The 115,010-nt window shown below is 62.6% G+C and carries 107 protein-coding genes (2 of these 107 only partly in view); 60 read left to right on the top strand and 47 right to left on the bottom strand.

The genetic code is table 11. The features are described 5' to 3' along the window. The 3 genes from AC2A04_RS13335 to AC2A04_RS13325 all read left to right on the top strand — a co-directional run. A protein-coding gene (locus AC2A04_RS13335; RefSeq protein ID WP_484212837.1) for a porin crosses the window boundary here: on the top strand, positions 1-1,144 show its 3' portion. It extends 257 nt beyond the left edge of the window; 1,144 of the gene's 1,401 nt are visible here — the last part of the coding sequence; its start codon lies beyond the left edge, outside the window; its stop codon occupies positions 1,142-1,144. Positions 1,145-1,293: 149 nt separating this feature from the next. Further along, on the top strand, positions 1,294-3,303 hold the full coding sequence (locus AC2A04_RS13330; RefSeq protein WP_484212836.1) for a TonB-dependent receptor plug domain-containing protein: 2,010 nt from the start codon (positions 1,294-1,296) through the stop codon (positions 3,301-3,303). Positions 3,304-3,307: 4 nt separating this feature from the next. Then, the gene (locus AC2A04_RS13325; protein ID WP_484212835.1) at positions 3,308-5,560 is read left to right on the top strand and encodes a TonB-dependent receptor; all 2,253 of its coding nucleotides are present in this window, start codon (positions 3,308-3,310) and stop codon (positions 5,558-5,560) included. Here the strand turns inward: AC2A04_RS13325 and AC2A04_RS13320 are convergent. Next, positions 5,544-6,500: a quinoprotein relay system zinc metallohydrolase 1 gene (locus AC2A04_RS13320; protein ID WP_484212834.1), complete on the bottom strand. Its 957-nt coding sequence runs from the start codon at positions 6,498-6,500 to the stop codon at positions 5,544-5,546. The genes AC2A04_RS13325 and AC2A04_RS13320 overlap by 17 nt on opposite strands. Continuing rightward, complete coding sequence (locus AC2A04_RS13315; protein WP_484212833.1) at positions 6,497-7,255, bottom strand: quinoprotein dehydrogenase-associated SoxYZ-like carrier; 759 nt, start codon at positions 7,253-7,255, stop codon at positions 6,497-6,499. Before AC2A04_RS13315 ends, AC2A04_RS13320 begins: the two co-directional genes overlap by 4 nt. 83 nt (positions 7,256-7,338) lie before the next feature. On the opposite strand from AC2A04_RS13315, the gene AC2A04_RS13310 reads away from it, so the two are divergent. Continuing rightward, a complete protein-coding gene (locus tag AC2A04_RS13310) occupies positions 7,339-7,932 on the top strand; it encodes a rhodanese-like domain-containing protein (RefSeq protein ID WP_484212832.1) in 594 nt (197 codons plus the stop codon). A gap of 3 nt (positions 7,933-7,935) precedes the next feature. Here AC2A04_RS13310 and AC2A04_RS13305 read toward each other — a convergent pair whose 3' ends face one another. The 3 genes from AC2A04_RS13305 to AC2A04_RS13295 form a co-directional block, all read right to left on the bottom strand. Beyond that, on the bottom strand, positions 7,936-8,700 hold the full coding sequence (locus AC2A04_RS13305; protein WP_484212831.1) for an SDR family oxidoreductase: 765 nt from the start codon (positions 8,698-8,700) through the stop codon (positions 7,936-7,938). 92 nt (positions 8,701-8,792) lie between these two features. Continuing rightward, positions 8,793-10,460 (bottom strand): EAL domain-containing protein, encoded by a 1,668-nt coding sequence (locus AC2A04_RS13300; RefSeq protein WP_484212830.1) that lies wholly within the window; start codon positions 10,458-10,460, stop codon positions 8,793-8,795. Beyond that, a complete protein-coding gene (locus AC2A04_RS13295) occupies positions 10,460-12,583 on the bottom strand; it encodes an ATP-binding protein (protein ID WP_484212829.1) in 2,124 nt (707 codons plus the stop codon). Before AC2A04_RS13295 ends, AC2A04_RS13300 begins: the two co-directional genes overlap by 1 nt. 119 nt (positions 12,584-12,702) lie before the next feature. Between AC2A04_RS13295 and AC2A04_RS13290 the strand changes: the two genes are divergently transcribed. Next, the gene (locus AC2A04_RS13290) at positions 12,703-14,202 is read left to right on the top strand and encodes a sensor histidine kinase (RefSeq protein WP_484212828.1); all 1,500 of its coding nucleotides are present in this window, start codon (positions 12,703-12,705) and stop codon (positions 14,200-14,202) included. Between the two features lie 7 nt (positions 14,203-14,209). Here the strand turns inward: AC2A04_RS13290 and AC2A04_RS13285 are convergent, their stop codons facing one another. After that, positions 14,210-15,136: a Gfo/Idh/MocA family protein gene (locus AC2A04_RS13285; RefSeq protein ID WP_484212827.1), complete on the bottom strand. Its 927-nt coding sequence runs from the start codon at positions 15,134-15,136 to the stop codon at positions 14,210-14,212. Positions 15,137-15,139: 3 nt separating this feature from the next. After that, complete coding sequence (gene araD1 / locus AC2A04_RS13280) at positions 15,140-16,138, bottom strand: AraD1 family protein (protein ID WP_484212826.1); 999 nt, start codon at positions 16,136-16,138, stop codon at positions 15,140-15,142. Between the two features lie 231 nt (positions 16,139-16,369). Here araD1 and AC2A04_RS13275 point away from each other — a divergent pair, with 231 nt between their 5' ends. Continuing rightward, the gene (locus tag AC2A04_RS13275) at positions 16,370-17,098 is read left to right on the top strand and encodes a FadR/GntR family transcriptional regulator (RefSeq protein WP_484213008.1); all 729 of its coding nucleotides are present in this window, start codon (positions 16,370-16,372) and stop codon (positions 17,096-17,098) included. 25 nt (positions 17,099-17,123) lie between these two features. On the opposite strand, the gene AC2A04_RS13270 is transcribed toward AC2A04_RS13275, so the two are convergent. Further along, complete coding sequence (locus AC2A04_RS13270) at positions 17,124-18,422, bottom strand: sugar MFS transporter (RefSeq protein ID WP_484212825.1); 1,299 nt, start codon at positions 18,420-18,422, stop codon at positions 17,124-17,126. Between the two features lie 152 nt (positions 18,423-18,574). Between AC2A04_RS13270 and AC2A04_RS13265 the strand changes: the two genes are divergently transcribed. Next, positions 18,575-19,732 (top strand): aldose epimerase family protein, encoded by a 1,158-nt coding sequence (locus AC2A04_RS13265; protein ID WP_484213007.1) that lies wholly within the window; start codon positions 18,575-18,577, stop codon positions 19,730-19,732. Between the two features lie 47 nt (positions 19,733-19,779). Next, the gene (locus AC2A04_RS13260) at positions 19,780-21,579 is read left to right on the top strand and encodes an IlvD/Edd family dehydratase (protein WP_484212824.1); all 1,800 of its coding nucleotides are present in this window, start codon (positions 19,780-19,782) and stop codon (positions 21,577-21,579) included. Positions 21,580-21,581: 2 nt separating this feature from the next. Here the strand turns inward: AC2A04_RS13260 and AC2A04_RS13255 are convergent, their stop codons facing one another. Beyond that, positions 21,582-23,816: a TonB-dependent receptor gene (locus tag AC2A04_RS13255; RefSeq protein ID WP_484212823.1), complete on the bottom strand. Its 2,235-nt coding sequence runs from the start codon at positions 23,814-23,816 to the stop codon at positions 21,582-21,584. Positions 23,817-24,078: 262 nt separating this feature from the next. After that, positions 24,079-24,705, bottom strand: coding sequence for a TetR/AcrR family transcriptional regulator (locus AC2A04_RS13250; RefSeq protein ID WP_484212822.1), 627 nt, complete (start codon positions 24,703-24,705; stop codon positions 24,079-24,081). A gap of 266 nt (positions 24,706-24,971) precedes the next feature. On the opposite strand from AC2A04_RS13250, the gene AC2A04_RS13245 reads away from it, so the two are divergent. The 3 genes from AC2A04_RS13245 (at position 24,972) to AC2A04_RS13235 (ending at position 31,025) form a co-directional block, all read left to right on the top strand. Further along, the gene (locus AC2A04_RS13245) at positions 24,972-27,440 is read left to right on the top strand and encodes a TonB-dependent receptor (RefSeq protein ID WP_484212821.1); all 2,469 of its coding nucleotides are present in this window, start codon (positions 24,972-24,974) and stop codon (positions 27,438-27,440) included. A 623-nt stretch (positions 27,441-28,063) separates the two neighbouring features. Next, positions 28,064-30,145, top strand: coding sequence for a TonB-dependent receptor (locus tag AC2A04_RS13240; protein WP_484212820.1), 2,082 nt, complete (start codon positions 28,064-28,066; stop codon positions 30,143-30,145). Between the two features lie 85 nt (positions 30,146-30,230). After that, on the top strand, positions 30,231-31,025 hold the full coding sequence (locus tag AC2A04_RS13235) for an NAD(P)H-dependent oxidoreductase (protein ID WP_484212819.1): 795 nt from the start codon (positions 30,231-30,233) through the stop codon (positions 31,023-31,025). Here the strand turns inward: AC2A04_RS13235 and AC2A04_RS13230 are convergent. The 5 genes from AC2A04_RS13230 to AC2A04_RS13210 are packed head-to-tail and all read right to left on the bottom strand — an operon-like array spanning position 31,002 to position 35,935. Then, the gene (locus AC2A04_RS13230) at positions 31,002-31,763 is read right to left on the bottom strand and encodes an enoyl-CoA hydratase/isomerase family protein (RefSeq protein WP_484212818.1); all 762 of its coding nucleotides are present in this window, start codon (positions 31,761-31,763) and stop codon (positions 31,002-31,004) included. The two genes, AC2A04_RS13235 and AC2A04_RS13230, sit on opposite strands and share 24 nt — an antisense overlap. Continuing rightward, complete coding sequence (locus AC2A04_RS13225) at positions 31,760-33,373, bottom strand: acyl-CoA carboxylase subunit beta (protein WP_484212817.1); 1,614 nt, start codon at positions 33,371-33,373, stop codon at positions 31,760-31,762. The genes AC2A04_RS13230 and AC2A04_RS13225 overlap by 4 nt, the downstream gene beginning before the upstream one ends. Further along, entirely contained in the window at positions 33,370-33,867 is a 498-nt protein-coding gene (locus tag AC2A04_RS13220) for an acyl-CoA carboxylase biotin carboxyl carrier protein subunit (protein ID WP_484212816.1), read from the bottom strand. Before AC2A04_RS13220 ends, AC2A04_RS13225 begins: the two co-directional genes overlap by 4 nt. Then, on the bottom strand, positions 33,867-35,339 hold the full coding sequence (locus AC2A04_RS13215; protein ID WP_484212815.1) for an acetyl-CoA carboxylase biotin carboxylase subunit: 1,473 nt from the start codon (positions 35,337-35,339) through the stop codon (positions 33,867-33,869). The genes AC2A04_RS13220 and AC2A04_RS13215 overlap by 1 nt, the downstream gene beginning before the upstream one ends. Beyond that, positions 35,336-35,935, bottom strand: coding sequence for a TetR/AcrR family transcriptional regulator (locus AC2A04_RS13210; protein WP_484212814.1), 600 nt, complete (start codon positions 35,933-35,935; stop codon positions 35,336-35,338). Before AC2A04_RS13210 ends, AC2A04_RS13215 begins: the two co-directional genes overlap by 4 nt. Positions 35,936-36,060: 125 nt before the next feature. Here AC2A04_RS13210 and kce point away from each other — a divergent pair, with 125 nt between their 5' ends. The 7 genes from kce (at position 36,061) to AC2A04_RS13175 (ending at position 43,601) form a co-directional block, all read left to right on the top strand. Further along, on the top strand, positions 36,061-36,999 hold the full coding sequence (gene kce, locus AC2A04_RS13205; RefSeq protein ID WP_484212813.1) for a 3,5-dioxohexanoate:acetyl-CoA acetone transferase: 939 nt from the start codon (positions 36,061-36,063) through the stop codon (positions 36,997-36,999). Next, positions 36,986-38,569 carry an acyl-CoA synthetase gene (locus AC2A04_RS13200; RefSeq protein WP_484212812.1) on the top strand — a complete coding sequence of 528 codons (1,584 nt, stop codon included), beginning with the start codon at positions 36,986-36,988 and terminating at the stop codon, positions 38,567-38,569. Before kce ends, AC2A04_RS13200 begins: the two co-directional genes overlap by 14 nt. Beyond that, positions 38,566-39,420 carry an SDR family oxidoreductase gene (locus AC2A04_RS13195; protein WP_484212811.1) on the top strand — a complete coding sequence of 285 codons (855 nt, stop codon included), beginning with the start codon at positions 38,566-38,568 and terminating at the stop codon, positions 39,418-39,420. The genes AC2A04_RS13200 and AC2A04_RS13195 overlap by 4 nt, the downstream gene beginning before the upstream one ends. Further along, positions 39,417-40,685: an acetyl-CoA hydrolase/transferase family protein gene (locus tag AC2A04_RS13190; RefSeq protein ID WP_484212810.1), complete on the top strand. Its 1,269-nt coding sequence runs from the start codon at positions 39,417-39,419 to the stop codon at positions 40,683-40,685. Before AC2A04_RS13195 ends, AC2A04_RS13190 begins: the two co-directional genes overlap by 4 nt. Continuing rightward, entirely contained in the window at positions 40,685-41,452 is a 768-nt protein-coding gene (locus AC2A04_RS13185) for an enoyl-CoA hydratase/isomerase family protein (protein WP_484212809.1), read from the top strand. The genes AC2A04_RS13190 and AC2A04_RS13185 overlap by 1 nt, the downstream gene beginning before the upstream one ends. Before the next feature lie 61 nt (positions 41,453-41,513). Continuing rightward, positions 41,514-42,695 carry an acyl-CoA dehydrogenase family protein gene (locus tag AC2A04_RS13180; RefSeq protein ID WP_484212808.1) on the top strand — a complete coding sequence of 394 codons (1,182 nt, stop codon included), beginning with the start codon at positions 41,514-41,516 and terminating at the stop codon, positions 42,693-42,695. A 12-nt stretch (positions 42,696-42,707) separates the two neighbouring features. Next, positions 42,708-43,601, top strand: a complete 894-nt coding sequence (locus AC2A04_RS13175) for an HpcH/HpaI aldolase/citrate lyase family protein (protein ID WP_484212807.1) — start codon at positions 42,708-42,710, stop codon at positions 43,599-43,601. A 129-nt stretch (positions 43,602-43,730) separates the two neighbouring features. Here the strand turns inward: AC2A04_RS13175 and estDL136 are convergent, their stop codons facing one another. The 10 genes from estDL136 to AC2A04_RS13125 all read right to left on the bottom strand — a co-directional run bounded on the left by estDL136 (position 43,731) and on the right by AC2A04_RS13125 (position 52,324). Then, positions 43,731-44,663 carry a chloramphenicol hydrolase gene (gene estDL136, locus AC2A04_RS13170; RefSeq protein ID WP_484212806.1) on the bottom strand — a complete coding sequence of 311 codons (933 nt, stop codon included), beginning with the start codon at positions 44,661-44,663 and terminating at the stop codon, positions 43,731-43,733. A gap of 29 nt (positions 44,664-44,692) precedes the next feature. Then, on the bottom strand, positions 44,693-45,595 hold the full coding sequence (locus AC2A04_RS13165) for an NAD-dependent epimerase/dehydratase family protein (RefSeq protein WP_484212805.1): 903 nt from the start codon (positions 45,593-45,595) through the stop codon (positions 44,693-44,695). 2 nt (positions 45,596-45,597) lie between these two features. Beyond that, on the bottom strand, positions 45,598-46,035 hold the full coding sequence (locus AC2A04_RS13160) for a nuclear transport factor 2 family protein (RefSeq protein ID WP_484212804.1): 438 nt from the start codon (positions 46,033-46,035) through the stop codon (positions 45,598-45,600). Beyond that, positions 46,032-46,904 (bottom strand): SDR family NAD(P)-dependent oxidoreductase, encoded by an 873-nt coding sequence (locus tag AC2A04_RS13155; protein ID WP_484212803.1) that lies wholly within the window; start codon positions 46,902-46,904, stop codon positions 46,032-46,034. Before AC2A04_RS13155 ends, AC2A04_RS13160 begins: the two co-directional genes overlap by 4 nt. Before the next feature lie 28 nt (positions 46,905-46,932). Next, on the bottom strand, positions 46,933-47,805 hold the full coding sequence (locus AC2A04_RS13150; RefSeq protein WP_484212802.1) for an SDR family NAD(P)-dependent oxidoreductase: 873 nt from the start codon (positions 47,803-47,805) through the stop codon (positions 46,933-46,935). Further along, positions 47,798-48,772: a helix-turn-helix transcriptional regulator gene (locus AC2A04_RS13145; protein ID WP_484212801.1), complete on the bottom strand. Its 975-nt coding sequence runs from the start codon at positions 48,770-48,772 to the stop codon at positions 47,798-47,800. The genes AC2A04_RS13150 and AC2A04_RS13145 overlap by 8 nt, the downstream gene beginning before the upstream one ends. Further along, positions 48,673-49,383: an EthD domain-containing protein gene (locus tag AC2A04_RS13140; RefSeq protein WP_484212800.1), complete on the bottom strand. Its 711-nt coding sequence runs from the start codon at positions 49,381-49,383 to the stop codon at positions 48,673-48,675. Before AC2A04_RS13140 ends, AC2A04_RS13145 begins: the two co-directional genes overlap by 100 nt. Before the next feature lie 10 nt (positions 49,384-49,393). Beyond that, entirely contained in the window at positions 49,394-50,155 is a 762-nt protein-coding gene (locus tag AC2A04_RS13135) for an SDR family NAD(P)-dependent oxidoreductase (RefSeq protein ID WP_484212799.1), read from the bottom strand. Between the two features lie 25 nt (positions 50,156-50,180). Then, positions 50,181-51,353 carry a sulfotransferase family protein gene (locus tag AC2A04_RS13130; RefSeq protein ID WP_484212798.1) on the bottom strand — a complete coding sequence of 391 codons (1,173 nt, stop codon included), beginning with the start codon at positions 51,351-51,353 and terminating at the stop codon, positions 50,181-50,183. Between the two features lie 122 nt (positions 51,354-51,475). After that, on the bottom strand, positions 51,476-52,324 hold the full coding sequence (locus AC2A04_RS13125; protein WP_484212797.1) for a LysR family transcriptional regulator: 849 nt from the start codon (positions 52,322-52,324) through the stop codon (positions 51,476-51,478). Between the two features lie 152 nt (positions 52,325-52,476). Between AC2A04_RS13125 and AC2A04_RS13120 the strand changes: the two genes are divergently transcribed. Both AC2A04_RS13120 and AC2A04_RS13115 read left to right on the top strand, forming a co-directional pair. After that, a complete protein-coding gene (locus AC2A04_RS13120; protein ID WP_484212796.1) occupies positions 52,477-53,556 on the top strand; it encodes a 3-ketosteroid-9-alpha-monooxygenase, oxygenase component in 1,080 nt (359 codons plus the stop codon). Positions 53,557-53,666: 110 nt separating this feature from the next. After that, the gene (locus AC2A04_RS13115; protein ID WP_484212795.1) at positions 53,667-54,446 is read left to right on the top strand and encodes an SDR family NAD(P)-dependent oxidoreductase; all 780 of its coding nucleotides are present in this window, start codon (positions 53,667-53,669) and stop codon (positions 54,444-54,446) included. A gap of 48 nt (positions 54,447-54,494) precedes the next feature. Here the strand turns inward: AC2A04_RS13115 and AC2A04_RS13110 are convergent, their stop codons facing one another. Then, positions 54,495-55,583, bottom strand: coding sequence for an alcohol dehydrogenase catalytic domain-containing protein (locus AC2A04_RS13110; protein WP_484212794.1), 1,089 nt, complete (start codon positions 55,581-55,583; stop codon positions 54,495-54,497). Continuing rightward, positions 55,580-57,175: a GMC family oxidoreductase gene (locus AC2A04_RS13105; protein WP_484212793.1), complete on the bottom strand. Its 1,596-nt coding sequence runs from the start codon at positions 57,173-57,175 to the stop codon at positions 55,580-55,582. The genes AC2A04_RS13110 and AC2A04_RS13105 overlap by 4 nt, the downstream gene beginning before the upstream one ends. 175 nt (positions 57,176-57,350) lie before the next feature. Between AC2A04_RS13105 and AC2A04_RS13100 the strand changes: the two genes are divergently transcribed. Beyond that, a complete protein-coding gene (locus tag AC2A04_RS13100) occupies positions 57,351-58,262 on the top strand; it encodes a sugar phosphate isomerase/epimerase family protein (RefSeq protein WP_484212792.1) in 912 nt (303 codons plus the stop codon). On the opposite strand, the gene AC2A04_RS13095 is transcribed toward AC2A04_RS13100, so the two are convergent. Next, positions 58,239-59,201 carry an aldo/keto reductase gene (locus AC2A04_RS13095; protein ID WP_484212791.1) on the bottom strand — a complete coding sequence of 321 codons (963 nt, stop codon included), beginning with the start codon at positions 59,199-59,201 and terminating at the stop codon, positions 58,239-58,241. The genes AC2A04_RS13100 and AC2A04_RS13095 overlap by 24 nt on opposite strands. Before the next feature lie 61 nt (positions 59,202-59,262). Beyond that, positions 59,263-60,729, bottom strand: a complete 1,467-nt coding sequence (locus AC2A04_RS13090; protein ID WP_484212790.1) for an FAD-dependent oxidoreductase — start codon at positions 60,727-60,729, stop codon at positions 59,263-59,265. A 220-nt stretch (positions 60,730-60,949) separates the two neighbouring features. Between AC2A04_RS13090 and AC2A04_RS13085 the strand changes: the two genes are divergently transcribed. From AC2A04_RS13085 to AC2A04_RS12970, 24 genes are read left to right on the top strand one after another with little or no spacing between them, the layout of a single operon-like run. After that, positions 60,950-61,714, top strand: coding sequence for an SDR family oxidoreductase (locus AC2A04_RS13085; protein ID WP_484212789.1), 765 nt, complete (start codon positions 60,950-60,952; stop codon positions 61,712-61,714). Between the two features lie 5 nt (positions 61,715-61,719). Continuing rightward, positions 61,720-62,643 (top strand): VOC family protein, encoded by a 924-nt coding sequence (locus tag AC2A04_RS13080; protein ID WP_484212788.1) that lies wholly within the window; start codon positions 61,720-61,722, stop codon positions 62,641-62,643. Next, positions 62,640-63,521 carry a CoA transferase subunit A gene (locus AC2A04_RS13075; protein WP_484212787.1) on the top strand — a complete coding sequence of 294 codons (882 nt, stop codon included), beginning with the start codon at positions 62,640-62,642 and terminating at the stop codon, positions 63,519-63,521. The genes AC2A04_RS13080 and AC2A04_RS13075 overlap by 4 nt, the downstream gene beginning before the upstream one ends. Then, positions 63,521-64,315, top strand: a complete 795-nt coding sequence (locus AC2A04_RS13070; RefSeq protein ID WP_484212786.1) for a CoA-transferase subunit beta — start codon at positions 63,521-63,523, stop codon at positions 64,313-64,315. Before AC2A04_RS13075 ends, AC2A04_RS13070 begins: the two co-directional genes overlap by 1 nt. A 13-nt stretch (positions 64,316-64,328) precedes the next feature. After that, positions 64,329-65,228, top strand: a complete 900-nt coding sequence (locus AC2A04_RS13065; RefSeq protein ID WP_484212785.1) for an enoyl-CoA hydratase — start codon at positions 64,329-64,331, stop codon at positions 65,226-65,228. Beyond that, the gene (locus tag AC2A04_RS13060) at positions 65,228-66,322 is read left to right on the top strand and encodes an NAD(P)H-dependent flavin oxidoreductase (RefSeq protein WP_484212784.1); all 1,095 of its coding nucleotides are present in this window, start codon (positions 65,228-65,230) and stop codon (positions 66,320-66,322) included. Before AC2A04_RS13065 ends, AC2A04_RS13060 begins: the two co-directional genes overlap by 1 nt. Before the next feature lie 11 nt (positions 66,323-66,333). After that, positions 66,334-67,089: an enoyl-CoA hydratase family protein gene (locus AC2A04_RS13055; protein WP_484212783.1), complete on the top strand. Its 756-nt coding sequence runs from the start codon at positions 66,334-66,336 to the stop codon at positions 67,087-67,089. Continuing rightward, positions 67,089-68,234, top strand: a complete 1,146-nt coding sequence (locus AC2A04_RS13050; protein WP_484212782.1) for an acyl-CoA dehydrogenase — start codon at positions 67,089-67,091, stop codon at positions 68,232-68,234. The genes AC2A04_RS13055 and AC2A04_RS13050 overlap by 1 nt, the downstream gene beginning before the upstream one ends. A 14-nt stretch (positions 68,235-68,248) precedes the next feature. Then, positions 68,249-69,280, top strand: coding sequence for an acyl-CoA dehydrogenase family protein (locus tag AC2A04_RS13045; RefSeq protein WP_484212781.1), 1,032 nt, complete (start codon positions 68,249-68,251; stop codon positions 69,278-69,280). Continuing rightward, the gene (locus tag AC2A04_RS13040; RefSeq protein WP_484212780.1) at positions 69,273-70,424 is read left to right on the top strand and encodes an acetyl-CoA C-acetyltransferase; all 1,152 of its coding nucleotides are present in this window, start codon (positions 69,273-69,275) and stop codon (positions 70,422-70,424) included. The genes AC2A04_RS13045 and AC2A04_RS13040 overlap by 8 nt, the downstream gene beginning before the upstream one ends. Positions 70,425-70,437: 13 nt before the next feature. Further along, positions 70,438-71,088: a gamma carbonic anhydrase family protein gene (locus tag AC2A04_RS13035; protein WP_484212779.1), complete on the top strand. Its 651-nt coding sequence runs from the start codon at positions 70,438-70,440 to the stop codon at positions 71,086-71,088. Beyond that, positions 71,085-71,531 (top strand): nuclear transport factor 2 family protein, encoded by a 447-nt coding sequence (locus tag AC2A04_RS13030; RefSeq protein WP_484212778.1) that lies wholly within the window; start codon positions 71,085-71,087, stop codon positions 71,529-71,531. Before AC2A04_RS13035 ends, AC2A04_RS13030 begins: the two co-directional genes overlap by 4 nt. 16 nt (positions 71,532-71,547) lie before the next feature. After that, entirely contained in the window at positions 71,548-72,453 is a 906-nt protein-coding gene (locus AC2A04_RS13025) for an SDR family oxidoreductase (protein WP_484212777.1), read from the top strand. A 29-nt stretch (positions 72,454-72,482) separates the two neighbouring features. Further along, positions 72,483-73,550, top strand: coding sequence for an acyl-CoA dehydrogenase family protein (locus tag AC2A04_RS13020; protein ID WP_484212776.1), 1,068 nt, complete (start codon positions 72,483-72,485; stop codon positions 73,548-73,550). Then, a complete protein-coding gene (locus tag AC2A04_RS13015) occupies positions 73,547-74,725 on the top strand; it encodes an acyl-CoA dehydrogenase family protein (protein ID WP_484212775.1) in 1,179 nt (392 codons plus the stop codon). Before AC2A04_RS13020 ends, AC2A04_RS13015 begins: the two co-directional genes overlap by 4 nt. Next, positions 74,722-75,507, top strand: coding sequence for an SDR family oxidoreductase (locus AC2A04_RS13010; protein ID WP_484212774.1), 786 nt, complete (start codon positions 74,722-74,724; stop codon positions 75,505-75,507). Before AC2A04_RS13015 ends, AC2A04_RS13010 begins: the two co-directional genes overlap by 4 nt. A 2-nt stretch (positions 75,508-75,509) precedes the next feature. Beyond that, positions 75,510-75,968, top strand: a complete 459-nt coding sequence (locus AC2A04_RS13005) for a MaoC family dehydratase (RefSeq protein WP_484212773.1) — start codon at positions 75,510-75,512, stop codon at positions 75,966-75,968. A gap of 6 nt (positions 75,969-75,974) precedes the next feature. Next, positions 75,975-76,352 (top strand): steroid Delta-isomerase, encoded by a 378-nt coding sequence (locus AC2A04_RS13000; protein ID WP_484212772.1) that lies wholly within the window; start codon positions 75,975-75,977, stop codon positions 76,350-76,352. Positions 76,353-76,375: 23 nt separating this feature from the next. Next, positions 76,376-77,578, top strand: a complete 1,203-nt coding sequence (locus tag AC2A04_RS12995) for a thiolase family protein (protein ID WP_484212771.1) — start codon at positions 76,376-76,378, stop codon at positions 77,576-77,578. A 23-nt stretch (positions 77,579-77,601) separates the two neighbouring features. Continuing rightward, entirely contained in the window at positions 77,602-79,149 is a 1,548-nt protein-coding gene (locus AC2A04_RS12990) for a FadD3 family acyl-CoA ligase (RefSeq protein WP_484212770.1), read from the top strand. Between the two features lie 27 nt (positions 79,150-79,176). Beyond that, positions 79,177-79,944: an SDR family NAD(P)-dependent oxidoreductase gene (locus tag AC2A04_RS12985; protein WP_484212769.1), complete on the top strand. Its 768-nt coding sequence runs from the start codon at positions 79,177-79,179 to the stop codon at positions 79,942-79,944. Beyond that, on the top strand, positions 79,934-81,172 hold the full coding sequence (locus tag AC2A04_RS12980) for a helix-turn-helix transcriptional regulator (protein ID WP_484212768.1): 1,239 nt from the start codon (positions 79,934-79,936) through the stop codon (positions 81,170-81,172). The genes AC2A04_RS12985 and AC2A04_RS12980 overlap by 11 nt, the downstream gene beginning before the upstream one ends. A gap of 17 nt (positions 81,173-81,189) precedes the next feature. After that, on the top strand, positions 81,190-81,579 hold the full coding sequence (locus AC2A04_RS12975) for a steroid Delta-isomerase (RefSeq protein ID WP_484212767.1): 390 nt from the start codon (positions 81,190-81,192) through the stop codon (positions 81,577-81,579). Positions 81,580-81,638: 59 nt separating this feature from the next. Beyond that, positions 81,639-82,418: a sugar phosphate isomerase/epimerase family protein gene (locus AC2A04_RS12970; protein ID WP_484212766.1), complete on the top strand. Its 780-nt coding sequence runs from the start codon at positions 81,639-81,641 to the stop codon at positions 82,416-82,418. Here the strand turns inward: AC2A04_RS12970 and AC2A04_RS12965 are convergent. The 7 genes from AC2A04_RS12965 to AC2A04_RS12935 form a co-directional block, all read right to left on the bottom strand. Continuing rightward, entirely contained in the window at positions 82,403-83,176 is a 774-nt protein-coding gene (locus tag AC2A04_RS12965; RefSeq protein WP_484212765.1) for an SDR family NAD(P)-dependent oxidoreductase, read from the bottom strand. The genes AC2A04_RS12970 and AC2A04_RS12965 overlap by 16 nt on opposite strands. Before the next feature lie 113 nt (positions 83,177-83,289). Continuing rightward, on the bottom strand, positions 83,290-84,090 hold the full coding sequence (locus AC2A04_RS12960) for an SDR family NAD(P)-dependent oxidoreductase (RefSeq protein ID WP_484212764.1): 801 nt from the start codon (positions 84,088-84,090) through the stop codon (positions 83,290-83,292). A 13-nt stretch (positions 84,091-84,103) separates the two neighbouring features. Beyond that, on the bottom strand, positions 84,104-85,177 hold the full coding sequence (locus AC2A04_RS12955) for an alkene reductase (protein ID WP_484212763.1): 1,074 nt from the start codon (positions 85,175-85,177) through the stop codon (positions 84,104-84,106). A gap of 4 nt (positions 85,178-85,181) precedes the next feature. Beyond that, the gene (locus AC2A04_RS12950) at positions 85,182-85,823 is read right to left on the bottom strand and encodes a nuclear transport factor 2 family protein (protein ID WP_484212762.1); all 642 of its coding nucleotides are present in this window, start codon (positions 85,821-85,823) and stop codon (positions 85,182-85,184) included. Positions 85,824-85,833: 10 nt separating this feature from the next. Continuing rightward, complete coding sequence (locus tag AC2A04_RS12945) at positions 85,834-86,373, bottom strand: flavin reductase family protein (RefSeq protein WP_484212761.1); 540 nt, start codon at positions 86,371-86,373, stop codon at positions 85,834-85,836. A gap of 114 nt (positions 86,374-86,487) precedes the next feature. Continuing rightward, positions 86,488-86,976, bottom strand: a complete 489-nt coding sequence (locus tag AC2A04_RS12940; protein ID WP_484212760.1) for an Lrp/AsnC family transcriptional regulator — start codon at positions 86,974-86,976, stop codon at positions 86,488-86,490. Positions 86,977-86,978: 2 nt separating this feature from the next. Further along, positions 86,979-87,470, bottom strand: coding sequence for an Lrp/AsnC family transcriptional regulator (locus AC2A04_RS12935; protein ID WP_484212759.1), 492 nt, complete (start codon positions 87,468-87,470; stop codon positions 86,979-86,981). A gap of 184 nt (positions 87,471-87,654) precedes the next feature. Between AC2A04_RS12935 and AC2A04_RS12930 the strand changes: the two genes are divergently transcribed. The 3 genes from AC2A04_RS12930 to AC2A04_RS12920 all read left to right on the top strand — a co-directional run bounded on the left by AC2A04_RS12930 (position 87,655) and on the right by AC2A04_RS12920 (position 90,499). Then, entirely contained in the window at positions 87,655-89,139 is a 1,485-nt protein-coding gene (locus AC2A04_RS12930; protein WP_484212758.1) for a flavin-containing monooxygenase, read from the top strand. 64 nt (positions 89,140-89,203) lie between these two features. Continuing rightward, positions 89,204-89,671 carry a nuclear transport factor 2 family protein gene (locus AC2A04_RS12925; protein WP_484212757.1) on the top strand — a complete coding sequence of 156 codons (468 nt, stop codon included), beginning with the start codon at positions 89,204-89,206 and terminating at the stop codon, positions 89,669-89,671. 51 nt (positions 89,672-89,722) lie between these two features. Beyond that, on the top strand, positions 89,723-90,499 hold the full coding sequence (locus tag AC2A04_RS12920) for an SDR family NAD(P)-dependent oxidoreductase (RefSeq protein ID WP_484212756.1): 777 nt from the start codon (positions 89,723-89,725) through the stop codon (positions 90,497-90,499). A gap of 45 nt (positions 90,500-90,544) precedes the next feature. Here AC2A04_RS12920 and AC2A04_RS12915 read toward each other — a convergent pair whose 3' ends face one another. Then, entirely contained in the window at positions 90,545-91,339 is a 795-nt protein-coding gene (locus AC2A04_RS12915; protein ID WP_484212755.1) for a nuclear transport factor 2 family protein, read from the bottom strand. 336 nt (positions 91,340-91,675) lie between these two features. On the opposite strand from AC2A04_RS12915, the gene AC2A04_RS12910 reads away from it, so the two are divergent. The 3 genes from AC2A04_RS12910 to AC2A04_RS12900 all read left to right on the top strand — a co-directional run bounded on the left by AC2A04_RS12910 (position 91,676) and on the right by AC2A04_RS12900 (position 95,995). Then, positions 91,676-94,042 (top strand): TonB-dependent receptor, encoded by a 2,367-nt coding sequence (locus AC2A04_RS12910; protein WP_484212754.1) that lies wholly within the window; start codon positions 91,676-91,678, stop codon positions 94,040-94,042. Between the two features lie 96 nt (positions 94,043-94,138). Next, positions 94,139-94,876, top strand: a complete 738-nt coding sequence (locus AC2A04_RS12905; protein WP_484212753.1) for an SDR family NAD(P)-dependent oxidoreductase — start codon at positions 94,139-94,141, stop codon at positions 94,874-94,876. A gap of 27 nt (positions 94,877-94,903) precedes the next feature. Continuing rightward, complete coding sequence (locus AC2A04_RS12900) at positions 94,904-95,995, top strand: DUF1214 domain-containing protein (RefSeq protein WP_484212752.1); 1,092 nt, start codon at positions 94,904-94,906, stop codon at positions 95,993-95,995. 45 nt (positions 95,996-96,040) lie between these two features. On the opposite strand, the gene AC2A04_RS12895 is transcribed toward AC2A04_RS12900, so the two are convergent. From AC2A04_RS12895 to AC2A04_RS12860, 8 genes are all read right to left on the bottom strand, one after another. Then, entirely contained in the window at positions 96,041-96,574 is a 534-nt protein-coding gene (locus AC2A04_RS12895) for a nuclear transport factor 2 family protein (protein WP_484212751.1), read from the bottom strand. A 5-nt stretch (positions 96,575-96,579) separates the two neighbouring features. Next, on the bottom strand, positions 96,580-97,110 hold the full coding sequence (locus AC2A04_RS12890) for an SRPBCC domain-containing protein (protein WP_484212750.1): 531 nt from the start codon (positions 97,108-97,110) through the stop codon (positions 96,580-96,582). Positions 97,111-97,121: 11 nt separating this feature from the next. Then, positions 97,122-97,892 carry an SDR family oxidoreductase gene (locus AC2A04_RS12885; protein ID WP_484212749.1) on the bottom strand — a complete coding sequence of 257 codons (771 nt, stop codon included), beginning with the start codon at positions 97,890-97,892 and terminating at the stop codon, positions 97,122-97,124. Between the two features lie 61 nt (positions 97,893-97,953). Next, a complete protein-coding gene (gene dmpG / locus AC2A04_RS12880) occupies positions 97,954-98,994 on the bottom strand; it encodes a 4-hydroxy-2-oxovalerate aldolase (RefSeq protein WP_484212748.1) in 1,041 nt (346 codons plus the stop codon). 12 nt (positions 98,995-99,006) lie between these two features. Beyond that, the gene (locus AC2A04_RS12875; RefSeq protein WP_484212747.1) at positions 99,007-99,945 is read right to left on the bottom strand and encodes an acetaldehyde dehydrogenase (acetylating); all 939 of its coding nucleotides are present in this window, start codon (positions 99,943-99,945) and stop codon (positions 99,007-99,009) included. Positions 99,946-99,956: 11 nt separating this feature from the next. Continuing rightward, positions 99,957-100,751 (bottom strand): fumarylacetoacetate hydrolase family protein, encoded by a 795-nt coding sequence (locus AC2A04_RS12870; RefSeq protein ID WP_484212746.1) that lies wholly within the window; start codon positions 100,749-100,751, stop codon positions 99,957-99,959. Next, positions 100,738-101,568 (bottom strand): alpha/beta fold hydrolase, encoded by an 831-nt coding sequence (locus AC2A04_RS12865; protein ID WP_484212745.1) that lies wholly within the window; start codon positions 101,566-101,568, stop codon positions 100,738-100,740. Before AC2A04_RS12865 ends, AC2A04_RS12870 begins: the two co-directional genes overlap by 14 nt. Positions 101,569-101,583: 15 nt before the next feature. Continuing rightward, complete coding sequence (locus AC2A04_RS12860) at positions 101,584-102,795, bottom strand: acyl-CoA dehydrogenase family protein (protein WP_484212744.1); 1,212 nt, start codon at positions 102,793-102,795, stop codon at positions 101,584-101,586. A gap of 357 nt (positions 102,796-103,152) precedes the next feature. Between AC2A04_RS12860 and AC2A04_RS12855 the strand changes: the two genes are divergently transcribed. Next, positions 103,153-104,265: an acyl-CoA dehydrogenase family protein gene (locus tag AC2A04_RS12855; RefSeq protein ID WP_484212743.1), complete on the top strand. Its 1,113-nt coding sequence runs from the start codon at positions 103,153-103,155 to the stop codon at positions 104,263-104,265. 57 nt (positions 104,266-104,322) lie between these two features. Here AC2A04_RS12855 and AC2A04_RS12850 read toward each other — a convergent pair whose 3' ends face one another. Both AC2A04_RS12850 and AC2A04_RS12845 read right to left on the bottom strand, forming a co-directional pair. Continuing rightward, the gene (locus AC2A04_RS12850; RefSeq protein WP_484212742.1) at positions 104,323-104,853 is read right to left on the bottom strand and encodes an Lrp/AsnC family transcriptional regulator; all 531 of its coding nucleotides are present in this window, start codon (positions 104,851-104,853) and stop codon (positions 104,323-104,325) included. Positions 104,854-104,929: 76 nt separating this feature from the next. Beyond that, on the bottom strand, positions 104,930-107,065 hold the full coding sequence (locus AC2A04_RS12845; RefSeq protein WP_484212741.1) for an oxidoreductase: 2,136 nt from the start codon (positions 107,063-107,065) through the stop codon (positions 104,930-104,932). A gap of 271 nt (positions 107,066-107,336) precedes the next feature. Between AC2A04_RS12845 and AC2A04_RS12840 the strand changes: the two genes are divergently transcribed. From AC2A04_RS12840 to AC2A04_RS12805, 8 genes are all read left to right on the top strand, one after another. Then, positions 107,337-108,191 (top strand): SDR family NAD(P)-dependent oxidoreductase, encoded by an 855-nt coding sequence (locus tag AC2A04_RS12840; RefSeq protein ID WP_484212740.1) that lies wholly within the window; start codon positions 107,337-107,339, stop codon positions 108,189-108,191. 204 nt (positions 108,192-108,395) lie between these two features. After that, entirely contained in the window at positions 108,396-110,081 is a 1,686-nt protein-coding gene (locus AC2A04_RS12835; protein ID WP_484212739.1) for an FAD-dependent oxidoreductase, read from the top strand. A 42-nt stretch (positions 110,082-110,123) separates the two neighbouring features. After that, entirely contained in the window at positions 110,124-110,894 is a 771-nt protein-coding gene (locus AC2A04_RS12830; RefSeq protein ID WP_484212738.1) for an SDR family NAD(P)-dependent oxidoreductase, read from the top strand. Continuing rightward, on the top strand, positions 110,887-111,465 hold the full coding sequence (locus tag AC2A04_RS12825; RefSeq protein WP_484212737.1) for a nuclear transport factor 2 family protein: 579 nt from the start codon (positions 110,887-110,889) through the stop codon (positions 111,463-111,465). Before AC2A04_RS12830 ends, AC2A04_RS12825 begins: the two co-directional genes overlap by 8 nt. 53 nt (positions 111,466-111,518) lie before the next feature. Beyond that, a complete protein-coding gene (locus tag AC2A04_RS12820) occupies positions 111,519-112,022 on the top strand; it encodes a nuclear transport factor 2 family protein (RefSeq protein ID WP_484212736.1) in 504 nt (167 codons plus the stop codon). Between the two features lie 196 nt (positions 112,023-112,218). Further along, complete coding sequence (locus tag AC2A04_RS12815; RefSeq protein ID WP_484212735.1) at positions 112,219-112,974, top strand: glucose 1-dehydrogenase; 756 nt, start codon at positions 112,219-112,221, stop codon at positions 112,972-112,974. Between the two features lie 160 nt (positions 112,975-113,134). Further along, positions 113,135-114,316 (top strand): epoxide hydrolase family protein, encoded by a 1,182-nt coding sequence (locus AC2A04_RS12810; RefSeq protein WP_484212734.1) that lies wholly within the window; start codon positions 113,135-113,137, stop codon positions 114,314-114,316. Positions 114,317-114,367: 51 nt separating this feature from the next. Continuing rightward, positions 114,368-115,010, top strand: partial view of an SDR family NAD(P)-dependent oxidoreductase gene (locus AC2A04_RS12805; RefSeq protein WP_484212733.1) — the 5' portion only. Its footprint extends 200 nt past the window's final position; only the first 643 of its 843 coding nucleotides appear in the window; the start codon lies at positions 114,368-114,370; its stop codon lies off the right edge, out of view.

The following is a 115,010-nucleotide window of genomic DNA, read 5'->3' as shown; positions in this document are numbered from 1 at the left end:
GCTTGAGGTCGGGCCTGCGACGATCACCTTCTCGGGCTCGGTCAACGGATTCTATGTCCATGACAATCCGGACACGCCTTCGGCCACGACCGCCGTGGTCGGCGGCGTCGCCAGCGTCGGCAGCAACAATTCGAGCGCGATCCGCAACGGTCTTCTGCCGGGCTTCCTCAAGGTGGCGGTGACCACGCAGCAGGCCGGCTGGGACGTGGGCGCGACCTTCGGCATGTATCCGGGCATCAACTCGACCGCATACGGCGCGCTGGGCGCGAACAACGGCGGGCAGCCGACTGCGCTGGCAACCGCCGGCATCGACTTCCGCCAGACCTACATGACCTTCGGCAAGGCCAACGTCGGCACGTTCAAGATCGGCCGCGACATCGGGCTGTTTGCCTCCGAGGCGATCCTCAACGACATCACGCTGCTTTCGTCGGGCACGCCCGGCGGCAATGTCGCGCCCGGCAACACCACGCTGGGTCGCATCGGCGTGGGTTATATATACACCGACTTCCAGCCGCAGATAACTTACACGACGCCATCGTTCTCGGGGCTTCAGGCATCGGTCGGGGTGTTCCAGCCGCTGTCCTCGCTCACCGGCCCAGCGCAGAGCAACTCGGCGCCCGGCTTCCAGGGCAAGGTCACTTATGACGGCAAGTTCGGCGATGACGTTTCGGCGCGCCTGTGGGTTTCGGGCGTAAGCCAGAAGCACGACGAAGTGGGTGGCGGCAGCTTCACCGGCAAGGGCATCGATGCGGGCGCCAAGCTGACGGTCGGGCCGGTCACCGCGACCGGTTACTACTACACCGCCAGCGGCCTTGGCACGACCGTGCTCGGCCTGTTCGATACCGACGGCAACGGCAACACCCGCGACAGCCATGGCTTCTACGCACAGGCGCTGGCGACCTTCGGCAAGATCTCGATCGGCGGCAGCTATGGCGAGAGCCATCTGGACTATGCCAATGCGGCCGACGCGGTGGCCAATCCGAACCTGCTCGACGTCAATTCGAGCTATGTCGGCCAGGTCCGCTACGGCCTGACCAGCTGGGTCACGCTGATCGGCGAGTACGTCCATTCCAAAGCCCGCGCCCATTCGGGCAACAAGGCCGAGAGTGACGCCGTGGCCGTGGGCGGTATCCTGTTCTTCTGACAGGAAATATGACAATGGGGACGCAATTGCCCCCTTGCCAGACCTTGCGAAAGCCGGAATGAGCCGGCCTTCGCTATTACGCCGGCGGCCCATCCTGCTCTCGGGCCGCCGGCGCTTCCAATTCCAAGTCATCGTGAAAGTCGCAGATCATGGTTGACCGCAATTCTTCCCTCGCCGTTCTGGCGATGATTGCCTGTGCCAGCGCGCTTGCAACCCCTGCCATGGCCGAGGATGCGCCGATCGTCGTGATCGGCACGGGGCTTGAACAGACCCCGGGAACGCCGGCCTATTCCACCGTCGCAATCGAGCGTGAGGCGATCACCTCTTCGGCTTCGGGCCGGATCGAGGATGTGCTCTCGTCGGTCGCCGGGTTCCAGCAGTTCCGCCGGTCGGACAGCCGCGCCTCCAACCCCTCGGCGCAAGGCGTGACGCTGCGCGCGCTGGGCGGCAATGCCACCAGCCGCGCGCTGGTGCTGCTCGACGGCGTGCCTATGGCCGATCCGTTCTTCGGCTATATTCCCTTGTCGGCCATTGCGCCCGAGACGCTGGGCAGCGTACGCGTGACTCGCGGCGGCGGGTCGGGTCCGTTCGGCGCGGGCGCGCTTTCGGGCACGATCGAGCTGGAGAGCGCAGGGCCCGAGACCCTGGGCCTGTTCAACGCGCAGGCGCTGGTCAGCCAGCGGGGCGAGACCGAGGCGAGCGCCTCGATCGCGCCAAGGCTGGGGCAGGGGTTTGCCGTGCTTTCGGGCCGGTGGGACCGGGGCAAGGGCTTCTTCACCACGCCCGAGGCGCAGCGCAGCGCCGCCAGCGTGCGGGCGAAGTATGAATCGTGGTCGACATCGCTGCGTGTCGTCGCGCCGCTGTCCGACACGGTCGAGTTGCAGGCGCGCACCCTGGTATTTCGCGACGACCGCGTGCTCCGCTTCAAGGGCGCGAATACGTCAAGCGAGGGGCAGGACGCGAGCTTGCGCCTTGTGGGCCGGGGCGAATGGCAGTTCGATGCCATCGGCTATGTCCAGGCGCGCAACTTCACCAACATCGTCGTCTCGGCGGCGAGCTTCAAGCCTACGCTGGACCAGTACGACACGCCCGCGCAGGGTCTGGGCGGCAAGTTCGAGCTGCGTCCCCCGGTCGGCGGGAACGACGTGCTGCGCCTTGGCGTCGACTGGCGGCGCGCTTCGGGCACGATGAAGGAAAACGCGATCAGCGGCGTGACCGGTGCCGTCACCGCGCGGCGCAAGGCGGGCGGGGTCAATACCGACCTTGGGTTTTATGCCGAGAACGACCTCACGCTGGGGCCGGTGGTGGTGACCGGAGGCCTGCGCGCCGATCGCACGACGATTGCCGACGGCTTCTTCGAGGTTAGCAACAACGCAGGCCTGTTGACGAGCCGGACGACCTATGCCGACCAGTCCGACTGGACAGTGACGTGGCGCGGCGGGGCCGTGTTCCATGCAGGCGATGCCATCGCGCTGCGGGCGGCGGCCTATTCGGGCCTGCGCCAGCCGACGCTCAACGAACTGTACCGCCCGTTCACGGTGTTCCCGGTGACGACGCAGGCCAATGCCACCCTGCGCAACGAGACGCAGAAGGGCTATGAGGCGGGCATCGACCTGACGCCTGCTGCGGGCGTGCGGCTTTCGGTGACCGGTTTCGACAACCGCATCGAGGACGCCATCGCCAACGTGACCATCGGCACCAACTTGCGCCAGCGCCAGAACGTCGACCAGATCCGCGCGCGGGGAATCGAGGCGGCGGCGCATCTGGAGCGCGGACCCGTCCGCTTCGATGGATCGCTCGCCTGGACCGATGCCGAACTGCGCAACGGTGCGGCATCGGTGCTGACCGGCAAGCGACCGGCGCAGACACCGCGCTTTTCGGCTTCGGCAACACTGGGGATCGCGCCGGCCGATGGCTGGCAGGTGGCGGCAACACTGCGCCATGTCGGCCAGCAGTTCGAGGACGATCTCGAGCAGGACAGCCTGCCCGCCGCGACCACGCTCGATGCTTTCGTGATGGTGCCGCTGGCGGGTGGAGCGAGCCTCGTGCTGCGTGGCGAAAACCTGTTCGACAAGGATATTGTCACGCGCAATTCGGGCGGATCGATCGACCTGGGTTCGCCGCGCACGCTCTGGGCCGGCCTGCGCTTCGCGATGTGATCGCATGAAGCCGGCGCGTGTCCTGATCGGCGTAGCGATGGCTTCTGCCTCTCCTGCCGTGGCGCAGGACGCGGGGGAGATTGTCGTCACCGCGCCTGGCGGGATGATCGATATGGACGAGGCGCGCGGGCTCGATCTTGCGGGCCTCGATGCTTCAGGAAGGCCGGACCTTGCCCGCGCGCTGGAACGCAGCGTGCCGGGGCTGACGCTGGCCGAGGCGAGCGGCAATGCCTGGCAGGCGGCGATAAACTGGCGCGGATTCTCGGTCTCGGCGCTGCAGGGAGCGGAGCAGGGGCTGGCGGTCTATCTCGACGGGGTGCGCTTCAATCAGCCTTTCGGCGATGTCGTGCTGCTCGACCTGCTGCCCGATGCGGCGCTGGTTTCGGCACAAGTCAACGAGGCCAATCCGGTGCTGGGGCGCAATGCGCTGGCGGGATCGCTGATCCTCCAGACCGGGGATGGTACGAGCCTTTCCGGCCTGCGCGCCAGTTTCGATCTCGACAGCGAAGGCAGCAAGGGCGGCACGGTTTCGCTCGGGCTGGCGGACGATGCGGGCGATCTGCTGCTGCTGGGCGATTTTCGCGACGAGCCGGGCTGGCGCGTGGCGAGTCCTTCGCGGCTCTATCGCGGTCTCGCCAAGGGACGGCACAAGGGGGAGGGCTGGGGGCTGGAGCTTTCCCTGCTCGGTGCCTCGACATCGCTGACCGGCAATGGCGTGGCGCCTGTGGAACTGCTCGATGCCGATTGGCATGCGGTGTTCACCCGGCCCGATACGACGGACACGCGCTTCGTGCGGCTGGTGGCAGCGCCGTGGGTGGAAGCGGGCGAACATGGCCGGGTGGAACTGCGCGGCTATCTGCAGGATCTGATCAGGCGCAGCGCCAATGGTGATCTGGCCGACTTCGGTGCATGTGACGACGATGCCACGTTGTTGTGCGTGGGCGACGAGGACGAGGGTTACGGCGAAGCGCTGCTTTCGAACGGAGCCCGCGTTGCCGGGGGCGACGAGGAACCGGCGGTGTTCAACCGCGGCGAGGAGCAGACCCGTGCCTGGGGCGGGACGCTGCAATGGCTCGACGAGCGCGAGACCACCAGAGGGCCGCGCCGCATTGCGCTGGGGCTTTCCTATGAGCATGCATCGACGCACTTTGGCGCGATGAGTGAACTGGGGGAACTTGAGGAAGACCGTTCGGTAACCCCGCTGCACTTGCCGCTGATCTCGGCAGGCGGGTCAGTTTCGCCGGTGGACGTGGGGTCCACCGTGTCCGACATTGCCGCCTTTGCCAGCATGGAACTGCCGCTGACGCGCGCGCTTTCGGTCGAGGCGGGGGTGCGCGCCTCGCACAATCGCGTGGGTTTGGATGATCGCATCGGGACGGCGCTCGATGGTTCCCACACGTTCGACGCGTTCAATCCGTCGGTGGAATTCGACTATCGGCTGGGCGGCAGGGTCCACGCGACGGCGGGCTTCTCGATCACCACGCGCAACCCGACGCCCGCCGAGCTGAGCTGTGCCGACCCGGAAGCGCCGTGTACGCTGGCGAACTTCTTCATTGCCGATCCGCACCTGAAACAGGTGCGCGCTCGCAACTGGAACGCGGGGCTTTCGGGCGAGGGCGAAAGGTTCGACTGGCGGGTGAATGCCTGGCGGGCCGATACGCGCGACGATATCCGCATGATCGCCTCGCGGTTTCGCGGGCGGGCCTATTTCGCCAATCTCGGCCATTCGCGACGGCAGGGCGTGGAAGCCTCGGCGCAGTGGCGGCAGGGGGCGCTGCACGTCTCGGCGAGCTACGCCTTTACCGACGCGCGATTCCGCGATGGCTTTGCCATGTCGAGCCCGCAGAACCCCTCGGCGGACGAGGATGGCGTGATTGCGGTGGCGGCAGGCGACCAGCTTCCGGGTGTGCCACGCCATGCGGTGGACCTGCGGCTGGCGCGCGAGGGGGCCGGTTGGGGCGCGGGCATGACCATGCGGGGACGCTCGGGCCAGTTCCTGTTCGGCGACGAGGGCAACGACAGGCCGCGCACCGGCGCCTATGCCGTGTTCGATCTGGACGGGCGGGTGAAGGTGTCCGAGAGGTTCGAGATCGTGGCGCAGGTGCGCAACCTGTTCGATCGCCGCTATGCCACGTTCGGCACATTTGCCGAAGTGGACGACATCGATCTGGCCGAAGCGCCGGGGGCACAGAACCCGCGCGCGCTGGCACCGGGCGCGCCGCGACGGTTGACGGTGTCGATCAGGGCGCGGTTCTAGACTGGATTTTGGGCAGCAGCTCTGCCTCCAGCGGCGGGTAGAAGTGCGAGACGCTACGCTGGAGTTCGTATCGCGCGGCCTTGAGGCTGGCGAAGCGTAGGGGGATGGGCACCTCGCCTGCCTCGGTCATGTCGAGGCCCGCGCTGACCGAGGCGCGCAGGATCTGTTGCAGCCAGTCGAGCCAGTCGCGGGTCTGGGCGATGGCCGCCGTGCCGTTGTCGAGCGGGCCGTGGCCGGGGATGAGCTGGCGGTGCGCCAGCGCGGCCAGCGCATCGAGCGAGCTGCGCCAGGCGGCAAGGTCGGCATGAGGGGTGGACGGCGCGCGGTCGTGAAAGACGAGGTCGCCTGCGATCAGCGTGCCGGTGCGTTCGTCCAGCAGGGCAAGATCACCGCCCGAATGGCCCTTGAGCGCGAGCAGGCGCAAGGGGCGGTTGCCGATGGTGAGCGTGCCTTGCGCGATGTCGCCCTGGGGCAGGACGACGTGCGTGTTCTTCATCCAGTCTGCGAGCAGGCGATACATCGCATCTGAAAAGCCTTCGCCATCGCGTTCGAGATCGGCGCGGGTGGCAGGCAGGGCGTGGACGATAGCGGGATCGAACGCAGCCGCGCCCATTGCGTGATCGGGGTGGAGGTGGCTGATGAACACGCGCGCGACCGCCTTGCCGGTGAGGCTTTTGGCGAGTTGGCCGAGCGCCTGGCCGTGCGCCATGCTGACGCCGGCGTCGAACAGGACGGGGCCATTGTCGGTCGCGATGATAGCGGTATTGGCGATGGCGCCACCGTTGGCAAAGGCGATCGGCTCGTCTGCGCCGCGCACCAGCCAGACACCATCGGCAACCACATCGGCGCGCGGGCGATAGGTGCCGGCGAACTGTTCGGCCAGTGCTGCGGCGGGAAGGGCAAGGCCTGTGCCGAGCAGGCAACGGCGCGAGAGATTCACAGGCTGGCGGCGCCTGCGAAGACCAGACCTGCGCTGTCGGTGGCCGAGAAGGTGATCGGGCCGTTCCTGTCCTGCACCAGCACGGTGAAGGCAGGGTCTTCGGAGACCGAGCCGTTGACCTGCATCTGGCCCAGCGGGGTGCCGTCAGCGGCGCGGATCGTGAGGCGTTCGATGTTATAGGCGGCGATGTTCTCGACCAACCCGGTGTCCATCGGGTGGCGGAAGGTCATGCGCAGGCGTGTCAGCCCGCCGGATTCGCCAAAGGCGGCGGCGCGGGTTTCGCCAAGGTGATCTGCCCAATCGCCCTTGACGCGGCTGACGGGAGGGGCCGAGCAGCCGCCGCCAGCAGCATCGATCCAGCCGCCGCCCAGATGCCAGGTGCCATCGGCGGTGAGCACGGCGGCGCGCACCGGAGTGCGCTGGTCAAGTTTGATGCGGGTGGAGAGGTACGCTGCAGCGGCGGTGGGGGCATAGTCCACCGCGACCGGAATCGGGTTGAGATCGGCGTAAAGCACGATGCGCCGCACATCGGGCAGGGCGCGGGCATCGACCGTCACGGGAAAGACGCGCTGGTTCTCGGCGATCTCGGGCATGTGGACGGCAACGCGGCTGTCGAACTCCACGGGCGCGCTGCCGAACAGGCGCTGGGCGTGGAATTCCCACATGGGGGAGCCGAGCGGATCGGCGGGCAAGGGTGCTGCCAGCGCGAGCGAGGGCGCGGCAAGCAGAATTGCAGGGGCCATCAGGCGGATCATCGGCGCATTCTCCCAAAGGCCAATATAGAACGCGGTAAGTCGTGCGCATATTGGACCAAGGACCAATCGGGAAAGGGCGAGGCATGGGGCGCGCACGCGGAAGATGGCTGGTGCTGGCACTGCTGGGCGCGGCGCTCCCGATGGCGAGCGCGGGTCAGGACCGGACGCCAGCGGCAGCAGTCGAGGGTGATTTCGATGCTCAGGGCTATCGCGCCACGCGTTATCGTGCGCCGGTTGATCGTCTGCCTGCCCCTGCGCGCCGGATTGCGCTGGACAGGGCGCTGCGCTGGCATGCGCAGGGAGAAGCGCTGTTCGTCGATGTCTTGCCGGTCGAGGGCGGATTTCGCGATAGCCTGACGGGCGTGTGGCGGCTGAGCCAGCCCCATGCCACGATTCCGGGCGCGCAATGGCACCCCGAGACCGGCCGCGCCGCGCCTGAACCCGCACTGTGGCGCGGGGTGGAGCGCGCAGTGGCGACGGCGCGCAAGAGCCGGCCGCGCCTGCCGGTGGTGCTGTTCTGCCGCGCCGATTGCTGGATGGGCTGGAACGCGGCCCGGCGGCTGGCGCGCGGCGGCGTTGCCCGTGTCTACTGGCTGTCCGAGGGCATCGATGGCTGGAACGCACGTGGCAGGCCGCTGGTCGACGCGCGCCCGGTTGCGGTGCCGGACGCGCCTTAGCCGTCAGCCGTGTTCGAGCCTTGGTTCGACCCGCATCAGCGAGACGGCGGTGCGGCGCGGCTGGGCGAGCATGAAGTGGGCGGCGACGGCGATGTCCTCGGCGCGGAGCATCCGATCGGCGTTGATCGCCTCGCGCTGCGCCTCGGGCGGATATTCGGGGTACTGGAAATCGGCACCGGTAAAGCCGGGTTCGATCAGGCCGACCTTGATGTCCTTTTCGGCAAGTTCGGCACGGAAGGCGCGGGCAAAGCCCTCTACGCCGCTTTTGGCCGCGACGTAGACAGAACTGCCCTTGCCCGTCGACACCGCCGACATCGAGCCGATCAGCACGATGTCCGAGCCTGCCTTCATGCGATGCGCGGCCTCGCGCGCAGTGACGATATAGGCAGTGAAATCGGCCTCGATCTGGTAGCGCAGTTCGGTCTCGTTGACCCCCATCGGCGTTTGCGCGGGCACGGCCGCATTGACCACCGCGATGTCCAGCCCGCCAAGGAACGCGTCGGCCGCGGCGAAGAAGCGGTGGAGCTGGTCGGGATGGGTGACATCGATGGCGATGCCGTCTGCGCAGCCCACTTCGTTGATGCGCGCGAGCGCGTCGGCCAGGTGCTGTTCGTCGCGGCCGCAGATGAACACCTTCACCCCGCTGGCGGCCAGCAGCACCGCAATGGCGCGGCCGATGCCGGTGGTGCCGCCGGTGACGATGGCACGGCGGCCCTTCAGATCAGGACGGGCGGTATGGGCGTCGGACAGGTCTGCGGGCGTGGCCATCGTGTTCTCCTTGCCGCGCCGTGAGCGGCGGGGACTGTGGCAAGGGTAACGGGCGGACTGCGCTTCCGGTTTCGGTGCTTGTGCAAATGCTGTCAGGCCGCGCGGGGCCAGCCTCGCAGCAAGGCGCAGTAATCCTCGAACCGCACGGGGCGCGAGATGATGTAGCCCTGCAACGTGTCACAGGCATTGGCCGTGAGCCAGGTGCGCTGGGATTCCAGTTCGACGCCCTCGGCCACGGTTTCCATGCCGAGCATCCGGGCAAGGCCGATGATGCCGAGCACGATCTTCTGGTCGGGCCCGGATTCGGCAACGCGGGTGACAAAGCTGCGATCGATCTTGATCGTGTCGACCGCGCAAGTCTGCAGGTGCGCGAGACTGGAATAACCGGTGCCGAAATCGTCAAGCGCTACCGCGATGCCGCGTGCATGAAGTGCCTGGACGATTCCGTCGGCGCTTGCGGGATCGGTCAGGACCGAGGTTTCGGTCACTTCGACCTCGAGCAGGCTTTCGTTCGCGCCGTGTTCAGCAAAGATCCGCGCGATGCGGTCGGGCAGGTCGGGGGTGAATTCGGACGCGCCGATGTTGACCGCGAGCCGCGCGGGCAGGCTATTGCGGGTGAGGGCGACCTGGGCGCGGGCGGCTTCGCTCAGCACCCAGTCGGTCACGTGCGAGAGCAGCCCGGCACGTTCGACCACGGGGATGAAATGAGCGGGCGAGAGCCGCCCGAGCAGCGGGCTTTCCCATCGCACCAGCACCTCGGCGGAGCGCGGAAGGCCGGTCTCGGCGTTGACCTTGGGCTGGAAGTGGATGTGGAGCTGGCCCTGTTCGATCGCATTGACCAGTTCGGAACGGATCGAATTGGCAAGGCGCATTTCGGACAGCTCGGGTCCGTCGAGCGCAAGCAGACGCGCGCCGCCATCGCGCTGGAGCAGGCGCGCCGAATCCTTCATACGGTCGAGCAGGGCCTCGCACGGTTCGTCAGCCCGGATCTGCGCCGCGACAATCGAGAGCGCGATGCGTGCCGATGATTTGCCGATCGCCCAGCGATCGCGCAGATCAAGCCGGATCAGGGGTTCGAGCGCCTTGCGCAGGCGCGGCAGGTCGGCAGCCGTGGTTGCCCATGCATGGCTGTGCAGGCGGAACGCGGTCATGCCGCTGCGGCGGGCAAGGCGCATGACGATGCGATTGAGGTGCGCGCCGTTCTCGCTGTCGAACCGGCGGGCAAGTTCGGGCTGGGTGTCGATCTTGATGACCGCAACGGCCTGGCCTTCGCCTGCAGCTTCCATATGGTCGAGCAGTTCGGCCCGACCGGCAATGAGGGGGGCAGCGGCCGGCATGGCGGCGTTGCGCGTCGCGGCCTCGCGCTGGGCCACGTTGCGCAAGTGGGTTTCGACCGCCGCGATCAGCAGGTCATAGTCGACGGGCTTGACGAGGTAATCGTCCGCGCCAGCCTTGCGCCCCTCGATCACGGTCTGGCGATCGTCGAATGCGGTGAGGAAGACGAAGGGGACATGCGCAAGGTCGTCGTCGCGCGCGCGCAGCCGTTCGAGCAACTGGATGCCGTTCATGCCCGGCATCTGCATGTCGCACAGGATCAGGTGCGGATGACCGGCATCGATCAGCGGCAGCGCGGCTTCGGCATTGGGCGCCTGCCCGACGGTGAAGCCATGGTCGGCCAGTTCCTCGGCGATGTCGCGCAGGATCTCGGGTTCGTCCTCGATACACAGGATGCGGAACTGGTCCGGCGAATAGGCGGACATCAGGCGGTCTCCCAGAGTTCGGTAACGGTGGCGCAGGCAAGCGGCAGGCTGGCGGTGACGATCGTGCCGCTGCCCGGAGTCGAGCGGATGTCGAGCAAGCCGCCGTTGGCGTCGAGCAGGGTGGTGGCAAGGTAGAGGCCGGTTCCGGCGCCGGGGACGGCGGTGCTGTTCGCGCCGCGATAGAAGCGCTCCTGCACACGGGGCAGGTCGTCGGGCGGGATGCCGGGGCCTTCGTCGGCGACGGTGATCGTCGCCCTGTCGCCGCCAAGCGCGGCCGAGACCGTCACGCGGCCGGGTTCGGGCGTGTAGCGGCAGGCGTTCTCGATGATCGCGGCAAGCGCGCTGTGGACGAGCGCGCGATCGACGAAGACCGAGGTCGTCTCGGCCCCTTCGGGCAACGCGACCTCGACCTCGCGCGCACCGCAGGCCGAGGCGACGGCCTCGCGCACGAGGCGGCCGAGCGCCACGGGCGCGGGCTTGCAGGTGGTCTGGCCGTCTTCCATGCGGATGAGCTGCATCGCGCTTTCCATGACGTCGCCGATGCGCGCGGCGGCGCGGCGGATCATGTCCGAACGTTCCACCACGGTTTCCTCGGTCAGGCGCGCGGCGCGGCGGCGCAGGATCTGGCCCGAGCTGTCGATCACGGTCAGCGGGGTGCGGAATTCGTGGCTCAGGATATTGATGAAGCGGCGCTGGCCGCTGGTGACTCGGCGTTCGCTGTCGAGCGCGCGGCGCATTTCCTCTTCCTGTTCGACGATCAGGCGATGCGCCGAGCCGAGCTTGCGACCCATGCCGACAAGACGGTCGGCAAGGCTGTCGATCTCGCTGACGCCAAAGCGCGGGGCCTCGTGTTCGTAATCTCCGGCGCCGATCTGGGTCATGACCTTCTCGACCGCGCGCAAGGGACGGGCGACGCGGCGGCTCATCGCGCGGGCGCGCCACAGCAGGAAGACAAAGAACGCAGCGTAGAAGGCGACGAGGATGGCGAGCATGTAGAGCCCGACCTTGACCAGCTGGTCGTGGAGCGCGTTGGCATCGGCAAGGATGTTTTCGGCAGGGGCAAGCAGGACGAGCGTCCAGCCCGGACCCTCGACGCGGACGTTGGCGGCAAGCATCTCGCGCCCGCCCACGGTGAAGCTGTTGACCGCGGTGCGTCCGCTGGCGACGGCGTTGGCCAGGCCTTCGAGCCCTTGCCGGCGTGCGATGCTGAAATTGGCGGGCTTGAACGTATCGGAATGGATCGCCTCTTCGTAGGAGTGGTCCTTCAGCTCCGCGATGCCGAGGTCGTTCCCGGCCTTGGGCGGCAGGGCGAGGATCGTGCCATCGCGGCCCACCAGCATGGCATAGCCCTGCCAGGGCAGGTCGAGTGCGAGGATGCGGTCGATCACCGTATCGACGGTAAGGTCCATGCCGACGACGGCTTCGAGCTTGTCCGGTCCGTAGACCGGGGCGATCGCCGAGACCATCCATCCGCTTCCGGCAGGATCGACATAGGCATCGGTCCAGACGACGCGGCGCTGCGGGTTGTGCCTCGCGTCGGCCTCGTAATAGAAGTTGTACGAGGGGATGTTCATTTTCGGCGCATATTGCCGGGTCACGTCGAAGTAGGGGTAGATGCGGTTGTAGCTGTCCCAGGTGTTGAGATAGACCTGCTGCACCAGCGGCGAGGCCGCCTTGAGGTGGCGCATCGTGTGGTCGAGCCGCACTGTGCGCCAGACCTTGTCCATCTCTTTCCCGCCGACCGGTTGAATGCCGCTGTAGAAGCTGGCGGTGTCGTCCCTTCCGCCGCGCGTGGTGCGCAGCGCGCCATCCGCGCCGAGCCGGTAGCGGGCCTTTTCCGAGGGCTTTACCGCTGCGGGCGTTGCCAGAGCCTCGCCGGTCTCGTCGGCAAAGACGCGCGCGAGGCCTTCGACGCCCGAAAGCGTGGCCTCGATGTTGGCGGCCTCGCGCGTGGCGATGTCGACCAGGTAATCCTGCGAGAGCTTGCTGACCGTCTCGACATTGCGATGATAAGTGAAATTACCCGTTGCGTAGTAACTGGCAAGGAAACCCAGCTCGATTAGGCAGAGCGGGATCACGGCGGTGCGCAAGTAGGACGCGCCAAGCCAGCGGGCCAGAGGCACCTGCCTGGTAGAACTGGCATCGTTGGGACTTGAAGGCACCGGGCACCTGCGTTCGTGGGACGTCCGGATATCGTAAGAAATCGCTAAATATGGGTTTTGGGGACGTAGCGGAAAACACCATGAGTACCCTGCGCCATCCCGCAGACGCGGCCCTTGCGCCTCTCCCTCCCGGCCACGGCGAGGCGCTGGAGCTGCTTGCGCTGATCGACCGACCCTTGTGGGTCTACGATTTTGCGGGGCAGCGGATCAGGTGGGCAAATCGCGCAGCGCTGGCCTTCTGGCGCGCGGCGTCGGTCGAGGCATTGCTGGCGCGCGATTTCGTGCCGCTGGCGCTGGGCACGATCGAGAGGCTCGACAACCTGCGGCGCGCGCTGGCGCTGGGCGAGACCCGGCAGGAGCGCTGGACGTTCTACCCCGATGGACTGCCCTGCCAGCGCGATTGTCGCCTGTCGGGCGTGCGGCTGGCGGACGGGAGCATCGGAATGCTTGTCGACGCGGGCGCGGACGACAACCGGCCGGGCGGCGGTACGCCCACCGATTTTCCCTACGAGCTGCGTGCGATCGAAGCGGTGCGCCAGTCGCCGCTGATGATCTCGCTGGTCACCGAGACCGGGCAGTGGCTGATGCACAATCCGGCGGCCGAGACGTTGGTGAGCCGGCTGGGCGTTCCCAACCTGCCGCATCTTGACGGGTTCGCCGCGCTGTTTGCCAATTCGGGCGAAATCGCCGCGCTGCGGGCCAAGGCGCTGGCCAAGGGTACCGCGCAAGGCACGCTGCGCATGGCAGGCAAGGCCTATCGCATGCACCACGTGACGCTGCGCAGAGTGGCCGATCCGGTGACCGGGCGGCTCTCGCTGATGGTTTCGCAACAGGACGTGACGCGCGCATTCCGGATGGAGCAGCGGCTGCACAAGGCGCTCGCGCGCGAAAAGGCGGTGACCGAGACGCAGCGCCTGTTCCTTTCGGTGACGAGCCACGATTTCCGCACGCCGCTGACGATCATCGACGGCGCAGCGCGGAGGATCGCGCGGCTGGCGGAGAGGGTCGGAGGCGAAAAGGGCAGCGTCGTGGCCGAGCGGGCCGAGGCGATCCGCGCGACGGCGCGGCGCATGGTTCAGGCGGTCGACCGCACGCTGGGCTGGACCTCTATCGCGGAGGGTCGCGTGGCTTTCCAGCCCGAGCCGGTGGACTTGCGCCTGCTTGTCGAAAAGGCAGTGGCGAACCAGCGAACGCTGCATGTCGACCGGGTGTTCACGATCGAGACGGGCGAGGTGCCGGTCCTCGCGCTCGACGCCGGGCTGATCGAGCGCTCGCTCGACAACCTGCTTTCCAACGCGGTCAAGTATTCGCCCTTCGGCGGACCGATCGGGGTGAAATGCGTGCGACGGGGCAGGCGAGTGGAGCTTTCAGTGACCGATCACGGCATCGGCGTGCCGGGGGCCGACTTCAAGCGGCTGTTCACGCGGTTCTTCCGTTCGCGCAATGCGCTGGGCACCAAGGGCACGGGCATCGGGCTGAGCGCGGTGAAGTTCTACACCGAGATGCACGGCGGCAAGGTTGCCGTGCGCAGCGAGGAAGGCAAGGGCTCGACCTTCACGCTCAGCTTCCCGGTGCGTTAGAGCGGTTTCAATCGAGGAATGGTTCGGTCGTTTCGCGCCGGCCGCGCAGGAAGGCGTCGGCGACGAGCCGCAGCGGGGCGACATCGACATCGCTGCGCCCCTGATGGATGAGCCCGGCAAAGTGCGCATAGAGCGCCGGATATTCGCGGTCGGCGCCATGGCGGATGCCATCGGGTAGCGAAAGCACCGCGCCGCCTTCGGCAAGGCGCAGCGTTCCGGCGTCGGTTTCGACCACGATATCCCAGCTTTGCGGGCCGGTCTGGCGCCAATCGAGGTCCATATGGATCGCGGCTCCGCAGGTGTCGCGGAAGGTCATCACGGCAGCGATCGGCGCGGCGCGGTTGGCGGGCAGTTCGAGCCGCGCGTCGGTGAGGAAGAAGGGCTGCGGCAGGATGTGCGTGGCGATCGAGAGCGCATTGATCCCCGGATCGAACACGCCGAGGCCGCCCGGCTCCCAGATCCAGTCCTGCCCCGGATGCCAGACGCGCACGTCCTCGCGCCAGATGATCTCGACGCGCCGGATGGCGCGCTCGGCCAGCCAGGCCTGCGCGGCATCGACGCCGGCGGCATAGCGTGAATGCCACGCGGCAAAAAGCGTGGCGCTGGTGGTTTCGGCCTGGCCCTGCAGCGCGGCAACTTCGGCAAGGGTCGCGCCCGGCGGCTTTTCGAGCAGGACATGGATGCCGCGTGCCAGCGTCGTCGCGGCCAGATCGTGGCGGACCTGCGGCGGGGTACAGAGCGCCACCGCGTCGACGGCCGGGCCTTTCGCCAACAGATCGGCGAGGCTTTCGAAATGGGGCACGCTCTCCAGCCCCGGATCATGCGGGTTGACCGTGGCGGCCAGGGTGAAAGCGGCGCTGCCGGCAATGGCGGGCAGGTGCTGGTCGCGCGCGATCTTACCGAGGCCGACGACCGCGATGCGGATCGGGTCCATGGTTCAGAGCACCCTGACGGCGAGGGCAGCGCCCGTCCCCTCGGCGCGGGCCAGCGGGTTGCGCAAGGGCAGGGTGAAGGGCGCGGCCTCGATCTCGAACACGTCGCCTACTTGCGTCTGCACGCCATCGGTGAAGGATAGCGTGGCGGTGCCGAAGAAGTGGACGTGGACATCGCCCGGCCGGCGGAACAGATCGTACTTGAAGTGGTGATGCTCGAGATTGGCGAGCGAATGGCTCATGTTGTCCTCGCCCGAGAGAAACGGCTTTTCCCAGAGCGTCGCGCCATCGCGGACGATGCGCACGGTGCCGCGAAGGTCGGTCGGCGTCTCGTCGATCAGCAGTTCGGGGCCGAGTGCGGCGCGGCGCAACTTGGAATGGGCGAGCCAGAGGTAGTTGTGCCGCTCCACCACGTGGTCGGAGAACTCGTTGGCGAGCGCAAAGCCGAGGCGGCAGGGCGTGCCATCGGGCGCGATCAGGTAGACCCCGGCCAGTTCGGGCTCCTCGCCGCCGTCCTGCGCGAAGGCGGGCATGGCGAGCGGCTGCTCCGGGCCGACCAGTTGCGAGCCGTCGCCCTTGTAGAACCATTCGGGCTGCTGGCCGACTTCGCCCGCAGGAGGCTTGCCGCCTTCGAGCCCCTCGAGGAACATGCGCATGGAATCGGTCTTGTGGCTGGCGGCGGCCGCCTCGCGGTGCATCTTGTCGCGCCCTTCGGCCGAGCCAAGGTGGGTGAGGCCCGTGCCCGAGAGCAGAAGATGGGACGGATCTTCATGGTCGATCGGGGCGAGGAAACGCCCCGCGGCGAGTTCGGCGGCCAGATCCATGGCCGCACCTTGCGCGCAGGCACGCGCGACCGTGGCAAGGCATTCCCCCTGGGCAATGGCCCGTGCGGCAAGGTCGCGCGTGGTGGCAACGCCGGTCAGCATTCTGGCGCCTGCCCCCTCGGCCAGGACGACCGACCGCGTGCCATCGTCGGCGCGGTGCTGGAGAAGGCGAAGGGCCATGGTGCAGGAACTCCCGTGAGGTGCGTGCCCGCGCGCGAAGGAGTGGGACACGATTTACTCCGACATATTGATCTTACCCCCGAAACGCAACATTCGTGTTAGTTAGGCATTTCGCGGCGGGGGCGGCGCTGGTAGACGGAGTGCAGGAGGATCGTGGCAATCTTGGAATCCGCGGACAAACAGGTGTCGCCCGAGGCAGACAGCCCGCAGGCAGATGGAAAGGCCCTCGAAGTGAAGGGCGGCGCGGCGCGTGGACCTGGACGCCGGTTGCATGGCGCGCTGGCGCACAAGCTGGGGACCGCGATCCTTTCGGGCGAGTACCAGCCGGGGGACGTGCTGCCGGGCGAGGTGGTTTTTGCCGAGGAGCTTCAGGTTTCGCGCAGCGCCTATCGCGAGGCGATCCAGGTGCTGACCGCCAAGGGCATTGTCGCCAGCCGGCCCAAGGCGGGGACGCGGGTGCTGCCGCGCGAGCGCTGGAACCTGCTTGATCCCGAAGTCCTGGCCTGGGCCTTTTCGGGCGAGCCCGACGTCGGCTTCGTGCGCGATCTGTTCGAGCTGCGCGCGATCATCGAGCCGGCGGCGGCGCGGCTGGCGGCGGAGCGCCGCAGCAAGGACGACGTGCGGATCATGCGCGATGCCCTGGCCGCGATGCGCCGCCACACGCTGACGACCGAGGCAGGCCGGGCCGCCGACCGCGATTTCCACGATGCCATCCTGCGCGCCACGGGCAATCAGGCGATGGTGGTGCTGAGCGCGAGCATCGGCGCGGCGGTGCATTGGACGACGCGCTTCAAGCAGCGCTCCCACGGGTTGCCGCGCAATCCCATTCCCGATCACGCACTGGTCTTCGATGCCATTGCCGCAGGCGATGCGCAGGCGGCGGCCGAGGCGATGGGCGTGCTGGTGCAACTGGCGCTCGACGATACGCGCGCCGCGATGGGATCGGCGGCCGAGGGCTGATCCTGCCACCTGCCGCCCCTTTGTGTCAGGCGGCGGGATCGGCCTGCGGACCGGTCGGGCGCGAACCCCACACCGCGTAGAACAGCACGTAGAGTTCGCAGGCCGCAGTCAGCAGGAACGAGGCCTGCAGCCCGTAGGCATCGGCCAGCCAGCCCTGGACGAAGACCAGCGCGCCCCCCGCGATCGCCATGATCAGCAGGCCCGAGCCTTCCTCGGTCAACGGGCCGAGGCCGCGGATGCCGAGCGTGAAGATCGTGGGAAACATGATCGAGTGGAACAGCCCGACGAGGATAAGTGACCACATCGCGACCGGGCCGGTGGTGAAGACCGTGACTAGCATGACCACGAAGGCGCCGATCGAGAAGGCGGCAAGGACTGTGGACGCATCGACTTTCTGCATGATCGCCGAGCCGAGGAAGCGGCCGACCATCATGCCTGCCCACAGGAAAGTGAGATAGCGGCCCGCATGTTCGTGCGTGAGGTTGGCGATGTCTGGCTGGCTGACGAAGTTGACGAAGAGATTGGCGACGCCGATCTCGGCAATCAGGTAGATGAAGATCGCCGGGATGCCGAACACGAGATTGCGGTGCTTCCACAGCGAGAGTTGCGCGCGCTCCTCGCGGGCGAGGCGGCGGGTGGCCGAGCCCATCGCGGGCAGGGGAAAGCGCGCGATGACCAGTGCAAGCACCACGAGCACGCCGGCGACAAGGCCATAGGGCAGGATCACCGACTGCGCATCGGCAAGGCGTTCGGCCTGGGTCAGCACGGTGTCGGCAGACGCAGTGCCGCCCTTGGACCGGCCAAGGATGAGATAGGCGCCGAACAGCGGCGCGAGCATGGTGCCCGCCGAGTTGAACGCCTGGACCAGATTGAGCCGCGAGGACGCGGTTTCGGGCGTGCCGACGACCGCGACATAGGGGTTGGCCGCGACCTGCAGCAGCGTGATGCCGCTGGCGATCACGAACAACATGACCAGCGTCACCGCATAGGACACGATCGAGGCGGCAAGCGTCATGCCGAGCGCCCCGGCTGCCATGACGAGCAGGCCGATCACCAGCGACTTCTGGTAGCCGACCCGCTCGATCAGCTTGGCTGAGGGGATCGAGGCGAAGAAATAGGCGATGAACCACACCGATTCGATCAGCGTTGTCTGGGTGTAGTTGAGGTCGAACACGCTGCGCAGATGCGGCAGGAGCGTGTTGTTGATGACCGTGATGAAGCCCCACATGAAGAACAGGCTGGCCAGCAGGGTGAGCGCCGGCCCGTAACGGACAGGACCAACCTGCGGGACGGCGGTGCCGTGCGATGAAACCACTGGCGGCATGGCTGGACCGTTCCTCTCTGTTTTGCGCCTGTGATTGCTGCGGGGCAAACCGGCTTGCACACTCTCCATTTGTCGGACTATATATGCGGCGCGCCTGCGTCAATGGGCGAGGCTGCGGCGAAAGGTCAGGGCATGGGGACAGCGGCATGGGGATGAAGGACGGGCCGAACACGGCGGCGGCCCTGGCGCTGGCCAGCGCGGTGCTCGTGCCCCTCTCTGCTCCCTCGTCTGCCCATGCGGTAGAGGCCTTGCAGGAGCGCGCGGGCGCATTGGCCGATGGCACGGCCGTTTCGGCAATCACGCTCAAGGCGGCGAACGGCGTTTCCGCGCGCATCCTCAGCTATGGCGCGACGCTGCAATCGCTGATGGTGCCGGGGCGCGACGGGCAGGTTGCCGATGTCCTGCTCGGCTATGACAGCCTGACGGGTTACGTCGATCATCCCAACTATTTCGGCGTGACGGTGGGGCGCTATGCCAACCGCATCGCCGGTGGCCGCTTCACGCTGGACGGCAAGACCTTTCAGTTGCCGCTCAACAACGGCGCCAACAGCCTTCATGGCGGGACCAGCGGTTTCGACAAGCAGGCCTGGAAAGTGGTCGCGGTAAAGTCCGGCGCTGTGGCGAGCGTGGTGCTGGCGCATGTCAGCCCCGATGGCGATTCCGGTTATCCCGGCACGCTGACCACGCAGGTCACCTATTCGCTCGATGAAAGCGGTAGCCTGACGATCGCGTTCGAGGCATCGACCGACAGGCCGACCGTGGTCAACCTGACCAACCATGCGATCTTCAACATGGCGGGCGAGGGTTCGCCCGGCGGCGCGATGGCGCAGAAGCTGACCATCCCCGCCTCGGCCTATACCCCGGTGGATGCAGGGCTGATCCCGACAGGCGAGCTGCGCGCGGTCGAAGGCACGGTGTTCGATTTCCGGCAAGGGCGGCGCGTGGCCGATGGCCTGCGCGACGGGCGCGACGCGCAGATCGCGATCGGGCGCGGCTATGACCACAATTTCGCGCTCGACAAGGGCGTGACGGCGCAGCCGCAACTGGCGGCGCGGCTGGAGGACGAGGCGTCGGGCCGTGTGCTGGAGGTGCTGACGACCGAGCCGGGCATCCAGTTCTACTCCGGCAATTTCCTTGACGGGACGCTGACGGGCAAGAACGGCCATGTCTATCGCATGGGCGACGGCATCGCGCTCGAACCGCAGAAGTTTCCCGATGCGCCCAATCAGCCCGCGTTCGTTTCGGCGCGGGTCGATCCGGGCAAGCCCTACCGCCATGTGATGATCTACCGCGTGACGACCTCGCGCTGACCCCTTGCGTTTCCTGAGCCCCGGATTTCCTTCAGGCGAAAGCTGCAATGACCGACAAGCCCACAAGCCCCAAGCTGCGTTCGCGCGCCTGGTTTGACAATCCCGACAACATCGACATGACCTCGCTCTATCTCGAGCGCTATCTCAACTTCGGGTTGAGCCTCGAGGAGCTGCGGTCGGGCAAGCCGATCATCGGCATCGCGCAGACCGGCAGCGATCTTTCCCCGTGCAATCGCCACCACATCGTGCTGGCCGAGCGCGTGCGCGAGGGTATCCGCGAGGCAGGTGGCATCGCGCTCGAATTTCCGGTCCACCCGATCCAGGAGACGGGCAAGCGCCCGACGGCGGGGCTGGACCGGAACCTTGCCTATCTCGGGCTGGTCGAGGCGCTCTATGGCTATCCGATCGATGGCGTGGTGCTGACCACCGGGTGCGACAAGACCACGCCCGCGTTGCTGATGGCGGCCGCCACGGTCAACATCCCGGCAATCGCCTTGTCGGTCGGGCCGATGCTCAACGGCTGGCACAAGGGCGAGCGCACCGGCTCTGGCACGATCGTGTGGAAGGGCCGCGAGATGATGGCGAGGGGCGAACTCGACGCCGACGGCTTCATCAAGCTGGTCGCCAGTTCCGCGCCTTCGACCGGCTACTGCAACACTATGGGCACGGCGAGCACGATGAACAGCCTGGCCGAGGCGCTGGGCATGATGCTGCCGGGATCGGCGGCGATCCCCGCGCCCTATCGCGACCGCCAGGAATGCGCCTACCACACCGGCAAGCGCATCGTGGGGATGGTGCACGAGGACCTCAAGCCCTCGGATATCATGACGCTGGATGCCTTTCACAACGCCATCGTCGTCAATTCCGCGATCGGCGGATCGACCAATGCGCCGATCCATCTGGCCGCGATCGCGCGGCATGTGGGCGTCGACCTTCCGCTGAGCGACTGGCAGGATAGGGGCCACAAGGTGCCGCTGCTGGTGAACCTGCAGCCGGCGGGCGAGTATCTGGGCGAGGACTATTACCGCGCGGGCGGCGTGCCTGCAGTGGTAGCGCAGCTGATCGGGCAGGGGCTGATTGCCGAAGGCGCGATGACCGTCAACGGCAGGACGATGGGCGAGAACTGCCGGGGCGTGGCAATCGAGGACGAGCGCGTGATCCGTCCCTTCGCGCAGCCGCTGCTCGACGAGGCGGGCTTCCTCGTGCTGACGGGCAACCTGTTCGATGCCGCGATCATGAAGACCAGCGTGATCAGCCCGGAATTCCGCGCGCGCTATCTGTCCAACCCCGACGATCCCGAAGCCTTCGAAGGCCCCGCCGTGGTGTTCGATGGGCCGGAGGACTATCATCACCGCATCGACGATCCGGCGCTGGGCATCACGCCGCAGACGCTGCTGTTCATGCGCGGTGCGGGGCCGATCGGTTATCCGGGTGCGGCAGAAGTGGTGAACATGCGCCCGCCGGCCTACCTCATCACCGAAGGCGTGAGCGCGCTGCCTTGCATCGGCGACGGGCGCCAGTCGGGCACGAGCGGGAGCCCCTCGATCCTCAATGCCAGCCCGGAGGCTGCGGCAATGGGCGGTTTGGCCTTGCTCAAGACCGGAGACCGCGTGCGGCTCGACTTGCGCAAGGGCCGCGTCGATGTGCTGATCCCCGAGGCAGACCTCGCCGGGCGCCGCGCCGCGCTGGAAGCGGCGGGCGGCTATCCCTATCCTGCATCGCAGACACCGTGGCAGGAGATCCAGCGCGCGGTGGTGGGCCAGCTATCGACCGGCGCGATTCTGGAAGGCGCGGAGAAATACCAGCGCATCGCGCAGACCCGCGGCCTCCCGCGCGACAATCACTAAATCTAGAACGTCCGCTTCACGCTGGCGCCGAAGGTGCGCGGGGTGCCGACGTGGTTGTAGTCGAAGCCGAAGCCCGAAAGGTCGATGCGCGAGGTGAAGTAGGTCCTGTCGGTGAGATTGCGGCCCCATAGCGACAGGGTCCAGTCGCCGTGGGCAAGGTCAAGCCCCGCGCCGAGCAGCGCATATCCGGGCTGGCGCAGGCGCGGGATGTTGACGATCTCGAAGAACTGCGCCGAGGTATAGGCAAGCTCGGCGCGCAGCGTGGCCCGGGTGATGCCGTTATCGAAGGCGGTCCAGTCGGCAGCGGCGTTTGCCGTCAGCGCGGGCGCGTTGGACAGGGTGTGCCCGGTGACGTCGAGCCCGCTGATCGTTCCCTTCGTGGCGCGGGCGTGAAGCAGGCCTGCGCCGAATTGCAGCGACAGGCGCGTCGTGGGGTGGGCCTCGAGTTCGGCCTCGGCACCATAGATGCGCGAACGATCGAGATTGACCAGCGTCTGTGTGGCATCGGCCGGGTCGACCGAGAGGAACTGCTGGTTGCGGTAGAGGTAGTGGAAGCCGGACAGCGAGAGCGACAGCGCGCGCCCGCCAAGCTTGGCCCCGGCTTCGATTGCGGTGATCGTTTCAGGCTTGGCGACGCCGGCCTCGGAGGCGTCGAAGAAGGCCTGCGCGTTGAAGCCGCTGGCGCGATAGCCCCGGCTGGCACTGGCGAAGAGCAGCAGTCCATTGTCGAGACGGTGATCGAGGCCGATCTTGCCCGACAGGTTGCTGCTGGCAAAGCGACGGTCGGTGGGCGCGATCAGCGTGGCGACGAACTGGCCGTCCACGCCGCGGATCTCCGAGGCTAGGCCAAGTTGCGCGCCGGTATCGCGGGTGAAGCGCAAGCCCCCGCGCAGGGTGGTGCGGTCCGTCAGCCCGAGGCGGGCATCGCCGTAAAGCGCGTAGCTTCGCTTTTTCTGATCGAAGCGGTTGGAGATGACGCAGGCCAGCAGGCTGGCGTTGGCGGTGCAATCGTCGACATTCACGCGGCCGTTGCCGTCAACATCGAGATCGGTCCAGAAGTTGAGGTCGGTGGCGTTGAACAGGTCCTCGCGGTGGTAATGCGCGCCAATGATCAGGCTGAGCGGGCCGTCGCCGTCAAAGGTGAGGCGCAGTTCCTGGGCGAATTGCGTGCCGCGATCGGTGTAGGGAATTTCGAGCGCGCGGGTCGGGCTGCCATCGGTATCCTCGGGCACGAACAGGCTGCCCTTGTCCCATCCGGTCACGCTGGTGAGGGTAAGCGCCTCTGTGAGCCTGAACGTGCCGGTCAGCGCGGCAGACCATGTGCGTGCGTGGCGGCGCGGGGTGTAGTTGGACTCGACCTCGCGTATGCCGAGGCCGTCCCGGAAATAGCTGCTGCCCTGCCCGTAGACCTCGTAGACGCCCGCGCCGACGCCGTCCGCGCCGGGGGCGGAGTAGTTGGCGTAGTTGGTCGGGTTCTGCAGACTGGTGGCAAGCCGCAGCGTGAGTTCGGCAGCATCTGATGGTTGCCACAGGAGCGATCCACGAAACCCGTATTCGCGGGTTGCCGAAAGGTCCGGGCCGCCGGGGAGGCGATTGCGGAACCAGCCATCGGCGCGGGCGGCGGTGAAGGCCAAGCGCGCGGCGAGATCGGGTGCGAGGACCACGTTCAGTGCGCCACTGGCCTCGGCACGCGCATAGTTGCCGAGGCCGACTTCAAGATAGCCTTCATCGGCAAAGACGGGCCTGGCCGCGATGTAGTTGATCGCGCCGCCGGTGGTGTTCTTGCCGTAAAGCGTGCCCTGCGGCCCGCGCAGCACCTCGATGCGTTCGAGATCGTAAAGCCCGAGGCCGAGGAAGGCGAAGTTGCCCTTGTAGACCTCGTCGTAATAGACCGCGACGGGCCCTGCCTGATTGAGGCTGAAATCCGACATCGACACGCCGCGCAGGGCGAAGATCGGGGTGTTTTCGCCTACCGTGGCACTGAAGCGCAAGTTGGGCACGCGTGCGGCAAGGTCGTCGGCCTGGGTGAGGCGCGCGGCTTCGAGCGCGTCGCTGCCCAGCACCGAAAGAGAAACGGGAACGTCGGCGGCGCGTTCGGACCGCTTCTGCGCGGTGACGACGATCTCGCCGGAAGGCTCCTCGGCCAGGTCGGGCGCCTGCGCGAAGGCGGGCGTGGCGGTGAGGGCGAAGGCGAGCGGTAGAGCGCAGGGCAGCAGGGCCCTGGGGTAGCTGGACATGGCGGCTCCGGAATGATCCTTGGGCCTCGCCCTAGGCCCGGCGCACTTGCGGGCCTGTAAACCGGGAGCATGCGGTGAACCCTTATGCGGGCCCGATCATAACACTTCGACTTGATAGGGAGCATGAGTAAAAGCATGACATCGGGAAGCGCTTCACGTGGGCCTTGGGCCAAGATGCAGGCTCGGCCCTGTCCACGTCTTGAACCCGGAAAATTCGCGTCAAGCCTTGTCTGACGGCAATGCGCTTGCACCATCTATGAATTCAGCGCGCATCAAGGCCCTTGAGAATGAATTGCGCGAAGGCATCACCAACGTCCTTTGCGGTGAACGGGCCTTCGGGATTGAACCAATGGGCCATCCAGTTGATCGATCCGAACGCAAAGATGGTCGCGAGATTGGCGTCTGTGGCATGAAGCGAACCGTCTGCGATGCCCCTCGCAACAATCTCCTGGAACCATTTCGACACTTCGGCGCGCTTTGCAGCAATCACCTTGAGCATATCGGCATCAAGCGCGTCGAATTCGGTCAAAACAGCAGGAACGCCCTTTTCGCTCGTCGATAATTCGAAATAGCGACGGATCATCGTGGCAATGATCTGCCGAGGGGAATCCGATTGCGTCGTCGCAAATTCCGCCGCTTCTCTTGCAATATCAATTGCAAGAAGGTGACTCTCGTAGAGTACTTCTTTCTTGCTCTTTATATAATAATATAAAGCTCCCTTCGTAACACCAAGGGCGTTCGCAATATCCTCAAGAGAAGTACTGTAGTAACCCTTCTTTTTAAAGGCACGGGCTGCTTCTTGAATAACAGCAATTCTTTTCAGGCGAAACTGCTCATCCTTGTTAAGATTGATATCTTTCCAGGATTGTTGGCTTCTCGACGTTGGCATGACCGCTCCTATGGCAGCCACATTGCGCAAAACGTGTTACGTGTCTAGATTCTTATCGCGAGTGAACTAATTGACTGACGGGTAGAATCAGTTAGATTGCCGCGCAAGAGCCCTGCTGAGATGGGGCTTGACGAGAGAGTGTCATTGAAGGTCGGACTCCGAACCTCAGAAAGTCGACGAGCGATTTCGCATTGAAGTCTGCTTGCCTTGAAGCGCGCCAAAAAAATATTCAGTATAATTCGCGCGCCCCAAACATTGATCCTTTTTTGAATAATGATGTTACCAAGAAAATAGATTTCAAATATTCCTTTGGGGAGGAAAACATGAAATTCACTTCACAAAAGTTCGTATCAGGTCTTGCGGTGGCTGCAAGCATCGCCACGTCGCCAGCCGTTGCTCAAACCACAGAGACCAAAGAAAGTTCGCAAGGTTCGGTCGCGAATGCGCATTCGGATATCGATGCGATCGTCGTGACGGCGCGACGCACATCGGAGTCTCTTGAGAAGGTTCCGGTGGCGGTGACGGCGCTCTCGGCTCGTGACCTCACCGAGCAACGCGTCGTCAATGAAAATGATCTGCAGATCGTCGCAGCGGGACTTACTGCGCGGACCACCAACTCGTCCGAGCAGATTGCTTTTGCGCTTCGTGGCCAGACGCTCGACGCATTCTCTTACAGCGCCCCATCCGTCCTGACATACTTCAATGAGACCCAGATTACCGGCGTTGCGTCCAGTGCTTTTTACGATTTGCAATCCATTCAGGTCGTCAAGGGACCGCAAGGCACTCTGTTCGGCCGCAATGCCGTGGGCGGCGCTGTGCTGTACCAGACCCAACAACCGGATGACGAATTTGGCGGATATCTTCGTGTCGGCTACGGGAACCTCGACAACAAGGAAGCCGAAGGCGCGATCAACCTCCCGCTCGGTGAGGTCGGAGCATTGAGAATTGCAGGTCGTTTCCAGCAGCGGGACGGTTGGCAATACAACCGCCAGTTTGACGAGTCCTACGGCTCGATCAATTCCAAAAGCATTCGCGGGACGCTGCTGCTCAAGCCATCTGTGTCTGTCAAGAATGTCACGACGGTCCAGGTAAGTTCGGGCCGGGGCGAAAGTACATCTTTGAAACTGCAGAGTTTCAACCGGCTGGGCAGTACCGGCCCCAACGGCGCGGCGCTCAACGGCACGGCTGACGCAATCTACAACACTCCGCTCAATGTCCCGGACGGATCGGGCGGCACGATGCCGAACCCGCTTTTCACGCCCAGCGCCTATGCCGAACTTACTCGCCTAGGCGTCACGCAGGGCATTCGCGATTACTTCGACAATATTGAGCCGACGCTTGGCTTCCGCGAGGTGATCACCAATATCCGCCCGGTCTATGCCTCAAATGCAGAAACGGTGACCAACACCACGACGTTCGAAGTCTCGGACACTGCTACCATCAAGAATATTTTCGGCTACAACAATGTTCGATCGGTCAATCTCGTCGATGACGACGGCAGCCCGTTCGAGGTGCTCAATGTCGGCAGTTTCGGCATAGGCGAGAACGAGGGTTTGAAATTCCGCAATCGCGACCTGTCGAACGAGTTGCAGATTTCGGGGACCGCGATGGACAAGCGGCTGACTTATATCGCGGGCGTCTACTATTCGAACCAGGTTCAGCGGCAGAGCATCCCGCTTTCACTTTTCACCGATACCATCATCGCGACGCCTGCCACCGCCTGCCCCCCCGGATATACCATCAGGGGTGATGTCTCCTGCGGATATGCCTTCAAGGTCAAGGATGTTTCCAAGGCGGCATTCGCACAGATCGGCTTCAAGCTGACCGACACTCTTACCGCAAACGCCGGGTTTCGCTGGACGCGGGAAGAAGTGGAACTGGTCCACCGGGCAGACAGCTCCTACGCCCTTCTAGGGGTTCCGGGAGGAAAGATATCGCAGTCCAAGCCTAGCTGGACGATCGGCCTTGACTGGCAGGCTACGCCTCAACTTCTGCTCTATGTCGTCAATCGTGGAAGCTGGCGTACCGGAGGGTTCAACGGCACCTCGGCAACCAACGGCGTGAGCAACGGCTTCAAGGCGGAGACCACCTGGGATGTCGAGTTCGGTGCGAAGTATTCCGGTTACCTGGGTACCATGCCCCTGCGCGCCAACCTTGCCATCTACAACCAGGAGGTGAGCAACGCGATCCGCGCGGTTTACATCGAACTCAGTTCTGTCACAGGCAACGTCAAGAAGGTCAGGATTCGCGGTGTTGAGGCCGACGTGACCATTGCTCCGGCCGAGTGGCTGAGGTTGGGAGGCCAAGTCGCCTACACCGATGCACGCTACACCGATCCCCGTGCCCAGGTCGGCAATGCCACGCTTATCTTCGGACCCTATGCCGATACGCCGGAATGGGTTGGTTCGGCCTATTTTCGCCTGAACAAGAACCTTGCGAACGGCGGGGAACTGGTCCTTCGTGGCGATGTCTTCGGGCAGACTCACTCGTTCTACAGCAATCTGACCGGATCGATCGTACCCGGAGCGCGCTTGCCGGGTTACGCCTTGATCAACGGTCGCGCAGAATGGAACAACATTGCCGGCTCGCAAGTCTCTCTTGCGGGCTATGTGAAAAACCTGACGAACGAAAATTATTTTACCGGTGGCATCGCGCTTGGTCCGATCATCGGCATCAATACGGCTCTTCCAGCCATCGGTCGGACGTTCGGTTTCGAAATGGGCGTGCGGTTCTGATTTGCAGCCTGACCGCCGCCTCAACAGCCCACTGGGCGGCGGTCAGGCCCTTTTTACCTTGCGAGACACTGATCACATCGCAGACCGCGCATGAAATGCGCTTGCCCAGGGCGTCAGGAGCACTTGCTGATCAAGCCCGCCACTACTGCACGCGCCCTGCGCCTCGCCTCACAATGACAAGAAGCTTGAAGCAGCCGTAGGCCGGTAGGAGGCTCACCCGCCATTATCGGGGCCGACGGGCAGTAGGGTAGGGGGCGGCTCCGATCACTCGCGCCGAGATGATGATTTCAGCACGAGCTGGCACAAGTCAGTCTCCAGTTCACGTGGCGTTTCGCCCGCAATCGGCTATCTGCCGAACGAGTTTATTCCCATGGGTCATAGATTTGACCCGTGGGTAGAAATATGTTTCATTAGCTGCAGAAGCGACCGAGTCGAAGAACTCGGCTGCGCGGGCGAGGATAGCAGGAGGTATTCCAATGATTAATCGGCGAACCAAATTTGCAGGCGCGCTCATGGGAGGCATTGCGACGGCGTGCCTAATTGGCACCGCGTCGGCAGCACAAGCCCAGGATTCCGTCAGTCAATCGCCGCAAGACGAAGCCGGAGATCCGGGTTCATCGAGCATGCTGGCCGACATCATCGTGACTGCGCAAAAGAAGAACCGCGCAGAACGGGTGCAGGACGTGCCGCTGGCTATCAGTGCGCTTGGAGCGCCACAGCTTGAAGCCATGCATGTGGTGACGGTGGCAGATCTGGGCGCCTCGGTGCCATCTGTGTCACTCAGTGGCCTCGGAACGCTGCGCGGTGTCGTTGCAGCCAGCATCCGCGGCATCGGCACGAACAGCAGCATTCCCTCGATCGAACCGGCGGTCGGGTTCTTCGTCGATGGCGTCTATCTTGGAACCAATTTCGGTATCGTGCTCGACACTTTCGACATCGAGAGCGTCGAGATCCAGCGTGGCCCCCAAGGCACCTTGCAGGGACGCAATGTGACGGGCGGGGCGGTCATGATCCGGACCAAAAGGCCGGGCGATGCCTTTGCGGCTACGGGGCAGGCTAGTATCGAGACCGGACCGGAATATTCGGTCGCAGGGAGCGTCGAGGGTCCGCTGGGTCAAGGCCTGCGCGCCAAACTTTCGGGATACTATCGCAACGACGAAGGCTGGTTTACCAATCAACGAACCGGCAAGCCTTTCGGCAAGGAAAAGACCTGGTTCGTCCGTCCGACTTTCGTCTTCGAGCCAGTCGACGGATTTGAGCAGACCTTCATTCTGGAAAAGGGGCGCTTGCGCGGCGACGGCACCCCGGTCCAAAACCTGGCGGATCGCAACCAGGGCGGTTTCCAGATCAATGTTGACAATCCGGGCTATACGAAGATCGACTGGAAATCGGCGACTTCGGAGACCAATATCGAAGTGGGCCTAGGCGATGGCGTGATCACCAACATCGCCAATTACCGCACCTTGTTGCAGGATTCCGGTTTGGATGACGGCACCCCGTTGCAGGTCATCAACTTCCGTACCTATCTCGATCAGGAGCAGTTTTCGGACGAGTTGCGCTATGCTGGCCGCTTCTTCGATCGGCTCGATTTCACCACCGGCATCTATTATTTCAATCAGGACTACCAGTACATCGAGAACCGCATTGCCTCCAATTTCGCGGTCAATCGCACCTTCGGTGGCCGGATCAGGCAGGAATCGTTCGGCGTCTTCGCGCAAGGCGAGTTCGACATCACGCCAACCCTCTCGACTACGTTCGGCATCCGCTACAGCACCGAGCGCAAGCGCGCCAAGATCGATCGGCAGCCCACTGGTGCGGGTTTGAGCAACTGCAGCTATGACACCAAGACATGCACGCTGTCGAACGTTCCGATCTTTACCGGAAGCAAGCGGTGGAGCGCCTGGACACCAAAGGTCGGCCTGAACTGGAAGCCTGCCGATAACGCGCTGGTCTACGCCAGCTACAGCCAGGGTGTGCGCAACGGCGGATACAACGTCCGCAACACAAGCGGCAGCTATCCGCCTCCCTACGAGCCGGAAAAGATCAAGGCCTATGAGGCAGGCTTCAAGTTCGATCTGCTGGATCGCAAGCTGCGCCTGAACGGCGCGTTCTACATTAACGACATCACCGATCTGCAGCGCGATGTCGTAATCACTGCCCTGCCGCCTGAGACGGGTCTCATCCAGACCGTCTTCAATGCCACCGACGCCCGCTACAAGGGCCTTGAACTCGAGGCGATCGTCGCACCGGTCGAGGGACTTACGTTCAACATGAGCCTCGGCCATGTCGATCCGCAATACAAGAACATCAAGCTGGACCTGACTGGCGACGGCAAGATCGACGCGAAGGACTATGCGCTGGTGCCGCCGCGCTTGTCTAAGTGGACCTATAATGTGGGCGTGATGCTCGAAAAGCAGTTCATGGAAGATGCGACGCTGCGAGCCAACGTGAACTACGGTTATCGCGGCAGGACGCCTGCGACCGACTCCAACGCGTTCTATGCGGTCAAGCGGCAAATCCTTTCAGGCAACCTGGCGGTTTCTTTGTCGGACGACCGGGTCGAGATCTCGATCTACGGCCGCAATCTCCTGAACAAGAAGTTCGACGGTTTCATATCGCCGCTGAATGCCGCTCAGACATTCATTTTGCGCACGATCGAGGAAGGCCGCAGCGTCGGGCTTCAGGTCAAGTTCCGGCTGGACTGAGGTCTTTCGCGTCCGTCTTTCCGGCCGGTGCCGAGCAGCAAATGCACGGACCGGCCGGAAGATGTGGAACAGTCGAAGATGGACAATGCGCTACCTGATCGTCCTTGCCCATCCCGAGCCGCGCTCGCTTAATGGTTATCTGCGCGATCGAGCCGTGGAGCGCCTGGAAGCTGCGGGCCACGAGGTGGCGCAGTCCGATCTTTATGGGATGGGGTTCAAGGCCGTTCTCGATGCGTCGGACGTTGGGTGCGACGATGGTTCGAGGCTCATCTGTCACGAGGCTTCGCGGCGGGCTTATGATTGCGGCAGGCTATCGGCCGACATTTTCGCTGAGCAGGCAAAACTCCGGGCGGCAGACGTTATCGTGCTGCAATTCCCGCTTTGGTGGTTCGGAATGCCGGCGATCTTGAAAGGCTGGGTGGACCGGGTCTTCTGTTCGGGGTTTGCCATCGGCGTGCCGCGCGCAGACGGGCAGGGGTGGCGACGGTATGGGGAAGGGCCTCTCGAAGGAAAGCATGCCATCCTGGCCGTGACGACGGGAGCCAAGGAGGCGCACCTTGGCCCTTATGGTATCCATGGCCCGGCGCATGATCTGCTGTTTCCGATCAATCATGGAATCCTGCATTACGCCGGCGCCACGGTCGTCGAACCTTTTCTTGTCCATGGGGCTTCGGGACTGGCCATGGACGAGGCAAGCGAGGCAGCAGACCGATACGCGGCGGCGCTGCTGGGCATCCTGGATGCGCCGGTCATCGCCTACCGCAATGAAAACGGTGGCGATTACCGGCGGGGCGTTCTGGAAAACCGGAATGCGAACGCAAGCGGCTTTTCGATCCACGTGCAGGATCGTGCTCGCTCAGCGGCTGAGGAAGACCTCTAGGCGACGTCTCGTTTCTGATTGTCCGGCACATCCGGCAATGGCGCAGCCCTCCGCTTCGAGATGCGACGGGAGAGGCGTGTTCATCGCGGCGCGAAGCAGGCGCTTCGTTTCGGCAACTGCATAAGGCGGAATGGCTGCAAGAGTCCGAGCCAATTCGAGCGCGTGGGTTTGCAGGAGACTGTCATCGACGATTTCGTTCACGAGGCCGAGGTCGAGTGCCATGCGCGCGTCGATTACCGGGTTCAGTGCAAGAATCGAAAACGCCCTTGCGTGGCCCAGCTGGCGTGGCAGCAGCCACGTCAGGCCGGTATCGGGTGAAAGGCCCGAACGGGTGAAGCCCGGAGTCAGACGCGCCGAACGGCCGGCAATGATAAGGTCACCGCAAAGCGCAAAGCCCCCGCCGCCACCTGCAGCCATGCCACTCCACACGGATATTACCGGCTTCGGACTTTCGATGAGAGCCCGCAGCGCCGCATTTACCGGGCGCGCGATCGCCGCGACCTGCGCCTCGATCGCATCGCCCGCGTGCAGCATTTCGCGAAGGTCGCCCCCTACCGAGAAATAGGGACCCTCAGCATCGAGAATTATCGCTCGCGTACTGGCCGCTCCGGTTGCTTCCGAAACTGCGTCGCAGAGGGCCTCTGCCATGGCCAGGTTGATTGCATTGCGGCCCGCTACATCGTTGAGCGTGATGCGGGCCACGCCATCGTCTGAAAGCAGGCGGACAAGCTGCGTCAAAGCCGGAATACCCCATAACCGGGCTCGGCAATCGGCTGGTTGAGTGAGGCCGAGAGACAGATGCCGAGTGCGTTGCGCGTATCGACCGGATCGAGGATGCCATCGTCCCAGATTTCCGAGGTGGCGTAATAGGCGCTTTGCTCGCGCTTGTAATCCTCGAGCACCGGGTCGCGTATCGCCGCAATCTCAGCTTCGGTCAGGCTGCGGCCCTCACGCTCAAGCTGTCTGATCTTCACCTCGCTGAGGACGTTTGCCGCCTGTTCGGCTCCCATCACCGACGTGCCGCCCCCTGGCCAGCTGAAGAGCATGCGGGAATCGAAGGCACGCCCCGACATGCCGTAGACACCTGCGCCGAAGGCTCCATTGCAATTGACCGTAAATTTCGGGACCGAAGCGCCCGAGACGGCCATGATCAGCTTGGCTCCGTCCTTGGCGATGCCCCTGCGCTCGTATTCGCGCCCGACCATGAAGCCGGTGATGTTCTGCAGGAACAGGAGTGGAGTTCGGTTCTTGTCGCACAGCTGGATGAAGTGTGCGCCCTTGAGAGAGCTGTCATTGAACAGCACGCCGTTGTTCGCGAGAATTCCAACGGGTTGGCCCCAGATATGGGCAAATCCGCAGACAAGCGTGGGGCCGTAGGCTGGCTGGTATTCATGGAAACGGCTGCCATCGACAGTGCGCGCGATGACCTCGCGCATGTCGAATACCGTCCGGCTGTCGCGCGGAAGGATGCCATAGAGTTCGTCGGGGTCGTACACCGGCTCTTCGGGCGTGCGGAGGTCGACCGCGGCTTTGGGCTGCCTGGTCCACCGGCCGACGATTTCCCTTGCCAGTGCAAGGGCGTGGGTCTCGCTTGCGGCGGGGTAATCCGCGGTGCCTGACACCGTCGTGTGCATGTCGGCGCCACCCAGTTCTTCTACCGACACGATCTCGCCGGTGGCTGCCTTGACCAGGGGCGGTCCGCCCAGAAAGATTGCTCCCGTGCCGCGCACGATCACGCTGTAATCACTCAACGCCGGGATATATGCACCGCCTGCGGTGCAGTGGCCGAGCACTACCGAGAGCTGTGGAACGCCCATCTTGGACAGGATCGACTGATTGCGAAAGATGCGTCCGGCATAATACCGGTCGGCGAATAATTCACGCTGGAGCTGAAGGAAGCCACCGGCGGAATCGCACAGATGGATCATCGGCAGCCGGTTCTCGATGGCGATGTCCAGTGCGCGCACGATCTTCTTGACCGAGAGCGGATACCACGCACCGCCTTTCACGCTGGAATCGTCGGCGTGGATGACCACTTCCCGTCCGGAGACGATGCCGATGCCGGTGATCTGGCTGGCACCCGGCGATTCACCATCGTAGGCCATGTTTGCCGCAAGCGTCGAAAACTCGAGGAAGGGCGTTCCAGGGTCGAGCAGAAGCTTGAGGCGCTCGCGGGGCATCATCTTCCCTTGCCGCGCAAGCCGATCGATGTCGCGTTGCGGCCTTATGTTGCGGACTTCGTGCTGCCGTCGGCGCAACTCTTCGGCAAGTGCGCGATTGTGCGCAGCATTCTGCGCGAATTGTTCAGATCGCGTGTCAATCTGCGAACGCAGTTGGCCCATGGTCAATCTTCCTTGATCAGCTGGATGAGCACGGCGTCACGGTCGAACGACTGGCCTGCGGAGAAGCCGACGATTTCGACGATACCGTCGCGCGGCGCCTTGATGACGGTTTCGAGTTTCATGCTCTCGATGATCATCAGCGAGTCGTTTGCACGGACGACAGAGCCGGTCTCGACCTGCACGGCGATGACTGCACCCGGCATCGGTGCGCGAATGATGTCATCGGCAGTACCGCTGCCTTCACCGGCATGGTGAAGGACCGGGTCGTGCAGCACCACCTCGTGGGACGCACCGTCGATGTGCAGCCATGCGGCGTCTCCGCGCGTGACCATGACAAGAGAATGGTCGATTCCGTCGACCCGGATCATGCCTCTGCCATCGCCTTCCAGCGTGAGCGCGACATTGTGGCTCTTCCCGTCACTCAGCAGAGAGAATCCGTGGGCGGTCCGCGAGAGCCAAGCTTCGGCGGGATGACCGTCAATGGTAAGAATATGCTGCATCAGTTTCGCCAATCGCCAATGGTTGCGTGGAGAAGCGGAACGGCTTCGGCAGCATCGCGCACGGGCCGCAATGCCAACGAGACAGCCGCCAGAATCCTGGCCTTCGCGGCGGTATCCAGATCCGGTTCGTTGGCCAGATCCGGCTTTTCGGCTATGGTTCCGGTATGGAAATTGCCGGCGCGCACATCGGCGTCCGCAATGAGCCGACGCAGGTAACCTGCGTTTGTCTGGCAACCCAGTACGACTAGTTCTGCCAGTGCTGCGTCTGCGCGATCCAGCGCCTCGGCGCGATCCTTGCCGTGGACGATGACCTTGGCGATCATCGGGTCGAAGGCTGCCGTAACGGCACCGCCTTCGACCACCCCGGCATCCACCCGCACTCCCTGCGGCGGTCGGAATGCGAGGATCGGGCCGGTGGTCGGAGCAAAATCGCGTGTCGCATCTTCAGCATAAAGGCGTAGCTCTATTGCGTGACCCTGGGTCGTGATCTCCGCTTGCGACCGCCCGATCGGCAGGCCTGCGGCGATCCGCAATTGCTCGGCCACCAGATCGATACCCGTCACTTCTTCGGTTACCGGGTGCTCGACCTGAAGCCGGGTGTTGGTTTCCAGAAAGAAGAATTCGCCGCCGCCGTAGATGAACTCTACGGTGCCGGCATTGCAGTAGCCAGCAGCCTTGGCGATGCCCGCTGCGATGTCGCAGATTTTTGCACGTTCGTCGGGACGCAGTCCCGGGGCGGGGCTTTCTTCGATAATCTTCTGGAAGCGGCGTTGAATCGAGCATTCGCGCTCATGGACGTGGACCACATTGCCGTGCGCGTCGCCGAGAACTTGCACCTCTATATGGCGTGGCTGTTCGATGTAGCGCTCTACATAAAGCCGCCCGTCTCCGAAATAGCGCAAGCCTTCGCTGCGGGCCCGCTCTATTTCCTCTTCCAGCAAGGCAAGATCGCGAACGATCCGCATGCCCTTGCCACCGCCGCCTGCCGAAGGCTTGATCAACAGCGGTGTGCCGACGGCGCGGGCCCGTTCGATAAACGTTGCCGGATCGTCGTCCTCGATGGCCGACGGTGCGACGGGAAAGCCGTTGCCTTCAACGAAGGCGCGTGCGCGGACCTTGTCACCCATCAGTTCGATCGTTTCAGGGGAGGGGCCGACGAACACCATTCCGGCATCGGCCACGGCGCGCGCAAATCCAGCGTTTTCCGACAGGAAGCCATAGCCGGGATGAATGGCCGATGCGCCGGCGGCGCTCGCCTTCTGCACGATCTGTGCACCGTCGAGATAGGCAGAGACCGGCGTGCTGCCAGTGATTTCGATGGCAAGGTCGGCCATCAGCACGGCAGGCGTGTTGCGGTCGGCGGCGTGGTAGACGACGATGCCACGCATGCCCAGTTGCTGGACCGTGCGCAGGACCCGTGCAGCAATCTCGCCACGATTGGCGACAAGGACGGATTCGAAAAGGGCGGTCATATGGCTGACAAGCCTCCCAGGAAGGTGGTCGTGACGAAAGCGGCGACCTTTGGAACATCAATTTCGGCAGCAGCGCTGATGTGACGCCAGGCAATATGCTCTATGCCGCCGAACAGCATGTCGCGGACAAGCTTGCGGTCGATATTCGCGGCAATCCTGCCCTCGGCGATCCCGGCCTCGAGAATCGGCGAGAGCAATGCGGTGTATCGGCGGTTAAGGGCCTGCGCCGATGATCCGATGTAATCGTCCATGTTGCGCACTTCCGCGATGAACAGGCGGCAGATGTCCTTGTCGCGGGTGAACACCCGGATATGCTGTTCGATCAGGGCGCGGAGCTTGCGCGGATAATCTGCCTGTGCCGCGATCGCGGCGGTGCTCTCCGCCAATACCTCGCCGTAGAAGGTCTCAAGGACAGCCGACAACAGCTCCCGCTTGCCGTTAAAATAGCGGTAGATCAGCCCGTCACTGGTCCCGGACATGCGCGCAATGTCGCCGATCGAGGTGCGGTCGAACCCGTTTTCCGAGAAAACCACGGATGCGGCCCTGACGATCGCATCGCGCCGGTCCTGCAGATGTTTTGGCGATACTTTCGGCATCCGTCCCCTTCTCCGATCCTTCGTCCCAGAATTTAATGAACCCGATTCATCTGGCTGTTGACAGAACAATGAATGTCATTCATCTTCAAGTCAACACCGACTTTCTGAAATGATCGGGAGAGGGTATGAGTGTGCTAACTTCCCAGAAAACCATTATAAGTTGCGCGGTGACGGGGTCGATCCATACCCCCTCGATGTCACCGTACTTGCCCATCTCTGCAGAACAGGTTGCCCAATCGGCGATCGAGGCAGCGCAGGCTGGGGCAGCCATCGTCCACCTTCATGCGCGCAACGCCGAAGATGGCAGGCCGGTACATACGCCCGAGGATTTCGAGCTTATTCTCAGGCTGATCAAGCAGGCCTGCGATGTGGTGGTGAACATCACGACTGGGGCTTCGCCCTATATGCCAGTGGAATATCGTGTGAAACCTGCACAGGTCTGGCGGCCCGAAGTTGCCAGCCTGAACATGGGTTCGATGAACTTCGGCCTGTTCCCGATGCTAAACCGTTATCGCGAATTCCGGCACGAGTGGGAACGCGAAATGCTGGAGGCGAGCCACGACCTCGTGTTCCGCAACAGCTTCAAGGATATACGCTACGCACTTGAAACGCTGAACGCGACCGGCACGCGCTATGAATTCGAGTGTTATGACACCGCCCATCTCCACAACCTGCACTACTTCTGGAAAGAGGGTCTGGTAGACGGACCGCTGTTCATTCAGACCTGCTTTGGCCTGCTGGGCGGCATTGGTGCGCATCCCGAAGAGGTGCTGCACATGAAGCGCACCGCCGACCGACTTTTCGGGGAAAACTACCGTTGGTCGGTCCTTGCCGCGGGCCAGGCGCAAATGCGCGTTGCCGCTCAGGCTGCTGCAATGGGCGGCCATGTCCGCGTGGGTTTGGAAGACAACCTCTGGCTCGACCGGGGCCAGCTTGCGCCCTCCAACGCCGCGCAAGTCAGCCGCGTGCGTCAGATCATCGAGGGGCTGGGGCGCGAGGCCGCGACGCCGGCCGAAGCGCGCGAAATCCTTCAGCTCAAGGGAGCGAATAATGTCGGCTTCTGAAGTGGCATTGGCAGTGCGACCAGCGATAGGGCTTTCGGCGATGCTTTCGCGAACGGTCCAGGTCAATGGGCGGGGAACGGCCACGATCTTCGGTGACCGCCAGTGGACGTGGGCAGCCTTTGCCAACCGCGCCGCGCGCATGGCCGGTGCTCTGACCGGCTTGGGCGTAAAGCGCGGCGACAGGGTAGCTGTCCTTGCGCTGACGAGCGACCGCTATGCCGAACTGCTGGCTGCCATCCCGCACGCCGGGGGAATCGTCGTGCCCCTGAACTGGCGCTGGTCCGAGGCCGAACTGGCAGACGCCATGCAGGATTGCAGCCCGGCAGTCTTGTTTGTCGATAAGCGCATGGAGGACATGGGCAGGCGGCTCGCGATGGGCGCACCCGGTATGCCGGTCGTCGCGCTTGACGAAGACATTGCCGGGCTGCCGTTCCATGAAGCGCTGATTGCCGATTGCCAACCCGCCGAGGACGCCGGACGGGCCGGGGATGATGTCTTCCAGCTGGGTTATACCGGCGGCACGACCGGACGTTCGAAGGCGGCGATGATCACGCATCGCAATGTCCTTACCGAAGCGTCGGCCTGCTACTCCGAAGGCTTCCTGCGCGAGGACAGCGTGTTTCTGGTCAATGGGCCGATGTTCCATGCGGCCGGCACCTGGCCAACTGTTTCGCTGATGGGCAGTGGCGGCACTGCGGTACTGATGTCGCAACTGGAGCCCGGCGAGGCTTTGCGGCTGATCGCGCAGCACGGCGTGACCGAGAGCCTGCTGATTCCGACGGTCATCCAGATGCTGATGGAGCATCCGGACTTCGCGACGACGGATGTCTCCTCGATGCGGACGATCCTTTATGGCGCGGCCCCGATCACCGAGGCACTGCTGGAGCGCGCGCTTGAATCATTCCCCGGCGCATCGCTGGTACAATGCTATGGCATGACGGAGCTTTCTCCGACTTGCGCGGTGCTGCACGACCGTTTTCTGCGTGGCGAGGACAAGGGGCGCTTTCGTGCGGCAGGCCGCGCCATGGCGGGGATCCAGATCCGCATCGTCGACGAAGACGATCGCGAGCTCCCGCGCGGCGAAATCGGCGAGATTATCGTTCGTTCGGAAACAACGATGCTGGGCTACTGGAACCGTCCGGAGGAAACGGCGCAGGCACTGCGGGGCGGATGGATGCACACCGGCGACGGTGGCCGAATGGATGAGGACGGTTTCATTTACGTCGTCGACCGCGTCAAGGACATGATCATTTCCGGCGGCGAGAACGTCTATTCCACCGAAGTCGAGAACGCACTTTGCAGCCATCCGGCGGTACGCCAGGCAGTCGTGATCGGAATCCCCGATGCAAAATGGGGCGAGGCCGTCCATGCCATCGTGCGGCTTCACGATTTAGCCGAGGTGACGGCGGACGAACTGATCGGCCATGTCCGCGCGCTGATCGCCGGTTACAAGGTTCCACGATCTGTCGGGTTCTGGGAAGGGGAATTCCCGCTCTCTCCCGCCAACAAGATCCTGAAGCGCGAACTGCGCAGACCCTATTGGGACGGCCAGGACCGGAGCATCGTATGACAGACTATGGAAGAACCGACGAGCAGCTGTCGGCGATGCCCACGGCGTTTCGCGAGGGATATCTCGAAGGACGCACGGTGGTCATTTCGGGGGCAGGAACCGGGCTCGGCCGGGGAATGGCCCATTGGGCCGCTCGTCTGGGAGCAAACGTCGTGCTGTGCGGGCGCAAGATCGAGAAGCTCGAAGCCACGGCAGAAGCCATCGCGCGATACGGCAGGCCCTCCATGATCCACGCCCTGACCATCCGCGATCCAGAAGCTGTAGACACCATGTTTGCCGCTGTCTGGGACCGCTTTGGCGCACCCGATCTGCTGATCAACAATGCAGGGGGGCAGTTTCCGAGCCATGCGATCGACATTCCGGTCAAAGGTTGGAACGCCGTGATCGACACCAACCTCAATGGCACTTGGAACATGATGCAGGCCGTCGCGCGACGCTGGCGTGACGCCGGCGTAGGGGGATCGGTTGTCAACATCGTCGCCGTGGTTGGTCGCGGGATGCCTGGGGTTGCCCATACTGCCGCTGCGCGAGCCGGGGTCATTGCGCTCAGCAAGACGGTTGCCGTCGAGTGGGCGCCGCTGAATATTCGGGTCAACTGCATCGCACCTGGCCTGATCTCGAGCGAAGGCATGAACGCCTATGCTCCCGAAGCGGTGCAGGCGATGACGCGGACCAATGTCATGAAGCGCTTCGGCGAAGTCGAGGAGATCGCCAATGCCGCACTTTTCGTCGGCGGTCCGGCAGGAAGCTTCATGACCGGAGAGGTCGTCCATGTCGACGGAGGCAACCAGATCTGGGGTGATCAGTGGACGATCGCCAAGCCGGATTACTTCAAGGTGGACGCCATATGACCGAATGGATCGATGCAGATTCGCTGGATCTTTCGCGCTGGATCAAGCCGGGTGATGCGATTGTCTGCGGTCAGGCTTGCGGTGAACCGGTCACGCTCATCGAGGCGTTGATTGCGCAGCGACATGCCCTGGGCGGCGTTTCGTTATTCACCGGCACCAGCTTCACGGGGCTGCTGCAGCCGGACCATGCCGATGCCATCACGGTACGATCGATGGGTGCGATCGGGAGTCTGCGCAGCCTGGCAAAGGCCGGCGTCCTGCAAATCGTGCCCTGCCATGTGGGCCAGATCGGCCATATGATTTCCCGGGGGGAAATCGCCTGCGATATCGCCTTCATCCAGGTGTCGCCGGCGGATTCCACGGGCTGCCACAGCCTAGGCGTGATAGCCGACTATGTCGCGGCCGCCGTCGCAAAGGCGCGGATCGTCATCGCCGAAGTGAGCGAGGGCGTCCCGCATACCAACTGCACCACGATGCTCCCGGCAGAGGCCATTGATGTCGCCATACAAACGGATCGGCGTCCAGCAACGGTCGCGCCTTCCAGGATCAGTGATCTTGATCGCAGCATCGCTGGCCATATTGCACCGTTCATAAACGACGGGGCTATATTGCAGGTCGGCATCGGTGCCGTGCCCGACGCGATTACCCAGCTTATCGGAGACAGGCGCGATCTGGGCGTCCACAGCGGCATGATCGGTGACGGATTTGCCGACCTCATCGAGCGCGGCGTGATCACGAACGCCACCCACATCGGTTGGGAAGGTGTCTCGGTGACAGGCGCTCTTATCGGCAGCGAAAGACTTTACGCGCTTGCGCACGAGAACCCTGCCATTCTCCTCGCCAGTTCCGCCGTAACGCATGACGAGGGCATCCTTTCGAGTCTTCCGGGACTGGTTTCGATCAATTCGGCAATCGAGGTCGACATCACCGGACAGGTCAATGCCGAGACGGCGGGCAGCGCATATCTGGGCGGCACCGGCGGGCAGGTCGATTATGTCCGCGGTGCATCACGTGCCCCCGGCGGACATTCGATCATCGCCCTGCCGTCGATGGCCAAGGACAGTTCGAGGATTGTCGCCAGTCTTTCAGGGCCGGTCACTACGGCTCGCACCGAAGTGGACATCATCGTCACCGAATTCGGCGCGGCCCGTCTTCGAGGCCTTTCGCTTGCCGAGCGTGCGCGGGCGATGATCGCCATTGCCCACCCCGAAAGTCGCGAAAGCCTGGAAGAGCAGGCCGCAACATTGATGAAAAGAGGTTACTGATGAGCGACGCAGTTCTGTTCGAGGTTCCGGAGCCGGGCATTGCCGTCCTGACCATCAACCGCCCCGAGGCGCGCAATGCGCTGGGGCGGGATGTGCGCGAAGGCCTGTTTGCAGCATGGGACCGGTTCGAACGCGATCCCGATCTGCGTGTGGCCATTCTCACTGCCAGCGGTGACAAGGCCTTCTGCGCTGGCGGCAATCTCAAGGAAATGGCCGAAATGAAGCTGGTCGTGCCGCCACGCGACATGTTCCCGGTGCCAGGTGACAACATCGAGCTGACCAAGCCCACGATCGCTGCGGTCAATGGCGTGGCATACGCTGGCGGGTGGCTGCTTGCCCAGGCATGCGATCTTTGCGTTGCCTCGACATCCGCCCGTTTCGCCATCACCGAAGCCAAGGTCGGCAGAGGTTCGCCATGGGCCGCTCCCCTGATCCATATGCTGCCGCAGAGGATCATGATGGAGATCATCCTGACCGGCGAACCGATATCCGCCCAACGCGCCTATGAGGTTGGACTGGTAAATCGCCTCGCTGAACCACATGCCTTGCTGGAAGAGGCGATGAAGTTGGCGCGCATTGTCAACGCCAACGCCCCGCTATCGGTCCTTGCCGGCAAGGAAACCGTTTATTTGGCTACAGAAATGGGTCGTACGGCTGCCCTGCGATCGGCGCGGGCAGCGTGGGAAACGGCCTATCGCAGCGAGGATGCCCAGGAAGGTCCAAAGGCCTTCGCGGAGAAGCGGGCACCGGTCTGGAAGGGGCGATGATCCCGCAATTACACCAATCCGTTTGAAATTCAGCGACGCCGCTGCGTCAGGAGATGATGCCATGTCTAATTCGCATTTCAATGCTTTCGCGCTCAGTGCAGACCAGCAGGAAATTCTCGATACCGCCGACAGGTTCGCCAAGGATCGGCTTCATCCGCTGCAGCAGCGCATGGATGACGATGAATGGTGGCCCGAGCACGTCATGAAGGAGCTTGGCGGCGTCGGCTTTCTGGGCGTTACGGCACCGGCTGCCTTTGGCGGGGCCGAAAGTGATTTCATGACCTCGGCGCTCATCACGCAGGGATTGGCGCGTTGGAATCATGCGCTGGCGCTCAGCTATGTCGCGCACGAGAATCTGTGCCTCAACAACATCGCGCGCAACGGTTCTGAAGATATCAAGCGTCGCTACCTTCCCGGCCTGTGCGATGGCTCCCTCATCGGCGCCCTCGGATTGACCGAACCCGGTGCCGGTTCCGACGCCCTCGGATCGATGGCGACCACGGCGCGGCGTGACGGCGAAAACTACATCCTCAACGGGCGCAAGCTCTACATTACCAACGGCCCCGTTGCCGATGTCCTCCTTGTCTATGCACTCACCGACAAGGCGGCTGGCGCAAAGGGAATTTCCGCCTTCGTGATCGAAAAGGGCTTCAAGGGCTTTGCAGTCGCGCAGAAGCTCGACAAGATGGGCTTCCGCGGGTCGACGACGGCCGAACTCGTCTTTGACGATTGCATCGTTCCCGCTGCCAATCTCGTAGGGATCGAGAACAAGGGCGTGGGCATCGTGATGAGCGGGCTCGACCTCGAGCGCGCCATTGTCGCGATGATCAACGTCGGCATGGCCGAGCGCGCGCTCGATCTGGCGGTGGAATATGCCAAGACGCGCAAGCAGTTCGGCAAGACCATAGGCGAATTCCAGATGGTGCAGGCAAAGCTTGCGGAAATGTACGTCAACGTCGAAACGATGAAGGCTTTTTGCTACCGCGTCCTGGCCGAAGCAAACGCCGTCGGTGAAGACGAGGGAGGCCGCGGCGAAATTCACAAGCTGACCGCCGCAGCAATTCTTTATGCCGCAGAAACGTGCACCAAGGTGGTTTCGGACTCTGTCCAGATCCACGGCGGGATCGGGTACATGCGCGAAACCGAGGTGAATCGCCTTTATCGCGCATCGAAGCTTCTCGAGATCGGCGCGGGTACCACGGAAATCCGCAAGATGATCATTGCCGGCGAAATGTTGCGCTGAGGAACCGGACCTATGACCCATTCGTCGATCGCGCTCGGCCGTCGCGCCAGGTCCTGGCTTTTCGCGCCCGGCGACAGCGAGAAGAAAATGAACAAGGCGCTGGCTTCGGAGGCCGACATCGTCCTTGTCGATCTCGAAGACGCCGTCGCCGAGCAGGAGAAACATGCCGCCCGGGGCAACGTCCTTGCGTTTCTCAAGGCAAACATCGCGCAGCGCGATCGGCTATGGGTGAGGATCAATCCTGTCCAGACGCCACATGCTCTGGCCGATCTTGCAGGGATCATGGCAGGCGCACCGGGCGGCGTCATGCTGCCCAAGCCGCGTGGCCGTGCCGACGTTGAACTGCTCGATCACTATCTTGCGGCGCTGGAGGCAGCCTTTGCCCTGCCTGCGGGATCGACCGGGATCATCGTGGTCGCAACCGAGACTCCCGAAGGACTGTTGGCGACCGGATCTTATGCCGGCTTGGACCGACTGGCGGCAATGACCTGGGGGGCCGAGGATCTGGGTACGGCCTTGGGCGCGCTGTCCAATCGTGACGCCGATGGACGATACACCACGACGTACGAGTTTGCGCGGTCCATGTGCCTCGTGGGCGCCGGCGTTGCGCAGGTGTCTGCGGTGGAGACCATGCACGGCGATTTTCGCGACGAAGCGGGTCTCGTCGATCTGGCAGGTATCGCGCGACGCGCGGGTTTTGGCGGGATGATTGCGATACATCCCGCACAGGTCGGTCCGATAAATGCGGCTTTCACGCCATCGGACGACGAAATTGCGAAGGCTCGCGAGATCGTCGCCCTATTCGAGGCCAATCCTACCCTGGGAACGATCGGCCTCAACGGGGTTATGCTCGACCGCCCGCATCTTGTGCGGGCGCAGAACATTCTTGCACGAGTAGGTCAGTAGCCTCGGAAATGAGCGCAAGGTGATGACCACTATGGCCTCACCACCTTGCGTCTTTTCAGTCGTCTCGATTGCCACGCGTGCCCTTGCGGCAATCGCTGCCAACAACCCGTTCGTGGCAGTCTGACGGCGCTACCGTCCGACAGCAAATGCCGCTCGCAGCTCGGCTCCGGCTGCATCTATGAAAGGCATGGCGTCCGGCACGGCCTCGTACATCGAGAAAAAGCCATGGATCATGCCTGGTGCACGCATGGTCCTGACCGGGACTCCAGCCGCACCGAGCGCCTCGGCATAAGCCAGTCCCTCGTCCCGCAAGGGATCGAACTCGGCAACGATCACCGTGGTGGGCGGCAGACCTTTCAAGTCCGGGTGCCGGAGAATTGCCGCTTCCCAATGCGGATTGCTCTCGTCGCCGACATACTGCTTCCAGAACCATCGCATCATCGCGGTCGTCAGGAAGTAGCCCTCGCCACTTGCACTGTAGGAACCGTTGCCGAAATCGGCATCGGTTACGGGATAGATCAGCAGTTGGTGGGCAATTCCGGGCCCATTGGTATCACGCGCGCGTATCGCGACAGCGGCCGCAAGATTGCCGCCTGCGCTATCGCCTGCCACGGCGATTCGACCGGCATCGATTCCCAGTTCCGCGGCATTTTCGCGAGCCCAGAGCAGCGCTTCGTGACAATCGTCCAGCGGGCCGGGAAAAGGCGTCTCTGGAGCCAGGCGATAATCGACGGCAAGCACCGCAGCCCCACTTGCACGGGCAAGAGCACGCGCGGTGCCATCGTGAGTTTCAAGGTCGCCAATAACCCAGCCCCCGCCATGGTAGAACAGCACGAGGGGGAGCGGTGTATCGGCGTCTACGGGCGTGTAGAGGCGCGCACCGATGGTGCGACCTGGAAGTGCGATCGCGAAGTCACGGACATTCGCAACCGGGGGGGGTGCCCCCATCGAGAGCGGGCGATTAGCCGCCCGCAGTTCCGCAGGCGAGATCGCTGCATAGTCGATCGGCGGCATTTGCGCGAAAATGCCCAGCAATGCCTCCACCTGCGGATTAAGCGCCATCGTCGAACTCTCCCTGAAAGCAGTCGGCCTCAACCGAACTGCGCGGCGATTTCGGCCACGGCCGCAGCCACGTCTTTGCGGCGATAGCCGAGTAACGCGGTTTCGGCAGCATCGGGCTCGAATGAAATGTAGTTTCCGCGACCTTGGGGAATGGCCACATCGGGCAGCAACGGCAATTCCTCGTCCCGCTCTTCAAGCTCGATCTTGTTGCCTACAGCATCGAAGAACAACTGAAAGTATTCGCGGAACGAAAGGTTTTCATCGCCAACGAGATAGGCTTTGCCCGGCTCACCCCGCAACAGCGCGCCTTCGATCGCTTCGGATAGGGAGCGGTAAGACATGAAGTTCGTTCCGCCCGTTGGAGCGAAGAACGGGATCGGGATATTGCCCTTGGCCCATTGTACGTACGGCTCGAAGATAGCCGAAGGCAGGCCCGCTACGGTGCCAACCATGAAAGGCGCGTTGACGCTGATGACGTCGAAGCCATCCCGGCCTTCGGCCCGCGCAGCCTCGCACGCCGCAAGGCGCGACTGGATATAGACGTTGCCTTCGACCAATTCCGGCGCGGCCTGAGGGTAGAAGCTGCCCAGCTGGATCGCGCGGGAGACGCCGGCTTCGCGCGCTGCGGCGAAAAAGGCCGGAAGCGCAACATGGTTGGCCTTGTGCAGCCATGCCGCGAAGTCTTCGCCCTGAGGGACATGCCGAGGATCGTTGCCCGCGGCGAACACGACCCAGTCAAAGCCCTTGAGCTTGTCTGGCGTAAAATCGCCTGCCACGAAATCGCCTTGGAGAAAGCCAAGTCCGGTCAGCGCGGTGCCGGTCGGTGCGCCGTTGCCGCGACCGCTGATCGTCACATCGTGACCGCTCGCTGCAAGATGAAGCGCCGCATGGCCGCCAAGGGCACCCGTGCCGCCGATAACGAGAACTTTCATGATCATTTTCCTTCGTTTGACGAACCGGCATTGTGCACCGGCCGAATTTCCTGCCAATCCACGATCAATTCGCGGCGGGTGAATTTCCATGTTTCGCCAGTGCGCTGCCAGCGATCCTGGTAACGGATCGCCCAGATCAGCAGCTGGTCTGCCCCGTCAGGGCCCGCCATGCGATGCTCCGCCGTGCCGCGGGTCTCGCCGGTTGCGGAGTCGCCTATGATGGTGACGTCCTGATCATGCACGATATGGCGCGTGGCCTTGAAGGCATGTGCGAGATGATCGATAGAACCGAGGTTGGCTTCAAGGCCTGCGATCTCGAAACCCGGACCGGCAATGATCACGTCGTCGGCAAGAACCTCCCGCCACATATCCTTCGAGCGCCGATCCGCGCCCAGAGCATAGAGGTGCGCAACTTTGCGCAGCATTTCATGGTCGTTCAAGATGTTGCTCCTGGAATGACTAGGCCATTTCCTGATATGATTGGTACGTTGGTCCATTCGCCTTGAGGGGTGCGATACCAGCCAGCGGCGGCAAGGGCGCCGCCGTCGACGTGCAGCGTCGTACCCGTAACCCACGAAGCGAGCGGACTGGCCAGATAGAGTGCCGCACCTGCGCAATCGGCCGGCCGCCCGAACCGGCCCAGCGGGATCCAGCGTTCTTCATGCTTGCGGTTTTCGGGCGGGATCATGATGTCCAGAGCCAGTTGCGGCGTGTCGCTTGTTTCGGGCGCAATGTCGTTGACACGGATTCCTTCTGGGCCGAGCTCGAGCGCCAGGCTTTTCGAGAAACCCGAGATTCCGGCCTTCGCGGCGGCGTAGACGCTGCAGTAGGGTATGCCCCGGTGACCCTCGATCGACGTGATGTTGATGATCGAAGAGCCGGACCCTGCCTTGCGCAAGAGCGGCAACATCGCGCGGGTGATGCGCAGCAACTGGCCAAGGTTCGTGTCGATGATCTCGTCGGCCTGCTCGTCGCCCAGCAGATCGAATGGTCGGGCGTGCACGAAATGCCCGACATTGTTGACAAGAATATCTAGCCGGCCCGTTTCCGCAGCAATCCGCTCTGCCAGCATGGCACCGGAATCGCGCTGGCGTACATCGCATTCTATCACCATCGCATCCGGCAAGGACTGCCGAACTGACGCGGCATTCCCGGCATCCCGCTCGGCAATCGCCACGAAAGCTCCGGCGGCAGAGAAGGCCTCGGCAATGGCCCTGCCAATTCCGGCACCCCCCCCTGTGACCAGAACGGTGCGGCCAGAGAAATCCAGTGCCTGGAACAGTTGCGACGGCGCGAGGGCATCGTTCATGATGGGATCTTTCTGTTCGCGCCCGTCATCAATAGACGGCCGCGGGGTTCTTGGGGCGCGGACTCCCAAGCATGTCACGGTGCGAGACACGCTCGACCCCGCGATCGGTAACCCCGAGCGCCCTGGCAATTTCCGCCACGATCAGCGTCTGTCCCGAGAGCTCATCTCGATTGGGAGCCTTGTCTATCGCGTCGATCACATGGGCGGAGAATTCGGGATTCTCGGCCATTGCGAGGAAGCCTTCGTACTGCTCCGGATTGGTCTTTACCGCGATTTGTGACCGCTCGGTCACCTGCGGTCCCAGCCAGAGCGAGACGGCCGCAACGCCGGTGCCACGCAGGTCGTGCTCCATATCGTGGGCCAGCTTGTCGAGCCCGGCCTTCTGCGCGCCATAAGCAGGGCCGTGCATGTAGCATGTAGCGCCGAATGACGATGTCATGGCAATGATGCCCGAACCTTGCGGCACCATGATGCGCGCCGCATGCCAACTGGCAACGTAAGCGCTGCGCAGGCCGACATCGAGGATCTTCTGGGCGTCGAGTTCCTTTTCCCAGAATGGCAACTTTTCGATAAGCTGGTGATGCATATAGGCTGCATTGTTCACCAGAACGTCGAGACGGCCCTGCTCGGCCATGACTTGAGCAAAGAGGTGCTCGACAGCCAAGTCGTCGGCATGGTCGCATACAACCGGAATACCTTTGCCGCCGTTCTCGGTGACCGCGCGGGCGGTATCGGCGACCGTTCCGGGCAGGACCGAGCCATCCCAGCCTTTGGCATCGCCCGGCGATGTCGTGCGGCCCGTCACGTAAACGGTATATCCCATCTCGCCAAAGCCGCGGGCGATTCCCGCCCCCGCGCCGCGGCTGGCGCCGGTGACTACAGCGACCCTTGCATCAGCCATTTTTTATCCTTTCCTGGCAACTGGGCTGTGCTCTCGAGGCCTGCCGAAACGTGAGCGGTGTCTGGCCGGTCGAGCGACGAAATGCCCGCGTGAAACTGTTGGTATGGGTAAATCCGCAAGCTTGGGCGACGGCTTTGACAGGGTGGGCTTGCCCCACCAGCATCTTCTTGGCCTGCTCGATGCGGGTCGTCTCGATGAAGTCAGCCACGGTGCGGCCTGTCAGCGCTTGGAACTGGCGATGGAGATGGCGCACGCTGATCCCGCAAAGAGCGGCAAGCTCGCTCACGGCAGGGGCCGCACCAGTCATGGCCAGCCGCTCGCGGATCCGGCGGAATTGCCAAGGGGCCAGACGGCTTGACGTGGAGCTTTCGGTCGAGCGCCGGATGATCCGTTCCATCTCGACGCTTACGAGCTCCAGAAGCGCGGCCACCGCAGCGGGAGATCTGTCCACGATGTTTTCCATCTCGCGCCTGACGAGATTCAGCAAGGTGCGCAGTTGCGTGCTGTCGTGCGACAGCATCGATTGAAGGAAGCGCAGGTCAGGCCCGGCGCGCAACGCCACAAGCCGGCGTGTCTCCTCTTTTGCAAAGGCGCAGCGGACGACACGGATATGCCCGCCTTCTGCCCGGCCGCCGATTGTAACGCCGGGCCAGCGCGTGAACAGGCTGCCCAGAAAGCAGCGGCGATCGGGGTCGTAATCGGGAAAACACGCCGAAGCATCGCCCGACGTCGGCGGAATGGACATTTCCACCATCAGCAGGTCTTCGCATCGGACGAAGTCGAACAGGGAGGGCCAATGCCATTCCACGATCTCGGCCCACCCAAGACGGGTTTCGATCCGTTCAACGATGGTGGGTGAATATTCGATCATTGGAATTCGAATTGCGAGGTCGGGAAGACATCGATCCGTGCAAAATCGAGGAAGGCGTTGCAGCTTTCCATCATCGTCGCGATGTTCGTTGCGCATTTGCCGGGCTCGCCGACCGCATCATAAAAAGCCTCCTGGTCGCTGAGCGCTTCGAGCGGGAAGCACTCCTCGACAAAGGCATCATAGGCCGGGGCATCTTCGGTCAGGGCGCGGACGATGATGTTCTGGACGTATTCGAAGTTTGCCTGTGTATCGATCGCGACGCGGGTATGGTGCGAATGCCAGTGCCGGATCGCCGCATCCCGGCTCATGTCGGGCCTGAACGAAAGAAAGCTGGTCTGGCTCCACCCCCAGGTCCTCGACGTGTCTCCGCAAGTGCGGGCATGCGCAGAATTGGGGATGATCGTCGATTCCGCCACTAGCCAGGCGGCGAAGCGCGCGCTGTGTGATGCCAGCGTCGCGTCGACGGCCTTGCGAAAAAGCGCGTTGGCAGACGGCATCCAGAACTGGACCACCGCCGCCTGCTGCGGCTCCTGCCAGCAATAGACCAGCTCTTCTCCAGCGGCTACCGCCTTGTCCCGGATGTTCAGGCGGATCTGGTGCGCGCCGGCGTCGGCAAGGGTCGCCGGAAGCGACGAGAGGAGCCGCGCGCCGTAGGCTTCGCGGCTCTCGTTGTCCGGCGCCCACAGGGCAGCGATGACCTTCTCCATCGCCCGTTCCTCAATCGAAGTTTGCTTGCCCGCCGTCGAGCGGGATGGTCGCCCCGGTCAGGTATGCAAGGTCCTGACCGCTCAAAGCCACCAGCGCGCGGCCGATATCGCCTTCGAGCGAGCCGACGCGTCCCAGCGGGATGGTGCGGAAGAAGGCCTGCGCTTCTGCCGGATTATGCTCGATCCACTGCTTGAGAGCAGGGGACTCTGCGTGCGGAGCGATCGTCAGGACGCGGATCCCTTCACCGCCCCATTCGGCAGCCGCAGCGCGGGTAAGCGAACGAATGCCCTGCTTCACCGAGGCATAGGGACCATAGCCGCTCATGTCCCAGCGAATGCCGGCCGACGAGCAGAAGTTGAAGATGACGCCGCCGCCGCGCGCCGCCAGATGGGGCCGCGCGAGCTTCATCATCCGGAAGGTTGCGAGCGGGCCGGATTCGAATCCGGCGAGAAAGGCCTCGTCGGTGACTGAATCGAGTTTGCCCAGCGGCACTTCCTGCGCATTGTTGACCAGAATGTCGAATCCGCCGAACTCGGCCACTGTCGCATCGATCACCTTGGCAAGGTCACTCGCGGACTTGATGTCGCAGGAAATGGCCAGAGCCTTGCCGCCACGTTCGCGCACGGTCGCCGCCGTGTCCTCGACCTTCGACAGGGTTCGTCCGGTCACTACCACAGCAGCGCCAGCACCGGCCATTGCCAAAGCAACTCCTTGGCCGATGCCCTGACCGGCGCCTGTTACGATCGCCACCTTGCCCGTCAAATCTGTCATCTACTTAGCTCCTGGATCATGTGTGTCAGCGAATGTAGCGGTTGCGATAGGACGCAAAGGCCTCGCGCACCCGGGCTTCATCGAGGCCGAAGCGTTCGAGCGAGTAATCGTGCAGGGGCCGTTGTTCGCGCCTGTTTCCGGCAACGAATTCCCTGAGTGCGGCCTCCATTGCGGCATCGACCGGAATACCCATGCGAGCCAGGACGCGGGAGGCCTGTCCCAACGGGTCACGAGCTACCTCGCGGTAGTCGATGTCGATGAACCGGTCTTCCCCGATGCGCGCGCGCGCATCCTCGAACCGGGTCATCCAGCTGGCGAGACGCGGAAACCAGAAAGCGCCGACAGCCTCGTCCGAATGCTCTGAATTGAGCTTGTACAGCGCCGCTTCCATACTGACGTAGCTTGGCACCACGTCCAGAGGATCGCGGTGTGTCATGACCAGCACGGCGTCTGGAAAGGCATTGGCGACAAGGTCGGTATAAGGCAGGTTCTGCGGGCTCTTGAGCACCCACTTCTTGCCGCGTCGGGCGGGGTCCTGCCACTGCAGGTATTTGAGGATGGCCTTGAGATCCTCGTAACCGCGCGACTGGTCATACCCGTCGAGCCAGTGGGCAAACGATGGAACGAAGGTCATCGCCTCGACCATCGTTGTGATGAACAACTGGCCCAGGATGATGATTTCCTCATCCGGTGCATCCGGGTCCAGCGGATGGATCGAGGACAATTCAGGAGACAGGCTCAACCAGCCGTCGATCATCGCTTCGGCGTAAGCCCTGCGGGCCTGCGGGTTGCCACGCTTGTCACCAGGCAGCGGGGCATAGTTCTGCGCCTCGTACCAGCGGATTGCCGTCAAACCAGGTGTGCTGGCAAGCAATCGGTGAAAGATCGTGCTGCCGGTGCGCGGAAGCCCAAGGATGATCGCGGCAACTTCGACTTTCTCGTCAAGAATTTCGGGGTGCCGCTTGATGTCGTCGACCATGCGCAACCTGCTTGCCAGGCCCCTGACGATAGCATCGCCCTGACCGGCAGCACCGGCTGGCGTGAGCCTGCCTTCCAGGTTGGCTGCAGCGAGATATCGATCCATCGGTTCGAAAAACCAGGTGTCGCCAAAGTCGCCAAGGCCGGTGAGCCTTTGCGCTGCTGCCAGCAAGGCCTCGCGCTCTAACGGCGCAACATCCGTTGCTGCAGATGGGGACATCGCGATCGTCTCTCCACGTCATTTTTGCATCATGCGTAAATCATGATGGCTAATTATCCGCAAGTTGTGGATGATCTGCCACTTTGATTGACGTTTTGCAAACATCAATTCTGCTCTTGCCGTTAAAAATTTTTGCCGCACCGCGACGCGATGCGCGGTGTCAGGAAGGCGATGAGACGCGAAAGACCCGGGCTTGGTGGCGCCTTGCCGCGATGGACGAGCCACATTGGGCAGTCATTGCGCGGATCTGGGTCTGCCAGCCGGATGAGCCCGGCTTCCGCATCGCCGGCAAAGCACCACATATGGGCGCGGCCGATGCCGGAGATCACCGCTTGCTTAAGTTGCGGCCATGAATTGACAGTGGCAAGGCCTGCTGCCTGGGCGACCTCCGCCGCAGGATTGGGCGACCAGGCCCCGCCCGGAAGGGCCGCGTCGAATTCGTAGCCCCATCCGATCGGGGGAAGATCGTTGAATCGGGCGTACGGCGCCTGCGCCAGGACAGCCACCTGCTTGCCTGCAAGGCGCAAGGGGAGGGCGCGCACCAGGGCAATGCCGAGATCGGCGCGTCGTTGCGTCACGGCATCGACGGCATCCAGGTCGCCGAGAAGCTCGATGGGCACATCGGGATTCTCGGCTCGAAACATTGCAAGTTCGGGCAGGAACTCGGCCGCTATGCCGCCGCTGCCTGCGATCCGGACTGGCGCCGACCGAACCGGGACGATGCCGATGTCCTTGCGCATCGTGGCAATTTCGCGCTCGATGACCTCGGCAGCGGCAAGCAGTCGCGCCCCGGCAGTCGTGGGTGCGTAGCCAAGCGGCGTCTTTTCGAACAGGGCGATCCCGAGGCTGCGCTCCAAAGCATCGACCCTGCGGCCGATCGTTGTGCGGTCAACTTCGAGCTGCCTACCGGCCGCAGTGTAGGAACCCGTGCGGACAGCTGCCAGAAAAATCTCAAGGTCGCTCCATCGCATTCGCGCTCTCCCTTCAAAATCACTGACGTGCATTTTTGCACAACTGCTGTGCAGAGCAAGACGCTTCGCAATATGCGTGTCCGTGAGTTAAATGGTCGGCAAATGCGCTGTGTCGAAACCGGTAAACGGCGAAGATTCGAGAGGAGTGACTGATGGCTACTTCCAAGGATTATGGTTTGGGTGAATTCGACTTTGCTCGTGGCTGGTTCATGATCGGACCCTCCAGTGATGCAAGTCGCACACCCGCCGCGATCCGCTATTTTGGAAAGGACCTCGTGCTCTATCGGGGCGAAAGCGGCCGGCCTTATGTGGTCGATGCCTATTGCCCGCACATGGGTGCGCACCTCGCGAGAAATTCGACCTCCTACATCGTTCGCGACGGAGAGCACGTCGAAGGCGAATCTATCCGTTGTCCGTTTCATGGCTGGCGCTTCGGCACGGACGGGGCATGCAATCACATCCCCTATTCGGACTTCATTCCCAAGGCTGCGAGGCTCGGTACCTATCCAGTCATCGAACGGGCAGGCATCCTGTGGATGTGGCACGACCCGGAAGGTCTGGAGCCTGATGTCGAGCTCGCCGACTTTGGTGGTCACTACGGTGCGCCGGGTTGGGTAGAGTGGAAGATCGACTATATGGGCGATCTCAATAGCCACGGGATCGAGATCGTCGACAACATGGCCGATTTTGGCCATTTCATTCCAATTCACGGTGCCACCGACTGGCAATATTTTGCCAACGAATTCAAGGGGCCGCGCTTGCACCAGTATTACAGCGCCGGTCATCGGACGCTGACGTCCGATCCGGACGACTACCTTGTGCTCGACACCTGGTACGAAGGTCCCGGCTTTCTGCAATCCGAAATGGCCGGCACCTTTGACAGCTTCATCATGATCGCCAACACCCCGGTTGAGGACGGCGTGACCCGCAGTTGGCACGGCTTGATGGTCAAGGTCCACGATGGCAGTCGCGAAACGACCGAAGAAGACCGCGCCATGGCTCTGGCCTATCAGGAGGGAAGCCGCCTCGCCTTCGCGCAGGATGTGGAGATCTGGGCAAACAAACGTCCGTGCATCAACCCGCTCGCGATACCCAAGGATGGTCCCTACGCGAAAGTGCGGCTCTGGTACCGCCAGTTTTACAATCCGCGGGACAATGCTCCCGCGATTCAGGAACGCGTCAACGGCCTGCATGTCACGCTCGACAAGCGGCCAGGGCAAAAGGTCGCCTGAAGCAAGCGCTCAGGCGCAGCAGACGCCATTATGCGAGTACGCGCGCCCTGGCTTATCGGACATCGCTATCCAGGCGCATTCAGGCGCCGATCACATGGGAGAAATTGGTAATGGGAAGACTGACAGGCAAGGTTGCTATCATCACTGGCGGGGCTCGGGGAATGGGCGCTGCGACGAGCCGCTTGTTTGTTGAACAGGGTGCGAAGGTGGCAATTGCCGACGTTCTGGAAGACCAGGGTGCCGCGCTCGCCGCAGAGCTGGGAGAGAACGCGCGCTTCTTCAAGCTTGACGTCACGAGCGAGGAGAACTGGGCTGAAGTGGTCGCCGCAACAGAACAGGCGTTTGGTCCGCCCAACGTGCTGGTGAATAATGCCGGTATCCTGCTGTTCAAGACCATCCTCGAAACGTCCAAGGCCGATTTCGAGAAGGTGCTCGGGGTGAATCTGATTGGCGAACTGCTCGGGATCAAGGCCGTTGCGCCGGGTATGGTCGAGCGCGGATGCGGGTCGATCATCAATCTCTCGTCGGTTGACGGGATGAAGGGCGCAAACGGCCTGGTCGCCTACGCATCGTCCAAATGGGGCGTTCGCGGCCTTACCAAGGTCGCGGCGATGGAGCTGGGACACAAGGGCGTCCGCGTGAATTCCGTTCATCCGGGCGGCGTGGACACGATCATGACCAACCACACCGGCACGACGCGCGACGAAGTCAACAAGTCCTTCGGCAATATTCCGCTGCAACGGGTGGGCGCGCCCGAAGAAGTCGCAGCGGCCACCGCATTCCTCGCCAGCGACGAATCGTCCTACATGCAGGGCGCGGAAATCGTGGTTGACGGCGGCATGACCGTGGGCAGCTATTACATGGGCTATCCCGGTTCGCCCGGCATGTGATGGGCATCGTTGAAGGGGCAAAGCGAAGGCGCTGCCCCTTCGCTGCCATCAAAACGCGACGACCGTTCTGAGCGATTCGCCTCGCTTCATCAGGGCAAATCCCTCGTTGACCTGCGCCATCGGCAGGCGGTGGGTTACCAGATCATCAAGATTCAAGCGGCCCTCGGCGTAGTGGTCGAGAAGACCGGGAAGCTGGCTGCGGCCTTTCATGTTCCCGAGGAACGACCCTTGGACAATGCGTCCCAGTTGCAACTGGAATGGCGCGATTTCCAGCCGGTTTCCGCCAGGCGGGATGCCCAGCACTACCGTACGACCCCATCCGATCCGGGTGGATTCGAATGCCTGATGCATCAGCAGAACGTTGCCCGCGCATTCAAATGCATAGTCGACCCCACCCCCGGTCATGGCCTGGATCGTGGCCACTGGATCGCCATTCCGGGCATCGATGTAGTCGGTCAGCCCGAACCACGCGCCCTGTTGCTGGCGCACAGGATTGATGTCGACGCCGATGATCCGGGCCGCGCCGGCAAGGCGGGCGCCCTGCACCACGTTGAGGCCGATCCCGCCAAGGCCGAACACCGCGACGCTGGCTCCTGCTTCGACGTGGGCCGTATGCAGTACCGCCCCGACCCCTGTTGCCACGCAGCATCCAGCCGTGCAGGCCACGTGAAAGCCCACGTCCTTGCGGATGACGGCCGCGTTGCGCTCCGCCATGACTACGTACTGCGCCAGTGAACCGACCCCTGTATAGGCCGCTACGGGCTTGCCGTTCAGCGAGAAATGCGTGCCCTGCTGCGCCATGTCGGCGAGAAAGGCCTCGCAAAGGTTGGTCTTGTCCGAACGGCAGTTGCGACAAGTACCGCATTCGCCGATCCCGAGCGGGATGACATGATCGCCCGGCGCCATTGACGTCACGTTCGATCCGACCTCGCGGACAATGCCGGCTCCCTCATGTCCGACGACCACCGGGAACGGGTAAGGCGCTGCGAGGCCCTCGATCTGGCTGAGGTCAGTATGACACAGTCCGCTGGCCATGATTTCGATGAGCACGTCGTCCGGTCCTGGCGGGGCGAGGTCGAGCAATTCCTCGACAAGTGGCTCTCCGGGGGCGTGGCAGACCATTGCGCGAGTCTTCATGCGTCCGCCCTCCCATACAGGATCATGTCGGCCGCCTTCTCCGCGATCATCGCGACCGGAATGGCGGTGTTGCCGCCTGGCAGGTGCGGCATGATCGAAGCGTCCACGACGCGGAGACCTTGCAAGCCATGCACCCGCAGGCTGGCATCGACGACAGCCATCGGGTCCGAACCCATGCGCGCGGTGCTGGTCGAATGATAATCGGCCTCTGCATGGGTGCGGATGTAGGCATCTATATCATCGTCATTGTGAACGTCAGGTCCGGGAGCGAGCTCCTCTCCCCTGAAATCGTTAAAAGGACTTTGGGCAAAGATTCGGCGCGCGATGCGGATACCCTGGCGCATGACGCGGCGGTCGTTATCCGTGGCGTTGTAGTTCTGATCGATGACAGGTGGCACGTCGGGATCTGCGCTCGCCAGAGTGACACTGCCCCGCGATTCAGGCCGGGCGACGTTGATGTGCGCGTAGAAGCCATGCATTGGCACCATCTTGCGCCCGTTCTGACCAAACAGGGCCGATACCAGCAACATCTTGATGTCAGGCTCCTCGAGCGCGGGGTCGGAACGCACCATGCACGCGACCGACATTCCCGGATCAGCCAAGGGTCCGCTGCGGAACGCAAGGTACTGCGCCATGGCAAGCGCACCGCGCAAGGGATTGAGATAGCGCAGCATCGACCACGGCTTCGTCGAGCGATATTTGACGTGGGCCGCGAGATGGTCCTGCAAACCTTGCCCGACACCGGGGCTGTTGTGCACGAGCGTTATGTCGTGGTCGGAAAGGTGTGCGGCCGGTCCCACCCCCGACAGCAGGAGGAGTTGCGGACTGTTGATGGCGCCCGCCGAAAGGATGACCTCACGCCTTGCACTGACCACGCTATCAGCGCCATCCTTTCGGTATGCCACGCCGGTGGCGCGCTTATGCGTGAAGAGGATGCGGCGGGTCTGGGCGTTTGTGAGCACGGTGAGATTCGTGCGCTTGAGCGCAGGTCGCAAATAGGCCGATGACGCGCTGGAGCGCCTGCCGCGACCAACGGTAAGGTCGACCGCTCCGAAACCGTCGCGCGTTCGTCCGTTAAGGTCATCCGTGAGGGGGTAGCCCGCATGATTGCCCGCCGCGATGAAGGCCCGCGCGAACGGGTGGGTCTGCGCGGCACGAGTGACCTGGATCGGCCCGTCGGAGCCGTGCCATTCATTTCGTGCGGGCGCGTAAGTCTCCAGCTTGCGGAAGTAGGGGAGCACGTCGGCGAAAGACCATCCGCGATTTCCCGCCTGCGCCCAACGATCGTAATCCGAATGGAAGCCGCGATCGTATGTCATCCCGTTGATCGACGATCCGCCGCCAAGAACCTTTCCGCGCGGAAGGTACAGGCTGCGTCCGTCAAGATGCTTCTGCGGCGCGGACATATAGGGCCAGGCATGGGCGCCTGACATCATGATGGGCAGCAACCCGCCAGGCGCTGCGATCAGGGGACTGCTGTCGCGCCCGCCGGCTTCGAGCAGAAGGACACTGGACTTGCCGTCGGCCGAGAGGCGGTTTGCCAGGATGCAACCGGCAACGCCGCCGCCAACGATGACGTAATCGAATTCCATGTGACCCAGGCGCTTCCTCAGTTGTTCTGATTGTGGACCGCATGGTGGGTGGCGCCTGCGCACACTGCAACCGTGAACGCCGCCAGCGATGTCGTTGGTGGCACAAGATGTGCGAAACGGCGCGCATGGTTCTGCAATGCAGACTGCAGGTGAGCGCTCTGCTGTATATGCCGTGATGGCACGGTCGACTTATCGTTATGTCGATTTCTTCGTTTCCGGGGCGGAATGCATGATGCGTCTTGCACTTGATCACCTGACGGCCGTCGATGCCACCCCGGCCGAACTTGTTCGCATCGCGCGCAACATTGGGTGCGACGCTACGTGCATGTTCCTACAATCGATGGACGTTTTGCCCCACATGCCAGTATTCGATCTTGTCGCGAACCGTCGCGCCATGGCTGAAACGAAGGCGGTGATGGCTGATCTCGGCGTCAGACTGGACCTGGCTTATCCTTTTACCCTGGCCGGACGGACCGATGTGGCGGCGTTGGCCCCGTCCATGGAGTGTGCCGCGCAACTGGGCGCAGCCGCGATCAACGTCCTTGCCTACGATCGCGACCCTGTGCGCCAGGTCGAAAGGCTTGGCGCGCTTTGCGACATGGCGTCGAAGTTTGCCCTGAAGGTGGCTATCGAATTCTATCCACCAAGTCAGATAGCCACGCTGGGCAGGGCACTGGAAGTGGTGGCACAGATCGCAAGGCCCGGCCTTGTCGGTGTGAATGTCGACCTGTTGCACCTGATGCGGTCCGGCGGGACCGTGGCGGAGCTTGCGGCCGCTCCGCCCGAAGCGCTCGTTTACGGCCAGCTCGCGGACGGGCCGGTGCAAACTACTGGAGACCTCGCAATGGAAGCCTCGTCGGCCCGATTGCTGTGCGGCAAGGGTTCGTTCGACATCTCCGGGTTTGTGCGCGCCTTGCCCCGCGAGTGTGCGTTAAGCGTCGAGATTCCCCGTGACGAAGCGATCGCGCATCAAAGCACCGCCGAACGCGCCGCCACGGCGGTCGAAAGTGCACGACTGGTCTTGGGACCACCCGGCATACTCCCGACCGCGGTGGCTCCCGGCTCAGGCGTTGCGCAAGGCGGCTAGTTCGTCCGGTTCAAGCCTTAGGGCATCGGCCTTGGCGCTCTCTGCAATCTGTTCGGGCGATGACCCGCCGAAGATGGCGATTGTCTGCGCAGGCTGGCTGAGGAGATAGGACAGTACGACCTCGTTGATCGAGACGCCGTGCTTTTCGGCAAGGGTTCGGACAACTTCTAGCCGGCGACCGTTGGCGGGATGGGCGTAGCGGGCGGCGAGCTGTTCGCCGACCGCACCGGCAGCAGCCTTGGTAAAGTACCCGCCCGATTGCGCGGCATAGGCGATGACCGGAAGTCCGCCGTCGTGCAACGCTTCGTATTCACCCTCGTAATAGTGGGCATACCCTTGCTGAGCGGCAGCGCCTGCATCAGGCACGGCCAGGCCCCAGAACGTCTGCGTTGCGACAAAGCCTTCCTTGCCAAGCGATTGTGCGTGCGCGTTGGCGGCAACAATGCGATCTGCCGCCCAGTTGGATGCGGCGAAATGACGGATGCGCCCCGCTTCGCGGTGGCCGATCAGGGCCTCCACGATCGGTTCGACCGGGTTTTCCGGATTGTCCATGTGAACGAAATAAAGATCGGTGTGATCGGTGCCAAGGTGATCGAGGCTCTGCGTCAGATCGTCCGCGATGTCTTGCACGGTCACGCGGTTGCGATAATCGCCCACGCGCATGTCATAAAATCCGCCTTTCGTGGCGATGACGAAATCCTCGCGCCGGCGCGTCGAGAGCCAGGCCCCGACGGCGCGCTCGCTGGCACCGACGGGCGCGTCGGGCATCCAGTCGCCATAGCTTCGCGCAGTGTCGATGAAATTGCCGCCGAGTTCTGCAAAGGTATCAAGGATGGCATTGGACCGTCCTTGGTCAAGCATCCAGCCCAGCATGTTCGTGCCATAGCAAAGACGACTTACCGTGAGGCTGGTTTTGTTGAGCGTTACCTTTGAGAGCATTGGGTCTTCCTTGCAAAGTGATTGACATGGGGCGTGTCGATATGGGGCTCTGGCGGTGTTTCTATCCAACTGGGGAGATCGAAGCAGCCCTTGCGCCCGCACGGCGACCGAAGAAGGTGCAGTCGGCCAGGCTGAGGCCTGATGAATAGCCGTGGCCCCATGCCGGCAAGCCCGATGTGCAGCGCCCTGCCGCGAAAAGGCCGGGAATCACGTTTCCTGCACGGTCGAGCACCTCGCCGTCAGTTGTGGTCTTCAGACCGCCAAGGGTGAAGAAGCTGAAATAGCTGGTCTCGAAATTGCACTCCAGTGCCACGAAGGGCGACTGATCGAGCGGGGTAAGGATCGGCGGCTGCTTGTCGAACAGCGGATCCCTCCCTTCGCGCGCGTGGTGGTTATACACCTTCATTGTCGCAGAGAGGGTGCCAGCGGACATCTCGAGCTCGGCTTCGACTTCTTCCCACGTCTCGCCGGTTCCCGCGATCGTGATCCCAGCCAGATCGAGCGGCTGGGAGAAATGGGCACTGTCGAGCAGGAGGTAGACCTTGCCGCCCGGCTGGTCGATGGCACAACGACTGACTCGGCCGTGATAGCAGTCTTCGTTGATGAAGCGCTGCCCGGCAACATTCACGAAAACGCCGTGCGCCTGCTCGGCAGGAATGGTCCACGGGCAAGTCGTGAAGAACTGGTCCATGTGGATCGCGTCCCCTCCTGCCGATACCCCCAATTCGATTCCGATGCCATCGTCGCGGTCACCGATAGGGCTGTTGACGCGGAAGGTATCGGGGCAATACTTGCGGCGCATCGCGTCGTTGAACACGAAACCGCCGGTGGCCAGAACCACGCCCTTGGTGGCGCGGACGAACCGGTCCCGGTTGTCGATCCTGACGACGACGCCAGCCGCGCCAACATCATCGACGATAAGCGCAACGACGCGCGCATCAAATTGAACCTGCGCGCCCAATCTGCGGGCACTGGCTTCGAGAACATCGATGAGCGGACGACCGCCACCCCAACCGATGTGCTGGATGACGTGCCCGCGCGGCGCGGGTTTGGCCAACTTGTAAAAGGGGGCCGCCGCTTCGCTACCTGACCAGATCAGGGTGGAATCGTCCTGGGGTTCGATGACCTTGCCCGGAAGGTAGTTCCCGCGATAGGGAACCCCCTGATCCTTGAGCCACTGATAATGCGCCAATGCCTCGCGGCCATAGACCTCGCATTTGGCGTCATCCGCGCAAGGTCCGCCAGCCAGCTTGAGATAGGCCGTGAAATCCTCGACCGTGTCTTCGAAGCCGGCCGCCTTCTGGGCATCTGTGCCGCCTCCCACATAGATCTCGCCGCCGGAAAGAGCCGATGCACCGCCGCTGCCCGAACTGCGTTCGAAGATCATCACCTGCGCACCGCCGGAGCACGCTTCGATTGCGGCGCAAGCGCCTGTCGCGCCGAACCCGACGATCGCGATTTCGGTCTCGAAGTCCCACTGCTCCACGGACTCAAGTGCCAAGGGGCGGTACTGCGAATATGCGCTCATATGTGGCTTCCACTCCTGTGCGACGCCGCGGGATCGATCGGTGGGCCTGCCAAGGCGTATAATCGACTCAAACACCGCAAGTCTCGCCGCATTCGTAATTTTTAATTGCATCGGATACGCAAATCGTCAATTGAAAAGCCTATCGCCTTTCGATATTGGCGATTTCGAATCTGGCGAGGCAAATTCTTGCCAGCGGCAGCACGGTTGGGAGAGAAGCCCTGTGCAGGGTGCGGATCACATCGATTTGACCGGCAAGGTGGCGGTCGTCACCGGCGGGACGCGCGGGATCGGGCGGACCATCGCTCAGGTGCTGGCGAGAGCTGGAGCACGGGTGACGGTGTGTGGTCGCAGCGAGCCCGAGGCTCTGGCTGATGGCCTTGACTTCAGGGTCGCCGACATTCGCGATCCCGATCAGGCAAAGGACTTGGTCGAGGCTGTTGTTGCGCAGCATGGCCGGCTCGACATTCTGGTCAACAATGCTGGCGGATCGCCTCAGGCACCTGCCACATCAAGCCCGCGGTTCTTCGATGCGATCGTTAAGCTCAATCTTCATGCCGCAATGTACATGTCGCAATTTGCTTACGCGCATATGTGTGCGGCAGGTGGTGGAAGCATCATCAACATCGCAAGCGTTTCGGGCATCCGGCCCTCGCCGATGACCGCAGCATACGGTGCAGCCAAGGCAGGTTTGCTAAGTCTGACGCAGAGCCTTGCGCAAGAATGGGGCCCTGACGGTGTGCGCGTGAACGCAATCATCGCGGGGCTCATGCACACGGAAACCGCAGCGCACACTTACGGCGATGACGTGGCACAGGCTGCCGTTGCGCAATCGCTGCCGCTCCGGCGCATGGGCACCGGGGCGGACATCGCCGGCGCGGTGCTTTGGCTCAGTTCCGGCCTTTCATCGTGGGTCAGCGGCGCACGCATCAATGTCGATGGGGGCGGGGAACGGCCCCACTTCCTCGATCTCGTCAAAGGGAATTGACTGCAATGGGCATCAAGGCGCTGGGCTATGTCAGGATTTCGACGGTAAAGACAGCGGAATGGGATCGCTTCATGGCGCAGGTCGTGGGCGCCATGCGTGCCGCCGATCCTTTGCCGGGTGTGACGGCCTACCGTATCGATGATCGGCCGTTTCGCTTCTGGATCGAGCCCGGCGAGTCCGAGAAACTGATCGCCGCCGGATATGAAGTAGGCGACGCTTGCGAACTCGAGGCGCTGCGGGGCACGATCGCGCAATTGGGCCGCGACATTGTCGACGGCAGCGCGGAGGCCGCCGCGGCCCGGGGAGTATCGGGCTTCTTTGCCACCACCGATCCATCGGGGAACGGGCTCGAATTCTATTGGGGCGACAAGCGTGACGATGTGGAATTTGTCTCCCCGGCGGGAGTCAGCGGTTTTGTGACCGGCGACATGGGCATGGGCCATGCAGTGTTTGCCACGCCCAATTTCGACGAAAGTCACGCCTTCTATAAAGAGGTCGGCTTCCGCGACACCGACATCCCGCGCTTCCGCTTCTCGGACGATCCAAACGATCCGGGCATGGGCTTTGCCTTCATGCACGCCGACAATGGGCGACACCACTCGATTGCCATTGCCGAAATGCCGGTGCCGCCATCGGCCTGCATCCATCTCATGCTGGAGATGAAGACGCAGAGCGACGTCGGCAAATGCTACGATCGCATGCGCATCAACAATGTGCCCGAGAGCGCCTCGATCGGACGCCACGTCAACGACCAGACTTTCGGCTTCTACATGCAGACGCCTTCGGGCTTCGATATCGAGATCGGGGCCGATCCACTTGTGATCGATCCGACCAACTGGACACCGACCGCGCATCTGGTTCCGAGCGAATGGGGCCATGTCTGGGCATGGCAGAAAGCTCTGGAAGAGCAATCGGGAGAACAGGCGTGAGCCTCGACAAGAGAATGACTGCGGCGGAAATCGTCGCACAATTGTCCGATGGCATGACCATCGGCATCGGCGGCTGGGGCCCCCGGCGCAAGCCGATGGCGCTGGTGCGCGAGATCATGCGTTCCGACCTCAAGGACCTGACGGTGGTCGCCTACGGCGGCGCGGATGTCGGCATGCTCTGCGCGGCGGGCAAGGTCAGGAAGCTGGTGTTCGCGTTCGTCAGTCTTGATGCCATCCCGCTCGAACCGTGGTTCCGCAAGGCTCGCGAAAGCGGTGCATTGAAGGTGCTGGAACTAGACGAAGGCATGTTCCAGTGGGGTCTCAAGGCTGCCGCGTTCGGTCTGCCGTTCCTCCCGACCCGCGTGGGGATGGGCACCGATCTTGCAGAACTCGGTGAATTGAAGACTGTGCAGTCGCCATACGCCGATGGCGAGACGCTGATCGCAATGCCGGCGCTCAAGCTCGATGCCGCACTTATCCACGTCAACCGCAGCGACTGGCGCGGCAACGTGCAGGTGTTCGGGCCGGACGTCTATTACGACGAGTGGTTCGCAAAGGCTGCGGCAAAGACTTACGTTTCGTGCGAGGAGCTGGTCGACCGGATGGAAGACCATTATCCGGAGGGCGCGCAGGACAACCTGTTCGAACGCTGCTTCGTTTCGGGCGTGACCCTGATGCCGTGCGGCGCGCATCCAAGCTCGATGCCTCCGCACTACGGCTGGGACATGAAGGCCTTCAAGGCCTACGCCGATGCTGCACGCGATCCGGGCGAGTGGGCGACGGTGGCGGACCGGTTCGTTGGTGCATCGGAAGCTGAATATCTTGAATCCATTGGCGGAAAGGAGGCGGTAGCGGCTCTTTCGCTGCCGATTTTCTGATGAGCGACATCACTCTTGTAGACCTGTGCATCGTCGCCTGTTCGGAAGCTTTCCGGGGCAATGGCGAAATCGTGGCGACTGGCGTGGGGCCCGTGCCTCGCGTGGCGGCTGGCCTTGCCAAGCTGACCCATACGCCCGAACTGATGATGACCGATGGCGAGGCTTACCTCGTTGAGCAGCCGGTGCCGCTAGGTCCGCGCATGTACGACGATCGCAAGCCGGCGGGCTACCTGCCGTTTTCGCGCTTCTTCGACAGCGCGGTTTGGTCTGGCCGCCGTCACGCCATGGTCACTCCGACGCAGCTTGACCGCTTCGGCCAGATCAACCTTTCGTACATGGGCGGCACTTACGACAAGCCCAAGACCCAGATGCTGGGCGTGCGCGGTTTTCCGGGCAATACGATCTACCACCCCAACTCGTTCTTCTTCCCCGCACACGGACCGCGCGTGTTCGTGCCTGAGGTCGATATGATCTCGGGCGTCGGCTACAATCCGGCCAAGCGCGTTGCGGGTGGCAACTTCTCGGGTGTGAGTCTGCGCCGAATTGTGACCAATCTGTGCGTGATGGATTTCGGCGGGCCGGATAACGCCATCCGCGTGGTCTCGCTTCATCCGGGCGTTACTTTCGAGGAAGTGCAGGCTGCGACCGGGTTTGCGCTGTGCCAGGCCGAGAACGTGGAAGTGACGCGGCTGCCGACGGCAGAAGAACTGGCCGTGATCGCCAGCCTCGATCCGCACAACGTCCGCGTCTCGGTGCTCAAGGACAACCCGCCCGCCATTCGCGCCGTCGCCTGAGGGAGATTAAGCCATGACCGACCTCGTAGAGCCGAAGAAAGTCGATATCGTCTACGAGATGGAAGAGCCCGTTCGTTACGAGGTGATCGATAGCGTGGCATGGATCACGATGAACCGGCCGCAGTTCAACAATGCCCAGAACGGGCAGATGACCTACGCGCTCGACGATGCGTTCAACCGCGCGGTGCAAGATGACGACGTTCGGGCGATCGTTCTGGCGGGAGAGGGCAAGCACTTTTCGGCAGGCCACGACATCGGCACGCCGGGCCGCGACCTGCACCACGAATTCGACAAGCGACTCATGTTCCCCCCGCACACCAACAAGCCGGGCGCCGAGCTGCTCTACACGCGCGAGCAGGAGCAATACCTCGGCATGTGCCGCCGCTGGCGCGATATCTCCAAGCCGACCATTGCCATGGTGCAGGGCGCCTGCGTGGCTGGAGGGCTGATGCTTGCATGGGTGTGCGACCTGATCGTCGCTTCGGATGATGCGTTTTTCCAGGACCCGGTCAATCCGCTGATGGGCATTCCAGGTGTCGAATACTTTGCCCATGCCTATGAACTGCCGCCGCGCGTGGCCAAGGAATTCCTGTTGCTGGGCGAGCGCATGCCGGCGGCGCGGGCGTACAGCTTCGGCATGGTCAACAAGGTGGTGCCGCGGGACGAGTTGCGCGAGGCGACCGCCGCATGGGCGAACAAGCTGGCGGGGCAAGGGCGGCTGGGCAACTGGCTGACCAAGCAGTCGGTCAATCACGTCGAAGAATTGCGCGGAAAGCGCGCTGCGATGGATGCGGTCTATCACATGCACCACTTCGCCCACGCGCAGAACGATCTTGTCACCGGCAATTCGATCGCCGGGGTGAGCGGAACTTCGGCTGCTGCGGCGAACAAGAGACAAGCGGGCGAAAGCTGATGGCAACCGTGCTGCAAACTGTCCTCACCGAGCGCCTTGGCTGCAAGGCTCCGATCATCCAGACCGCAATGGGCTGGGTGGCAGAGCCGAGCCTTGTCATCGGCAGCAGCAATGCCGGGGCCTTCGGCTTCCTCGGTGCGGCGGTGATGACTCCTGATGAATGCCGCGAAAAGATCCTTGCCGTGCGCAAGGGCACGGACAGGCCGTTCGGGGTAAACTTCCATTCGTTCCAACCCGGAGCGGAAGCGATTGTTGAACTGATCCTCGCCAATGCAGAACAGGTGCGCGCCGTAAGCTTCGGGCGCGGACCGAACGCGAGGATGATCGGCCGGTTCAAGGATGCCGGGATCTTGTGCATACCGACAGTGGGTGCGGTGAAGCATGCGAAGAAGATGGAAGAACTGGGCGTTGACATGGTCAACGTTCAGGGCGGTGAGGGCGGCGGCCATACCGGTTCTGTGCCGACCACGATTCTTCTGCCGCAAGTGCTCGATGCGGTCAGGGTGCCGGTTATCGCAAGCGGCGGGTTTGCCGACGGGCGCGGGCTGGTAGCGGCGCTGGCCTATGGTGCGGTGGGCATCGCGATGGGCACGCGCTTCCTGCTGACGCAGGAAAGTCCCATACCGGAGAGCGCGAAGGCGGCGTATCTCAAGGCCGGGACCGACCAGATCATCGTGACGACCAAGCTCGATGGCATTCCGCAGCGCATGGTGCGTACTCGGTTGATGGATCGCATCGAGAAGTCCGGCTCATTGGGCATGTGGTTGCGCGCCTTCGAGGCGGGCGCCGCGATGAAGCGCCAGACCGGCGCTTCGTGGCTGCACTTTATCAAGGCGGCAAGAGGCATGACCGGTCACGGCGAAGTGCCGCTGCGCCAGGCGATGATGGCCGCGACCATGCCGATGCTGATCCAGAAGGCCGTGGTCGATGGTGACATCGAGAACGGCGTGATGGCGACGGGCGTCGTCGGAGGGCGGATTTCCGAAGTGCCGACCTGCCAGGAACTTGTGACACGCATCATGGCCGAAGCCGAGCAGCGCCTTGTCGCGCTCGGTGTGCCCGGTGGAAATGCCGCTGCGGCAAGCGCGGCCTGAAGGGAAATACCATGCCGATCACGCTTACCATCAAGGACCGCATCGCCGAGATCGTGTTCGATGTGCCGCCGGTCAACGCGTTTGACAGCGAGACGTGGATGTCCTTGCCCGCCATCGTCAAGAAGGCGGCGACAGACCCCGAGGCCAATGTCGTGCTGATCCGCGCTGCAGAGGATTCGCGTGGCTTTTGCGGCGGGGTCGACATCAAGGAGATGCAAGCGCATCCCGAGCGCATCACCGTGCTCAATCGCGGCAATTTCCTGACGTTCAAGGCGATCCACGAAGCGGAAATCCCTGTCGTCGTTGCCGTGCACAAGTTCGTGATTGGCGGCGGTATCGGCATCTGCGGCGCGAGCGACGTGATCATCGCGGCCGACGATGCCTTCTTCTCGCTACCGGAAGTGGATCGCGGTGCGATGGGTGGGGCGAGCCACATGTCGCGCATGCTGCCGCTGCACAAGGTGCGCGCGGCGTTCTTTACCGGCGGCAATATACCGGCGCAGGAAGCCTATCGCCTTGGCGCGGTAGAGAAGGTGGTGCCGCGCGCCGGCCTGGTGGCCGAAGCGCACGCCTTTTGCAGCGTTATCGCCTCCAAGAGCCGCAAGGCCTTGGTCATCGCCAAGGAGGCGCTGAACGGCCTCGAGGCGCGCGACGTCGACCGTGGTTACCGCTGGGAGCAGGGCTTTACCCTGGAAATGTACATGCACGAAGATAGCCAGCGTGCGCGCGACGCCTTCGTCGAAACCGGCAAGGCGGCGAAGTTCTGATGGACCTGACGTATACCCCGGAACAGCAGGCTTTCCGCGCAGAGGTTCGCGCGTGGCTGGAAGCGCATGTGCCGAAGCACCCGCTCGAACACTACGACGCGACGCGCGAGGGTTTCGAGGCGCATCGCCAATGGGAAGCCACGCTCAAGGGCGGCGACTGGGGCATGGTCACCTGGCCCAAGGAATACGGCGGGCGCGGGCTCGATCTGATCCAGTGGCTGATCTTCGAGGAAGAATACTACCGCGCCGGAGCGCCGGGGCGCGTCAATCAGAACGGCATCTTCCTGCTCGGCCCGACGCTGATGGAATTCGGCACGCACGAGCAGAAGCAGCGTTTCCTGCCGCCGATGGCGAGTGGCGAGGAAATCTGGGCGCAGGCCTGGTCGGAACCACAGGCAGGGTCCGACCTTGCCGGGGTGCGCGCGACCGCCGTGCAAGAGGGCGACGAGTACGTGCTCAACGGACACAAGATCTGGTCGAGCCGCGCGGCCTTTGCCGACTGGGCATTCGGCCTGTTCCGCGAACCGGGGAGCGAGCGGCACAAGGGCATGAGCCTGATCTTCTTCCGGCTCGATCAGGAAGGTGTCACCCGCAATCCTATCCGCAAGATCAACGGACATGTCGGCTTTGCCGAGATATTCCTCGACAACGTCCGCGTGCCGGCCTTCAACCGTTTGGGCGATGAAGGGCAGGGCTGGCACATCTGCATGGCGACCGCAGGGTTCGAGCGCGGCTTGATGCTGCGCAGCCCGGCGCGTTTCCAGGAAGCCGCCGCTGCGCTGGCTGCCTTGTGGCAGAGCCGCAAGGAAATTTGCGATCCAGCTCTCGAAGCCGATGTGGTGCGCGCGCACATGAACGCCGAGGCCTATGCGCTCAACATCTACCAGACCGCGTCGCGGCTGATGGCGGGCGCGAAGATCGGGCCGGAGGCTTCGACCAACAAGATATTCTGGTCGGAAATGGACATCCATCTGCACGAGACCGCGCTGGCGATCCTCGGGGCCGAGGCCGAACTGCTGCAGCCGACGGGTGAGCACGATTGGCTCGACGACTACATCTTCTCGCTTGCCGGACCGATCTATGCCGGTTCGAACGAGATCCAGCGCAACATAATAGCCGAGCGTATGCTCGGTCTGCCGCGCTGAGGAGGGACAGGCTCATGGACTTCACCCTCAACGACGAACAGCTGATGTTTGCCGAGACGGCGCGGACGCTGCTGGGCGATACCTGCACGCCCGACCATTGGCACAAGATGATGGAACAGGGTGCAGGCTTCGATCCCGAACGCTGGACGCAGATCGTCGAGAACGGCTTTACCCTTCTGCTCCTGCCCGAAGCGACGGGCGGCATGGGACTGACCGAGCTGGACCTGGCGCTGATCGCCATCGAGGCCGGCTATGTCGCGCTGCCCGAACCGCTGGCCGAGAGCGCCGGCGTGGGCGCCCCGCTGCTGGCGAGCCTTGCGCCCGAACATCGGGTGCTGGCAGATCCTTCGGCGATCATAGCGGTAGCTCCGGCGATCAATCCGGTCGTTGCGAATGCCGACATTGCTGCGGCGATCCTGATCGAGAAAAATGGTCGGGCCTATCTGGCCACTTCGGATCAGGTGACGCTGACGCCTGCCGAGACCATTGACCCCTTCCGCCGCCTGTTTCGCATCGCGTGGGACGAGAGCAAGGCGGAAGATCTTGGCCCAGCCGACTGGACGCTGGCGCTCGACCGCGCTTCGCTGTTTGCAGCCGCGCAAGGGCTTGGCCTTGCGCAGCGGGCAGTCGATCTAGCCGTTGCCTACGCCAAAGACCGCATGCAGTTCGGAAAGCCTATCGGCTCGTATCAGGCGGTGAAGCATCATTTGGCCAGCGCGCAAACCGCGATCGAATTCGCGCGTCCTGTGGTGCTTGCTGCTGCTGCCGAGATCGGCAACGCCGACGTGCATTCGCGGTCGCGCGTCTCCGAAGCAAAGATCGCGGCACTACAAGCGGCGGAGAAAGCAGCGCGGGCTTCGATCCAGGTTCACGGTGCGATGGGCTATTCGTGGGAAGTGGACGTCCATCTTTTCCTCAAACGTGCGCTGGCGCTGAAGGCTGCGTGGGGGACGCCTGCGTTTCATCGCAGCCGCATCGCAGCTCGCATCTTCACTCAGCCGCTTGGCGCCGACCAGACCTTTGCACGCGAGAAATACAATGCCTGAAGCCTATATCGTCGATGCCGTGCGCGCGCCTGTCGGGCGGAAGAAGGGCAGCCTTGCCCACATTCATCCGGCAGACCTTGCCGCGCACCCGATCCGCGAACTGATGGGACGGCATGATTTCGACCCGGCGCTTGTCGAGGATGTGGTGTGGGGTTGCACCGAGACCATCGGCGGGCAGGCGGGCGACATCGGTCGCACCGCGTGGCTCGTTGCAGGCCTTGCCGAGGACGTGCCGGGCGTGACCATCGACCGCCAGTGCGGATCTGCGCAGCAGGCCGTCCACTTCGCCGCACAGGGCGTGATGTCGGGCACGCAGGACATCGTCGTCGCTGGCGGCAGCCAGGCGATGAACCGCATTCCGATCATGGCGGCAATGACGGCCGGCGCAGCCTATGGCTTCGAAAGCCCGTTCCTGGGTGCCAAGGGCTGGGATGCGCGCTATGGCGACGAGGAAGTGAACCAGATCCGCTCGGCCGAGATGATTGCCGAGAAGTGGGCCATCAGCCGTGAGGAGATGGATGCTTTCGCCTTTGAAAGCCATCGCCGCGCGCAGCATGCGACCGAGCAGGGCTGGTTCGGGAACGAGATCGTGCCGCTGGAAGGGCTTGATCGCGACGAGACGATCCGCCCGGGCACGACGCTGGAAGGTCTCGCTTCGCTCAATCCGGTGCGCGAGGGCGGTCGAGTCACGGCGGGCAATGCCAGCCAGAATTCGGACTGCGCCGCAGCGTTGCTGATCGTAAGCGAGCGGGCGCTGAAGGAACACAATCTCAAGCCACGTGCGCGCATCCACCATATGTCGGTGCGGGCCGACAATCCCGTTTGGATGCTGACCGGGCCAATCATCGCCACTCGTTATGCAATGCAGAAGTCGGGGATGAAGCTGTCCGATATCGACCTGTTCGAATGCAACGAGGCCTTCGCCTCCGTGCCGATGGCTTGGATGAAGGAGCTGGATATTCCGCACGAGAAGGTCAACGTTCAGGGCGGTGCGATTGCGCTGGGGCATCCGATCGGATCGACCGGGGCCAAGCTGATGACGACGCTGCTTAACGCGCTGGAGCGCACCGGCGGTCGCTATGGCCTGCAGACAATGTGCGAAGGTGGCGGGCAAGCCAACGTCACCATCATCGAGCGGCTTTGAGGAGCCCGGCCCCGTGACGTGCTATTCCTATCAGGGAATCGTGCCGGTTGTTGACCCGACCAGCTTCGTCCATCCGCTCGCCTCGCTTATCGGCGACGTGATCGTTGGGCCCGGGTGCTTTATAGCCCCCGGCGCATCCCTGCGCGGCGATTTCGGGCGGATCGTGGTGGAAGGCGACAGTTCGATCCAGGACAGCGTCACCGTACATGCCAACCAATTGCGAGACACAGTAATCCGGCGTGGCGCCACGATAGCCCATGGCTCGATCATCCATGGTTGCGAGATCGGCAAGAACGCGCTGGTCGGGATGAACGCCGTCGTGCTCGACAATGCCGTGATCGGGGACGAAAGCCTTGTCGCAGCGCTGGCGCTGGTCAAGTCGGACACCATTGTGCCGCCGCGCAGTCTGGTAGCTGGAAACCCGGCCAAGGTGGTGCGATCATTCGAGGCTCACCAGGTGACCTGGCGCAACGACGGCCAGGGCGAGTACCAGAAACTCGCTCGTGCAGCAGTGGGTGGCGAGATCGTTGCGGTCGAGCCGCTTGTCGCAGCGGAAGCGGGTCGCCCACGCATCACATCGGATGCGGTTGCCGTGCGGCTTTCCGGGCCGGTCGCCGAACGGCGCGAAGCAGCGGCCGCGGTTGGCTCGGGAGCGGGTTTGTGATTGCCGCAACCGCCATCACAAACCTGCTATATCGCTATGCTGAACTGATGGATGCAGGCGAGCTGGAGGGCGCTGCCGCGCTGTTTTCAAATGCCCGCATCTCGCTGGGTGGCGGGCGGGTCATCGAGGGTTCGGCGGCCTTGCTCGAACAGTGGCGCGCATTCGTGCGCATCCACCCCTGCGGCACGCCGCGCACGCGCCATGTCGTTAGCAATCCGATTGTCGAGATCGATGAGCTGGCCGGTACTGCAGTGTGTCGTTCGGTCTACACCGTGTTCCAGCACACGCCCGCCATGCCGCTGCAAGCCATTGCATCGGGCCGCTATCATGACAGTTTCGAACGCATCGACGGCGCCTGGCGGTTCGCCTCGCGCGATTATTCAAAGCTCGATTTCACCGGTGACCTCTCGCAGCACCTGCTGCTGCCGGTTGCCGAAGCCTGATTCAAGGAGAACCCAAGTGGGCATTTGCGACGATCGCACCGTCATCATTACCGGCGCTGCCGGCGGACTTGGCAGGGCCTATGCACTGGCGTTCGGGGCAGAGGGCGCGAACGTGGTCGTCAACGATATCGGCACTTCGCTGGGCGGCGACGGGCGCGACACCAGCGCCGCGGACCGCGTGGTCGAGGAAATCAAGGCCGCTGGCGGCAAGGCCATCGCCAATTACGAGGACATTACCGACTGGGATGCGGCGGGACGCATCGTCGAGGCCGCGCTCGACGCGTTCGGAGACCTGCATGTTGTGGTGAACAATGCCGGGATCGTCCGCGACCGCATGTTCGTCTCGGCCACGGTCGAGGAATGGGACGCGACGATGCACGTCCACCTGCGTGGTCACTTCTGCCTTGCTCGACACGCGGTAAATTACTGGCGCAGCAAGCAGAAGGACGGTCGCGATCCGGATGCGCGCATCATCAACACATCGAGCGGGGCGGGCCTGCAGGGATCGATTGCGCAAGCGGCCTATTCAACGGCCAAGGGGGGCATTGCCGCACTCACGCTGGTCCAGGCAGCCGAACTGGGCCGCTATGGCATAACCGCCAACGCGCTCGCTCCCTCAGCGCGCACGCGGATGACCGAAAGTGCTTTTGCCGAAAAGATGAAGTCGGTCGAGGTCGGGTTCGACGTGATGGATCCGGCCAACGTCGCACCCACAGTTGTCTGGCTTGGCAGCAGCCAGAGCGCGCACGTGACCGGCTGCGTATTCGAGCTGGAAGGCGGGAAGATCATGCTGGAAGATGGCTGGCGCGAGGGCCCGTTCGTCGATGCGCAGGCGCGTTGGGAGCCGATCGCAGTCGGCGAGGCGGTTGGAAAGTTGCTGGAAGCCCGCGTGCCGCCGCGCAAGGTCTGGGGCACGACGTAGGCTTCACAGGCAATCAGGGACGCGATCCGATGGAATTCACCTTGACCGAAGAACAGGCCATGATCGCGGATACCGCGCGGGCCTACTTCGAAGAAAATGCCACGAGCGAGCGCACGCGTCGGGCGATGAGCGCGGAGGGCGCCGATGCGGGTATCGACCGCGCGCTTTGGTCCAGTTTCTGCACCGAGATGGGTCTTGGCGGGATTGGTGTGCCCGAGGAAATGGGTGGGGTCGGCCTGGGCATGGTCGAATTCGCCCTCGTTGCCGAAGCAGCCGGGGCGCATGTTTCGGCCTTGCCGCTGCTGGGCAATGCCTGTGCAGCGCGTGCATTGGCCGCTGGGGGCACGACGGACCAGCAAGCGCGGTGGGTTCCCGAGCTTGTGTCGGGCAAGGCGATCGCTGGCGTCTCGTGGTGCAGTGCGATTACCGCGGATGACGATACTCTTAGCGGCACGGTCCGCTTCGTGTCGCATGGCGGCAGCGCGGACCTGCTAGTGCTGGTATCGGAGGGCAATTGCTGGCTGGTGGAGGCGAAAGCGACGGGGGTGACAGTCACGCCACATGCCACGATGGACCAGACCCGTCCGCTCGCCACGATCACGCTGGATCGCGCGCGGGCCGAGACTGTGCGAGATGCGGCGGCAGCAATCGAAGCGCTGCAGGTCACCGGCTGGATCTGCCTGTCAGCCGAAGCGCTGGGCGGCGCACAGGCGACGCTTGATCGCACGGTGGCTTATTCGCAGGAGCGTGTGCAGTTCGGCCGCCAGATCGGTTCGTTCCAGGCATACAAGCACCGCCTGGCCGACATGATGATCGAGATCGAGCAAGCGCGTTCGGCCGTCTATTGGGCGGCATGTGCCATAGACGAGGAAAGTGAAGAGGCCGACATCGCTGTTCATGCCGCCAAGGCCTTCTGCGCCGATACCTACCACATGTGTGCGGGCAACATGATCCAGCTTCACGGCGGCATCGGCTTTACCTGGGAGCATGACGCGCACCTCTTTTTCAAGCGGGCGCGCTCGATCGCCTCGATGTTCGGTGACAGCCAATGGCACCGTGAACGCATCGCGTCGAAGATACTGGGGGTTGCAGCATGAAGCTTGGCTTCTCACCCGAAGACGAGGCGTTCCGTGCCGACTGCGCAAGGTGGTTGCAGGGCCAGATGGCCGGCGAATTTGCCGACATTCGCGCCATTCCCAACCTCTGTGATAAAATTGAACGGCGCAAGGAATGGGAGCAGCAACTGGCGGCGTACCGCTGGTCCTGCATCGGTTGGCCGAAGGCTTGGGGCGGGCGTGAGGCCACGCTGGCGCAGCAGGTTATCTTTGCCGAAGAGTATGCTCGGGCCGGCGCACCCAACCGCATCAATCACATCGGCGTCGAACTTGCCGGGCCGACCATACTCGCCTTCGGTTCGGACGAGCAGAAGGCGTCCTATCTGCCCGGCATCGCGGGAGGTACGCAGATATGGTGTCAGGGTTATTCCGAGCCGAACGCAGGCTCGGACCTTGCCAACGTGAAGACGAAGGCGCGGCTTGATGCAGGCGAGTGGGTAGTCAACGGGCAGAAGGTGTGGACGAGCCTTGCCCATTATTCGGACATGATCTTTGTCGTTGCCCGGAGCGAAGAGGGTTCGAAGGGCCCCAAGGGCTTGTCTTTCCTGCTGATGGATATGGACCAGCCGGGCATTGATGTGCGTCCGATCCGCCAGATGAACGGCGAGGCCGAGTTCAACGAAACGTTCCTTACCGACGCGCGCTGTCCCGCCGATGCCATGCTTGGTGCGCCTGGCGACGGTTGGAAGGTAGCGATGGCGCTGCTCGCATTCGAGCGCGGCGTTTCGACCCTTGGCCAGCAGATGCAGTTCCGCAACGAGCTGGATGCCGTGATCGAGGCCGCCAAGGCCAACGGCAAGGCCGGCGATCCGGTCCTGCGCCAGCGCATTGCCAAGGCAGAGATCGGGCTGCGGCTGATGCGTTATGGCGCATTGCGGATGTTATCCAACACCGACCTGTCCGCAATCGACGGGGCCGCCCTGACCTACAAGATCCAATGGGCCACCTGGCGCCGCGATCTTGGCGAACTTGCGATGGACGTGCTGGGGCAGGATGGCGAACTGGCACAGGGCGCATCCCACGGCTGGTCGATGCTGCCCAATCTCTATCTCTTCAGCCGCTCCGACACGATCTACGGCGGCACCAACCAGATCCAGCGAAACCTGATCGCCGAGCGCGGTCTCGGACTCCCGCGCGAACCACGAGGCAATGCATGACCGTTCCCGTTCCAGCCTATCCGACCCCTTTGGGAATGCTCAAGGGCAAAACCGTGGTGATCACTGCCGCTGCCGGGACCGGGATTGGCTTTTCCGTGGCAAAGCGTGCTGCCGAGGAAGGCGCGCGTGTGCTGATCAGCGATTTTCACGAGCGCCGTCTTGCTGAAGCAGCCGACCGGATTGCGAACGAGGTGGGGTGCGAGCGTCCCGCCACGTTCGTGTGCGACGTTACCAGCGAGGACGCTGTCCGGGCGCTGCGCGATGCTTCGCTTGATGCGCTGGGCAAAGTTGATGTTCTGATCAACAATGCCGGCCTCGGCGGCGAGGTCGACGTGGTCGACATGGCCGATGACCAGTGGAGCCGCGTGCTCGACGTGACGCTGACCAGCCTTTTTCGCATGACCCGCGCATTCCTGCCCTCGATGTATGCCAACAAGTCGGGCGTGATGGTCAACAACGCCTCGGTACTGGGCTGGCGCGCGCAACGCGGACAGGCGCATTATGCGGCTGCCAAGGCAGGGGTCATGGCCTTTACGCGATGCGCGGCTCTCGAGGCGGCAGACCATGGAGTCCGCATCAATGCCGTGGCACCCAGCCTTGCCATGCACCCGTTCCTGGCAAAGGTGACGACCGAGGAGCGGCTTGCCGAACTGGTCAAGACCGAGGCCTACGGCCGCCCCGCCGAGGTTTGGGAAGTGGCCAATGTCATGCTTTTCCTGGCCAGCGATCTGTCATCCTACATGACAGGCGAGATTGTGCCCGTTTCGAGCCAGAAGGCATGACCATGGCAAAGATCTTCGCGCGGCCCACAGATCTGAACGGCATGGAAGGCACTCTGCTGGGGCCAACGGATTGGCTCTCGATCGAGCAGGATCGCGTTGACGGCTTTGCCGAGGTGACAGGGGATCATCAGTGGATTCACGTCGATGTGGAACGTGCAAAGACGGGGCCGTTCGGCGGCACGATCGCGCATGGGTACCTGACCATGAGCCTGGTCAATTACTTTCTGCCGCAGCTGATCGAAGTCCGCGGCTTTGCCCATGCAGTAAACGTGGGCGCGGACCGGGTTCGGTTCCTCTCACCGGTGAAAGTCGGCAGCCGCATTCGCGGCAGCGGCGAAATCGTGGCGGTCGAGGAGATCAAGGGCGCAGTCCAGTCGGTCGTGCGGGTCACGGTCGAGATCGAGGGGCAGGAAAAGCCAGCCTGCGTCGTGGATACCATCAGTCGTTATTATCCGGAGTGAGTAGTCATGCCTGATCCGAAAGCCATGGAAGCCGCAGTGCTTGAATATGTCGCCGCCTTCGAGGTCGGAAGCCCGGACCGTGTTGCAGCGCTCTTTGCGCCGGATGGCAGTGTCGAAGATCCTATCGGCACCCCCCCGCACATGGGCTACGATGCGATTCTCGCGTTCTACACGGCATCAATGCAAACTGGTGCCAAGCTCAGGCTGGAGGGGCCGGTCCGCATCGCCGGCGACTATGCGGCCTTCGCGTTCAGCGTGAACCTGACCATGGATGGGAAGGACTTGCGCGTCGATGTCATCGATACCTTCCGCTTCAACGAGCAAAACAAGGTGACCGAAATGCGCGCCTATTTCGGCCCGACCAACATGCACGGCTTCGCCTGAAGCCGTCTCTGAGAGGAACTTTCATGCGCGAAGCTGCCATCGTGTCCACCGCCCGCACCGGCGTCGGGAAAGCCTACCGCGGCGCCTTCAACGACACCGAAGCCCCCGTACTTTCGTCGCATGTGGTCAATGCCGCGCTTGACCGTGCCGGGATCGACCCGGCGCGGGTCGACGATGTCTACCTCGGTGTCGGCAATCACTGGAACACGCAGAGCTACAATCTTGGTCGTCTGACGGTCCATGGGTCTCGTCTGCCCGATACGGCGGCGGGCTTCACGCTCGATCGCAAGTGTTCGTCGGGTCTCAACGCCATAGCCCTGGCCGCGCGCGGCATCATGTGCAACGAAATCGATGTTGCCGTGGCAGGCGGGATGGAGAGCATCTCGCTTACCATCAACAAGCACGCGCCGCAGTTCCGCAATCGCTCGGAATTCATCAAGGCAGCTGACCCCTATGCCTACATGGTGATGATCGAGACTGCCGAGATCGTGGCCGAACGCTATGGCGTAAGTCGCAAGGAGCAGGATGAATTTGCCGCCCTCTCGCAAGCGCGCGCGTCCGCAGCGCAGGAAGCGGGCAAGTTCGACGACGAAATCGTTCCGATCACGGTTACCAAGGCCTTGTTCGACAAGGAAGGCAACGAGACCGGCAAGGAGGAGGTCAGCCTCACCCGCGACGAAGGCGTCCGCGCGGGCACGACGTACGAAGCGCTGGCCGCTCTGAAGCCGGTATTCAGGAACGGCCAGGTGATTGCCGAGGGCCGACACGTGACGGCTGGCAACGCTAGCCAGCTGTCCGATGGCGCTTCGGCGCAGGTCCTGATGGACCTTGATACCGCCATGGCCGAAGGGCGCCCGGTCCTGGGCATATATCGCGGGTTTCAGGTGGCCGGGTGCGGCGCGGACGAGATGGGAATCGGCCCGGTTTTCGCCATCCCCAAGCTGCTTGATCGCGCTGGCGTCAAGCTGGATGACATCGGCTTGTTCGAGATCAACGAAGCCTTCGCGAGCCAGGCCGTCTATTGCCAGCGCAAGCTGGACATCGATCCGGCACGGCTCAACGTCAACGGCGGTGGCATCGCCATCGGCCATCCCTTCGGCATGACGGGATCGCGTCTGGTTGGGCATGCGCTGATCGAAGGCAAGCGACGCGGCGTGAAGTACGTCGTCGTCTCGATGTGCGTCGCAGGCGGCATGGGTGCGGCCGGCCTGTTCGAAGTCGCTTGAGCGCGGTGAGGGACGACCGTGCCATGACCGAACAGTTGGGCAAATGGCCATCGACGATACCTGGCGCAGCACAGGCCGCCGCGCAGCGGTGGCCGGACGAGCCTGGCCTGATCGAAGGTGGCAAGACCTGGACATTTGCCGAGCTCTGGGCCGACGCCCGGAAATCGGCTTCGGCCATGCTGGCCAGCGGGGTGAAGCGCGGCGATCGCATAGCGATCTGGGCCCCCAACACGCGCGAATGGATCCTCGCCGCGCTCGGCGCGCAATCGGCAGGCGCGGCGATCGTGCCGATGAACACGCGGTTCAAGGGTGGCGAAGCGGCCGACGTCTTGCGACGGGCGCGTGTCACACTGCTGTTCACACCTGCCGACTTTCTTGGCCAGGACTATTGTGCGCTGATTGCGAACGAAGACCTTCCCGATCTGATCGAGACAATCCGGATCGATCGGGATTTCGAAGCATTCCTCGCCAGAGGGCGGGGGGCGGACGATCCCGCAGTGGATGTTGCCCTGGCTGCTGTCGGGCCTGACGACATCTGCGACATCATCTTTACCTCCGGCACGACAGGTCGGCCAAAGGGAGCCTTGACCGCGCATGTCCAAGCCACACAGATATTTGGCGACTGGTCCACGCGGGTCGACCTGCGGGCCGGCGACCGCTATTTGATCGTCAATCCCTTTTTCCATACCTTCGGTTACAAGGCTGGCTGGGTGGCGTGCCTTATCCGGGGCGCCACGATCGTGCCGATGGCAATATTCGATGTGGCGACGATCGTGCGCAGGATCGAGGAAGACCGGATAAGCTTCATTCCGGGGCCGCCGACGATCTATCAGTCGCTTCTGCAGGAGCTGGCGGGCGATCGCCCGCGCAACTTCTCGACCCTGCGCGTGGCCGTGACGGGAGCGGCCCCCGTGCCTCCGGTCCTGGTCGAGCGGATGCGAAGCGAACTGGGCATGACGAACATCGTCAATGGCTATGGCATGACCGAATGCGGCTGCATTTCGATGACTTTGCCGGGGGACGATGCAACCACGATTTCCGAAACGTGCGGCTATCCGCTGCCCGGCACCGAAGTGCGGTGCACCGACAACGACGGACGGGACGTTCCGGCAGGGGAGCCGGGCGAAATCTGGGTTCGCAGCCACGGCGTTATGCGCGGCTATCTGGATGATCCGGAGGCGACCGCGGCAGCAGTTGACCAGGATGGCTGGTTGCATACCGGCGATATCGGCCTGATCGACGAGCGCGGCTATCTTAAGATCACCGACCGCAAGAAGGACATGTTCATTACGGGTGGCTTCAACGTCTACCCGGCCGAAATCGAGGCCATCCTCGCAAAGCACCCGGCTATCGGGCAAGCGGCTGTCATCGGGGTGCCCGACGAACTTATGGGGGAATTGGCCAAGGCCTTCATCGTCCTGCGCCCCGGTGCCGAGGCCCCCTCGCAGGACGACCTTATCGCCTGGTCGCGAAGGAACATGTCTAACTTCAAGGTTCCACGTAGTTTCGAAATTCGTTCGGAACTCCCCAGAAATGCCGCAGGCAAGGTCCTGAAAACAGACCTGCGCTAAACTGCGAACCCCTAGCTGGAGTAAAACATGGACCGGTTCATCGACAAGGTCGTGCTCGTCACGGGGGCTGCGTCAGGCATAGGACGAGCGGCAGCAACACGTTTTGCGCAGGAAGGCGCCCGCGTGTTCTGTGCTGATCTCAACCTGGATGGCGCCCGCGCGGTTGCTGCCGAGATTGGCGGCGGTGCTGTCGCCGTGTTGGTCGATGTTGCCGATCATGCGAGCAATCAGGCAATGGCGGCCACTATCCTTTCGCAGGCAGGGCGGCTCGACGTCGCCTTCCTCAATGCTGGCCTCTACGGGGCCGCCGAGGGGCTGGACAGCATTGACGAGGCGATGTTCGACCGGATGATCGCCATCAACCTGAAGGGGGCGTTCAACGGAATCAAAGCGGTCGAACCGCTGATTGCGCAAGGCGGGGCGGTCGTCGTAACCGCGTCCGCGGCCGGGGTGGTGGGTCATCCTCTGAACCCTGCATACAGCGCGGCGAAGCATGGCGTGGTTGGATTGGTCAAATCCTGCGTCGATGCCTTTGCAGCACGCGGGGCACGCATAAATGCGCTGTGTCCGGGCGGCGTGGAAACACCTTTGATCGGTGCTGCCGACGTGGCGATGATCGATCCGCAGGATCTGCCTCGCGTTCCCCTCAGGGGTATGGGAAGCGCGCAGCACGTGGCCGAGGTGGCATTATGGCTTGCAAGTCCGGCCGCAGGATTCATCACCGGGCAGGCTCAGGTCGTCGATGCAGCGCTGCTCGCAACGTTCGCGCCTGTCATGTTGCCCGTTGGACCGTGACAGGATCCAGCGCCGCGTGCGAGACGTCTCGGTCATGGCGCCGGACAGCGCTTGCGTGAATGGCGATTTAGCGTTGGAGCGGGCGCGGATCACGCAATATCCTGTGACAATGGACCGTGTCGTGGACCACGATTTCTCCGATCTGCTCGTCCGGCTCTATGCCGGGATCGACCAGCCGCAGCCGTGGCAGCACTTTCTTGAGGCACTTGCGCGCTGGAGCGGCTCATCCCATGCAACCCTTATCATTACCGCGCAGGGCAAGGACCAGCCGGCAACGTTCCTGACGCCGGGCAGCAGTGCCGAATTCAATGACAATTACATGCAACGCCTGTTCGCAGACGATCCCTTTCAGGGACTGGTCGAGGGCAAGGTCACGTCCTATGCCGATTTCATGGCGGGGCTCCCACCTGATGCCTATCCCGAATATCGTCACGTGATGAGACGGAGCGGGTTTGACCAGGTGCTTGGCCTGGACTTGCGCTTCGGCACCGCTGGCGCGCGCGCAGGACACTTTGACGATGCCCGCTACGAAGCCCGGTTTCGGCTGACTCGCCACAATTCTCTTCCCGATTTCAGCAGGCTCGATCGCGCACGATTCGAGGCACTGGCACCGCACTTGCGCACCGCTGTACGCCTGTTCGAACGGTTGCAGTTTGCCGGCGCGCAGCACGGCATGTTCCACACCACCGCACAGGGCCTTGGTCTGGGGCTGCTGGTGCTTGACCGGAACTGGCGGATTGTCAGCAGCAATGAACTGGCCGATCACCTGCTGGCCGAGGGACGCGGATTGTCCAGACGAAATGATGAGCTTGCCTTGAGCTTGCCGGCTCATGCGCGAATGGTGGCGGGCTTGCTCTCAGGAGCGGGTCCTGCACGAATTGCCCGTTTTCGGATCGAGCGTCCCACACTTGGCGATCTGGTCGTGACGGCCAGACCGCTCGATCTCCAGGCCATTCACGCAGGTGCAGGCGCACTCGCATTGTTCATCGCCAAGGCTGCGCCGGACGTCTGTGCCGATACTCAGGCCCTGCGCGACCTGCTGGGCCTCACCATGGCCGAAGCGAAGCTGGCTGCGGTCCTGGCCGAAGGCCACGGTCTGGTTGATGCGGCAAGGCGTCTGGGCATCGCGCACAACACGGCCAAGGTGCATCTGCGATCGATTTTTCAGAAAACCGGCGTGAACCGGCAGGCCCAGTTGACGGCCCTGCTTGGGTCGTTCCGGGTCTAATGACAGAGAGGCAGGCTATGGACGAACTTTCGACGCAGGCCAGAATGAAGGCGACGCTTCAGGCTTATGTGGACCGGATCAACGCCGGGGATGCGGCCGGCGTCATAGCGCTTTTTGCTCCGGACGCGATCATTGAGGACCCGATCGGATCGCAACCGCGCACCGGAGATGCCATTGCTGCATGGTTTGCCGACACTGTCGCTTACAATACCCGCATCACGCCCGTCGCTCCGCATCGGGGCTCGCATGCCGATGAAGCCCTGCTTGTTTTCGATGTGGAGTTTACACCGCCGGGCGGAGCGCCGCTGCGGATCCGTTCGGCTGATGCCTGCCGCTTCGACTCCGAGGGGCGGATCGTCAGTCTGCGAGCGTTCTGGGGACCTGATGACATTGGCCCTGCCGCATGACCCCGCCTGCCGTGCAATCTTTCAGCTTCAACCACTTTTGCCGGTCTCCGTGGTATGGATTGACGCCGAAGCTTCCAGAGACGATCGATGCCTGCGCCAGAGTGGGCTTCGATCTGATCGGGCTCGATCTTGCCTCGCTTTGCGCATGGGAGGCCTCGGGAAAGACCATGGGCATGCTTTCCGTGCTTCTGCGCGACGCCGGAATATCGGCAGGCCCGCTTGTGGCCTGCGCCATGCTTGACGGAAGCGCGCAGGCACTCGAACAACTGGTGACCTCGGCAAGAATGGCCAGTGAACTGGACGTTCATACGTTGCAGGTCAATGTCACCGGCCCGGACCGAGAGGCGCGAAGGGAGGCTGTCGAGGCTGCTTGTGGTGCAATGCTGGAAGGCGGCCAGATGCGGCTGGCAATCGAGTTCCTGCCGTTCAGCGGACTGGCCACCCTGGCTGAAACCTTGGCCATCGTAGCCTACGTTGGCAGTGATCTGGCGGGTGCCATGGTCGATATCTGGCATCTGTCGCACGATCCGGATGGCTGGGCGACGCTCGAAAGCGCACCGCTCGATGCCTTGGCCTATGTCGAGATCGCCGATGCTCTAGAGCCTGTGGGTGATGATCTGCTTGTCGAAACGATGGATCGACGAACCTTTCCGGGCAAGGGGGTGCTTGATACCCGGCGCTTCGCCGAACTCCTGCTCGCGCGCGGTTATCGCGGCCCGGTTAGCGTCGAGATCCTGAGCCGGGCGCTGCTGGCCGATCCGGTCGAAATCTTCGCTCGGCGCGCCCTGGCAAGCGCGCGGGCGATGTTCGATCTCGGCGCGGCTCAGGTCGGAAGGTAGAGCTGCGCGGCCTTGCCGCCATCCACCGGCAAGGCCGACCCGGTGATATAGCTGGCCGCGTCGGACAACATGAAGACGATGGCTTCCGCGAGTTCTTCCGGTTCGCCTCCGCGCTGCATCGGGATTGCCCTTGCCGTCGCGTCGGCGAGCTCCGGGGCGGCTTGCTCATAGGCTCTCGTCGCGGCGGTCTGCACTTGTCCGGGAACGATGGCGTTGACCCGGATGCCGAGGCTGGCGCCCTCGACCGCCGCCGCCGCGGTGAAATGGACGAGTGCCGCCTTCGAGGCGGAATAGGCAGCCATGTTCGGCGCCGCGCGGATCCCGCATGTCGAGGCGATGTTGACGATCGCGCCGCGCTGCCGGCCCACCATGTCCTGTCTTGCCATGATCGCCATCGCAGCCTTGGTGGCGACGAACGCCGCATCGGCATTGACCGCGAAGTCCTTCCGCCAGTCGTCCAGCGACAGTGAGGCGATCGGGGCGAAATGCAGCGACATGGCGTTGTTCACCAGCATGTCGAGGCGGCCATGCCGGTCGGCGATGTGCTCGATCAGCGCGGTCAGGGCCTGATCGTCCGCGACGTCGAGAGAGTGCGCCTCAAACCTCCCGAAGCGCTCGAATTGCGTGCGCGCGGCTTCGAGCTTTGCCGGGTTCCTGCCGCAGACGGCAACTGTAGCCCCGCGCCGGAGCAGCATCCGGGCCGTGGTCAGTCCGATGCCGTCGCTGCCGCCGGTCACGAATGCGACCCTTCCCGTCATGTCCTCGATCATTCAGGCAATCCTCGCGTTGTTGTCATTCCGCAGGCTGGGCGTACTTCCGCCCATTCCGGCATATGGGGGGCTTCAGGCGCGCGGGTCCATTCGCCGCAAGCTCATGAGAACCACGAGCCGCCGTTGACATTGACTGCGCTGCCGGTCGCGAAGCTGGCGTCCTTGCTGGCGAGGAACGCAACGGCGCCGGCAATCTCGTCGGGATGTGCCATCCGGTTCATCACGCCATCGGCCGCCACCGACTGCTTTACCTCGGCGGGCAGGCCCGCGAAGATCGGGGTTTCGGTCGCGCCGGGATTCACGGCGTTGACCCGGATGCCGCGCGGCGCAAGTTCACGCGCCATTGCGCGGGTCATGCCCAAAACCGCAGCCTTGGCCGTAACGTAGGGAACGGGCCCGTTACCGGCCAGCGCCGCGGTCGATCCGATGTTGACGATCGCGCCACCGATGCCCTGGCGGGCCATTATCCTGACCGCCGCGCGCGAACAGCGGAACACCCCGTCGAGCGTGACGGCCAGCACGCGGGACCATGCCTCGTCGCTGCAATGGATCGTCTGGTCGGCATGGGCCGAGAGGTCGCCGGCCGCGCGCGCCGCCTGTCCGGCATAGAATTCGGCCATGCCATCACCCGGCGCACTGCCAATGCCGGCATTGTTGACGAGGATGTCGACCCCGCCGAACCGCCTCTCGATCTCCGCGAAGGCGGCATCGACGGATCCACTGTCGGCCACGTCGCAGTCGAGGGCGAAATGTGGGGAATCGAGCAGCTCGCTGGCCACATTGACCGACAGGTCCAAGACGGCCACCAGTGCGCCCTCGTCGGCGAGGCGGCGGGCAACGGCAGCGCCGATGCCCTGCGCGCCGCCGGTGACGACAGCCCGTTTGTCGGCAAGCCTTTGCATCTTATTCATCCTTTCAATCCGCGTGCGGATAGTCGGTGTAGCCGCGCGTATCGTCGCCGTGGCCTGTATAGAACGTCGCCCGGTCGGGCTTTGCCAGATCTTTCCCATGGCGCAGCCGGCTGACAAGGTCGGGATTGGAGATGTAGGCCAATCCGAACGAAACCGCATTTGCGCGTCCATCGGCGAGAAGCGCTTGTGCCTTGTCCAGTGTCAGCCCGCAATTGGCGATCACCGGACCCGACCAGTGCGCGTTGACCAGATCCAGCGAGTCAAAGCCTTGGTTGGGAATGTGGATGAGGTGGCAATAGGCAAGGCCAAGAGGGTCGATCGCACGCAGCAGCGTCGTGTAGGTTTCGACAGGGTCGGCATCGTCCATCCCGTTGAAGCGCACGCCTGGGCAGATACGAAGGCCGACGCGACCGGCGCCGACAGTGGCGGCCAGCGCCGCGAGCGTTTCGACTACAAAACGAACCCTGTTTTCCGCGCTGCCTCCATATGTGTCGGTTCGGAGGTTGGAATTGGACGAAAGAAACTGCATTGGCAGGTAGCCGCTGGCACAGTGCAGTTCGATCCCGTCCATGCCCGCGTTGATGGCATTGCGCGCAGCTGCGACATATTCGGAAATGATCTGCGGGATCTCGCATGCCGCGAGCGCCCGCGGCATCTCGGGCAATACCGGAATGCCGTCGGGGCCAGGGATAAGGTCTGGGCAAGCGATGGCGCTGGGAGCGACGGTTTCGGCCTCATCCGCCTTGTTGGCCCTCACTGATGCCCGGCCCACGTGCATCAATTGCATCACGATGCGGCCGCCCTCGGCATGGACCGCATCGGCGACCTTGCGCCAGCCCGCAACCTGGCCGGGCGAGTGGATCCCGGGCGTTCGCCAATACCCCTTGCCCGACGGACTGGGCTGCGTTCCTTCGGTAATGATCAGGCCGGCCGATGCGCGTTGGCGGTAGTAATCCGCCATCAGGTCGGTCGGCACGTCTCCGGGGCCTGCGCGGTCGCGAGTCATGGGGGCCATGACCACGCGGTTGGCTAGTTCGATTGCCCCGAGACGGCCGGGGCTGAAGATGTCGGAGGACATTGCGTTAACTCCGCACGCGCGGGCGAGGCAGGGGAGCTCCCCGGCGCATGGTTTCGATGAACCTTTCCAACGGTGCCGGCGGCTCGACAGGGCCGTCATGGGGTTGTCCACGCCTCTCCCAATACGTGTTCCAGCTTGGGAAGAGATCATGGAAGCTGCCGTGATAGGGCGGAACTCCGGGCCAGCGCATCTTTCGATCGCCGATCGGCGGTTTGTTGAGATCGCTGGCGTACCAGTAAAGCGGAAGGCGTCGGCGGAAGTACCAGCGGCCATCGATGCGCTCGTACCGGTCGAAGTACATCATCTGCATGATGACCCAGTCCGCGCCGCTTTCATGCTCGTTCTTGGAGTAGACCACGCCCTGCGCATGATCTTCATCATCGAAATCGATGATGTGACCCCCGATGTGGTGGCTCGTGCCGTCGAACTGCATGGAATGGGTCTCGTCGAACCAGTCGCGCAAAGCCTTGCGCCCTGACTTCCCGCCTCCGACGCGGACGTCTTCGGGGAAGAGGTTCACCCATGCATCACCATCGCGCATATCGAGCGCCAGAGCATATTTGGCCGGCAATTGGCGGATCGCGTCCAGCGATTCCAGCCGGTCGATCCGGGCGAGAAGCGTTGTCCCATCGGATGCAGATGTCATTGCCGTCCTTTCAGGCAAGAGTGGCCGGTCTGCACAATGCGCCATTGGCCCAGCCGACGATCTCGCCCTTTCCGGAAACAAGGATATCGTCCACTTCGCCGACGAGCAGGTCATGCGTTCCGAACGAGAGCGTTTCGCGGATCGTGCAGAAAATGGCTGCGGGGGCACCATCGATGTGCATGAGCCCTTCATGCGCATCGTGTCTGTGGCGCTTCCAATCGGATTGCTTGAAGCGCCCATCGCGTGATGCCGGATCGGCAAACGGCACCATGTGGCTGTCCTGCCAGGGATGCAGCAGGTTGATGCAGAACCGACCCGCGCGGATCATCGCATCATGCGCGCTGCCCGACCGATTGACGCAAATCGCCATGGCTGGAGGATCGAGGCAGACAGGCATAAGTGCCGACATCGCCAGGCCCACAGGTTGTCTGGTATCGGGATCGAAACTCGTGACGATGCCCACCGGGGCCGGCATGGCCCGCAACACCTGCTTCAGCCGCATCTCGATAGCCGCATCCCCTGGCGCGGCGGTATCAGCGATTTGGGTCACGCAAAACTCCTCCCGATTCATCAGGAATCATCGTGCCGCCCATGACGACACGAGATTTGCGCTATAATGTAAGATTAGAATTACGCAAAAGGAAAGAATTTGGACAAAATACCCTCAATCATCGTCGATGACGGTGGCCGGCTTGGTGATCTTCGCCATTCGCGCATTGTATTTGACCGTCTTTACCGCGATCGAGGTTTCGACGTGATGCACGCCTTGCACCGCAAGAATTTTGTCCGAGGCAAGTTCGACAAGCGCGTCCAGTTCGTCGATCAGGCACATTGCGGTGATATTGAACTGGCCCATGGTTATCAGAACCGCGTTGACCCCGGGAATATCGGCGATGACCTGCGCGACTTCGCGCACCCGATCGACATCGGCCTGAACGTTGATGAACGCCAGACGCGCCTGCTTTTCCATCTGAAAGCCCGTGATGGCGGTGAAGGCAATCAGTCCGTCCTGCTGAAGCCGCTTGATCCGGCCACGGACCGTTCCCTCGGTGACGCCGAGTTCGGCGGCAATGCGTCGGTTCGAGACGCGAGCGTCCTTTGCCAGCATGTCGACGAGTTGATTGTCGAGAGGATCGAGTTGAACAGCGGCCACGATCAAGCCCTTCCTTCGATAGGAGCGACGTCGAACTTGTACTTGACGATGTCGACGACGATTGCGGGGGTCAGCGTGCGGATGCCGCGGACACCCGAAAGCTTGGCCAGCAGGAAGTCCGACAGGTCGTCGAAATCGTGCAGCGCGACCAGCATGTCGATGTCGTACCCGCCGGTAACCATGTGGGCGGCCACGACCTCGGGCAATTCGGCCAGCTCGTTGGCGACCTCGGACGCAGGGCGCCCGTCGACCGAGACCGAGATGCGCAGCAGCACGTTGAAGCCATGCGCCGAAAAGTCCGAGACTGCCACGACGCGCAGCTGGTCGGCATCTTCCATCCGGCGGATGCGCGTCGATACCGTCGTCGCGGTCAATCCCAGCTTTTCGGCAATCTGCTGATTGTTGGCGCGGCCATTCGCACGCAATTCGCTGACAATCGCAACGTCCGTTGCGTCGAAACTGAAAACCTGGCTCATCCCACCTCGCTGCGTCATCGCGCACACTGGCGACGAGTTTTGGGTTTGCGCAGCATGGATCGACCCGTCAACCGTGATCTGCGTTCACCCTGCGCCATTCTTGCCGGTTTGCCGCCAGCCTGCATAATACCTTTGGGTGATGCAATGCCTCTGTCACCATGTCACCAAGTCACGAGAAAAGAATTGGACCAGAGGATCGAACATGACTGCAGTCACCCGACGTTCCCTGCGATATGCTGTCGTTGGAGCTGGAATGGCCGGAATTCTAGCGGCCATAAAGCTGAAGCAGCGCAGCGAAGACTTCGTGGTTTATGAGAAAGCGTCCAGAATCGGCGGGACTTGGCGGGAAAATCGCTACCCCGGGCTCACGTGCGACGTTCCAGCCCATGCCTACACGTACAGCTTTGAACCCTATCCCGAATGGCGCTCGTTCTACGCCACCGGTCCGGAGGTACAGGGCTATTTCGAGCACGTCGTTGCCAAGCACGGTCTTGCACCTTTCATCCGCTTTGACACCGAGGTCTCGGGCTTTGACTGGGACGAAATGGCCAATGCCTGGACCGTGACGTTGGCCGATGGAACGCGATCGGTGTTCGATGTCGTGATCGTGGCCTCGGGCGTGCTGCATCACCCCCGCCTTCCCGATATCGAAGGCTTGGACAGCTTCGAAGGACCGGCATTCCACACCGCGCGATGGGACGACGCTGCGCAGATCGACGGTGCGAAGGTCGGTCTGATCGGTTCGGGCTCCACCGGAATCCAGATCGTTACTGCAATCAACAAGAAGGTCGAGCGACTGGTGCATTTCCAGCGATCGCCGCAATGGGTGATGCCCGTCCCGCAATTCCCCTATTCGGATGAAGAGCGCGAAGCCTTTCGGAGCGATCCGGCCCTTATCGACGCGATCCGTTTTGCCGACGAATATATCGGCAACGTGAAGCGTTTCACGGACGCGATCACCGACATCGACGGGCCGCAGATGACGATGATCGAGGATATCTGCCGCCAGCATTTCGAGGAATCAATCCGCGATCCCGAGCTGAAGGAGAAGCTTCGCCCAGACTATCGGGCAGCGTGCAAGCGCTTGATCTATTCGTGGTGCTACTACGAAGAGGTGCAACATCCGGCGGTGTTTGTCGAAACCGGAAAGATCGCCGCAATCGAGCCAAAGGGTGTGCGAATGGCCGACGGCACATTCCACGAGATCGACACGCTGATCCTTGCGACGGGCTTCCAGGCGGATCGGTTCATCCGTCCTGCAGGAGTTGTGGGCGAGGGAGGCAGGACGCTCGACGCGTTCTGGGCAACCAGGCCGACTGCGCATTATGCGGTCACTATTCCGCATTTTCCCAACTTCTTCATGCTGAACGGGCCGACCGGACCCGTCGGGAATTTTTCGCTGATCGATATTGCCGAACGGCAATGGGATTACATCGATCAACTGATCGACTTGCTGCGGCAAGGTGAGGCAGCCTCGGTTGCGCCGACCGCTGAAGCCCACGCCGCCTACGAGGAACGCCGCATCGCGGCTGCCAAGACGACGATCTTCGGATCTGGCTGTTCGAGTTGGTATCTCGACGCAACCGGCGTGCCCTCGAGCTGGCCTTGGTCTTATGATGCCTTTGCCGATGCGATGGCAAAGCCCGACTTGTCCGAATTCTCCGTCAAGGTGAGGGTGCCGGCATGATTGCGCCCGAGTTCTTGAATCGGAGGGCATTGTCTGGCTACCGCTCGGGAAAGGGCATCACCTCATGATGTCTCTTCAGGAAATGTCTGATCGGCTCGAGATACAGGATCTGTTCGCGCGCTACAGCTTCGCCATCGACGAACGGGACTGGGATGCACTCGATGCGATCTTCACCCCGGATGCGACGATCGATTATACCGAGACCGGGGGGGCCAAGGGTACCTTTGCGCAGATCAAGGCGTGGCTGCCGATCGCCTTGGAGCGCTTTCCGATGTTTCAGCACATGGTCGCAACGACCAAGCTGGATATTTCGGGAGACGAGGCCCGGAGCAGGACGATCCTGTTTAATCCCATGGTCCATCGCGACGCAGATGGTGCGGATCGCACTTTCTTCATCGGCCTGTGGTATCGCGATCGCATTGTTCGCACTCCCGCCGGCTGGCGCATCGCCGAGCGCTATGAAGAGATGGGATATATCCACAATGCCCCGCCGCTGGAACCTGCGCCGGGGATCTGTGCAGATAACGCATGAATGGCCGACGTGAGGACAGGGCACGGGTCGGTGCCAAGCGGGGAGAAAATCATGAATGATGTATCACCTGTGCTGGGGCAGCCTGGCACACCTGTCGTCGTCACCGGCGGTGCCTCTGGCATCGGCCTGGCCAGCGCGCGCGCGGTCGCAGCGGTGGGCCGGTCTGTAGCGATCTGGGACATCGATGCAGACCGCGCCGTCCAGAAGGCGGCAGAGATTTCGCAGGAATTTGGTGTAGCGGCATTCGGCTTGGGCGCGGATCTGCGCAGCTCCCAGGCCATCGCGCCGGCGGCCAAGGCAACGCGCGAAGCCTTGGGCGGGGTGGGCGCGATTGTCCACTCGGCCGGAACGGCAGAGCAGACCGGTCTCATGGGCGCGAGCGCGGAAGCCTTCGATTCCGGTATGGCCTTGCACGTGCGGGCGCTGATCCAGCTGTCCCAGACTTTTGCCGAAGACCTGAAGTCCAACCCGGGCAGCGCGATCGTTGCCATTGCGTCGATAAACGCGTGGTTCGGCAGCGGGCTGATCCCGATCTATACGGCCGCGAAAGGCGCGGTCGTTTCGCTGGTACGGTCAATGGCAGACGAACTGGCGGCAGACGGTATCCGGATCAATGCGGTCAGTCCGGGGATGATCGATACCCCGATCCTGGGCGCAGGGCGTGATGGCATGATCGCGGCATTCGGTTCGCGCATTTTCGCGGGCCGCTTTGGACAGCCCGAAGAAATCGGCCGCGTGGTGCGCTTCCTTCTGTCGAACGAAGCCAGCTATGTCACCGCGAGCGAGATCGTCGTGGATGGTGGTATCCGACATTCCCAGCGGGTCTAGAACCGGGGCCTGTGCGGCGGGCAATGCTGCAGGGTGCCGCTTCCATCACCCCCAGATAATCGACGCATCGCCGCTGCTGACCAGCCAGCGCGCTTCGCGTCTGGTAATTCGCCAGCCCTCTGGCCGTAGCGCCCACTGGTCGAGGTACTCTCCGCAGGTATCGAAAATCGGACCGCCCTGTTCGTCTGCTCGCTGATGCCGGGCTTGGACGTAGGCGCGGCTGGTGGCCCGATCTGCGCCGGGCGCCACGTCGATGGAGATGCTGCCGATCAGATGTTGTGACGGCCCGCAGACATCAAGGAAGCGCTGCATGTTGGCACAGAGCGCATCAAGCCCGGCCTGTTCCCCCAGCCCATAATCGAAGGTCACGTCGGACGAGAAGACGGTGTCGAGCGCATTCCACTGCTTCGTGTCCAGCACCCGGGCGAAACGGGCAAGCCCCTCTCGTACCTCACGATCTGCCAGCAGCGACGATGCGTCCGCTGCGCATTGCGCGCCTGCGGGCGTTTCGTCGACGATGAACATGCGAGTTGCGGCGCGGTCGAACAGGTTTTCTTCGTCCTGCGCGATCAGGTGCGCCACCTCAGGATGGGCTGCCTTTGCCAGGAAGGAATCATAGTGCGCGCGCGTCGCAAAGTGCATTTCGGTAACACTGTCAAAATCAATCGCTGCCACCGCGCTTTCGAATGCGCCGTCACGCGCGACGAAATTGCGCCGGTAAACAAGGATGTTCGGGAGCAGGGACTGGATGAGCGGAGCGTGGCGCGTCTCGTAATACGCAATGAAGGCCTCGCGGCTCATGCCCTCCTTCTTGCGCAAGAGCGCGATGACCTTGATCATTTTCCGATTCTCCCAATGCCATGTTGTCGCCGGCACTCGTAACCGGTCCCGCATTCTCGAGACGCCTGTGTTCCAGAAACGCAAGAGAGCGCGGTCCGGTCAGGACTCTTTGACAGCCTTCGCGACTCGACCATTGATTTCGCCAACTGTCGGCACGTCCGGTCGGAGCCAACAACGATCGACACATCTCAATTTGACGCAAATTCGCATGTTTGCGTAGTCAGAGTGGAAAATTTCTACGGCATACGCAATCATCTTGTCATTTGATGCGACAAATCATATGCTAGTCGTGTTAAATGAATACGCGGCGAGCAGCCGTGCACCGGAGAGGATGACATGAGGAAAATTGCGGCCACCACTGCGCTTTCGGCGCTGGCCTTTGCATCGATGTCTGCACAGGCGCAGGAAGCTGCCCAAGACAGCGCCACTACGGGTTCGGGCATCGGTGAGATCATCGTCACCGCGCAGAAGCGCTCGGAAAACATCCAGGAAGTTCCGATCGCAATTTCTGCGGTGAACAGCCAGTTTCTCGATTCGCGAGGCATCACTTCGATCGACGCCCTCGGGTCGATTGCCCCGAATGTGAAAATCGAGCGTGCGCCTTCGAGTAAGACGATTTCCCAAATCGCAATTCGCGGATCAGTCACGCTCAATCCGGCGGTAACCTGGGAGCCAGCGGTCGGCCTTTACCTGAATGGGGTCTATATCGCCAAGGCGCAAGGTTCCATTTTCGACGTGGCCGATCTTGAACGCGTCGAAATCCTGCGTGGTCCGCAAGGCACGCTTTACGGCCGAAATGCGCTTGCTGGTGCGGTGAACCTTGTGCCCAAGATGCCCACGGGCGAACTCGGTTTCCGAAGCGAAGTGACTTACGGCAACTACGATTACTGGAAGGGTCGTGCGGTCATCGATCTGCCGGCGTTTGGCCCATTCTCGCTGAAGCTTTCAGGGCAGATCCAGAAGCGGGACGGGTTCATCAAGCTGACGCCCAACCCCTATCCGCAAGCCTTCGCTGCAGCGCCTGCCCGCACCGGTCGAACAAACGACCTCGACAGCAAGAGTGGCATGGTCCAGCTGCGATTCAAGCCTGAAGGCAGCAATTTCACCGCGGACTACATGTTCGACTACACGAAGTTCGACCAGCGTCCCGACTTTGCCCAGCTCGTCAACATCAACCGCAATGGCTTGCCGCAGGACATCTTCGATCCGAACTCGCCAAGCTATCCTTTTGCTGGCGCCATCTTCCCGCTGAATCTGTACGATCGCAAGGATCGGCAATCTTCGGCGTCGATCGACGGCAATCCCTTGTTCGAGCGCTCGCGCACCTATGGTCATGCCCTCACGCTTGCGCTCGATGTTGGTTCGGCAACGATCAAGTCGATCACGGCGTATCGCAACCTGGCGTGGGCCGACTTTCTCGACCTGGATGGGACGCCACTTCCGGTTGCATACACGGGTCGTGATACCAGCTTCCACAGCTGGAGCCAGGAATTGCAGATCAGTGGCACGGCAATTGATGACCGGCTGAAGTATGTCACTGGTATTTTCTATTACAAGGAAACGGCAGAGACGCTCGGACCGCAAAGCTTCTTTGGCGGTGCAACTTCGTTCCAGTCCGATTACGGTTCGCACACCGATGCCTTCGCGGCCTTTGCACAGGTCGATTTCAATGTCACCGATGCGCTTAAGCTGACTCTGGGCGGCCGCTATACGCACGAGAAGAAGGACGTTCGTCGCTACCTGCGTGTCAATAGCGATTTTGCCAATGGCATCTTTGCACCACTCGTGGTCGCCGACATTCCGTACGGTGGCGTTCCCGATGCCAAATACAACAAATTCAACCCGGCGATTACGGTTGCCTATCAGGCAAACCAGGATATCAATCTCTACGCGCGTTTCGCGCAAGGGTTCAAGTCGGGCGGCTTCAACGGCGAAACCAACGATTTCCGCGCACCGACTGCAGCTTGTCCCACCGGCGCTGCCGAGCTTTGCAATCCGTACCGGCCGGAGACGGTTGACAGCTATGAAGTGGGCGTAAAGACCCGTCTGGCGGGTGGCAAGGTCATCTTCAACGTCGCGGGCTTCTGGGATGAACACAAGGACATCCAGTTGGCCGTGTTTACCGCGAACGGCGCAGCATCCTCGATCGTGCGAAATGCGGCCGCGGCGCGCATTCGCGGTATCGAGATCGAGACGGTGATCCGCCCCATCGATGCGCTGACAATCAACGGATCGCTCGCGTTCCTCGATCCGAAGTACAAGTCGTACATCGAAGCGATCAACGGCGTTGACACCAACGTGGCCAAGAATCGCTCGTTTCCGCACACGCCCAAGACAACCGCAGCGGCAGGCGTCGATCTTCGCGTCGCGCAAGGTGATTGGGGCCGGTTCAATCTGACCGGCGATATCAATTACGTCTCAAGCTATTACACGTTCCCCTATCCGCTGGTCACGGCAAACTCCTCGACGCAGAATGCCAACAACAGCAAGTCGAAGGGGCGCACGATCGTCAATCTGCGCGCAGCCGTGTCGGAGGTCGCACTTGGTGGTGCCAAGGCAGAAATTGCCCTGTGGGTGAAGAACCTGACCAAGGAAGACAATCCGTCGAACTTCATCGACTTCGGTCCGGGCTTTGGCGGCCTTACCGTGGGATACTTCCCCGATCCGCGCACTTACGGTCTCACTGTCGGCGTGAAGTTCTGAAGGTGTCCTCGTAATGCGGTGGTCCGGGGTTGCCGGACCACCGCATTCATCAATCTGCGGCCTGAACGGTCAGCAAGCGGACGAGGATACGGCGTGATGTTTCAGGGCAAGCGCGGTCTGGTCACAGGGGCCGCGTCCGGTATCGGACGCGCAACTGCCATAAAGTGCGCCTCGGAAGGCGCGATGCTCACGATTGCCGATCGCAATGTCGATGGGCTGGCAGAAACGGCGGCCATGATGGCTGTCGCACCGAAAATTGTTTCTTACGAAGCCACTGACTACGCCGCTTGTCGCGAACTGGTGGGAAAAGCTGCCGAAGACGGACTGGACTTCGTGTGCAACATTGCCGGATTGCTCAAGTGGGGGCCGTCCGAAACGTTTCTGGCGGATGATTTCGATCTCCTTATGGCAGTCAATGCCACGAGCGTTTTCGTGATTTGCCAGGCGGCCATGCCGCATCTTGTGAAAACCAGGGGCGCGATCGTCAACACCGCCTCGACGGCTGCGCTTCAGGGCCAACCTTACAATATTGCCTATTCCGCCTCCAAGCATGCCGTGGTTGCCATAACCAAGGGCCTTGCGATCGAGTATGCCGCCGTAGGCGTGCGCGTGAACGCGATCTGTCCCGGTCACGTGCTCACCCCGATGACGCGTGACACAGCGCCGCCTGAAGGCGTGGACTGGTCGCTCATGATGCGAAACGCACCCAAGCTGCTCGACGGATCGTGCGAACCCGAAGACATCGCCGAAATGTTCGTATTTTTGGCCAGCGACAAGAGCCGCAAGGCGACGGGCGCGCTTTTCACGATCGATGGCGGCCAGTTGGCGGGATAGCTCCAGTAGTAATGAAGGACAGGTTCGATGACGGATCCGGAAGCGAAAAACGGCCATCTGGATCACGTCTGGCGAAGGTTCTGCGCGCAACTCGCGGAAGCAGGAGACGTGCTCGCGCGGTCTTCTGCGCCTGTGACCGAGCTCGATCAGGCGGAGGGATTGCGCTACCTCAGCCGGCTGGCGCGCACGGCGCTCAATATGCTCGTGGACAGTGCCGATCCCGACTTTCCCCGCCTGTTCATGCTCTGCGATGACAAGATCAAGATCGGGGCGGACAACCCTGACAATATCTACCAGCAGTGCGTGGTGCGCGGAGACCAGGAGTATCGCATTGTCGGCAAGCGCAACTCGGTTCCCTATTTCTCGATTGGCAGCAAGGCCAACCGTTATGCGATCGACGGCACGATGGCATCCACGGGCGAGATCGAATTTTCAGACATGACGTTCGGGCCCGATGGCAGCTTCGTCATCCATGTCGGCAAGGCACCCAGAGAAGGGAACTGGCTGCCGCTGGCCGATGACTCCACCCTGCTGATCGTGCGCCAGACATTCGACGACAAGTCGACCCAAGTCGCCGCGGACATCAAGGTGGAACGCGTAGGAGCAGGGCCGAAGGTTCCTGCATTGCTGACGCCGGCCACGATAGAACGCCAGCTGATGTCGGCAGCCGCCTGGACGAAGGGGACGGCGCAAACATTTGCGACCTGGTCCGAATGGTTCAAGGCAAATCCCAACCAGTTCTACGACGCCCCGCAGGAGATTTTCTGGAAGGCCGGCGGTGATCCGAACATCTGGTACGGACACTTCTACTACGATCTGCAACCCGGTGAGGCGCTTGTCATCGAAACGACGATCCCCGAGTGCCGGATGTGGAATCTCCAGATCGACAACTGGTGGATGGAATCGCTCGATCATGTCCACCACAAGGTGTGGGTCAACAATTCGAACGCAAGATACGAGGCCGACGGCAGTGTCATCGTCGCCTGCGCCGAGGCCGATCCTGGGTTCGGAAACTGGATAGACCTTGCAGGGCATCGATCCGGCACCGGCCTGTGGCGCTGGTTCAATGCAGCCGCGCCCGTCGTGCCCACGATGAAAGTGGTCAGACTGAAGCGATAAAGCGCCTCAAATCCAAGTGCCCCTTTTCCCGAACTCGCTACGGGGTTAACCCCAGGAGATGAGGTGGCTGATGTCTGTCCGCTCTTCGGGCTTGCGACCGGTCGTTGCCAGACGCTGCGCGGTAAGCTTGCTGCCGGTCGCGCTGAAGTTCTGGGTAACAACTTCCATAACGCGGTCGTAATAGGTCGTCTCGATCCGCCAGACTCCGCCTTCGCGGCGATACGTATCGGTATAGATCGCGGTGCCGAACGTGTGGTCATCGCGATCAAGACTTATGAAAACGTCCTGCAGATACCATATGCCGGTCGCCGTATTATCGCCGGTTATGGCAATCTCGGGCATGATGCCGATGTGCATGGCCGCAACGCCGGAATGAAACGAGTTCGCCAAAAACTCTATCATGGCATCCCGCCCCGTCAGCGAGACCTTGTAGGTACCGCCATTGTAGGTGCACGCGATGTCGGAAACAAAGATTTCTGCTAGCAAGGTCTGATCGGCGGTGTCGATGCCACGGAAATACCGATGCTTGAGCACCTTGATTTCCTCGATGTCGGACAGCTGTTGCAAGGTAAACGCCATGCTGGTCAGGCCTTCTGCTCGGATGCGTAAAGTTCTTCTGCGCGCGCTTTGAGCGCACGGGCAGAATCGTCAAAAGCCCGCTTCACCCATGGCCCCGCGAACCGGAAGACATGGATGCCGTTTGCGCCCAGAAACGCATCAGTCGAGAAATAGCGACAGACATCTGCCGCGACTGGTTCGATGACCTGATCTCGCCGGGCTGGGTAGGGCCATGCCTCGCTGTGCGGCAGCTCCCACGACAGCATCCGCTCGGGATCGAACGCGCAGATGAATTCGCAATTGGGCACGATGCTTCCGGGCACGGCATAGTTGATCAGCTTCATGTCGACCGCGGCGCCCATCTCGAGCGTGGATTGCGCTTTGACGCAAAACGGATTCCACTCGTTGTAACGGTCAAGGTCGGTCAGTATCTGCCACACAATGCGGGCAGGGGCGTCGATCGTCACCGTTTCGCTTACCGTTATCGCATCGGGATCCAGCCCCGAAACCGGATCGTCAGCAAGCGAGGGGTGGCTTCTCATCCAGTCAAGCAACATGGCCTGTCATCCTATGCAGCGACCCAATCGCCGCCGTTGACGTCGAGCATCGCCCCGGTAACTTCGGACGCGTAATCCGAAAGCAGGAAATAGACGGCCTTTGCACAGTCGGCGTCCGGAGGGATATGCCCTACCGGGATCTCGCTCGCGCGCTGCTTGCGGAATGCTTCTGCACCTTCGCCCAGGCTTTGGATGAACCCTTCGAGCGGCGCGCCCATCATCCAGCCCATCAGCGCCGTATTGACGCGAACCCCGCTGCCGGCAAACTCGACTGCCAGATGCCGGGTCATGTGGTTGAGCGCACCTTTGGCCATGCCATAACCGCCCTCGCCGGGCATCGGCTTGCGCGTACACAGCGTCGAGATATTGACGATCGATCCCGAACCCTGTGCCTTCATCGTCGGATAGACCGCCATGGCCATGCGCAAGGCCCCTGCTGCGCCGACGTTGAACGCCTGCAACACCTGATCGATGTCATGCTCGATCAAGGGGCCCCAGTCCGGATGGAAGTAGGCGGAGTTGATCAACCCGTCGACACGGCCCCACTTGTCAACCGCAGCTTGGGCGGCAGCCCTGCACTGATCCATGTCGGTGACGTCGAGCGGCACTGCAATCGCCTCGCCGCCGGCCGCGACTATTTCGCTGGCAACCTCTTCGATCGCCGATCGGGACCGTGCCGTGACCACCACCTTTGCGCCCTCGCGGGCTGCGCCCCGACATGCAGCCTGCCCCATACCGGGACCAGCGCCGGTCACAATAACGACCTTGTCCTTGAGGATCATCGATTCTCTCCCGAAAAGCGCAGGCTTTTGCCGTTCACGCGGTGACAGCGGCGAGCGGCGTTCAGCCCCCGCGTTCCTTGATGAGATCGAGGGCCACGTCGACGATCATGTCCTCCTGGCCGCCGACCATCTTGCGGCGTCCAAGTTCGACGAGGATCGTGCGCGTATCGATACCATAGGTTTTGGCGGCCTTTTCAGCGTGCCGCAGAAAGCTCGAATAGACCCCCGCGTACCCCAGCGCGAGCGTTTCGCGGTCAACCCGGACCGGACGGTCTTGCATGGGGCGGACGATATCCTCGGCGGCATCCATCAGCAGGTTCACGTCGCAACCGTGGTTCCAGCCTTTGCGATCGGCTGCGGCGATGAAAACTTCGAGAGGAGCATTGCCTGCGCCTGCGCCCATCCCGGTAAGGCTGGCATCGATGCGCACCGCACCGCACTGCGCCGCGACGATCGAGTTGGCCACGCCGAGCGAAAGGTTATGGTGGGCGTGGATACCACGCTGCGTCTCCGGCTTCAGCACCCGGTCGTAGGCCTCGAGCCGGGCCCTTACCCCGTCCATGTCGAGCGCGCCGCCGCTGTCGGTGACGTAGACGCATTGCGCGCCATAGCTTTCCATCAGCAGGGCCTGCTTCGCAAGCAGCTCCGGCTCAATCATGTGGCTCATCATCAGGAAGCCCGAGACGTCCATTCCCAGATCGCGGGCAATGCCGATGTGCTGCCTCGATACGTCTGCCTCGGTGCAGTGCGTGGCGACGCGGACCGAGCGCACACCAATGTCGTAGGCCCGGCGCAATTCTTCGACCGTGCCAACACCCGGCAGGATCAGGGTCGTCAGAATGCACGTCTCAAGCACTTCAGCGACGGCTTCAAGCCATTCCCAGTCGGTGTGCGCGCCAAAGCCATAGTTGAAGCTGGCGCCCGACAGGCCGTCACCGTGCGCGACTTCGATGGCGTCCACGCCGGCCTTGTCGATGGCCGAGGCAATCGCCCTGACCTGGTCGAGGCCATACATGTGCCGGATGGCGTGCATGCCATCGCGCAAGGTAACGTCCTGGATATAAAGCTTGTCGCCTGCATCGACATTGAATGTGGAGGTCATCTTGTGTCTCCTTCAGGCGATTGTCGCGGCCATGCGGCGCGCGGCCAGCAATTCGCCGGTTGCCTTGGCTGCGGCGGTCATGATGTCGAGATTGCCCGAATAGGGCGGCAGGTAATCGCCCGCGCCTTCGACTTCGAGCATGATCATCGACCTGATCCCGGTGAAGTCGCCCATGCCGGGGATCTTCAGCTTGTTGTTGTCACCAAAGCGTTCGAACTGCACTTCCTGCTTCAGGCGATAGCCCGGGACGTACTTCTGCACTTCGGCAACCATGTCCTGCACGGACTGGCGGATCGCGTCCTCGTCGGCACCTTCGGACAGGGTAAACACGGTATCGCGCATGATCATCGGCGGCTCGGCCGGGTTGAGGATGATGATCGCCTTGCCACGTGTAGCGCCGCCGACTTCCTCGATCGCGCGGGCAGTCGTCCGGGTGAACTCGTCGATATTGGCGCGGGTGCCAGGTCCAGCAGAGCGCGAGGACACCGAGGCGACGATCTCGGCATAGTGCACCTTGGCCACGCGGCTGACGGCGGCGACCATCGGGATCGTCGCCTGGCCACCGCAGGTGACCATGTTGACGTTCGGCGCTGCCAGATTGGCTTCCATGTTCACCGGCGGAACGATGAAAGGTCCGATCGCCGCAGGAGTCAGGTCCACCACCTGGATGCCGTCGGCGCGGAGCGCTTCGTCGTGGACCTTGTGCGCATAGGCGCTGGTCGCGTCGAAGGCGATGCCGATCTCCTTGTAGAGTGGGTGATTGCGCAGGCCTTCCAGGCCCTGGTGCGTCGTGGCGATGCCGTGTTCGCGCGCCATTGCAAGCCCTTCGGAATTTTCATCGATGCCAACGACGATGGCAAGTTCCATGTTCTGAGGATACTTGATCATCTTCATCATCAGGTCGCTGCCAATATTGCCCGAGCCGATGATCGCAGCTTTTATGCGCGACATTGCAATGGTCCTTACACGAAGTTTGCGACACAGGTGCCCAGTTGGCCGTCTGCGCTGCTCAAGGTCATTTCAAAACGGTCGCCCCTGGTTGCCGGGGCGAGGGGAACGAGACTGCCCGAAAGGATCACATCGCCGGCATCGAGAGTGACCCCGTAGGCCCCAAGTGTGTTTGCGAGCCACGCAACGGCTTGTGCCGGATCACCCTGCACGGCGTAACCGTAGCCTTGCGAAAGAGGGGCGCCGTTCTTGGTAACCGTGACATGCAGATTGGGCAGGTCGATGCCCGCAGGATCTATCCGCTCCCTCCCGATGACGTAGACCCCGCAGCTCGCGTTGTCCGAAACCGTGTCAACGATCTTGATCTTCCAGTCGTCGATACGGCTGTCGACGATTTCGAAGCAGGGGGCGATGGCCGCGGTTGCCGCAACGACGTCCGTGGCAGTTACGCCCGGACCATTTAGGGCGTCTTTCAGGATAAACGCGATTTCGGCTTCCGCGCGGGGTGCGATCAGACCCTTGGCGTCGATATCGATGTCGCCCTCGACATACATCCAGTCGGTCAGGAATCCGAAGTCGGGCTGGTGGACGCCCAGCATGTCCTGCACGGCCTTGCTGGTCACACCGATCTTCTTGCCCACGACCCTTTCGCCATCGGCAATGCGACGTGACAGGAAATCGAGATTGATGGCATAGGCATCATCAATCGTGAGGGAAGGGTCCTGCTCGACCAACGGGCGGATGGTCGTGCGGGAGCGAAGCGCCTTGTAGAGCGCCGAACCGTATTGCTCGGCCTTACTTGCGGGCATCGAGAAACTCTATGGCATAGGCGTTGAATTCGGCTGCGCGCTCGACTTGCACCCAGTGGCCCGTGCGACCGAAGGTGATGGCGCGGACATCACTGCAGTTGTCCAGGAAAAGCCGCGAATGTTCCTCGGGACAGAATTCGTCGTTGAGGCCCCAGAGCACGAAGATCGGATGGTCAATTTCGTGCAGGCGCGGCGAAAGGTCGGGAGTTCGCATTCGCACGAGCACGTCCTTGGGCTGGGTCCGTGCCACTTCGAACCGTTCTGCCACGAGATCATCGGGAATACGGGAGGCGAAATCGGCGTGGACGAGGTTGGACACGAGCCGCTTCTGTTCGGCCAGATCGAAATCCGGTCCACCGAAGTTCGACACCATCTTGGCAATACCCGGCATCACGAAATAGCTCTCGCGCTCGGCGACGCAGCCAGGCGCCATGAGCACGAGGTTCTGCGTGAACTCGGGATGGTCAAGAGTCATCTGCAAGGCGATTCCGCCCCCAAGCGAATTGCCCACGAGGCTCGCCCGGGTGACGCCGTGCGCAATCAGCGCTTCGTAGAGCGTGCTGGTGAACAACTGCAGCGTGTAATCCAGACCCTCTGGCTTGGATGACGCGCCGTAGCCGATCAGGTCGGGCAGAATAACGCGGTACCCGGCGGCAACGAAAGCATCGATGTTCTGACGAAAGTTGGACGCACCTGAAGCGCCCGGTCCGCTGCCATGGATGAATACCACCGCCGGGGCGGCGCGGTTACCTGCCTCGACGATCTGGATGTCGTAACCGCCGCTGACGCGGTGCGTCGTTCGGACGAGGCTGGCCATCGTGCGTACTCCGCTTCAGAGAAAGGTGAAAGTGGGCGCCTGCCCGCTCATCGCGCCGACGACGTCGAGCGTGCGATTGGACGGATCGTTGGCAACGTGGGCACGTCCGGCATGGAGATCGAGCCATGGCTGAATGATCGGACTGGAATTGTAGATCGCACGGCCACCCAGCAGCTTGACCATATCGTCTACGAGATCCGCCATGCGCCGGACGACGCTGGAAGAGTTGTAGGCAAACAGGGTGCGCTTCTCCATCGGAATGCCTTCACCCTTTTCAGCATGGCCCATCAGCTCTTCGAAAGTGACCCGTAGCGTCATCTCCATTTCGGTGACTTCCGCATGGGCTCGGGCAATGGCGGAGAGCAGGAACGGATCGTTCTTCGATGCCTTGCCCGTGTTGGTCGAGACTCGGGTCTCCGCGATTTCGCGGGCTGCGTTGATCGCAGCGCGCGCTCCGCCAAAGGCCGCGGTCGAAACCGAGCGCATGAAGACCTGCGCCCAGGGAAGGGTGTAGAGCGGTCCCGGATTGGTCGCCTGCCCGGGATTCGTGCACAGAAAGCCGTCGACCGACCGGTGCGTGCGATATTCGGGCACGAACGCGTCGTCAACGATCACATCATGGCTGCCCGTGCCTTGAAGACCGAAAACATGCCAGCAGTCGGTGTCGATTGCATAGTCTTGGCGCGGTAGAAGGAAAGCGCGCATGTCCGGCGCTCCGCCCGGCTCGGCGGGCGGCACCAACGCACCAAGCACGACCCAGTCGCAGTGAACCGATCCGGTGGAGAAGCCCCAGCGACCTGATAGGCGATAGCCCCCTTCGACCGGCGTGACCTTGCCAACCGGCTGGTATGACGAGGAAACGAGCGTGGAAGTATCCTCGCCCCATACTTCTGCCTGAGCCTCTTCATGGAACAGGGCAATCTCGTAAGGATGGCAGCCGACTACGCCATACATCCAGCCTGTGGACATGCAGCCTTCAGCAAGCGCCTTTTGTACATCGTAAAAGACGTTCGGGTGCATCTCGTACCCGCCCCAGCGCCGGGGCTGGAGAATGCGGAAAAATCCTGCCGCCTTCATTTCTGCAATGGAGGCTTCGGGAACGTCCCGTTCCGCAACGCAGGCTGCGGCACGCGCGCGCAGCGCCGGGATCATGGCGCGAGCCCGCGCGACGAGTTCGCTTGCGGCAGGGATTGCGCTTTCCTGCGATTTGGTGACCGCGCTGGCCATGTTCCAGAACTCTCCCGTGGTGGCGCCGACTCAACCACAATCGACGCATTCGTAATTTCAAATCTCATCTAATACGCAAATCGTCAACATAAAAGCCATTATGCTTGTGATGGCGTCGAAAAAATGGCCGTTCCACCTTGACTGCCCTACTGCCTGCCAGAGCTGGCGTCCTGCACGACGAACCAGCTTTAGCCGCGCGGCGCGCGGCGCTCTCTCGATGGCCAATGCGCATGCCCTTTAGATCATGCAGTTCGAATTCTCAGTGCAAATACGCCATATACTGGTCTAACGGAAAAGAAAGGAGGCATTGCGTAGGGCAATGCGATTCCTGATACGCGTTTAAGTGAGGACTCAATTTTGGCGATTTCGGCATCGACACTGGAACTCGTGGCACAGCACGCTGGCGCAAACCGCCGTTCGCGCCGCATCGCCGACGAAGTGGTATGCGCATTGCGAAGCGACGGTTTTTTCCGCCATTTCACTCCTGCACAATTCGGTGGCCTTGAAGGAACTCCCCAGGCGTTTTTCCTCGATCAGATCGCAATAGCAGAGCGCGACATGAGCACCGCATGGGCCATGGGCATTGTCGCGGTTCACAATTTCCAGATCGCCCTGATGGCAGGGCGGGCGCAGGACGAAGTCTTTGCCAACGGACCCGATGCGATGATCTCAAGCTCCTACAATCCGGTAGGTGCGAAGGTTGAAATGGCGGATGGCGGATTCATGCTGTCAGGGCGGTGGGGCTGGTCAAGCGGTAGCCTGCATTCCAATTGGGTCCTGCTCGGCGGTGTCATAGCGGGGGAGGGGTATCGCACTTTCCTTGTGCCAGCCGGCGACTACGCGATCGAGGATACATGGTACACCATGGGTCTGCAGGCGACGGGTTCGAACGATATCGTGATCGCCGAGCCGGTCTTTGTTCCGGCTTATCGCACCCACAAGCAGTTGGATGGGTTTCATTCGGTCCACCAGCAGGACAATCCGGTTTATGGACTGCCCTGGGCCCAGGTTTTTGTTCGCGTGGTGAACACCAGCGCGATTGGCGCGGTGCGCCACGCTCTTGCGCTGATCGGAAAGCGGGCGGGACTGGGCACGACCGACGCGAGCAAGGGCCTTGCCGACCCGGATGTCCTGGCGCGTATTGCCAAGGCGTCCACGCTAGCAGACGAAAGCCTGTCGGTAATGATGCAGAACTTCGAGAGCATGGAGCGCGCTGGCTGGAAGCCGACCTTGCAGGACAGGGTGCGCTATCGCTATCAGGCAAGCCTCGTTGCGGATCGCTGTATCGAAGCGATGGATCTGCTGATGGACATTGCCGGAGGTCGATCGGTCTATGCCGGCAGCGAGTTCCAGGATATCTGGCACGATGTGCGCATGTCGCGTGCCCATGTGGCCAACAATCCTGCGGGATTTGCGCGCAACTACGCCAATGTGATGCTTGGCGGCGAGAACACGGACTATTTTGTCTAGCGTCCGCGCGCCTGTCACCTCGGGCGTCGACGATCGCATTGCAGGGCAAAGCGCGCCTTATGATTTCCCTTCGATAGGAGCGACGTCGAACTTGTACTTGACGATGTCGACGACGATTGCGGGGGTCAGCGTGCGGATGCCGCGGACACCCGAAAGCTTGGCCAGCAGGAAGTCCGACAGGTCGTCGAAATCGTGCAGCGCGACCAGCATGTCGATGTCGTACCCGCCGGTAACCATGTGGGCGGCCACGACCTCGGGCAATTCGGCCAGCTCGTTGGCGACCTCGGACGCAGGGCGCCCGTCGACCGAGACCGAGATGCGCAGTAGCACGTTGAAGCCATGCGCCGAAAAGTCCGAGACTGCCACGACGCGCAACTGGTCGGCATCTTCCATCCGGCGGATGCGCGTCGATACCGTCGTCGCGGTCAATCCCAGCTTTTCGGCAATCTGCTGATTGTTGGCGCGGCCATTCGCACGCAATTCGCTGACAATCGCAACGTCCGTTGCGTCAATGGTGAAGGTGCAACCATCCCGCCGCCCGCTCGAATTCCTGCGCGCCAAGCCGCGCATGTCCAATGGTCGCTTCATTGTTCGACGCAGCGCTGCAACTCCCGGTGCTTCGGCAGCCGGAGGGCTGATGCCGGCTCGCCGCATTGTGCCGCTGTCATGCAGCCCGAACCAAAGCCTGGACGGCAGTGCGCGCATCGCGCATCGCGCCTTCGATGTAGCCCACCCCGTTGGCATCGCCGATCAAGTGCACGCGGAACCCTTCATGCCTCAGCGCATCGGCCAGTGTCGCGTCGCCTTCGGCACCCTTCGCCACGATTACGCTCGCTCCCGGCACGCGCATCGTTGCCCCAGATGCATCGGTGAAGGTAACGTCCCCTGTACCGATCGCGATGTCGCTCACTCCGCCGAACAGACCAACGCCGTGCTCCGCCAGCTCTGCCAGCAGGCGCATCCGGCGCACCAGCGGTAATCCCTTGCCGAGACGCGGTGCTTCCTCGACCACGTTGACTGTCCGTCCTCGCTCGGTCAGGAACTCGGCAAGCTCGAGGCCAACCAGTTCGCCGCCGATGATCGTAATCGTATCGGCCAAGGGCATCCAGGCATGGGTGGCTTTGCGAACCAGCGCAAGGTTCGCGCTTGCACCGGTTGCTGCCCCGACCTTCGTGGCCAGGCGTGTAAGCAGGCCTGTCTTGCGCTTTAGGTTCGCCGAGGTTTCTCCCAGTAGCATCTGGCGCATGTCGTCACCCGCAAAGACATGGTCCTGTTCGCCGCCTGGCAACGAAGGCATCGCGCGCGTGGCGCCGGTTGCGACGATTACCTCTTGTGCTCCGATCGATCGCAAGAGGTCCGGCGTGGCCGTCGTCGAGAGCCTCACATCGATCTGTGCTTCCCTGATTTCGCGACGCAGCCAATCGAGCAGGTGTTCGTTGGGTTCGTAGGCGAGGCTGGCAAAGCGCAAGGTCCCGCCAAGGCGATCGGACTTTTCGAACAATGTAACTTGCCAACCGTAAGCAGCCAGTCGCCGGGCGGCTTCCATCCCTCCCGGCCCCCCACCGATGACGGCAACCCGCCTGCCGGTCTCGACCGGATTAACGGGCGCGTCCTCGAATTCCAGGCCCAGTGCCGGATTGACCGCGCAACGCGCCGATTGCCCCATGTAGATCGCAGAAACGCAAGTGTAGCAGTAAACGCACGGACGAACCTTCTCGGTCTCGCCCCGCGTCAGCTTCATGGGCAGGTGCGGATCAGCCAGAAGTTTGCGGCCCATGGCGATGAAATCGGCATCTCCTGTGGCGATCGCGCGCTCGGCGCTGGCTGGTTCGATCCTTCCGAGGCCGATGACCGGGATGCCCACCGCCTTGCGGATCGCCGCAGTGGCGGGCAGGTTCGAGTTTTCGCGATGCGGAATATTGGATTCAGAGTGCAGCTTGCCATCGCCTGTCTCGTGATAGGCGGTGACTGCAATCGCATCCACGCCTGCGGCTTCGACCATCGCGGCGTTGGCGACAGCATCCTCAATCGTGATGCCGCCGGGTTTGCCTACTTCGCGGGAATCGATCTTGATCCACACCGGATAGTCCGTGCCGACCTCGGCTCTGATCGCTGCAATCACTTCAAGGGTGAGACGCAAGCGGTTTTCACGGGTGCCGCCATAGGCGTCCGCGCGGTTGTTTGTGTAGGGCGACGTGAACGACGACAGCAGATAACCATGGCCGCCGTGTATTTCCACGCCGTCAAATCCCGCTTCCCGGGCCCGCCGCGCAGCCTGGGCGAACTGGCCGACGGCAATGGCGATGTCTGCCTGTTCGAGCACCTTGATTTCCGGCGGTTGCATGCCGGCAAGTGGGGCCAGTTCCTCCATCAGGTAGTAGTCGGTGATGTTGCCCTTGCCTGGTTTCGGGACCGACGGGCCCCACAGCGGGTGCCCCCATCGCGCATGACTGTATGCGGCTACAAAGCCACCATGATGCAACTGGGCCGCAATCTTTCCGTCGGAGGCATGAACGCGGTCAGTCAATGCCTTGAGACCGGGGATGAACCGGTCGTCCGAAATGGCAGTCTGCTGCATCGTCACCGCGCCAACCGGCCAAGCCACCCCGGTTACGCCCGAGATGATAAGACCAGCACCGCCCTTTGCCTGCTCCTCGTGATAGGCGATCAGCCTCTCACCTACCGTTCCGTCATCCTCTGACAGGCTGACGCCCATTGCCGAAACCAGAATGCGGTTCTTGATTTCAAGCGAACCGATGCGGCCGGGGGCAAGTAGATGAGGGTAAAGGTTGGATGACATTGGCTACTTCCCCGATGGATATCCGGTTGTGAAGGGTGTGGAGGCGGTCGTCACTGGCCGCTGGACCAAGCGGAGAACCGCCAAGGGCCAATGATCTCGGCATCAGGTGACATGCGTGGCATCCATCTCTGGCAATATGATCGACAATCGCAAATTGCCGATCATATTAGCCAATTTCTTGTCATTGCGTAGTTTTGTATACATATGGCTACGACAATCAAGGTTTATGGCAGGTCGTTGACTTGGCGAACTGCTGGCGGGAGATGCACCGATGACTGGTTTCGGGGAGGTTTTTCGTGGCGGTGTGGCCGTCATAACCGGCGCCGGGTCCGGGATCGGTGCCGGACTGGCCCGAAATGCAGGCACGCTCGGCATGATCGTCATCGCCGCTGATGTCGATGGCGATGCCGCTGAATGTACGGCTGACGCGATCAGGGCAGGCGGAGGCCGGGCCGAGGCGACGCGCGTGGATGTTTCCGCGCCGGATGAACTCGACCGGCTGGCAGAGCATGTCTTTGCACGGCATGGCGCGGTTCGGCTGCTTATCAACAATGCCGGGATCGAAACCGTCGGCAACGCCTGGGAAGTCTCGGCTGCCAGATGGGAGGCGACGCTCAATATCAACCTTCATGGCGTGATCCACGGCGTGAGGGCTTTTGTGCCGCGCATGATTGCCAGCGGCGCAGAGGCCTGGATCGGCAATCTTTCTTCGGTTGGCGCGTTCGGGCAAATGCCGGGGCAGACGGCCTATACCGTGACCAAGCACGCGGTGCAGGCTTTCAGTGAGTGCCTCTATCTCGAGATGGAACTCGCCGACCTGCCCATTCACGTGTCGACTATCGTCCCGGGACTTATCCGCACGAACATCTTCAATGACGATTCGCGCCTGGGTGAGCCGGGCAACGCCGCGCGTCATCGGCGCGCCATGTTCGAAATGATGCGTGACCACGGGATGGATGTTGACGAAGGCTGTCGCCTGTTTCTCGAACAGATGGCGCAAAACAGGTTCTGGGTGCATAGCCATCCTGAGACGAGCGAGCAGATCATTGCGGGAAGAGTGCGGTTCCTTCAGGAGCAGCTGAATCCGGTAATGCCGGAACTCGCTCGGCAGATCGCGGTTAGCTGACACCACGCACACTTCGCGGACCGCTGTCTAGGCAGGCTGCGGCAGAAGCAAACGGGAGGTAGTGGCGCTAAACCTCCATTATTCGTATTATTTTCCTTCATATTTTACGCATGGTGTTGACATGCGGGAAGCTTTGGCGGCAACTGCGTCGCGTGACAAGAGCTGGACCCATAGTGCGGGCGGCGATGGGCAGGACGTGAACTGATGGGCTGGGACAAGGAAATCGACATTGTCGTCGTTGGGTCTGGCGCGGGCGGTTTGCTGGCAGCGCTTGTCTCGGCAAAGAACCATGCCGAAGTCCTGATCGTTGAAAAGGATCGCCTCTGGGGCGGTACTTCGGCCACGTCCGGTGGCGGTATCTGGATCCCGGGCAGCGATCAGGCAAAAGCTGCTGGTTTCGAAGACGACCTCGATGCTGCTTTCCAATATGTCCGGGCGCTTTCGGCAGAAAATGTGCCGGATGAAAATATCCGGTCATATGTAGACAACGCGGCAGACATGTTGCGTTGGGTGACCGCCAACACGCCGGTTGTTTACACCGCCCAACCCTATCCAGACTATCACGCCGAAAATCCGGGTGGTTCGGTCACCGGCTATCGCACGCATCTGCCAGAGATGATGGACGGCACGCCGCTGGGCAAGGACTTGCGTACGCAGCGGATGCCGTCACCTGCTGCCAGCCTGTTCGGCTATCTCAACTGGACTTTTGCCGAGACCTATCAGTTGCTTTACCGTAGCAAGGGCTGGTTCACCGGGTTGTCGCGCAATCTGGCGAAGTACTGGCTCGACTGGCCGTTGCGCTTCATGTCGCGCAAGGATCGCCGGTTGACGCTCGGCAATGCCCTGACCGGTGGATTGCGCGTCGCGTTGAATGACGCAGGCGTCCCGGTCTGGCTCCGGACGCCCATGCGCGAACTCATCGCCGAGGGCGGCAAGGTCGTCGGCATTGTCGTCGAAAGCGAGGGCAAGCCGTACCGTATCCGCACGCGCAAAGGCGTGGTGTTGGCTGCCGGTGGTTTCGACAAGAACCAGCAAATGCGTGATGCGCACGCGCCGCTTTATCGCAATGCAGGCTATTCGGGTGGCGTTGCCAGCAACACGGGCGATGCAATACGGGCAGGCGAGGCTGTCGGCGCGGGAACGATGAACCTGCAGTCTACATGGGCCGCACCTGTGTTCTATGTGCCTGGCGAGGATCGCGGCCGGCTCAGCACTATCGAGCGTGCCTTGCCCGGTTGCATCATGGTCAACCAGAAAGGCGAGCGCTACCTCAACGAAGCGGCGTCCTATCACATTGTCGGCCAGCAGATGGCGCGGCGCGAGGCGGAATTCGGGGATGCATCGCCCAGCTGGATGGTCTTCGATAACCGCTATCGCCATCAATTTCCGATGGGGCCACTGCTTCCCCTGGTGCCAGACTGGTTGCAATCGGGCGCAGTGAAGGCGATCCTCAGGAAAGGCTCCACGCTTGCGGAACTGGCACGGGAGATCGGCGCCGACCCTTCTACGCTCGAGGCGCAGGTTGCACGGTTCAACGTTCACGCCGAGCGGGGCGAGGATCCCGAGTTTCAGCGCGGCCAGGCAGCCTATGACCGGATGTATGGCGATTACCGCCACCAGCCCAATCCCTGCCTCCGCCCTCTGACCGAGGCGCCCTTCTACGCTTTGCCGATTTATCCCGGCGACATCGGAACAAACGGTGGATTGCGCACGAACGGACGGGCGCAGGTCCTTGATGAGGCAGGTCAACCGATCGCAGGGCTTTATGCCGTAGGTAACAACGCCGCCTCGGCGATGGGCGAGAGCTATCCTGGCGCAGGCGTGACGATCGGTCCGGCGCTGACCTTTGCCTATGTTGCCGCTCGCGACCTCACTGGTGCCAATGGCTGAAGCCGCCAAGGCAGGATGATACCCGCAACCCAAGGAGCAAGCATGGAGCCGAACTTTCCTGACGGGGCAACGATCGTTTTTGGCGGCAGCGGAGGGATCGGTCGCGGAGTAGCGCTCGAATTTGCGCGCGAGGGCAGCGATGTCGCAGTCGTCTACCGGTCGAAGCGCGATGTTGCCGAAACAGTCGCTGCCGAAATCCGTTCTGTGGGGCGCCAAGTGTCAGTGCATCGGGCCGATGTTCGCAGCCGCGCGGAGGTCGTGGCGGCGTTTGCCGAAGCGATCAGCGTCCATCGCCGTGTCCATTCGCTGGTGTGGGGCGCGGGACCGATCGTGCCGCAGGTCGCGATTGCCGACTGGACCGATGAAATGTTCAGGGCATCGATGGAAATAGAAGCCTTCGGTTTCAACAATGCGGTGCACACCGCCCTGCCGCACATGCGAGAGAATGGCGGTGGCAGTTTCGTCCATCTGGGTTCGGCCGGGCATGACTGGTGGCCAAGGCTCGATGGCCTTTCCGTGGCCCCCAAGGCATGCAACGAAGCTCTGGTCAAGGGCATCGCGAAGGAGGAAGGGCAACACCAGATCCGTGCGAACTCCATCCTGGTCGGGGTTATCGATGCCGGCCAGTTCAAGATCGGGCAGGAAGCCGGCACCTTCACGCCCGAATGGGAGGCAGCGGTCAAGGCCATGCTTCCGCTGCACCGATGGGGCAGTCCGGAAGACATCGGACAGGCCGCCGTCTTCCTGGCCTCGCGGCGCGCAAACTACGTCACCGGGCAGACGATCTCGGTCAGCGGAGGCTTTGGTGTCTGATCCCGGCCAGCCTGCCGGGCTGCTAGCGCCTCGCGCCCTGTCCAACGACGACCTGATAGCGCGGGAAGCACTGCGCCATCTCGTCACGACTTATGGCCACGCGATCGATCGCCGCGACTGGGCTCTTCTGAAAACGCTTTATCACGATGACGCGATCGACGATCACACTCCCTATTATTGCGGCCCGGTTGACGGGTTCATCGCCTGGTTGCCCGAAGCCATGTCCCACTGGCGATCGACCATGCATGTGGCGCTCGACACGCTCTTCGTGATCGATGGCGATTTGGCGGAAGGCGAAATCAGGGCGTTGGCATGGCACCTCACGGCCGACGGAACGCGTCAGTTCGTGGCTTGGGGCCGCTATGCTGACCATTACCGGCGCGGGGATGGCGCGTGGCGCTTCGCGCGCCGGTCCTTCATTCTCGATTTTGCCGAAGATCTGCCGGTTGTTGCAGGGGAAAGCTTCGGAACCGAGGGTGTGGGTACGGGCAAGGCGGGAGGCGATGATCCCGTCTACCGGCGGCTGGGGTTGTTCGGCCGAAGCCGCGGCTTGCCTGCAGGACAAGGCTGAAACACGGGTGCGCGGGAGCGATCGACCGCCCGGCTCAACGATTGGAGAGCGTTATGACCGAATTGCTGGAAGACATATCCACTCGCCTCGCTGCGCTTGAGGACAAGGAGGCGATCCGCGCGCTCAAGGCGCGCTATCTTCGTGCCTGCGATCTCAAGCAGCCCGACGTGGTCAGGGACTGCTTCGCCGCGGGCACAATTCGCATCGCCTACGAGAATTTTCCCGAATTCACCGACCGTGATGCTTTCGTCGACGTCTATCGTCAGATGGGTTGCCAGCCCGGCGTTTACGACATCCACCATGCAACGAACTGGGAAATCGATCTCGCGTCGAATGAACGGGCGACCGGGAAATGGTCGCTGAATTTCCGCACGATCCTGACCGTCCCGCGCCAGGTCGTGCGCCTGGCCGTCGAATACGAGGATGTTTATGAAAAACGTGATGGTCGGTGGGTGATCGTCGAGACGGTCAGCCAGGTCACCTCGATGCTGACCGAGCAGATCGGCGAGGACGGCAGTGTAAGGGTCGTCGCCTTAGCGGAGCCGCCGGCGTCCTGAACAGCTCAATAGTCGGCGCGTGTTCCGCCAAGTGCATAGAATGTGAAACGGCGCTGGGCAGAGTTTCGGTGCCAACAACCGGGCATCTCGACGCTATTCGCGTTATGTCCGCAGACATGCAATCTGCAAGAAGCATCACCTTGATCTGCGTATCAGGCGGGGGATCTTGTTGCGATTTCATGAGAGGATCCGCAAGATGATAGACTACGGACTGCATGGCAAGGTTGCACTTGTGACGGGCGGCGGCGGCGGGATCGGTCGCGCCACGGCTATTGCATTCGCGCGATCAGGCGCGTCTGTTCTTGTGAGCGATATCGACGCTGCAGGCGGACAGGCAACGGCCACCATGATCGAAGCCGCCGGCGGGGCGGCAGCGTTCCGTCCGTGCGATGTGTCACGCCCCGAAGACATCAAGGCGATGGTGGCTGCGGCGGTGTCTCTCTACGGAGGACTTGACTGCGCGTTCAATAATGCGGGCATCAACAGGTTTGGTGACGACGAATACGACGACGCGATTTGGGAGCGCAACATCGGTATCAATTTGTCCGGTGTCATGCGTTGCATGCGCGAAGAGGCGGAAGTCATGCTGTCTCGGGGCGGGGGCGCGATCGTCAATACCGCATCGATCAATGGCTTGGTCGGCAACGGCGCCCAACCAGCCTATGTCGCGGCCAAACACGGCGTCGTCGGCCTTGCCCGCCACGGGGCGCTGCGCTGGGCCAAGGCCGGCATTCGCGTGAATGCCGTGTGCCCCGGCGTCATCGAAACCGCCATGACCGCACCCCTCATTTCCAGCCCGGAAATGAAGGAAGTCATCGATGCCATGACGCCGATGGGGCGGATGGGTTCACCCGAGGAGGTGGCCGAAGCGGTCGTCTGGCTCTGCTCACCTGCCGCGAGTTTCGTGACCGGCCACGCGATGGTTGTGGATGGTGGGGCCACAGCTGTCTGAACGGGCTGATCAACCTCTTTAAATGAGCCGTATGGCCATTGGTTCGCACAACTTCACCAGTATTATCGAGGCCACGTGAACTGCCGAATGTGTGGATCGAAGCCAGGTTACCGCATCTCCACAAGATGGGGCCGGTGCGAAAACGATAATCGCGAGGATGATGATGGGAGTGATGTCTCCGGAGAAATTCACGCCGGAAATCGGTGAAGAGGTCCTGTCCGATCTTCGCCGCCGGCTAAAGTCCGCACGCTTCGCGCCTGACTTCGGCAACGGCGACTGGAGCTATGGCGTCGAAGGCAATTATCTGAAATCGCTGGTGGACTACTGGATCGATGGATTCGACTGGGCAGCCCAAGCCAAGGCTATCAACGCATTCGATCATTTCCGCGTAACGGTCGATGACGTTCCAATTCATTACATGCATCGCCGCGGTGTGGGACCCGCTCCGATTCCCATTGTACTCACGCACGGCTGGCCATGGACGTTCTGGGACTTCCGAGACCTTATCGGGCCGCTGTCCGATCCGGCCGCATTCGGCGGTGATCCGGCTGATGCCTTCGACGTTATCGTGCCGTCACTGCCCGGTTTCGGTTTCTCGGTGCCGCTGCGCAAAAGCGTCAACTACTGGCAGACGGCCGATCTTTGGCACAAGCTGATGACCGACGTCCTGGGCTATCGGCGTTTTGCCGCCCATGGTGGAGACTGGGGCGCGATCGTGACCTCGCAGCTTTCCCACAAGTATGCAGCAGACCTTTACGGCATCCATGTGTCGATGCCGGTCTGGCCGGGCTTGTTCGCAGGACCGCGGCCTTATGATCTGCTCGGCCCGTTTCTGCCCATGCTCCCGGCTGAAGACGCGGAAAAGGCGATAGCGGTCGAACGGCGGGTGGTCAGCCACATCACCGCGCACATCATTGATCCGCAGACACTTTCTTATGGTTTGCACGATTCTCCTGTTGGTCTCCTGGCCTGGCTACTGGAACGATGGCGCGCCTGGAGCGATTGCGGCGGCGACGTCGAATCGCGGTTCTCGCGGGATGTGATGCTCACCAATGCGACGCTGTACTGGGCGACCGAGAGCTTCGTGACTTCTGCGCGGTTCTATGCCGAAGCCGTACGTCAGCCCTGGCAACCCTCGCATGATCGCTCTCCGGCGTTCGAAGCCCCAGCGGGCGTCTCGATTTTCCGCGGCGATCAGACGGCGCTCTTCCCCGAACGCAATCTGGTCAACTACAATGTTCATCACCTGAAGGAGCGGTCTTCGGGCGGACATTTTGCCGCCCCGGAAGAACCCGCCGCCGTGGTGGAAGATATTCGCACGACGTTCCGAGGCCTGCGTTGACTACGTTTTCCGCGCTTATTCCCGTTCAAAACAATCAATTGGAGCCACATCTTGGACAACCTTCCTCTCAAAGGCAAAACCGCCCTCATTACCGCCGGCGCCGCCGCCATTTCGGTCGCAGCTGCCAAACTTCTAGTTCGGGATGGGGCGGCGGTCGTCCTGATGGGCCGACGCGAAGAAGCCCTCGTTGCAGCACGACAGCAGGTTCTGAATCATCACCCCGGCGCGCAAGTCGAAATTTTTCCCGGCGATGCCATGAATGAGGCCGACGTTGTGGCCGCCCTGCACAAGACCAATGCCTTGAACGGGCGCCTGGATATCGTGGTCAGTACCGTGGGGGGAGGCGCCTTCAAGCCTGTCCTGATGCTTGGCGAGCAGGAATTTGTCGACGACCTCAAGCTCAACATCGTCAGCGCGTTCCTGGTTACCAAGCACGCGGTGCCCCTTATGGTCAAGGGGGGGAGCATTGTCTGCATTTCCTCGATGGCGGCCAAGCTCACATTCCCTTTCCTTGTCTCCTACAACACAGCAAAGGCCGGCCTCGAAGGCTTTGTTCGGGCTGCTGCCGACGAACTCGGGCGACGCAAGATCAGGATCAATGCCGTAAGGCCGGGCATGACCCGCAGCGCCGGAACCAGTTCGATGTTCGAACTGCCGGATGTGGTGGAGAGTGCACTCGAGCAGGTGCCGCTGG

The sequence above is a fragment of the Novosphingobium sp. HNCC26DJ243 genome (assembly GCF_057180545.1).
This window is presented reverse-complemented; position numbering and strand designations above follow the sequence as displayed.

Bases quoted from the DNA above. Each gene is read 5' to 3' on its own strand.
- AC2A04_RS13180 (WP_484212808.1), top strand. From the start codon at position 41,514: ATGTCTAATTCGCATTTCAATGCTTTCGCGCTCAGTGCAGACCAGCAG.
- AC2A04_RS13215 (WP_484212815.1), bottom strand. From the start codon at position 35,339: ATGACCGCCCTTTTCGAATCCGTCCTTGTCGCCAATCGTGGCGAGATT.
- AC2A04_RS13190 (WP_484212810.1), top strand. From the start codon at position 39,417: ATGACCGAATGGATCGATGCAGATTCGCTGGATCTTTCGCGCTGGATC.
- AC2A04_RS13080 (WP_484212788.1), top strand. From the start codon at position 61,720: ATGGGCATCAAGGCGCTGGGCTATGTCAGGATTTCGACGGTAAAGACA.
- AC2A04_RS13155 (WP_484212803.1), bottom strand. From the start codon at position 46,904: ATGAACGATGCCCTCGCGCCGTCGCAACTGTTCCAGGCACTGGATTTC.
- AC2A04_RS12810 (WP_484212734.1), top strand. From the start codon at position 113,135: ATGATGGGAGTGATGTCTCCGGAGAAATTCACGCCGGAAATCGGTGAA.
- AC2A04_RS13115 (WP_484212795.1), top strand. From the start codon at position 53,667: ATGGGAAGACTGACAGGCAAGGTTGCTATCATCACTGGCGGGGCTCGG.
- AC2A04_RS13290 (WP_484212828.1), top strand. From the start codon at position 12,703: ATGAGTACCCTGCGCCATCCCGCAGACGCGGCCCTTGCGCCTCTCCCT.
- AC2A04_RS12845 (WP_484212741.1), bottom strand. From the start codon at position 107,065: ATGTCATCCAACCTTTACCCTCATCTACTTGCCCCCGGCCGCATCGGT.
- AC2A04_RS13130 (WP_484212798.1), bottom strand. From the start codon at position 51,353: ATGTCCCCATCTGCAGCAACGGATGTTGCGCCGTTAGAGCGCGAGGCC.
- AC2A04_RS13040 (WP_484212780.1), top strand. From the start codon at position 69,273: ATGCCTGAAGCCTATATCGTCGATGCCGTGCGCGCGCCTGTCGGGCGG.
- AC2A04_RS13220 (WP_484212816.1), bottom strand. From the start codon at position 33,867: ATGCAGCATATTCTTACCATTGACGGTCATCCCGCCGAAGCTTGGCTC.
- AC2A04_RS12900 (WP_484212752.1), top strand. From the start codon at position 94,904: ATGACGGATCCGGAAGCGAAAAACGGCCATCTGGATCACGTCTGGCGA.
- AC2A04_RS13090 (WP_484212790.1), bottom strand. From the start codon at position 60,729: ATGAGCGCATATTCGCAGTACCGCCCCTTGGCACTTGAGTCCGTGGAG.
- AC2A04_RS12850 (WP_484212742.1), bottom strand. From the start codon at position 104,853: ATGAAGCGACCATTGGACATGCGCGGCTTGGCGCGCAGGAATTCGAGC.
- AC2A04_RS13065 (WP_484212785.1), top strand. From the start codon at position 64,329: ATGACCGACCTCGTAGAGCCGAAGAAAGTCGATATCGTCTACGAGATG.
- AC2A04_RS12950 (WP_484212762.1), bottom strand. From the start codon at position 85,823: ATGACATCTGCATCCGATGGGACAACGCTTCTCGCCCGGATCGACCGG.
- AC2A04_RS12835 (WP_484212739.1), top strand. From the start codon at position 108,396: ATGGGCTGGGACAAGGAAATCGACATTGTCGTCGTTGGGTCTGGCGCG.
- AC2A04_RS13305 (WP_484212831.1), bottom strand. From the start codon at position 8,700: ATGGCCACGCCCGCAGACCTGTCCGACGCCCATACCGCCCGTCCTGAT.
- AC2A04_RS12975 (WP_484212767.1), top strand. From the start codon at position 81,190: ATGGACGAACTTTCGACGCAGGCCAGAATGAAGGCGACGCTTCAGGCT.
- araD1 (WP_484212826.1), bottom strand. From the start codon at position 16,138: ATGGCCCTTCGCCTTCTCCAGCACCGCGCCGACGATGGCACGCGGTCG.
- AC2A04_RS13070 (WP_484212786.1), top strand. From the start codon at position 63,521: ATGAGCGACATCACTCTTGTAGACCTGTGCATCGTCGCCTGTTCGGAA.
- AC2A04_RS12860 (WP_484212744.1), bottom strand. From the start codon at position 102,795: ATGGCCAGCGCGGTCACCAAATCGCAGGAAAGCGCAATCCCTGCCGCA.
- AC2A04_RS12920 (WP_484212756.1), top strand. From the start codon at position 89,723: ATGAATGATGTATCACCTGTGCTGGGGCAGCCTGGCACACCTGTCGTC.
- AC2A04_RS13200 (WP_484212812.1), top strand. From the start codon at position 36,986: ATGTCGGCTTCTGAAGTGGCATTGGCAGTGCGACCAGCGATAGGGCTT.
- AC2A04_RS13140 (WP_484212800.1), bottom strand. From the start codon at position 49,383: ATGGAGAAGGTCATCGCTGCCCTGTGGGCGCCGGACAACGAGAGCCGC.
- AC2A04_RS12890 (WP_484212750.1), bottom strand. From the start codon at position 97,110: ATGTTGCTTGACTGGATGAGAAGCCACCCCTCGCTTGCTGACGATCCG.
- AC2A04_RS12915 (WP_484212755.1), bottom strand. From the start codon at position 91,339: ATGATCAAGGTCATCGCGCTCTTGCGCAAGAAGGAGGGCATGAGCCGC.
- AC2A04_RS13165 (WP_484212805.1), bottom strand. From the start codon at position 45,595: ATGAAAGTTCTCGTTATCGGCGGCACGGGTGCCCTTGGCGGCCATGCG.
- AC2A04_RS13015 (WP_484212775.1), top strand. From the start codon at position 73,547: ATGAAGCTTGGCTTCTCACCCGAAGACGAGGCGTTCCGTGCCGACTGC.
- AC2A04_RS13055 (WP_484212783.1), top strand. From the start codon at position 66,334: ATGCCGATCACGCTTACCATCAAGGACCGCATCGCCGAGATCGTGTTC.
- AC2A04_RS12905 (WP_484212753.1), top strand. From the start codon at position 94,139: ATGTTTCAGGGCAAGCGCGGTCTGGTCACAGGGGCCGCGTCCGGTATC.
- kce (WP_484212813.1), top strand. From the start codon at position 36,061: ATGAGTGTGCTAACTTCCCAGAAAACCATTATAAGTTGCGCGGTGACG.
- AC2A04_RS13110 (WP_484212794.1), bottom strand. From the start codon at position 55,583: ATGAAGACTCGCGCAATGGTCTGCCACGCCCCCGGAGAGCCACTTGTC.
- AC2A04_RS12895 (WP_484212751.1), bottom strand. From the start codon at position 96,574: ATGGCGTTTACCTTGCAACAGCTGTCCGACATCGAGGAAATCAAGGTG.
- AC2A04_RS13020 (WP_484212776.1), top strand. From the start codon at position 72,483: ATGGAATTCACCTTGACCGAAGAACAGGCCATGATCGCGGATACCGCG.
- AC2A04_RS13300 (WP_484212830.1), bottom strand. From the start codon at position 10,460: ATGTCCGCCTATTCGCCGGACCAGTTCCGCATCCTGTGTATCGAGGAC.
- AC2A04_RS12985 (WP_484212769.1), top strand. From the start codon at position 79,177: ATGGACCGGTTCATCGACAAGGTCGTGCTCGTCACGGGGGCTGCGTCA.
- AC2A04_RS13195 (WP_484212811.1), top strand. From the start codon at position 38,566: ATGACAGACTATGGAAGAACCGACGAGCAGCTGTCGGCGATGCCCACG.
- AC2A04_RS13045 (WP_484212781.1), top strand. From the start codon at position 68,249: ATGGACTTCACCCTCAACGACGAACAGCTGATGTTTGCCGAGACGGCG.
- AC2A04_RS13010 (WP_484212774.1), top strand. From the start codon at position 74,722: ATGACCGTTCCCGTTCCAGCCTATCCGACCCCTTTGGGAATGCTCAAG.
- AC2A04_RS13310 (WP_484212832.1), top strand. From the start codon at position 7,339: ATGGGGCGCGCACGCGGAAGATGGCTGGTGCTGGCACTGCTGGGCGCG.
- estDL136 (WP_484212806.1), bottom strand. From the start codon at position 44,663: ATGGCGCTTAATCCGCAGGTGGAGGCATTGCTGGGCATTTTCGCGCAA.
- AC2A04_RS12990 (WP_484212770.1), top strand. From the start codon at position 77,602: ATGACCGAACAGTTGGGCAAATGGCCATCGACGATACCTGGCGCAGCA.
- AC2A04_RS13285 (WP_484212827.1), bottom strand. From the start codon at position 15,136: ATGGACCCGATCCGCATCGCGGTCGTCGGCCTCGGTAAGATCGCGCGC.
- AC2A04_RS13250 (WP_484212822.1), bottom strand. From the start codon at position 24,705: ATGCCAACGTCGAGAAGCCAACAATCCTGGAAAGATATCAATCTTAAC.
- AC2A04_RS13105 (WP_484212793.1), bottom strand. From the start codon at position 57,175: ATGGAATTCGATTACGTCATCGTTGGCGGCGGCGTTGCCGGTTGCATC.
- AC2A04_RS13235 (WP_484212819.1), top strand. From the start codon at position 30,231: ATGCGCTACCTGATCGTCCTTGCCCATCCCGAGCCGCGCTCGCTTAAT.
- AC2A04_RS13145 (WP_484212801.1), bottom strand. From the start codon at position 48,772: ATGCGCAACGAACATCGCGACGATGATGGAAAGCTGCAACGCCTTCCT.
- AC2A04_RS13185 (WP_484212809.1), top strand. From the start codon at position 40,685: ATGAGCGACGCAGTTCTGTTCGAGGTTCCGGAGCCGGGCATTGCCGTC.
- AC2A04_RS12955 (WP_484212763.1), bottom strand. From the start codon at position 85,177: ATGTCCTCCGACATCTTCAGCCCCGGCCGTCTCGGGGCAATCGAACTA.
- AC2A04_RS13240 (WP_484212820.1), top strand. From the start codon at position 28,064: ATGCTGGCCGACATCATCGTGACTGCGCAAAAGAAGAACCGCGCAGAA.
- AC2A04_RS13265 (WP_484213007.1), top strand. From the start codon at position 18,575: ATGAAGGACGGGCCGAACACGGCGGCGGCCCTGGCGCTGGCCAGCGCG.
- AC2A04_RS13315 (WP_484212833.1), bottom strand. From the start codon at position 7,255: ATGATCCGCCTGATGGCCCCTGCAATTCTGCTTGCCGCGCCCTCGCTC.
- AC2A04_RS12910 (WP_484212754.1), top strand. From the start codon at position 91,676: ATGAGGAAAATTGCGGCCACCACTGCGCTTTCGGCGCTGGCCTTTGCA.
- AC2A04_RS13050 (WP_484212782.1), top strand. From the start codon at position 67,089: ATGGACCTGACGTATACCCCGGAACAGCAGGCTTTCCGCGCAGAGGTT.
- AC2A04_RS12885 (WP_484212749.1), bottom strand. From the start codon at position 97,892: ATGATCCTCAAGGACAAGGTCGTTATTGTGACCGGCGCTGGTCCCGGT.
- AC2A04_RS12815 (WP_484212735.1), top strand. From the start codon at position 112,219: ATGATAGACTACGGACTGCATGGCAAGGTTGCACTTGTGACGGGCGGC.
- AC2A04_RS13255 (WP_484212823.1), bottom strand. From the start codon at position 23,816: ATGTCCAGCTACCCCAGGGCCCTGCTGCCCTGCGCTCTACCGCTCGCC.
- AC2A04_RS13005 (WP_484212773.1), top strand. From the start codon at position 75,510: ATGGCAAAGATCTTCGCGCGGCCCACAGATCTGAACGGCATGGAAGGC.
- AC2A04_RS12870 (WP_484212746.1), bottom strand. From the start codon at position 100,751: ATGCCCGCAAGTAAGGCCGAGCAATACGGTTCGGCGCTCTACAAGGCG.
- AC2A04_RS13175 (WP_484212807.1), top strand. From the start codon at position 42,708: ATGACCCATTCGTCGATCGCGCTCGGCCGTCGCGCCAGGTCCTGGCTT.
- AC2A04_RS12935 (WP_484212759.1), bottom strand. From the start codon at position 87,470: ATGACGCAGCGAGGTGGGATGAGCCAGGTTTTCAGTTTCGACGCAACG.
- AC2A04_RS12840 (WP_484212740.1), top strand. From the start codon at position 107,337: ATGACTGGTTTCGGGGAGGTTTTTCGTGGCGGTGTGGCCGTCATAACC.
- dmpG (WP_484212748.1), bottom strand. From the start codon at position 98,994: ATGACCTCCACATTCAATGTCGATGCAGGCGACAAGCTTTATATCCAG.
- AC2A04_RS13150 (WP_484212802.1), bottom strand. From the start codon at position 47,805: ATGGCTGATGCAAGGGTCGCTGTAGTCACCGGCGCCAGCCGCGGCGCG.
- AC2A04_RS13100 (WP_484212792.1), top strand. From the start codon at position 57,351: ATGGCACGGTCGACTTATCGTTATGTCGATTTCTTCGTTTCCGGGGCG.
- AC2A04_RS13210 (WP_484212814.1), bottom strand. From the start codon at position 35,935: ATGCCGAAAGTATCGCCAAAACATCTGCAGGACCGGCGCGATGCGATC.
- AC2A04_RS13000 (WP_484212772.1), top strand. From the start codon at position 75,975: ATGCCTGATCCGAAAGCCATGGAAGCCGCAGTGCTTGAATATGTCGCC.
- AC2A04_RS13330 (WP_484212836.1), top strand. From the start codon at position 1,294: ATGGTTGACCGCAATTCTTCCCTCGCCGTTCTGGCGATGATTGCCTGT.
- AC2A04_RS13125 (WP_484212797.1), bottom strand. From the start codon at position 52,324: ATGCGATGGAGCGACCTTGAGATTTTTCTGGCAGCTGTCCGCACGGGT.
- AC2A04_RS12875 (WP_484212747.1), bottom strand. From the start codon at position 99,945: ATGTCGCGCATAAAAGCTGCGATCATCGGCTCGGGCAATATTGGCAGC.
- AC2A04_RS13060 (WP_484212784.1), top strand. From the start codon at position 65,228: ATGGCAACCGTGCTGCAAACTGTCCTCACCGAGCGCCTTGGCTGCAAG.
- AC2A04_RS13260 (WP_484212824.1), top strand. From the start codon at position 19,780: ATGACCGACAAGCCCACAAGCCCCAAGCTGCGTTCGCGCGCCTGGTTT.
- AC2A04_RS12930 (WP_484212758.1), top strand. From the start codon at position 87,655: ATGACTGCAGTCACCCGACGTTCCCTGCGATATGCTGTCGTTGGAGCT.
- AC2A04_RS13095 (WP_484212791.1), bottom strand. From the start codon at position 59,201: ATGCTCTCAAAGGTAACGCTCAACAAAACCAGCCTCACGGTAAGTCGT.
- AC2A04_RS12925 (WP_484212757.1), top strand. From the start codon at position 89,204: ATGATGTCTCTTCAGGAAATGTCTGATCGGCTCGAGATACAGGATCTG.
- AC2A04_RS12995 (WP_484212771.1), top strand. From the start codon at position 76,376: ATGCGCGAAGCTGCCATCGTGTCCACCGCCCGCACCGGCGTCGGGAAA.
- AC2A04_RS13135 (WP_484212799.1), bottom strand. From the start codon at position 50,155: ATGACAGATTTGACGGGCAAGGTGGCGATCGTAACAGGCGCCGGTCAG.
- AC2A04_RS12830 (WP_484212738.1), top strand. From the start codon at position 110,124: ATGGAGCCGAACTTTCCTGACGGGGCAACGATCGTTTTTGGCGGCAGC.
- AC2A04_RS12960 (WP_484212764.1), bottom strand. From the start codon at position 84,090: ATGCAAAGGCTTGCCGACAAACGGGCTGTCGTCACCGGCGGCGCGCAG.
- AC2A04_RS13270 (WP_484212825.1), bottom strand. From the start codon at position 18,422: ATGCCGCCAGTGGTTTCATCGCACGGCACCGCCGTCCCGCAGGTTGGT.
- AC2A04_RS13120 (WP_484212796.1), top strand. From the start codon at position 52,477: ATGGCTACTTCCAAGGATTATGGTTTGGGTGAATTCGACTTTGCTCGT.
- AC2A04_RS13325 (WP_484212835.1), top strand. From the start codon at position 3,308: ATGAAGCCGGCGCGTGTCCTGATCGGCGTAGCGATGGCTTCTGCCTCT.
- AC2A04_RS12965 (WP_484212765.1), bottom strand. From the start codon at position 83,176: ATGACGGGAAGGGTCGCATTCGTGACCGGCGGCAGCGACGGCATCGGA.
- AC2A04_RS12865 (WP_484212745.1), bottom strand. From the start codon at position 101,568: ATGGCCAGCCTCGTCCGAACGACGCACCGCGTCAGCGGCGGTTACGAC.
- AC2A04_RS12820 (WP_484212736.1), top strand. From the start codon at position 111,519: ATGACCGAATTGCTGGAAGACATATCCACTCGCCTCGCTGCGCTTGAG.